The sequence below is a fragment of the uncultured Propionibacterium sp. genome (assembly GCF_963539965.1).
Classification (GTDB): Bacteria; Actinomycetota; Actinomycetes; order Propionibacteriales; family Propionibacteriaceae; genus Propionibacterium.
Genome location: NZ_CAUTOU010000002.1, coordinates 1 through 115,343, shown reverse-complemented (window position 1 = coordinate 115,343; position 115,343 = coordinate 1). Strand labels below are relative to the sequence as shown.

Genomic DNA, 115,343 nt, shown 5'->3' with positions numbered 1-115,343 from the left:
GGACGTCAGGCATCGGCGGCGACCCTGGTCAGGTCGCGCAGGATCCGCCACTGGCCGGTACCGGGGGCCCGGGCCAGGCCGCAGGCCGGGGTGATGGCCCAGTCGGCCGGACGCGTCGAGCCCCCGGCGACGTCCAGCCGGGCGCGGGCCAGGGCCAGGCGGCGGGCGATGACCGAGGCGCCCTGCTCGGTCTCGTCGGCGCCGACCAGGCCCAGCCACAGACGGCGTTCCGGGTTGCCGGAGCACCAGCGGGCCAGCTCGTCCCAGAACCCGCTCCCCCGGTCGCGCACGTCCAGGCTCAGCGCATCGGCACCGGCCCCGCCCAGCACATCCAGGTGGGGGTCGACGGCGCAGCAGTGGACGACCACCTGGTCGCCGCCGGCCCTGGCGGCCTCGACGGCCCCGGCCAGGACTCGGCGGGCCTCCTGCCGGTCAACGGGCGGCAGGAGGCTGCGGCCGGACTCGTCGGGCACCCCGCCGTCCAGCACCATGGCCAGACACGGCTCATCGATCTGGACGGCGAACGCCCGAGCGATCAGGCGCACGGTGTCGCGCAGGAAATCTCCGACGCCGACCGCCCAGGACTGGGCGATGTCGCGGCGCGCGCCATGGTCGCCGATCGCCCGCCCGGCCCTCGGCAGGTCGATGCAGGCCGCCAGCGTGAGCGGCCCGGCGACGGTCAGCGTTGGGGTCCCCGGCCAGTCCTGGGCGGCCTCGGCGAAGATCTCGCGGTCCCCGACGAGCATGCGGCGGGCGCGGCGCCCGACGAGCGAGGGGCCCGGAGCCAGGCGCCAACCGACCGGACGCCGAGGCCCCCGGGCCGGCCGAGGCGGTGGGTCGTGGTGATCTCGGCGCAACCGCGCACCCTGTCGCCCTCGTAGAAGACGATGAACTGGCCGGGCGCCACAGAGGCCGCCGGGTCGTCGAAGACGACGCGTGCACGGTCTCCTTCACGCTGCACGGTGGCCGGATGGGCGGCGCCATGCGCCCGGAACTGGGCCGCACCGTGCCAGCCGTCGGGCAGCTCGGGGGCGGTCACCAGCAGGCGCTCGGCGAACACGTAGTCGACGAGCAGCGCGTCGCCCTGGCCGACGCGCACGGTGTTCGTGGCGGCGCTGATGCCGGTGACGTAGCGCGGCCTGCCATCGGTTGACGGGCGGCCGAGCCGCAGCCCCTTGCGCTGACCGATCGTGAAGTGGTGGATACCGGTATGACGGCCGATGACGTTGCCGTCCTCGTCCACGATGTCGCCGGGACGGTCGGGCAGGTGCTCGGCCAGGAATTCGACGGCACCGCCGGAGGAGATGAAGCAGATGTCGGTGGAGTCGGGCTTGGCGGCCACCGGCAGGCCGAGACGGGCGGCCTGCGCGCGCACCTCGGCCTTGGCGGCGAAGTCCCCGAGCGGGAACATGAGCCGGGCCAGCTCCTCCTGGCCCAGGACCGCCAGCACGTAGGACTGGTCCTTGCGCGGGTCGGCCGCGCGGCGCAGCTCGGCCAGTCCCTCCGAGGAACGGGTGATCCGCGCGTAATGGCCCGTCGCAACGGCCTCGAAGCCCTCGGCGCGTCCCCTGGCCAGTAGCCCGCCGAACTTCACGCCGCGGTTGCAGCGCAGACACGGATTGGGCGTCAGGCCCCGCGCGTAGGAGCCGACGAAGTAGTCGATGACGTGCTCCTCGAAGGGCCCGCGCAGATCCCAGACCGCCAGCTCGACGCCGAGCCGGTCGGCGATCCGCTGGGCGTCGGCGGTCTCCGGAACCGAGGCCGCCCCCATGAGCAGGTGGACGCCGACGACATCGTGGCCCTGCGCCTGGACGAGGGCCGCCGCCACGGCCGAGTCGACACCTCCGGACATGGCCACTGCAACACGCATCTGAGGAAGCTCCTGGAGCCGATCGGGATCAGTTCGCCATTTGCGCAACGACACACGCGCGTTCTGGCATACGCGCATCCTAGACCGGTGCGCCTACTAGACTCGCACGTCGTGCGTGAGCGGCCCGCGCACTGCGTCACGAAACCCCTCGCGCCGCCAGCCCGAAAGAGCAGTGAAGATGACCATCTCGCCTGCGCAGAACAAGTCCCTCGGGGCCGTGCTCACCGATACCGGCTGCAATTTCGCCCTCGTGGCGGCCAGAGCAGACCGCGTCGAGCTCGCCCTCGTCAACGACGACGGTACGACGATCCGCAACATCGACATGACCCGCGACGGCGACGTCTGGCACGCCTTCGTCGCCGGGGTCACCGCCGGCCAGCGCTACGGCTACCGCATCCACGGCAGGTGGAACCCCGATGCCGGACTGCGCGCCAACCCGGCCAAACTGCTGGTCGACCCGTACGCCCGCGCGGTCACCGCCGGCGTCGACTACACCGGCCCGATCCTCGACCACACCGCCGAGTCCTACTACGTGCCCGACACCCGGGACTCCGCCCAGTACGTGCCGTTGTCGGTCGTCGTGGCGGACTCCCCCGCGCCCGAGCCGATCGCCCGGCACCGCCGGCTCGAGGAGTGCGTCATCTACGAGACCCACGTCAAGGGCTTCACGATCATGCACCCGGCCGTGCCCGAGCACCTGCGCGGGCGCTACGCGGGTCTGGCGTACCCGGCCGTCATCGAGCACCTCAGGGAGCTGGGCATCAACACGATCGAGCTCCTGCCCATCCACCAGTTCGTCTCCGAGCCCTTCGTCATGGGCCGCGGCCTGTCGAACTACTGGGGTTACAACACCCTGGCCTACTTCGCCCCGCACGGCGCCTACTGCTCCGTGGGCACCGAGGGCGATCAGGTGCAGGAGTTCAAGAACATGGTGAGCGCCCTGCACCGCGCCGGTATCGAGGTCCTGCTCGACGTCGTCTACAACCACACCTGCGAAGGCAGCCACGAGGGCCCGACCCTGAACTTCCGGGGCATCGATCACAAGGGCTATTACCGTCTCACCGATGACCTGCGCAACGATTACGACGTCACCGGCTGCGGCAACTCGGTGAACACCGGCCACGAGGAGGTCCTGGATCTCATCCACGAGTCGTTGCGCTACTGGGTCACGCAGATGGGTGTCGACGGCTTCCGCTTCGACTTGGCCACCACCCTCATCCGCGACAGCGCCCACGGCGTCGACCAGAACCACGAGTTCAAGAGACGCCTGGCCGCCGACCCGGTCTTCGAGGACATCAAACTCATCGCCGAGCCCTGGGACATGGGCCCCTACGGTTACCAGGTCGGGCGCTGGGGCAGGGGCTGGAGCGAGTGGAACGACCGCTACCGCGGCTATCTGCGCGATTACTGGCGCTCCCAGGTGCACGGCGTCAACGAGCTGGCCTCCCGGGTGGCCGGCTCGCCCGACATCTTCGACCACGACGACCGCCCGCCGTCCAGCTCGATCAACTTCATCAACGCCCACGACGGCTTCTGCCTGCGAGATCTGGTCAGCTACAACGGCAAGCACAACGAGGCCAATGGCGAGGGCAATCGCGACGGCTCGGACGACAACCGCTCGTGGAACTGCGGTGTCGAGGGGGAAACCGATGATCCGGCGGTCAACGCGCTGCGTCACCACCAGGCGCGCAATCTGTTGGCCACGCTCATCATGTCCGATGGCACACCGATGTTCTGCGCCGGCGACGAGATGGGCCGCACCCAGCAGGGCAACAACAACGCCTACTGCCAGGACAACCGGATCAACTGGGTGCGGTGGGACCTGCTCGAGAACTGGGACGACGTCTTCGCCACGACCAAGCGGTTCATCGCGCTGCGAGCCTCCTCACCGCTCCTGCAGGCCGACGACTACCACTACCGCACCGAGGTCACCGACGCCGACGGCAAGGGCCTGGGCCGCTACGAGATGGCCTGGATGAACGGCTACAGCGGCGAGATGGGCGAGGACGACTGGAACGACAGCGGACGACGCCTGCTCGGCAAGTACGTCTCGAACGCCTCCGACGAGGCCTTCCTGATCTGGTTCTACTCCGGGGACCGGCCCATCGAGGTCACCACTCCCCCGGTCCCCTGGGGCACGAGCTATCTGATCGTGGCCTCGACCGCCGACGAGGGCGAACTGCCCGCCGACGCGCTGGCCCCGGGGGCCGTCTTCACACTGCCCGGCCGTACGGTCGCCGTCATGAAGGTGAGCGTACCGACGGCCAGGGCGCAGGTTGACGCGCTGGAGGGCGCCGAGGCCGAGTGAGCCACGGGGCCCGCATGCCCCCTCTCCCCATGCCGTCGGCGACGCTGCGCGGGGGCCGCCCCCGCGCAGCCGGCCGTCTCAGAGCTCGATGGCCGAGCCGTTGGCCACCGCGGCCAGACCCAGCTCGGCGGAACTGGCCATGAGCGGGTTCTTCGGCACGACGCGCACCGTGTAGCCGACCGGGCCGGCGAAGTGCGAGGTGGCGCGCACGGCGAACTCCTGCACGTCGCCCTCGGCGCGGCCGGTCGGGGCCAGCTCATTGATGCGCACGTGATGCATCTCGTCATCGGCGTCGACATCCCCGGAGACCAGCTGGACCGAGACGTCCCCGGCCGTCAGCTCGCCGAGGCGCACCCACGCGGTGAAGCTGTTCTCGGTACCGACCGGGACCGGGTTCGGCAGGTCGGAGATGACGCGCTCGACGCCCACGCCGGGCCATGCGGCGCGCACTTCGCGCTTCCACCTGGCGAGCCCGGCTGCCGCGCCGTCGGCGGTCAGCACGCGCGAGGAGCGGGCGGCCGGTGTGTAGTACCAGACGGTGTAGTCGCGCACCATGCGGCTGGCGAGGATCCTCGGGCCGAGGTCGGAGATCGTCTCGCGCATCATGCGGACCCATGCGGTCGGCAGGCCGCTGACGTCGCGGTTGTAGAACTTGGGCACGACCTCGTTCTCGATGATGTCGTACAGGGCCTCGGCCTCGGCGGCGTCGCGGGCGGTCGGGTCGGTGATCGCGTCCGCGGAGGGGATCTCCCAGCCGAAGCGGGGCTCGGCCCACTCGTCCCACCAGCCGTCGCGAACCGACAGATTGGCGGCGCCGTTGAGAGCCGCCTTCATGCCGGAGGTGCCGCAGGCCTCGTAGGGGCGCAGGGGGTTGTTCAGCCAGACATCGCAGCCCGGGTAGAGCGGGCGAGCGAGTGAGATGTCGTAGTCGGGCAGGACGACGAGCTTGCCGCGCACCTGCGGATCGTCCGAGAACTGCACCATCTGCTGGATGAGGCTCTTGCCGACCTCGTCAGCCGGGTGGGCCTTGCCGGCGATCACGAACTGCACGGGGCGCTCGGGATCGTTGAGCAGCTTCTTGAGGCGCTCGGGCTGGTTCAGCATGAGCGTGAGGCGCTTGTACGAGGCGCCGCGACGGGCGAAACCGATCGTCAGGATGTTGGGGTTGAGGGCCCCGGCCACCCAGTCGGAGTTCATGCCGCGCACCTGACAGCTCCTCTCGAGGCGCTCGCGGGCCATCGAGATCATCTCGGCGCACATGCGGCGCTTGAGCGACCACAGCGACGAGTCGTCGACGCGGTCGAGGGCCGACCAGTCGTAGCCGTCGACGACGGTCTCGGCGCCGCTGGTCCGGGTCTCGAGGAGTTCGAGCAGATCCGGATGGATCCAGGTGGGATGATGGACGCCGTTGGTGACCGAACCGATCGGCACCTCGGTGACGTCGAAGTTCGGCCACAGGCCCTGGAACATCTCGCGACTCACCTCGCCGTGCAGCAGGGAGACGCCGTTGGAGCGCTGGCCCAGCCGCAGGCCCATGACGGCCATGTTGAAGCGCGAGGGGTCGCCGCCCGGGTAGTCCTCGGCGCCGAGCGCGAGGACGCGGTCGAGCGGCAGCGGCGCGAAGTCGCTGAACTGGTCAGCGACCTGGTTCTGACCGAAACGGTCGATGCCGGCCGGGACGGGCGTGTGCGTCGTGAAGAGCATGCCGCCGCGGGTCTTCTCCAGGGCGGTGTCGAAGTCCTCGCCGGAGTCCATGAACTCGCGGATGCGCTCCAGGCCGAGGAAGCCGGCGTGGCCCTCGTTGCAGTGGAAGACGTCGGGTTCGGGATGGCCGGCCAGGCGGCAGAACACGCGGAGGGCGCGCACGCCGCCCACGCCGAGGAGGACCTCCTGGGCCAGACGGTGGCTCGAGTCACCGCCGTAGAGGCGGTCGGTGATGCCGCGGGCCTGCTCGTCGTTGCTCTTGACGTTGGTGTCCATGAACAGCAGCGGCACGCGGCCGACCTGGACGGTCCACAACTGGGCCTTGACGGGGCGGTGGCCGACGGTGATCTCGATGCTCGCCTGTTCGTCGCCGTCCATGAGGGGGCTGATCGGCAGCTCGTGCGGATCGAGGACCGGGTAGTACTCCTGCTGCCAGCCCGAGGCGTTCAGGCTCTGGCGGAAGTAGCCCTGGGCGTACAGCAGGCCGACGCCGATGATCGGCACGCCGAGATCGGAGGCCGCCTTGAGGTGATCGCCGGCGAGGATGCCGAGACCGCCCGAATACTGCGGCAGCACCGAGGCGATGCCGAACTCGGCCGAGAAGTAACCGATGGAGTCGGGAGCGCCCTCGGTCCTGGCCGCGAAGCCCTGGAACCAGCGGTCGCCATTCAGGTAATCGTCCAGATCCTGCTGGACGAGCTCGAGGTGGCGCAGATAGCGGCGGTCCCCGGCGAGCGTGTCGAGACGTTCGCGCGAGACGGTCGCCAGCAGCTTCAGCGGGGAGCGCTCGGTTGCCCGCCACAGTTCGGGATCGAGGGATTCGAAGAGCTCCTGGGTCTCCGGGTGCCATGCCCAACGCAGGTTCAAGGCCAAGTCGTGCAGGGGCTTGAGGGGCTCCGGCAAGACCGGCTGGACAATGAATCGTCTGATAGCTCGCACGCGTCAAGGCTAATCGGCCGGGGGAGAAGAGAACTGACCGGTCGCCCATTCGTCCACGATGTGGGAGTCGGACGGGGCACGTCCCACGCGAAACGGTCCGACATTCCGTGCCGGGACGCGCCAGAATCCTCACGCCCCGGTAGCGTAGAGGCGTGTTCAGCAAGTGGAAGTGGCGTACGCAACGCCCCGATGACAGTACCCGGCAGGCTCCCGTCGAGCCCGCCCAGTCCCCTGCGGCACCTTCGCAGACCGAACCCGTCCAGCCTGTGCAGCCCCCGTCCGCCCCACCCCAGGATCCCCCGGTGAGCGGGCAGCCCCGCTACGTGGCCCCCGAGCCCCTCGTGACCGAGACCGAGGCGGGTCCCGAGATCATTCCCGTGCCACCGCGGCGCGGGGTGCCGAACGGCTTCGGGCGCATCCCGATCCACAATGTCTCACCCGTCATCGAGAACGGCACCTACCCGGCCAAGGCCGTTGAGGACGAGACCGTCACCGTCAGGGCGAACATCTTCCGTGAGGGCCACGACGCCCTGGGCGCCTGCGTGGTCCTCACCGACCCGGCGGGCGCCGAGCAGCGCATCGAGATGGCCCAGATCGAGCCCATGGGCCTCGACATCTGGGCGGCCCGGGTGCATGTGGACTCCCCCGGCGACTACAGCTTCCGCATCGAGGCCTTCGACGACCGCTGGCACACCTGGCGTCACAACGCCGCCATCAAATTCGAGGCCGGCATCGACATCCCGCTGGTGTGCGCCGAAGGACGCATCCTGCGGGAGGAGGCGACGAAGGCGGCCCGGGGCGCCGGCGCCGAGGATGACGCCGCCGTCCTGGCTGACGCCGGACGGCGCCTGGACGCCGGCGCCCCGGCCGGGCAGCTGGGCGAGGTGGCGGCGGACGCGGCCGTCGGCACCGGGATGAGCCGCTGGCTCCCCCGCCGCCTGCTGACCCCCACCGAGGACTTCCCGCTCGTCGTCCACCGCCGCGGCGCCCAGTTCTCGAGCTGGTACGAGTTCTTCCCGCGCTCGGTCGGCGCCGTCAGGCAGCAGGACGGCTCGTGGACCTCGGGCACCTTCCGCTCCAGTGAGAAGATGCTCGAACACATCGCAGCCCTGGGCTTCACCGTCGCCTACCTGCCGCCGATCAGCCCGATCGGCCACGCCTTCCGCAAGGGGCCGAACAACTCCCTGAACGCCGGCCCGAACGACCCGGGCTCTCCCTGGGCCATCGGCTCGGCGGCCGGCGGCCATGACGCCGTCAACCCTGAGCTGGGCACCATCGAGGACTTCGACCACTTCGTGGCCCGCGCCCACGAGCTGGGCCTGGAGGTCGCACTGGACTTCGCCCTGCAGGCCTCGCCGGACCATCCCTGGGCCGTCGAGCATCCCGAATGGTTCACCACCCGGGCCGATGGCACCATCGCCTACGCCGAGAATCCGCCGAAGAAGTACCAGGACATCTACCCGATCAACTTCGACAACGACCCGGAAGGCATCTACAACGAGGCCCTGCGCCTCGCCGAGTTCTGGATCGGCCACGGCGTGACGATCCTGCGCGTCGACAACCCGCACACCAAGCCGATCGACTTCTGGGCCTGGTTCGCCGCGCACCTGCACGAGCGCCACCCCGAGGTCCTCATCCAGGCCGAGGCCTTCACCCGTCCCGAGATGATGCACGCCCTTGCCAAGGTCGGCTTCCACCTGTCGTACTGCTACTACACCTGGCGCAACACCAAGAGCGAGCTGGGCCAGTACCTCACCGAGCTGTCGACCGAGTCGGTGGACTTCTTCCGCCCGAATTTCTTCACCAACACCCCGGACATCAATCCGGTGTTCACGCACTCCGGCAATCCGGCGGCCTTCTCGATCCGCATGATCCTGGCCGCCACGATGAGCCCGGCCTGGGGCGTCTACTCCGGCTTCGAGCTGTGCGAGCACGAACTGCTAAGGCCCGGCGGCGAGGAGTACATGAACTCCGAGAAGTACGAGTTCCGACCGCGGGACTACGATGCCGAGCCCAATCTCAACGGCCTGCTCGCCAAGCTGAACGCGATCCGGGCGGGGCACCGCGCCCTGCAGCAGCTGCGCGGCACCCTGGTGCTCCGGACCACCAGCGACAGGGTCTTCGCCTTCGCCAAGCGCGACGGGCGGGACCGCATCATCACCGTCGTCAGTCTGGACCCCGACGAGACCGCCGACGCCACCGTTCACGTCGACCTCGCCTGGCTGGGTCTGGACCCGGGGCGCGGCATCCACGTCCACGACGAGCTGACCGACCGGGACTTCGACTGGGGCGCCGACAACTACGTGCGCCTGTGGCCGGCCCAGCCGGCCCACATCCTGTCGGTCTCCCCCGACCAGGGCTGACCGGCGGGGCCGGGCCCGCACCGCTCGTCCGGTCGTCGGCGCCGAGCCCTTCCCCATCGGCACACGGACACAGTCAGGAGATGGTGACGATCACTGCCGCCGAATCGAATGCCCTCGACCACGGCTCGGCCGAGATCGACTACGAGGCACAACTGAACCTGGCCCTAGCCATGACGACGCCGAGCGGCGCGATCGACCCCGGCGACACCAGTTGGTTCCAGACAGCGGTCTTCTACGAGGTGCTCGTCCGCTCGTTCGCCGACTCCGACGGCGACGGCATCGGCGACCTCGCCGGGCTGACCCAACACCTGGACTACCTGCAGTGGCTCGGCATCGACTGCCTGTGGCTGCCGCCCTTCTTCAGCTCTCCGATGGGCGACGGCGGCTACGACGTCTCGGACTACCGCTCCGTCCAGCCCGGCCTGGGCACCCTGGAGGAGTTCGGTCAGTTCATCGACGCGGCCCATGACCGCGGCATGCGCGTGATCATCGACTTCGTCATGAACCACACCTCGAACCGCCACCCGTGGTTCCAGGCCTCGCGCACCGATCCCGACGGGCCTTACGGCGACTACTACGTGTGGCGCGACGATCCCGACGGGTACTCCGATGCGCGCATCATCTTCCTCGACACCGAGTCCTCGAACTGGAGCTACGACGAGGTGCGCGGCCAGTACTACTGGCACCGCTTCTACTCCCATCAGCCCGATCTCAACTACGAGAACCCGAAGGTGCTCGCCGAGATGTTCGACGCCCTGCGCTTCTGGCTCGGTTTCGGCGTCGACGGCCTCCGCCTCGACGCGGTGCCCTATCTGATCGAGGCCGAGGGCACGAACTGCGAGAACCTGCCGGGCACCCACACCATCCTCAAGCGCGTACGGGAGATGATCGACGCCGAGTTCCCCGGCCGCATCGTGCTGTGCGAGGCCAACCAGTGGCCGCATGACGTCATCGAGTACTTCGGCGAGTCCGACGAGTGCCAGATGGCCTTCCACTTCCCGGTGATGCCCCGCCTGTACATGGGCATGGAGCGCCACACGCGCGAGTCGATCACGACGATCCTGGCCTCCACCCCGCCCGTCCCCGAGGGCTGCCAATGGGGCGTCTTCCTGCGCAACCACGACGAACTGACCCTCGAGATGGTCACCGAGGACGACCGCCAGTACATGTGGCGCCACTACGCCCCCGACCCGCGCATGAGGCTGAACCTCGGCATCCGCCGCCGGCTCGCCCCGCTCGCCGACGGGGATCCGGACAAGATCCGCCTCATGCATGCGATGCTGCTGTCGCTGCCCGGCTCCCCGGTGCTCTACTACGGTGACGAGATCGGCATGGGCGACAACATCGAGCTGCCCGACCGCGACGGGGTGCGCACCCCGATGCAGTGGACCAGCGAGCGCCGCGCCGGCTTCTCGCAGGCGGACCCCGAGGACTTCTACCTGCCGCTCATCACCGACGAGCGCTACGACCCGCGCCACGTGAACGTCTTCGACCAGTTGAACGATCCGAGCTCCCTGCTGTTCTGGCTGCGCTCGATGCTTGCCACCCGCCGCGCGAACCCGACTCTCGGGCTGGGCGAGTTCATGGATCTGGGCGGTGAGAACGACGCCGTCCTGAGCTATCTGCGCACGTTGGACGACGAGGAGGGCACAAGCAACGTCCTGTGCCTGAACAACCTCTCCCCCGAGCCGCAGGACATCCTGCTCTACCTCCCCGATTTCGCCGACTACCAGACCGTCGACCTGATATCAGCCCGCCACCACGAACCGGTCGGCCCCGACCACGAGTTCAGGCACCATCTGCCGGCATGGGGCTACGCCTGGCTCAAACTCGAGGAACCCGGGGAGGATGACGATGAGTGATCTTCAGGAGGATCCGCGCTGGATCCATGCGACGAGCTCGCGCTGGTTCGCGGGCAAGGACTCCGGCGCCGTCCCGGTGGCCATCTCGCCGATGGACTGGATCGTCCCGCCGGGCGGGCACGGCCCGGCTGTCCGCGCCGAGATCCTCTCGGTCGAGTACCCCGACGGCCGGACCGAGGACTACCAACTGCTGCTGAGCTACCGCACGGACCGCATCGCGCGCGCCTGCATCGGCCGCGGCCTCGCCGAGGGCTTCGAATGGGTGCACGACGCGGTCCGCGACCCGCAGGCGATCGCCGCTCTCATCGGCGCCACCACGGGCGGCGGGCACGGCAGGGACTGGCAGGGGCACCTGGAGGCGGGTCTGCCCGCGGACCTCCTGCCGATACGGGCCTTCGAGGGCGAGCAGTCGAACTCCAGCGTCTTCCTGGGTCATTCGGCGCTCATCAAGTTCTTCCGCCGCCTCCAACCGGGCCGCAACATCGACATCGAGCTGCACGAGGCCCTGGCGAGGGCCGGCGTGACGAGTACCGACCGTCTGCTCGGCTCGCTGAGCGGCACGCTCGCCGAGGGCGATTCCGGTGTGCGGGTCGACCTGGCCATGATCACCACTCGCATCAGGGGCGCGCAGGACGGCTGGGGGCTCGCCACGGCCGCCGCCGGGCGCGGCGAGGACTTCAGCTCGCAGGCCGGTAGGCTCGGCCGGGCCCTGGGGTCCGTCCACGCCGCGCTGGCCGAGCAACTGGGCACGAGCACTCTGAACGGCGACGGCATCGCCGACGCGATGACCGCCCGGCTGGGGTCGGCCCTTGCCGAGGTGCCGCAGCTGGCCCCGTACGCGGAGCGCCTGAGCGGCCTCTTCGACGCCCTACGGGGCCGGCGGCTGCCGGCTCAGCGCGTCCACGGCGACTTCCACCTCGGCCAGACCCTGTTCGGCGACGACGGCTGGCACATCATCGATTTCGAGGGCGAGCCGCTCAGGTCCCTGGACGAGCGTCGCCGCCCCGACAGCCCGTTGCGCGACGTCGCAGGCATGATCCGCTCCTTCGGTTACGCGGCGGCCACTGCCACCGGCCTGGACCCGTCGGCCCGCGCGGACTGGGAGCGCGCCTGCGTCGAATCCTTCACCGCTTCAATCCTGGACAGCCGGCCCGGCCGGTCCGAAGACGATACGCTGAATGCGTATGTGGCGGACAAAGCCGTCTACGAGGTGGTCTACGAGCACCGCAACCGGCCCGACTGGGTCCACATACCGCTGAATGCTCTTGAGACGCTGGGTGCTCTCGAGACGTCCGACTAGCGCTCCGCGCTACTGTAGAAAGGTTTGGGCATGACTCGAGCAACGGATTTCGGAAATCTGACCGGTCAGGACCTTGAGGGTTTCCACACTGGGGGCGACACCGAGGCGTGGCGGCGGCTCGGCGCTCATGTCGTCGACGTTCACGATCCTCAGCGCGGGACCCTGCGCGGTACGCGCTTCGCGGTCTGGGCCCCGAATGCCCGCCGCGTCCAGGTGATGGGGGGCTTCAACTGGTGGCAGGGCGACGACATGGCGCTCGTCCCGGATTCGGGTGTGTGGGCGCTGTGGAAGGAGGACGTGCTCGAGGGGACGCAGTACAAGTACAAGATCCAGCACTCCGACGGCACCTGGCAGGAGAAGGTCGACCCCTACGCCTTCCTCAGCCAGGTCCCGCCCGAGAACGCCTCGGTCGTCTGGACGCCGCACCACGAGTGGGCGCCCAGTGAGGACGAGTGGCTCGCCAGGCGCGCCGCGTCCGATCCCTACCACTCCCAGATGAGCATCTACGAGCTGCACCTGGGCAGCTGGCGCAAGGGACTGAACTACGTCCAGCTGGCCAAGGAGCTGCCCGAGTACGTCAAATGGATGGGCTACACGCACGTCGAGTTCATGCCCCTGGCCTCGCACCCGTTGGCCGCCAGCTGGGGCTACCAGGTCACCGGCTACTACTCCGCCGACTCGCGCTACGGCACCCCGGACGAACTGCGCGCGCTCATCGAGGCCCTCCACGCGGCTGGCATCGGCGTCATCCTCGACTGGGTGCCGGGCCACTTCCCCAAGGACGACTGGGCGCTCGGACGCTTCGACGGCACGGCGCTGTACGAGCACGCCGATCCCCGCCAGGGCGAGCACCCCGACTGGGGCACCTACGTGTTCAACTACGGCCGCAACGAGGTCAAGAGCTTCCTCGTCTCGAACGCCCTGTACTGGGTCAGCGAGTTCCACGTCGATGCCCTGCGGGTCGACGCCGTCGCCTCGATGCTCTACCTGGACTACTCGCGCAAGGAGGGCGAGTGGGTCCCCAACAAGTACGGCGGCCACGAGAACCTGGAGGCCATCGACATCCTGCGCTACGTCAACAAGCACCTGTACGAGCGCCAGCCCGGCGTCATGATGATCGCCGAGGAGTCCACCAGCTTCCCCGGCGTCACCAAGCCGGTGCACGAGGGCGGCCTGGGTTTCGGCTTCAAGTGGAACATGGGCTGGATGAACGACTCGCTGGAGTACGTCAGACTCGACCCCGTCTACCGGCAGTACCACCACAACGAGATGACCTTCGCAATGGTGTACGCCTACTCGGAGAACTACATCCTGCCGATCAGCCACGACGAGGTGGTCCACGGCAAGGGCTCCATGGTCAACAAGGTGCCGCAGGACGACTGGCGCAAGTTCTCCACCCTGCGCACCTTCTACTCGTTCATGTGGGCCTTCCCGGGCAAGCAGCTGCTGTTCATGGGCCAGGAGTTCGGCGAGCGCGCCGAGTGGAACGAGGAGGCCGGCCTGGAGTGGTGGGTCGACGGCATGCAGTGGCACCGGGGCCTGCGCGACATGATCCGCGAGGCCAACCTGCTGCAGGTGGCCACGCCGGCACTGTACGAGCGCGACTGCGAGCCGGACGGCTTCAGCTGGATCAACGCCAACGACTGGATGGCCAACACCTTCAGCTGGCTGCGCTACGGCGCCGACCACGAGCATGAGATCGTGGCCTGCATGGCGAATTTCTCGCCCGAGCCCTACGACCAGTACGCGATCCGCGTGCCGAAGGCCGGGGTATGGCGCGAGATCCTCAACACCTCCGACGCCAGATGGGACGGCGACGGCGGTTACGAGAACGGCGCATTGACCACTTTCGTCGGCGGGGACGGCACCAACCAGCTCATGGTGCGAGTGCCCCCGCTGGCCGGCCTGTGGCTGGCCTACGATCCGGTCGCCGGCGCCGGGCAGGACTCCTGAGAGGGGATCCGCGCTAGATTCGCGACTGACGCCGCCGGGCCCGACTCCCCTCGGAGTCGGGCCCGGCGGCGCATCATCGCAACGAGGATTCGGGAGGATCGACCATGGTCGACGATTTCCAGGTGCGCGTCGTCGTCGAGGACGACATCGGGGTGCTGCACTGGTCCGGCTACGCCGATCAACCCACTCTCGACGAGGCCGTCTCCCTGGCGGCGGACGATTCGCTCATCGGCCGCGGGCTGCGCCGCGTCGAGGCCAGCGTCCCGGCCACCGACAGGCTCGCCCAGCGGGCCCTGCACAAGGCCGGTTTCCGCCGCGAGGGGCGCCGCAGGCGGGCCGTTCCCGATGGCAACGGCGGTTTCATCGACGCGCTGCTCTATGCGCGCCTCATCGAGGATCAGGTCTACGGCATGGGCGCCATGACGGCGATCATGGACTCGGTCATGCCGGCCCACCGCATCATAGGCCACGTCCTCATCCGCGACGAGCACGGCCGCGTCCTGTTCGTCGAGCCCACCTACAAGGACGACTGGGAGCTGCCCGGCGGCGTCGTCGAGGCTGACGAGTCCCCGCGCGCCGGGGCGATCCGCGAGGTCCACGAGGAGCTGGGCGTCCGGATCGAGCTGGCCGACCAGCCCCTGGTCACCGACTGGATGCCGCCCTACCTGGGCTGGCACGACGCCATCGAGTTCGTCTTCGACGGCGGACGCATCGCCTCGGGTGACATCGAGGGTTTCGTGCCCCCGCCCGAGGAGATCCGCGGCTACCACTGGGTGATGCCCGCCGAGATCCCCTCGCGGGTCAGGGACTTCTCGGCCCGGCGCATCGCCGGCATCCTGGACGGCACGGGGCTGGGTTACACCGAGGGCGGCTTCCCCATCGGCCCGGTTCCCCCGGGTCCGCGGTGACAGCCGCATCCCGTACGGTGACGGGCGGTCAGTCCCCTGAGCTGACTCCTGTGGCGATCATGCCGAGCTCCGCGGGGTCTTCGCGCAAGGGCCCGCGGAGCGGCCGTCTCCGAAGGACGATCATCGAGGCGCCCAGCAGGAACCGGGCGATCCGGCGCCGTGGATCCCTGCCGCAGTAGCGGCGCTGGCGCTCGCCGCACTGGTAGCGGCTGGACCCCACCGCCCCCCATCCGATCCTGGATGTGCGGCTCCTCCCGCACCGGGAGTTCTCGGCCGGCTCGGCCTCGATCGCGGCCACCTTCCTCGCGGCGTCCGGCTTCATCTTCGTCATCATCCAGTATCTCACTTCCGCGGTACTTCCAAACGATCCGCGGCTACTCGGCGCTGCGGGCCGGCTCGCAGCCGTCGTCCGGCTCTGTCCGGCAGGCGCCGCACGGCGCTGATCGGAGTCGGCGCACCGGCCGCCGACCCGGTCGGCCGGGGTCCGGCACACCACCTGCCCGACGTACGCAGGCAGAGCGTTCCGATCCCGGTCCGTGATGCGCACGGACCCCGGCCGACCGGGCTCACGGTGACCGTGGCGACTGGGTAAGGCCGCCGATGCCGTCCTCAGCGACGATCTCGATAGCGGCATCGGCACTGCTGTTCCGGTCAATCAACCCCGGACGGCCCGGGTGACGACGCTCCGGCTTCGAGCTGTCGAATCATACCCCGATTTTACCTGCCCGGTTCTCCGGCGAACTGCCAGGTTGCGAAACGTTCTTTCGCGTGCCAGCTGTGGCAAGGGCCGCGAAAGCATCAGCGAGGGCAGCCTCGTTCTCGGCGTCAACAGCCGCAGCCGCCTGATCAAGCAGCACGATAGGAAGTCCTTGAGCCAGTGCTCATGCGATGGAGACCCATCGCCGTCCACCTCCAGATCGGGGCAATCGCCAGGAATTCGTCGATCCAGGCAGTCGCCTCGCGTGAGGTTCGCAGCCTGATACTGTACGAGCCCACCTGTGTGAGCAGGTCGACCAATCCGACCTCGAACGCCAGCCCGGCGACGAACCCCGTGATGTCCACCCACCCGAGATCGAGGAAGAGAGCACCCGCATCAGACGTTGGTCACTGCCCGAAAACCTGTTCCGCTCCAGATCTTGTTTCATGACCGTCATCTATGAATAAACCTCGATGAATCGAACACCAGCGGAGCTTTAGGTGCTTCGACCACAGATTCCCGGTATGAACCCGATCTCACTCAGTCCTCAGGACTGGATTCATCAAGCAGGCCCGAGAGGAACCCGCCACCTTTCATCAGCTCGTCATAACTTCCCGATTCGACCACTTCACCGGCATGCAGCACGATAACGCGATCAGCCATGCGAATAGTTGATGGACGGTGAGTAATGACTATAACAGTGCGATCACGGCTAGTTGTCCGTATGGCCCGATTGATGTAAGCCTCCGAAACCGAATCAATATTAGAGGACGGCTCGTCCATGAGCAGGACCGGAGTCCACAACGCCGGTGCCCTGGCGATGGACAGACGCTGGCGCTGTCCGCCTGAAAGCCTTACCCCATTATCACCTAATTCCTCTTGGTAACCATGAGGCAAAGCGATAACAAACTCATCAGCGCAAGCCATCTGACTTGCCAGTCTAGCATCCTCTCCGGTTATTTCCGCGCGCCCCAAGGAAATATTTTCCTCAACTGTTCGATTAGTCAAAAAAACATCTTGTGGAACAACAGAAATAATTTCTGAAAGCTGCTCGTAGGCAAGACTCGAAAGTTTTTGATCATTGATCATAATGGACCCAGAATCTGGGTCCCACGCGCGAAGTAAAAGATTCGCGCAGGTCGTCTTCCCAGCTCCAGATCCACCGACGACAGCGATGAATTCTCCGGCTTCGACAGCAAAATTCACACCTCGCAGAGCAGGTTCACCAGCTCCAGGATAAGTGAACCAGACATTGGTGAAGCTGATCCCGCATGGCTGTGCAACCGCGCTGTTCCGCTTCTTCGGAAAATCGACCACTGCGGGTTCCGAGAGAATCTCAAGCACGCGACGAGCCGCAGCAGCAACCCGCCCCAGCTCCTGCGCCGTCGAGGATGAGCGCACAAGAGGAGCCAAGGCGGCGCCTATCATAATGATCACAATGATATATTTAATTCCAGCATCGGCATTCGATCCAATGGTGAGAGTTGCGATTACAAGAGCCACCACGGTACCCAAGCCGACCAACAATTCAGTGATACATTTATCAAGTCCTGCCCAAAACGCATAATTACGCTTCGAGTCGGCAAGCCTTCGCTCATGTTCCATAATTCTTCTCAATTGATATCGATCTGCATTATAAGCAGTCAGAACCTCGATTCCCATTATCGTATCGGCAGTCTCTGATCCGACAGCAGCCTGATTATTCGCCAAGCGGTCGCCAACGATTCTGCAGCGCCGTCGAATTGGTATCGGTACAGTTATCAGCAAAACTAGGAACGGTAGCAGCACAAGACCAGTCTGCCATGAAAACGCGATGATAGTTCCTATTGCCGCCGCAGGAACACAGAATGCGACAATCTGGCTCGGGATATGATGACTGGTATACAGCTCCACAGATTCTATATCACTCGTGGCCGCAATCGTGACATCGCCACTACGTCGAGTCAAAAAATAAGCAGGGGCCAGCCTTACAAATGCATCATACAAACTGAGCCGAATTTCATCATGTGAATAAAAAGAGCCTTTATGAACATAAAAAACGCTAAGTTCCTGAAATATCACAATCAAGACTATGATCAAAATTGTAAACACCAATATTGATCTTAGGCGATCAATGCTGGTGTCGCGTATAGCAACACCAACTGCATACGCTCCTAAACCAGATCCAACCACTAGAAAAAATTCTGAGAGCACTGCGAAGCACACACCGATAACAATATATTTTCGATTGTTTCCCATCAATCGAAATATTTTTGTCAGCGACGAATTCCTAGCATTAAAACCACTCACATTGACTCCTCAACCTGTGCCTCAAAAAGTGCGCGGTAGTGTCCGTCATCCAGTAAAACAAGATCGGCATGAGTTCCGCTCTCTACAATCTGACCACGTTCCAAGACGATAATGTTATCCGCTTTTTTAATGGTTGACAACCGATGTGCTATAATGATGCAAGTTCGGTTTCTTGATATCTCTTCCAAAGATTTTTGGATCAACCCTTCATTCTGCGCATCAACAGAACTTGTGGCCTCGTCGAGTACAAGTACAGGGGCATTTTTCAACAAGGCACGCGCAAGAGAGATTCTCTGTCTCTGTCCCCCCGATAGCATGGAACCGCGCTCTCCAACTAGAGTATCAAGTCCTTTGGGAAGTTTCGCTATGAAATCACCGATGTGCGCAGCTGCACATGCAGCATTCATATCAGCATCTGATGCATCAGGTTTTGCGATAAGAAGATTGTCGCGAATCGTGCCGTGAAACAGATAAGGATTTTGACTGACCAACGCGAATTTGGAATGATAATCTGAAATATCATAACTCGAAGATGGTAATCCGTCGACAACTATTCGACCGGAATCCTGCTCCATGAAATGCATTAGCAAATATGCTAAAGTTGATTTTCCAGAGCCTGAACTTCCGACGATTGCAATCGTCTTGTTCCTCTGAATATCAAATTTGATATCATGGAGAGCATCCTCAGTTCCTGTTGGGTATTTAAAAGAAACATCTTTGAACTGAATTATAGTATCTTCATGCCCTCTTTGACTCCTCACCACGTTCTCTGTTTCCTGATGAATAAGAGGTTCCGCATCAAGAATATCGAATATTCGTTCCGCGCCGGCAATTCCTTGATACGAAAAATGAATCACTCGTCGTAATTCTTGAATCGGTCTGAAGCATTCGCGAGCGAGCACCAGAACAATGAAAAGTTCAAAAGCACTAAGATGGCCTGTCCAGCTTCTTAAAGAAGCAATTACAGAAGTAAGTAGCATGCCTGCGATAAGAAACAACAGTCCAGGAGTGCCGCCGAGGACCTCGACGCGAAGCACCCCCCATGGAAGCATTCCTCATCGCGTGTGCCCGTTCTGATATCCTGTCACGCTGCCTGCGAACGACACCCATCGCCTTGAACACCGGCATGCCCCGCAGGGTTTCCATGTATTCAGCCGTAAGCGCCGGAGCCTCCACCCACCAGAACCGCAAACGAGGTCCGAGCATGTGCCACATAATGACGTGTCCGTTTGCTCCCACCAGCGCGGTGATGAAGACAAAAAATCCGACTACAGGATCAATGAAGGCCAAGATAAAAGTAATGACCACCATTCCTATAAAAGATACAACAGCTTGCGCAAGGAATTCTTGAAAATATCTCTGGAGAGCTTCCACAGAAGTGGTGAAAGAACTTTGTAATGCACCTTGTCTGGTCGCGTTCACCCAACCCGGCCCCAGATCGATCAGGCGGTGAAAAAGCTTTTCTCTGAGTTCAGCAGCCATAGCAGTGGCGACTCTAGCTCCGAGAGTTTCCCTGACGAGAAACAATAACGCCCGGACCGCCACGAGAGCGGCAACCCCGAGAATCGGCTTTGCAATTCCAGTAGGGTTAGCACCAATAACCACATCACGTAAAATGATGGCCAATAAGAAACCCTGACCAACGTAAGTCGCCGTAATGAACACACCCATCACGCTCATTGTAAAGAAACTTTTCACGTGAGTTTTTGCCAACGAAAGAAGCCGAGGGTGCCAAACACTGATATGATTGGCACCGCGCGCGTAACTGATCCGTGTCCGGGAAGCACGTGGATCATCGGATCGATAAATATTGGTATCCACATCAAGTGACATAGGATCAATCCTTCCTACGAGCAAATACCAGACGATTGCCTTGCCCATCCGGGCCGCTCGTGACCTCGCTGTCCACCCCAAACACGTTTCGAATATTATCCGCCTCCAGCGCTTCCCTCGGTGTGCCCTCATGAACTATACGCCCGTTTTGAAGTATATAAACACGGTCGCAATATTCAAGCGCAAGATTCAGATCATGCAATACACAAATCGTAGTTTTACCAAGTTCACGGATGATGGACATCAGATCATAAGTGCCTTCCAAATCCAAATGATTGGTTGGTTCATCAAGCAGCAGGATAGGAGTGTCCTGAGCCAAAGAACGAGCGATCAAAGTGCGTTTTTTTCACCACCGGAAAGTGTCATAAAATTTCTTCGATAAAAATTATCTGCTCCAGTCAGACGGAGAGCATGTTCGATGACCCGATTATCTTCCTCGCCCAGACCAGAAAACCCGCGATGATATGGACTCCTCCCCATCGCCACTACCTCTCGAACGCTGAACCCGAAAGAAAGATCGAGCTCCTGGGGAACAACGGCTGTCTTGCGGGCTACATCCATTTGGTTCATGTCATCAAGGCTGAACCAGCTCTTCCCTTCTTCAAGCTCAATGATCCCCTTCACAGGGGTCATCGATTTGTAAAGCGTCTTGACCAGAGTGGACTTGCCACTCCCATTCGGCCCAAGGATTCCAACTACCTCCCCATCATTGACAGCAATAGCCACCCCCTCAAGGATTATTTTCTTCTGCACAGAAACAACTAGATCTTTGGCGCGAATTCGCATACGTCACACTCGATTCCGTCGTAACAAGTATAAGAAATATGGTGCACCAATGATAGCAGTAACAACTCCTATTGGAAGTTCGGCAGGACGTACAGATATTCGGCAAACGACATCAACAAGGATCAGGAAAATTGCTCCTACCAAAGCGCCCATGGACAGCAGATAAAAATGCTTGGAGCCAATAATCATGCGTACCGCATGCGGCACCACGAGCCCAGCAAACCCCACACCTCCTGATACCGCGACGAGGACTCCGATCAGTAACGCTGAACTCACCATCAAGCACAACCGCTCGCGGTCGACCTCAAACCCCAGTGCTCGTGCAGTTTCGTCGCCCACTGCCAATGCGTCTAAGGCGCGTGCCCGGCTGAGCAAGTAGATAAAAACAATAATCAATGCCCCGCTTGGCACAGCAATGGTCACCCAATTCGCCTGCGCAAGAGTTCCCAGTAAAAAGAATAAGATTGAACCAGCTGCTTGAGGATCATCACTACGGAAAATCAGATAGGAAGTTAGCCCGGTAAACAAATAAGACAACGTAACCCCAGCAAGGACGATACGATTCGGCGTATAACTTCCCCTTGTCCGTGAAAGGATCACAACGGCAACTAGCGCTACTACGGCACCTAAAAAAGCTGCGGCAAATCGCCAAAAAGATGCTGCCAATACTGCGCCACCAAGAACAGCAACCATGACCGCACCAAGGCCTGCACCAGCTGTGACACCTAGAATATACGGATCCGCCAAAGGATTTCGCACAGTCGCCTGCAAAGTCGCCCCAACAATCGAGAGTCCAGCGCCAACGACTGCTGCAAGAAGTACTCGAGGCAAACGAAATTCCCAGATGTACTGTCCCTGTTGCACTGTGTAGCCAGGACCTATATCGATCCCGAGAATCCCCTTAGCAAGCACACTCAATGTGGATTTAATGGGGACAGTGACGGTCCCGACTGCGACCGCCACGACAACGCTGACTAGCAAGAGAGCGATAACAATCACATAGCAACTCACTCGAAAACTCGTAGAATCATCCCACCATTCACGAAAGCTGTGTTTCATAAATTAGGATTCCACCTTAGCATCGGCAATGTTCTGTGCCATGAACTCAATTTGATCTATCGCTCTAGTGCTCCCTGGTTGCCCGCCCATATCATCTATTGCATAGATCTGCGCATTACGCCCCGCAGTCGTTTCTCGAAGTTTATCCTGCATTTCTTTCGCGGCAGTGGCCTTCGCCCCTTCATCCTCCATGTGCGCGACACCAACAAAAATAATATCAGGATTACGATCGATGATTGATTCTGGATTAACAAGTGAGTACGCTTCATCAAGGTCATCAAAGACGTTATGAACGCCCAATTGAGTAAGCATTTCTCCTTGAGTGTATTTCGGTCCTATCGCCACGAGATCAGTACCGCTCGGGTCAAAACCAAGGATTGCCACCTTAGCATTATTCCCAGCAACTTGTCGTTGCGCTTTGCTGACTCGATCCTTCATCGAACTGACCAAGTCCGTCGCTTTAGACTCATGATTCGTAATTTTCCCGAGATTGGTCACATCAGTATACAATCCATCAAATGATCCTCCCCAGCCGCCACAGCCTTGATTCGCAATATAAACACCAATACCAGCCTTCTCAAGATCTTCGACGGTGGCTTCATCCTTCGCCGGATCAAAAGGCCAAGTTGAGTTTTCCGCATACACCAGATCAGTCCCAGACGAAAGAACTTGCTCTCTCGTTCCGAACTGTTCTGTGCCCAATTTAGTTAAAGAATCAAACTTATCCTGATACTCAGGAGCCGGGTCACCTTGTGCCGTGGACCCAACGGCCACCACTGAGTCTTCCAGCCCCATGTCGAACAGGGTATCAGTCAAACCTACTGCAGAAGCTGTGATTTTAGTCGGTGTACCCCGATACGTGACGTCCTCGCCACACCGGGTAACCGTAACTTCTCGATCTGTTGAACTCTCTCCGCCCCCAGAGCTCGCTACTGGATCACTTCCACATCCTACCAGAACAATTGACATTAAAGCCACACCCACGACAGTACCCTTCTTGTATGACACGAGTCCTCCTTATTACATGAAAACCTACACAGGTAATTCTTGAGAAATTATTAGCTTATACCTAGGTTAGGTTATACTATGATTGCTGCACTGGATCTGTCAACCCCAGAAGGAATGAGACGGTCGCTGTAAATTCCTTTTCCAGGAGCTCTGTCCCCCGTCCGGGATTCCCGAAGTTTCGCTTTCAGACGCCTGATCTCCGCGTGCTCTTCCGCGGTAGGATTCCCGGTTTCAGGATCGGGATTTTCTTCCCACCATTTTGCAACCCAGTTCCCAACAGCCTGTGTCACGAGATCATACGACCTGGCAACTGGGATGCTCTATGGCTGTCATGAAACAAAATCGTATCCTTCGTGGATTCCGTGCGTCGTCTCGAACACAATCAGAATGTGCGGGTTGAGGCCGCCCCTGAAGAAGCCGCCGTCTTGCTCAGATGGAAGAAGCGCTCCCGCACAGTCACGTACTCGTCAGGGCTGAGGGTCGAAGCTATCCTGTACGCCTCCGAGGGGGCGGGCTGGGCATCGCCGCGGACATGGCCGGGTGCGTCGAGAGACCGTGCGGGAACAGCCGGCCGACTGACAGGCCACGAGGATGTGCCAAGTGCCGACCCGGGCATACCGACACCAGAACGCGGGCGGGACCCCGCCCGCACTCAGAAGGAAGGAATCAAGAGCATCCTCGCTCAACCGCCCCTCCCGGCCCGGCATCCGCGCCGCATTCTGGGGGTGTCCCGGCTCTGCGCGACGTCGTGAAGACCCGGGTTCGACATCTGGTACCAGTCAGACTCCTCCCATCAATTGCTCATTCGCTTCTGCGGGCTGAGTCTCGAAGCACCCGACCGGTTCGACGAGCACCGCGGAGGCTGCTGTCGAGAAGCAGATGGCTCAAGTGAAAACCGAAGTCAAGCAGCTGGTGGAGGATGGCTGGGAGCTGTACACCGTCGATGAGGTCCGCGTCTGGCACGAGACCGGGACCCCGCCGTACGCGGCTGCCGGTTGACCTTCCGGGCTGTTGTTGTCGCCTGCTAAGGTGGTGGGTGTGCTCGATCCGAGTCATGATCGCGGTGCGAAGTTCTTTGCGAGTTGCCCGTCGGTGCCTGTTCAGGATTCGGCCGCATCGGCGCGACCCATGGATCCGGCCATCGCGTGGCGACCGGTCGCGTGCCGCAGCTTTCCCGATCAAGATCGGCTGCCACGATCAGGATGCAGTACACGGCCGGTCCATCAATTGACCCTCAACATGGCGTGAGGTGATCGCTCTATCCAGGGCCGCGGCCGCAGGGCGGAGCTTCATGCGTGAGCCGATCAGGTACCCGATGATCCTGCCGAAGTACACGTCCTCAACCACGCACAGGTAAAATTTCCCTTCCCGCGTCGGGTGCCCGGAGACGTCCGTGGACCACTTGATCTCTCCGATGGGGCACAACACAGATTGATCACGAAATGGCTCACGACGTCAGAGCACCTACGGAGCAGGCCGTCTCTTCGTCCATTAATGGATACGAACGCATCGGGGCGCCCGAGCCCATCACGGACCCGGGCGCCCCAGATCTTGACGGGACGGGTCAGCCCTCGAGGGCATCGGCCACGACTTGGCGGGCGCCGTCCTGCAACTGAGCCAAGTGCTCGGCGCCGCGGAAGGACTCGGCGTAGATCTTGTACTTGTCCTCCGTGCCCGAGGGGCGGGCCGCGAACCAGCCGCCGCCGGTGGTCACCTTCACCCCGCCGATGGCCGCGCTGTTGCCGGGCGCCTCGGTGTAGATGTGCGTGATCGCATCGCCGGCCAGCTCGGTGGCCTCCATGTCGGCAGGCGACAGGGCCTTGAGGCGGGCCTTCTGCTCCCGGCTGGCGTCCGAGTCGATGCGCGCGTAGTAGTAGTCACCGAATTCGGCGGCCAATTCCGCGTAGTGCTGGCTCGGGGTCTTTCCGGTCCTGGCCGTGATCTCGGCGGCCAGCAGATCCATGATGAGGCCGTCCTTGTCGGTCGTCCACGTGGCGCCATCGAACTCCAGGAAGGAGGCGCCGGCGGACTCCTCCCCACCGAAGCCGAGCTCGCCGCTGATCAGGCCCGGCACGAACCACTTGAACCCGACGGGCACCTCGACGAGCTTGCGGCCGAGCTTCGCGGCCACATTGTCGATCATCGAACTCGACACGAGGGTCTTGCCGACGGCGGTACCGGCAGGCCAACCGGGGCGGTTGCCGTACAGGTACTGAATCGCCACGGCCAAGTAGTGGTTCGGGTTCATGAGGCCGTCATCGGGCGTCACGATGCCGTGACGGTCGGAGTCGGCGTCGTTGCCGGTGGCGATGTCGTACTTGTCCTTGTTCCGCACCAGCGAGGCCATGGCATTCGGGCTGGAACAGTCCATGCGGATCTTGCCATCGGTGTCGAGCGTCATGAAGTACCAAGTGGGATCGATGACCCTGTTGACGACGGTCATCGAGGGGATCAGGTTCTCGGAGATGTACTCCCAGTACTGCTCCGAGGCCCCGCCCAGTGGATCGGCGCCGATGCGCAGGCCGGAAGCCCTGATGGCCTCGATGTCGACGACATTGACCAGGTCCTGGCAGTAGGCGGTGCGGTAGTCGTGGCGCTCCACCTGGGCGGCGGCCTGCTCGTACGGGATGCGCTTGATGGTATCGAGGTCGCCGAGCAGCTCATTGGCGCGCGCAGCGATCCAGCCGGTGGCGTCGGTGTCGGCCGGGCCACCGTTCGGCGGGTTGTACTTGAAGCCGCCGTCGCGCGGTGGGTTGTGCGAGGGGGTCACGACGATGCCGTCGGCAAGATCGGACGAGCGGCCGCGGTTGTGGACGATGATGGCCCGCGACAGGGCCGGGGTGGGCGTGTACTCGTCCTCGCGCTCGGCGATGACGTGCACGCCGGCGGCGACGAGCACCTCGATGGCCGTCCTCCAGGCCGGAAGGCTCAGGCCGTGGGTGTCCTTCGCGATGAACAGCGGGCCGGTAGTGCCCTGACCGGCACGGTACTCGACGATCGCCTGGGTGATCGCCGCGATGTGAGACTCGTTGAAGGCTCCGTCGAGGCTGGCGCCGCGATGGCCCGAGGTGCCGAAGACGACCTGCTGGTCAGGATCGGCAGGGTCGGGTTTGATGTCGTAGTAGGCGCCGATCACTGCGTCGACGTTGATCAGATCGGAGGGGAGAGCCGGTTGCCCGGCGCGTTCGTGTGCCATGGGTCCATCTTCTCTCACCCGGCCCCCCGCGCCCAGGGCGTTCACACCTCGATCCGGCCGACGACTCCCCCACCAGCCCCTGATGGGACTGCCGGGAGGGGAAAGTCGGCGCGGTGGAACAGCGGTGGAACAATGGACGCATGAGTCAACCGGTCAATCCGCATCAGACCTCCGGCGCCGCGAAACGCCCGGGCACCGCCGCACCCGCGGGCAACGCGTCGTTCAGCCGCCCCGGTGCCGTCGATCTGTCCCAGTTCGCGGCCCAGCAGGCGCCCGCCGGCGGCCAGACGAGCACCGGGAGCTACGCGGTCGAGGTCACCCAGGCCGAGCTGAACTCCGTGCTCCAGCAGTCGATGAACTACCCCGTAGTGATCGCGCTCCTGTCCGGCGGCGACCCGGGCTGCGTCCAGCTCAAGGCCGTCCTGACGCGGATCTCAGATGATGACGCGGGCCGCTGGCTGCTGGCCACGGTCGACATCGATACCCAGCCGGGCATCGCCCAGGCCTTCGGGGTGCAGGCCGTCCCGACCGTGCTGGCCGTCATCGGCGGCCAGCTCGCCCCGCTGTTCCAGGGCACCGCCGACGAGCAGCAGGTCCGCGGCGTCCTGAAGCAGGTGCTCGACACGGCCGTCGCCAACGGTGTGGCGGGCCGCGTCACCCCCGTCTCGCACCCCGACGCCGGCCCCGATCCGCGCTTCACCAAGGCCGATGAGGCCATGACGGCCGGCGACTACGCCACCGCCGTCGCCGAGTACGACAAGCTCCTCGCCGCGAACCCGAGGGACCACGAGGCCACAGCCGCCAGGGCCACCGCCTCGATGCTCCTGCGCAGTGCCCAAGACGGCGCCCAGGACGCGATCGCGGCGGCCGACGCGGATCCGAAGGACATCGACAAGGCCATGGCCGCCGCCGACGCCGAGATCGTCGCCGGCAAGGCCGGGAGCGCCTTCGACCGCCTGATCGGCCTCATCCGGGCGACCGCCGGCGGCGACCGCGAACGCCTCCGAGTGCGCGTCCTGGAGCTCTTCGAGACGATGGACCCGGCGGACCCGGCACTGCTGGCCGCCCGCCGCGACCTGGGTTCGGCGCTGTTCTGACCGCAGCCGGCGCCATGACCGGTCCCCGCCGGAACGGTGAACGGCGAGGGACTGACGGGCTCGCTCCGGCAGCGACCCGGCGCCGCCGGAGCGAGCGGTCTGTGCGATGATGCCCCCATGGAAAACGAAGATCTCTTCACCTGCATCGACCACGTTGCCTACGCGTGCCCCGACGCCGACGAGGCCGCCAAGTTCTACATCGAGACCTTCGGCTGGCACGAGATCCATCGTGAGGAGAACCCTGAGCAGGGCATCCTCGAGATCATGATGGCCCCCGCCGCCGAACTGACCCCCGACATGACCCAGGTCCAGATGATCAGTCCGGTCAGCGAGACCTCCACCACTGCCAAGTGGCTGGAACAGCACAACGGACGCGCGGGCCTGCACCACATGGCCTGGCGCGTCGATGACATCGACGCCGTGAGTGCCACCCTGCGCGAGCGCGGCGTCCGCCTGCTGTACGATGAGCCCAAGGTCGGCACCGGAGGCAACCGCATCAACTTCATGCACCCGAAGTCGGGCCGAGGCGTGCTCATCGAGCTCACCCAGTACCCGAAGAACAACTGATTTCCTCCTCACCCGGGCCATCGGCGGCTCGGTGGGTTCGTCCGTCTGTGGCGCGTCTCCATCGGAGTCGCGCCACAGGCGTTCACCGGTGTTCTCACCGAAGTGGCGAGGTGCGCCGTGCGGCTGACCCCCGCCCAATGGCGCAGTCGACCCCAGCCGGTCCCCCGTTCTCCGTCCGGCGCGGGGGTACGCGCCCACCCTGAAAGCAGTACTGCGGCACGATTGGGGCATGCGAATCCGTCGTGCCCTGGCCGATCTCGGCTGGCGTCTGTCCCCGTACCGTCTCGTCGGCCGCGAACCGCCGTCCCAGCCCGGTGTCTTCCTGGGCGCGCCCCATACGAGCAACTGGGACTTCATCGCCTTCCTCGGTGTCGCCTGGCACTTCCAGATGCCGATGAAGGTGCTCATCAAGAACTCGTGGGTCGACGGCCCGGTCGGCCCCCTCATCAGGGCGATGGGCGGGATCGGTGTCGATCGCTCCCGTCCCGGCGGCCTGGTCGACGATCTCGTCCGTCAGGCGGCGCAGGGCGACCGCTTCCAGCTCGTCATCGCGCCGAAGGGGATGCGTGCGCCGCGCCCCTACTGGAGGTCCGGGTTCTACAGGATCGCCCTCGGTTCCGGGCTGCCCGTCACGCTGGCCGGCATCGACTCGGAGCGCAAGGAGGTCGAGATCGGCCCCACGTTGACGATGACCGGTGACGCGAGGGCCGACATGGACGAGATCCGCGCGTTCTACTCGCGCTTCGCCGGCCTCGTCCCCGGCAGGCGCTCCGAGCCCCGTCTGCGCGAGGAGGACGCCGAACGGCCGGCGGTCCGGCAGTGACCGCCCGCCCTCATCCAGGGGCCCGCCGGCGGCGAGTCAGCCACCGCACCGGTCCCGCCCGTTGATAACCTTCAGATGAACTTCCTCAGGAGCATTGATGAGCGATTACACCGATGCCGGCGCTGGCGAACTCAGCGAGGAGACCGGTCTCAACCTCTTCGACGACAGGGCCAGTGCGGCCGGCAGTTTTCCCCACGCCATGATGGGCTACGACCGCAGCACGGTCGACAGCTACGTGCGCGACATCGAGCACCGGCTGGCCGCGGCCCGTCAGCTGAACCGTGACCGGCTCCGCGACCTCGAGTCGCTCAAGGCCCAGCAGGGCACCACGGACTTCACCCGGCTCGGCTCGCACGCCACCTCGCTGCTGCGCGCCGCCGAGGCCCAGTCCGATGACCTCATCTCGAAGGCGGGCATCGAGGCCGAGCGGATCAAGGAGGAGGGCCGCCGCGTCGCGGCCGACCTGCGCGCGAACGCCCAGACCGAGGCAGACGACATCCGCGTCTCGGGCATGACGAACCTGCGCACCATGCGGGAGGAGCTCCAGCGCCAGAGCCAGTCGATCCTGGACGAGGCCAAGGCTCAGGCCAACGGCCTCGTCGAGACCGCCCAGCACCACGCCCGGGCGATCATCGACGAGGCCGAGAACACCGCCGCCATGGCGCGTCGTGCCGCCGACGGCGAGGCCGAGGCCTCCCGCAACCAGATCGCCAAGGAGGCCGCCGACGCGGCGACCGCCTCCCGCAACGAGGCCGACCAGATCTGCGGCGCAGCCCGGACACAGGCCGAGCAGATCCTGGCCAACGCCCGCGCAGAGGCCGAACAGCTCAAGGCCGTCGCCGCCGCAGAAGCCGATGACCTGCTCGCCGCTGCGCGCAGCGAGGCGGCCGACACGAAGACGAGGGCCGACCAGGAGGTCGCCGACCTGCTGAAGACCGCCCGTTCCGAGGCCGCCGAGACGAGGACGGGAGCCGATCGACTGGCCGCCGACACCGCCAGCGCCGCCCAGGCCCAGGCCGAGAAGATCCTGGGCGAGGCCCGCGACCAGGCCGACGCCATCCGCGTCGAGGCCAACGAGACGGCCAAGGCCCGCCAGGAGGAGGCCAATGCGCAGGTCGAGAAGATGCGCGCCGAGATGGCCGAGCTCTACGCCGCCGCCGCGAAGGCCTCCGAGGATTCCACGCGCGCGGTGCAGGCCCAGGCCGAGGAGGCGCGCAAAGTCACCAACGAGGCCCTCGAAAGCGCCGAGCAGATCAAGACCGAGGCGGCCAGCACGGCAGAGGCCACCGTCGCGGCGGCCAACCGCCAGTCGGCCATGATCAAGGACCGCCTGGAGGAGCAGTACGTCTGGCGCAAGGAACAGCTCGAACGGGAGGCCAATGCCCTGCAGCTGCGCAAGGACACCCTCATCGCCCAGCTCGCCAATCTTCGCGAGCTCGGGCAGGAGGCCGCCGAGGACTTCAACGGGGAGACCGCCCCCGATCCCGAGGCCGATGTGAGGCTCCCGCAGACCGGCGCCATCGACGAGAGCGCCGAGGACACCCACCAGATCCCGGTCACCGACAACCAGGAATGGCTCAAGGAGGCCCCGGCCGGGGATGCCCGGGCCGGCGCCGACGAGCCCACCGCGCTGATCAACACCGACCAGGTGAGGAGGACGGGCGCCGCCCAGGCGGAGAAGAAGAAGACCCGCCCTCAGCAGCGCACAGGGCCCCGCTGAGCCCCGCCCGGTGGTCTCCGCGGGCCCTCAGAAGAGCCGCTCCTCGGAGTTGTCGATGCCGCGCAGCGCGTCGTAGTCGACGGTGAGACAGGTGATGCCGCGGTCGGCGGCCAGTACGCGGGCCTGCGGTTTGATCTCCTGGGCCGCGAGGACGCCGGTAACGGGCGCTATGAGCGGGTCGCGGTTCATCAGCTCGAGATACCTGGTGAGCTGTTCGACGCCGTCTATTTCACCGCGGCGCTTGACCTCGACCGCCACATAGGCGCCTTGGGCGTCGTGCAGCATGAGGTCGACGGGCCCGATGGGGGTCGGGTACTCGCGGCGCACCAGCGTACAGCCCTCGCCGAAGGCGGCGGGGTTCTCGGCCAGCAGAGCCTGGAGATGGGCCTCGACGCCGTCCTTGCGCAGGCCGGGTTCGGCCCCCAAGTCGTACTCGTTGTCGTCAATGATCTCGGCGATGGCGATCTGCAGGGTGTCCCCGTCGCCGCCCTTGACCACCCACACCTGCCGAACCCGCTCATCCGGATCGGCCGTCGTCGCGGTCAGGTCCTCGGGCGCATCCTGCACGGTGAGCGTGCACGGTGGAGTCATCCAGTTGAGCGGCTTGTAGGCGCGGTCATCGGCATGGACGGACACGGCCCCGTCGGCCTTGACCATGATGAGCCGGGTGGCCATCGGCAGATGGGCAGTGAGCTTGCCGCCGTAATCGACCTGACAACGAGCAATCACCAAACGCACCCGGCCACGCTACCAGTCCGGGCGCGGCCTGGGGGAGGCTAGTCTTGGGGCTGTGGCACATCATCGTCCGAGCAAGCACACGCGGCCCGCGCGCCCCCTGGGCCTCGCCCCGTACCAGACCAGTGCCGCCAAGCGCGACGGCCGCTGGGTCGTGCGTCAGATCCGGGCGGGGCAGTCGACGAAGGACTACCGTTGCCCCGAGTGCGAGCGGACCATCGCCATCGGCGCGGCCCACGTCGTCGCCTGGCCGCATACCCCACCGATCGGCGCCACCTCGGGTCTGGACTTCCGCCGCCACTTCCACACCTCCTGCTGGAAGCGCAGGCCGTGAGCGCCGCCGTCAAGCTGCACGTCACGACGATCGGTTCCGGACCGGCGCCGGTCGTCTTCCTGCACGGCTTTCTCGGCCAGGGCAAGAACCTGGCCACGGCCGCCAGGGACGTCTCCGATCTGGCGACGAGCCTGCTCGTCGACGCACCGAACCACGGCCAGTCGGGCTGGACGGAGCACTTCGACTATTTGCAGCTGGCCGACATCATCGCCGACGAGTTGCGCTCCCGCGGGGCCGCCGAGCGCCCGGTGGTCCTCGCCGGCCACTCGATGGGCGGCAAGATCGCCATGTGCCTGGCCCTGCGCCACCCCGGGCTCGTGGCCCGACTCGCCGTAGTCGACGTCTCCCCCGTCGACTACGGGCACGTGGAGTTTCTCGCGCGGCTCCTCGACGCCATGCTCGCGCTCGACCTGTCCGTCCTGGGCTCACGCGGCCAGGCCGATGAGGCGCTGACCGGGGCGATCCCCGACGGGATGATCCGCGATTTCGTGCTGCAGAACCTTCGCCGTACGGACGGGTGCTACCCGGCGTGGGGCTGGCGCAGCAACCTGCGCATGCTGCGCGCCGAGCTGGACCGCATGTCGGGGTTCCCCGACATGGGAGCGGCCCGCTGGGACGGCCCGGTGCTGTGGATCGCCGGCACCGGTTCCGACTACGTGCAGAACCGCCACGCCCCGGCCATGCGCGCTCTGTTCCCCCATGCGCACCTGGTGCGCGTCGAGGGCGCCGGCCATTGGGTGCACGCCGCCCGGCCGCAGGCCTTCGCACAGGTGCTGCGGGCCTTCCTGCAGGGCTGAGCGACCCCCTCGGCGCAAGCGCGGCGAGTACCGCGAAGAGAAGAGGGATCGTCGGCCCCGGCCGGTGGCGGCGCGACCGGCAAGGTGGGGTCTGGGCTGCGTCCCGCCAACGCGCCCGTCCGGGGGCCGCGCCCGGCCCGCTGCTATCCCAGCGAGACTCGCTTCAACGTCGTGTCCGCGGCAGGAGCCGGCGAGGCGCCCTGTTTGAACCCCTTCTCGGCGATCTGGCCGAGCACCTGTCTGCCGGCGTCGTCGACGGTGCCGAGCACCGGGTAGTCGCCGGAGACCGTCGAGTCGGCGTAGGTCATGAAGAACTGACCTCCGTCGTGCTCGGGATCGGCCAGGGCGACCGTACCGGCCGGGTAGGTGCACTCGGTACGGCTCTCGTCCGTGCAGCCGATCAGTGACGAATCCGTCTCGGAGGCCAGGCCGTAGCCGGAGGTCCCCTTGCCGGTGCCACTCGGATCACCGCACTGCAGGATGTAGAGCCCCGCATTGGTCAGCCGGTGGCAGGCGGTCCCGGTGTAGTAGCCCTGCTCGGCCAGGGACTCGAACGAGTGCACGGCGCAGGGGGCCGAGGACCGTTCGAGGACGAGGGTGATCGTGCCGGCACTCATCGACAGAGCGACGGTGGCGGTACCGGAGGCCGGCACCCGGGCGCCGCTGGGCGGGTCGACGGCCTTCGCCGCATTGCCCCTGACGGTGTAGTCGCAGGTGACATGGGTCAGGGCGGCGGAATCCGTCCCGGAGTCATTCGTCGGGGCGCTCGCGCACCCGCCCAGTACCAGTGCCACCGCAACCGCCGCGACGCCGACGGCCGTCCTCATCCTGCTCATCGCCAACCTTTCCCCGATGGCTCAAAGGTTGCCACCGCCGAAGCCCTCGGCGCTGCGCGCCATGCCGGTTAGGCTGGGCTCCATGGTGAATCTGACGCGCATCTACACGCGCACCGGCGATGCCGGCAGGACGAGGCTGTCGAACAACGAGGTGGCCGACAAGACCGATCCACGCGTGGAGGCCTACGGCAGCACCGACGAGACCAATTCCGCCATCGGCGTGGCCCTCGCACTGGACCCGGATGAGAGGCTGCGCGGCGCGCTCATGCTCATCCAGAACGAGCTCTTCGACGTCGGCGCCGATCTGTCCAACCCGGTCGTCGCGGACCCCGAGTGGGAGCCGCTGCGCGTCGTGCAGTCCTCCATCGACCGGCTCGAACGCTGGTGCGACGAGTTCGGCGAGCCGCTGCCGAATCTGCGCTCGTTCATCCTGCCCGGCGGCTCCCCCTTGGCCGCCCAGCTGCACGTCGCCCGCTCGCTGGCCCGACGCGCCGAACGCAGGGCCTGGCAGGCCGTCGAGGTCTTCGGTCCCGAGGACGGCCGATCCGAGCCCCATGGCGGAATCAGCCTGCTGGCCGTGAAATACCTCAACCGCTTGTCGGACCTGCTGTTCAACATGGCGCGCTACGCCAATCTGACCGCCGGGCACGACGAGGTGCTGTGGCTTCCGGGTGGTGAGCGCAATGCCGAGCACGCCGAACAGGCCCGCACCGAGAAAGTCTTCCGGGAGGAACACGGCACGCTGGCCCCGGAGCGTTCTCCTGCCCGCGGGCCCGCCGATCACGGCACGCGGTAGGTCCACTCGTCGGCGGTGAACTTCTCGTCCAGCAGGCGCCCGGCCCAAGCGATCTCCTCGGGACGGTAGTCCGACCGGACGGCGTTGTAGCGTCCCATGAAATAGGCCATGAAGCGCCTGAAGATCTCCTCGCGCGGCAGACCGGTTCGCGAGCGCATCGGATCGACGCGCTTGTTGGCGCTCTTCGTCCCCTTGTCGGAGAGCTTCTCGCGGCCGATGCGCAGCACCTGCATCATCTTGTCGGCATCGATGTCATAGCTCATCGTGACGTGGTGCAGGACCGTGCCGTCGACCAGGCGGCGCTGGGCCGCGCCACCGATCTTGCCCTTGTCGCTGGCGATGTCGTTGAGCGGCTCGTAAGTGGCGTGGATGCCGACCCCCTCGAGGGCGCCGAGCACCCAGTCGTCGAGGTAGGCGTAGGACTGCTCGTAGCTGAGGCCCTCGACGAGCGAACCGGGCACGGTCAGCGAGTAGGTGATGCAGTTGCCCGGCTCCATGAACATGGCGCCGCCGCCGGTGATGCGGCGCACGACACGGATGCCGTACTTGGCGGCGTTCTCGGAGTCGACCTCGTTGCGCACCGACTGGAAGGATCCGATGACGACCAGCGGCGAGTCCCAGTCCCAGAAGCGCAGGACCGGGCCGCGGCTGCCCGCGGCGAGTTCGGCCGGGAAGACCTCGTCCAGGGCGACGTGCAGGGCCGGATCCATGACCCTGGGACCGATGACCTCGAAGTCCAAGTCGTTCCAGCCGGTGGCCCCGCCGACTGCGCGGCGGGCCGCGATGGCCACGGCCTGCGGGTCGAAACCGACCATGCGCACACCCCGGCCGAGAGCGGCCCGGATGGCTTCGGCCAGCTCCTCGACCGGGGCCGAGGTGGCCGTTCCGTTGATACCGGCGTTGATCTGCTCAAGGGCCTCGTCGGGTTCGAGGAAGAAATCGCCCGACAGGTGGGCGTTGGCATAGCGGCCGTCGATCTCGTCCGCCTGGACGACGACGAGCTTGCCGCCCCGCACCTTGTACTCACCGCGCACGCCTGCGTCTCCTGTTCACTTCCTGCTCGACCGGTTCTTAGCGGTAACGGCCCTCGCCGGGCGGGCCGGCCTCGAGCCAGCTCATGAATCCGGTGAGGCACTCGGCGTCCATGCCCAGCTGCCACAACGCCGGTTCGGCCGCGCCGAAGCGCTGGGCGACGGCGACGACCTGCTGACCGGCAGCGAGCCTGTGAAGATCGCCGTCGTCCGGCGGTCGGTGATCGACCAGCTCGGCCCGACGGCGATGGATGACGACATTGGGGCGGCGTCCGAGGGACAACACCCGGTACCAGCCCAAGTGGTTGCCCTCGTAACGGGCCAGGCCGGAGTGCCAGGGGCGCACGACGGGGCGCTTCTGGCGCAGCTGGCACTCGAAGACGCCGCCGCGCGACCAGATCCACCGGATGCGGAGCACGCCGAGCACGCCGAGCAGGAGAACGACGACGACGGCAAGGGCCACCAGCCCGGCGATGATGTCTCCCGCTTCCATGCCAGAAACCTACCCGCCCCGCGCCGGGCGGACCAAGGTCATCGCCGGTCCTCCCCGATGACCCTGACCGGGGCGGGCGTGATCTCGGCCTCGCCGCCGGCCAGCGCGGCGGCCCTGGAGGCGGCGCGCACCTGGGCTATGGCGTGGTTGTACTCGCGCGCCTGGCTCTGATCGGCCTCGCCGGAGTCGACGACCTCGTGCAGATGGGCGATCGTGCTGCGCGCCTGGTCGACGGAGATCTCGGAGGAGATCTCGCCGAAGGCGCTCAGCAGCGAGACATGGTTGTTGAACACCGAAATGAAGCCGTCGGAAACGGCGATGACCTCGGTGACGCCGTCGACGCGCGTGATCTGCACGGCGCACGGCACCAGGGCGGCCATGAGCGGCGTGTGATTGGCGAGGATGCCGATGTCGCCTTCAGTGGTCCTGGCGATCACGTTGACGGCCTGGCCCTCCCAGACCCTGCCGTCGGCGGCGACCACCGCGACCTCGAGGGGTGCGGCCATCAGGACTCCTTCTTGAGCTGGTCCCACTTCTTGTAGACGTCATCGAGATCGCCGACGTTGAAGAAGGCCTGCTCCGGGACCTCGTCGCACTTGCCCTCGCAGATCATCTTGAAGCTCTCGACGGTCTGCGTCACGGGGACCGTGGAGCCCTCGACGCCGGTGAACTTGGTGCCCGTGTACATGTTCTGGGACAGGAACTGCTGCACCCGGCGGGCCCGGGAGACGACGATCTTGTCCTCCTCGCTCAATTCGTCGATGCCGAGGATGGCGATGATGTCCTGGAGCTCCTTGTTGCGCTGCAGAATCTGCTTGACCTGCGTGGCGACCTCGTAGTGCTCCTGCCCGACGTACTCGGGGGCGAGCAGGCGGCTGGTACTGGTCAGCGGGTCGACGGCCGGGTACAGGCCGCGCGAGGCGATCTCACGGGAGAGCTCGGTCGTGGCGTCCAGGTGGGCGAAGGTCGTCGCCGGTGCCGGGTCGGTGTAGTCGTCGGCGGGCACGTAGATGGCCTGCATCGAAGTGATGGAGTGGCCCCGCGTCGAGGTGATACGCTCCTGGAGCTGCCCCATCTCGTCGGCCAGGTTGGGCTGGTAGCCCACTGCCGAGGGCATGCGTCCGAGCAGCGTGGAGACCTCCGAGCCCGCCTGGGTGAAACGGAAGATGTTGTCGATGAACAGCAGCACGTCCTGGTTCTGCACGTCGCGGAAGTACTCGGACATCGTCAGCGCACTCAGGGCGACGCGAAGACGAGTGCCCGGGGGCTCGTCCATCTGGCCGAAGACCAGGGCGGTGTCCTTGAGCACGCCGGCCTCGTCCATCTCGTGGATGAGGTCGTTGCCCTCACGGGTGCGCTCGCCGACACCGGCGAACACCGAGGTGCCGCCGAAGTTGTGGGCGATGCGGTAGATCATCTCCTGGATGAGCACCGTCTTGCCCACGCCGGCACCGCCGAACAGACCGATCTTGCCCCCCTGGACGTACGGGGTCAGCAGGTCGAGGACCTTCAGTCCGGTCTCGAGCATCCGGGTACTGGGTTCGAGCACGTCGAACGACGGCGGATCGCGGTGGATCGGCCAGCGTTCGGTGACGGCGATGCTCGACGGATCGGCGTTGAGGACGTCGCCGGTGACGTTCCACACATGTCCCTTCGTGACGTCGCCGACGGGCACGCTGATCGGGGCGCCGGTGTCGATGACCTCGGTGCCCCGGCGCAGGCCGTCGGTGGGCTTCAACGAGGTGCAGCGCACCGTGTTGTCGCCGATCTGCAGGGCCACCTCGAGGGTGATCGTGCGCTCGCCCTCGCCGGAGTCCAGGCTCACGTGCAGGGCGTTGTCGATCTCGGGGATGCGGCCGTCCGGGAACTCGACGTCGACAACCGCGCCGATGACGCGGACGACATGGCCGTTGACCGTCGTGGCGGAACCGGGAGCTGTGGATGTGACAGTCATTCAGGTCTCCTGCCTGGATTCGGACAACGCGCCTGCGCCGCCCACGATTTCGTTGATCTCCTGCGTGATCTCGCCTTGGCGGGCCTGGTTGGCCTGCCGCGTGAGAGTGTCGATCAGGGTGCTGGCATTGTCGGTGGCCGAGTGCATGGCCTGCTGCCGGGCCGCCAGCTCGGAGGCCGCGGACTCGCGCAGCATGTACTTGATGCGGTCGATCACGTACAGCGGCAGCAGGGCGCCGAGCACCGTCTCGGGATCGGGCTCGAACATGTACGGCGGGACGAAGTCTCCGGGGCGCTCCAGCGCCTGGTCGGGGCTCTCGGCGACATCGCCGCTGTCCGCGACGATCTTCAGCGGGAGCAGCCTGACGATCTCGGTCTCCTGCGTGACGAGCGATCGGAAGCGGGTGAACACCACGTGGATCGAGTCGACACCGCCCTTCTCGACAGGTGTCATGAACGCGTCGATGAGCCTGTTACCGATCCGGTAGGCGTGCCTGTAATGCGGTTCGTCGCTGAAGCCCGTCCAGGAGTCGGACAGTTCGACGCCGCGGAAGGCGAAGTAGTCGTGCGCCTTGCGCCCGACCGTGTAGATGTCGACCTCGCTGCCGGATCCGTGCAGCCGGGCGATGAGGCCCTCGGCGGCCCTCATCACATTGGACGGATAGCCGCCTGCCAGGCCGCGGTCGGAGTTCACCACGAGCACGGCGACGCGCCTGGCGTTCTCGACATCGCTCGTCAGCGGGTGACTCACGCGGGAGTAGGCCGCAGCGGAGGATACGGCCCTGACCAGCTCGCGCGTGTAGTCGTCCGAGTTGCGGGCCTTCTGCTGGGCCCTCGTGACGCGCGAGGCCGCGATGAGCTCCATGGCCTTCGTGATCTTCATCGTCGTGGCCACGGAGTTCTTGCGCTGTCTCAGCTCGCGCAGGGAGGCAGGCATGTCAGGACCTCTTCGTGGCGACGATCCTGGCCTGGTTGATGTTCTCCTCGCCGATCTCATCGGCTTCGCCGGTGCTCAGGGGCTGGCCGTCGCCGGTGCGGAAGACGCCCGAGAAGGCCTCGACCTGGCGGGTGAGCTCGGCGGCGGACTCGTCCGAGAGCTCACCGGAGCCCGTGATCGTGGCCAGGACGTCGGTCTGCTCGCGCAGGTGCTCGACGAACTCGTCGACGAAGCGCAGCACGTCCTCGACCGGGACGGGGTCGAGATGGCCGTTGATGCCGGACCACAGGGCTATGACCTGCTCGGCCATCGGAACGGGACTGGCCTGGCGCTGACGCAGCAGCTCGGTGAGGCGGGCGCCGCGGTCGAGCTGGCGGCGGCTGGTCGCGTCCAGGTCGGAGGCGAACATGGCGAAGGCCTGCATGTCGCGGTACTGGGCCAGGTCGATCTTCAGCGTGCCGGAGACCTTCTTCATGGCCCTGGTCTGGGCGGCGCCGCCGACACGGCTGACGGACAAGCCGACGTCGACCGCCGGACGCTGGTTGGCGTTGAACAGGTCGGACTGCAGGAAGATCTGGCCGTCGGTGATCGAGATGACGTTGGTCGGGATGTAGGCCGAGATGTCATTGGCCTTGGTCTCGACGATCGGCAGGCCGGTCATCGAGCCGCCGCCCAGATCGTCGGACAGCTTGGCGCAGCGCTCCAGCAGACGGCTGTGCAGGTAGAAGACGTCGCCGGGGTAGGCCTCGCGGCCGGGCGGCCGGCGCAGCAGCAGCGACATGGCGCGGTAGGCCTCGGCCTGCTTGGTCAGATCGTCGAAGACGATGAGCACGTGCCTGCCGGCGTACATCCAGTGTTGGCCGATGGCCGAGCCCGCGTAGGGGGCGATGTACTTGAAGCCCGCGGGATCGGAGGCGGGGGCGTTGACGATGGTGGTGTACTCCATCGCGCCGGCCTTCTCGAGGTTCTCGCGGACCTCGGTGACGGTCGAGTTCTTCTGCCCGACGGCGACGTAGATGCAGCGCACCTGCTGAGCCGGATCGCCGGTCAGCCAGTTCTCGCGCTGGTTGATGATCGTGTCGGTGGCGACGGTCGTCTTGCCGGTCTTGCGGTCGCCGATGATGAGTTCGCGCTGGCCGCGCCCGATCGGGACCATCGAGTCGATGGCCTTCAGGCCGGTCATCAGCGGTTCGCGGACCTCTTGGCGGTGCATGACGTCGGCCGCCTGCAGCTCGAGGGCGCGACGTCCCTCGACGCCGGTCAGCGGCCCCCTGCCGTCGATGGGGCTGCCCATGGCGTCCACGACGCGGCCCAGGTAGCCGTCGCCGACGGGCACCGAGAGGATCTCGCCGGTGCCGTGCACGGCCGAACCCTCGTCGACGCCCTCGGAGTCGCCCAGGATGACGGCGCCGATCTCCCGGGCCTCCAGGTTGAGGGCGATGCCCATCGTGCCGTTCTCGAATCGCAGCAGCTCATTGGCCATCGCGTGCGCCAGGCCCTCGACGTGCGCGATGCCATCGCCCGAACTCGTCACGAGGCCCACTTCCTCGGGTGCCGCCCGATCGGGCGCGAAACTCTGCACGAAGCTGTCCAGTGCGTTGCGGATCTCGTCCGAACTGATGCTCAGTTCAGCCATGGCGTCCTGTCTTCCTCGATTTCTGCATGTGCCCCGGCCGGGGCCTGGTCGGTGTGGGTCAGACGAACTCTCTGCGGGCCTGGTCCAGCGCGGCCGCGATCGTCCCGTCGATCACTTCGTCGCCGATGAGCACGCGCACGCCGCCGACCACGCCGGGGTCGATGCCGATGCTCAGGTCGATCGGCGCAGCGTAGATGCGCGTCAGCTGGGTCCTCAGCCGTTCGGCCTGGTCCTCGGGCAGCGCCCTGGCGACGGTGACCCGCGCCAGCCGTCGTCCGAGGACGCTGGAGGCGATCTCCTCGTAGCCGGCGATCGTCCTGTCGACCCGCCCACCACGGCGGGCGGCGTGCTGGACCAGGACGAGCGTAGCGGCACCCACCCTGGGGCCGAGCAGCCCCGTGACGAGCGCGGAGCGGTCCTCGGCCGCCGAGCCGTGCGCCGACAGGGACTGCTCGAGCTCGGCGTTGCCGCCGATGAGGCGCGCGCAGGCGCCGAGCTCGGCGCGAACCGTCTCGGGGCTGCCCGAACGGACGCCGATGCGCACGCCCTGCACCTCGAGCGCATCGGCGAGGCCGAGCCCGGAGGGCCAGTCCATGGCGACGGCCGCCGTCAGCAGGCTCGCCGCCGCCGAACCGATCCGGTGGCCGAACAGGCGCTCGACGAGCCGCCCACGGGCGTCCGGTTCGAGGCTCGTGTCGGTCAGGGCGCGGCGCAGTGGGAGATTGTCGCGCAGCGCGTCGACGATCCCGAAGATCTCATCGGTCAGATCGCTGGTCGGGCTGAGTCCGTCGGCAGCCGCGTCGAGCGCCGCGGATCGGTTCTCGGCCACGGTTCTCACTCCCCCGCGCCCCGGACCCGCACGGGTTGGGTCTCCAGTTCGGTCAGGAAACGGTCAACCGTGCGACGGGCGCGCTCGTCGTCGAGGGACTCCCCCACGATGCGGCCGGCGAGTGTCGTGGCCAGGCCGCCCAGCTGGAGTCTGAGCTCGTTCATGGCGACCTCGCGCTCGGTGGCTATCTGGGCCCGGGCCTCGGCGATCATCCTGGCCTGCTCCTGGGCCGCCTTCTGCCTGGCCTCGGCGACGATCTGCTCACCGCGCTCGGCGGCCTCGTCACGGCTGCGCGCCGAATCCGCGCGCACCGCGTCCAGCTGGGCCTGGTACTCGGCCTTGGCGGCGTTCGCCTCCGCCTGCACCTGCTCGGCGTGCCTGATGCCGCCCTCGATCTCATCGGTCCGACGCTCGTAAAGCTCCTCGAAGCGGGGAGCCACCGCCTTGGACACGATCAGCCACATGAGGGCGAGCAGGGCCAGGCCGGCGAGGAACTCGGACAACTCGGGCAGCAGCGGACCGAGATCGAGCAGCGGTACCAGTTCGAACGGTGTCATCGCGGACTACTCATCTGACGACGAAGGCGAGGACGAAGCCCAGAATGGCCAGCGCCTCGACGATGGCGAAGCCGACGTAGACCGGCTGCATGATGGAGCCCCTGGCCTCGGGCTGGCGGGCGATGCCGTTGATGCCGGCGTAGAAGATGAGTGCCACGCCGATGGCGGGACCGAGCGTCGCCAGGCCGTAGCCGAGGACGTTCAGCGAGCCGCTAATCTCCAACGGGGTCATTGCATTTCCTTTCTCAGATGTAGAAGCCCGGACGGGTGCTCCTCAGTGGGCCTGCCCTACCGAGGAACCGATGTACTGCGCGGTCAGCATCGTGAAGATGTAGGCCTGCAGGAAGCCGATGAAGAGCTCCAGGCACAGCATGGTCATGCCGAAGAGCAGCGCCACCACGCCGGTGACGTTGTAGAAGGCGTTGTGGGCCCATGTGAGCAGGGCGGCCCCGCCCCCGACGAAGACCATGACCGACATGTGGCCCGCGAACATGTTCGCGAAGAGTCGGACCGACAGGGTCAGCGGACGGGTGAGGAAGATCGAGATGAACTCGAGCGGGATGACGACCGGCGTGAGCCAGATCGGCACGCCCGCCGGCAGCATGGCGACCCTCAGATAACCCAGGCCGTGCTGCTTGAAACCCGACACGACATAAGCCAGGAAGGTGAGGATCGCCGCCGCGTAGGCGTAGCCGACGCGGGAGAACGTCGGGAACATGAACAGGAAGGTCTCACCGAACCAGTTGCTGACCAGCACGAAGCAGAAGACCGTGAGCAGATAGGGCACGAATCCGCGGTAGCCCGGGCCGATCATGTCGCGGCCGATGTTGCGCACGAAGTCGTAGACGTACTCGGTGAAGAACTGCGCCCTGGTGGGCACGACTCTCAGGTGGCGCGAGGCGATGAGCCAGAACGCCAGGACGCCGACGAAGGCGATGAGCACCAGCAGCAGCGGTTTGGTGAACCAGGTGGTGCCGAACCAGCCCTCGAACTGGAAGTCCCCGGTGCCCGGCGACTCCCAGCCGGTGGTCGCGCCGGCGAGAAGCTGCGAGGCCTTGGTGGCCGCGATCCACACGACGATGACGAGCACCGCGACGAGGACGGGGCTGATGCCCCTCCTCTCCGCGGTCCTCTCGGTAGCCGTTGCCTGAGCGCTGCTCATTCATCGTCTCCGAATCTCTTGATGATCAGGTAGACGGCTGCCGCCGCACCCAGTACGAGCCCGACGGGCAGGAAGGCGCCGGTATGCAGGAGATGGTCGGCGAGCCAGCCGAGTGCGCCGTAGAAGATGACGCCGGCGAGCAGGTAGGACACGGCCGTCACCCCGTCGCCGCCCGCGGATGGAGTGCCGAGCCGATGATCAGTGCTCATCGACGACCCCCTCCGCGCTGCCACCATCGTATATGTAGCTCCGCGTCCGGCGCAGAGCCCGGATGATCCCCGCAGACCACCCGCACACCAAGGTTACCGTCGTCCAGGCGAACCAGTCCACACGACCGGGGCCGCCGAGCCAGCCCGCCGATTCCAATCCCCACAGGGCAAGAGCCGCCAGCGCCGCCCTGATGACGAACCCTGCGAGAAGCGGCCCGAGGGCCCTCAAGCCCGGTACGCGCAGCGCACGCGAGTCGCCGACGACACCCGCCACGAAGTAGGCGCCGACGACCACGAGCGCCATCGCCCAGCCCCGCAGACCGTCGGCACCGGCGACGATGAGGCCGCCCGCGGCGGCCGGGATGCTGCACAGCAGCGCCCCGGCCAGTCCCCCGAGCAGCATCGTCCACTGCCAGGGCCGTCCCGACGGGGGCCTCACGAGGCGCTCCGTCCCGCCGTGCGCCGGTGCCCGCTGAGCGGACCGACGGTGACCAGGACGGCCAGGATCACGAGCACGACGAGACCGGCGGCGAGCCAGCCGTTCCAGACCAGGCCGAGGACGATGACGCCGAAGGCGACCAGAGCCGTCCACATGTACATGATGAGGACGGCCTTGACCTGCGAGTGGCCGCGTTGGAGCAGGCGGTGGTGCAGATGCTTCTTGTCGGCCACGAACCACCAGTTGCCATTCCAGGTACGGCGAACGTAGGCCAGCAGCAGATCGGCCAGGGGGATCGCCATGACGGCGATCGGCAGCAGGATGGGCAGCAGCGCCGGCAGGATGTCACCGCTGGTCGGCGTGAGCGCGGACGAATCTATCTGACCGGTCAGCGAGATCATGCTGCAGGCCAGCAGCAGGCCGAGCAGCATCGAACCGGAATCGCCCATGAACATGCGCGCCCGATGGAAGTTGTGCGGCAGGAAGCCGGCGCAGATACCAGCGATCGTCGCGCTGACCAGCGAGGCCGTCGTGGCCACGACGAACTGCTGCTGGTAGGCCAGCAAATAGGTGTAGACGAACAGCGCGAGCGCCCCGATGCCCACGACACCGGAGGCCAGGCCGTCCAGGCCGTCGATCAGGTTGATGGCGTTCACGCAGACGAAGATGTACAGCACCGTGACGAGCAGCGATGTCGGCGTGTCGAGGGCGATGATCTGGTGCGGCAGGCTCACCCAGTACATCCGCACGCCGTTGAGGACGACGACCCCGGCGGCAAGCACCTGGCCGGCGACCTTGGCCATCCACGGCAGGTCTATCGCGTCGTCGATGGCGCCGATGACGCAGATGACGGCGGCACCGGCGAAGATGCCCAGCGCATCGTGCGTCAGCGTGGCATGCCGTCCCAGGAAGGGCAGGTGGATGGCCAGCAGAAAGGCCGCCAGCACGCCGACGAGCATGGCCGCACCGCCCAGGTAGGGCGTGGGCCGCGAATGCACGTCGCGCTCGCGCACCGCCGCAAGGGCTCCCGTGGCCACGGCGGCGCGCCGGCACGGTCCGCAGAACAGGAAGGTGCCAAGGGCCGCGATGAGCATGACCAGGATGTACTCGCGCATGAGCCGCCTCAGACCGTGACCGGGTCGTTCCCGCCGGCCCCGGTCCCGTCGACGATCGGGGCCGGTCGTCCATCGGCGGGGGCCTGATCCGCTGCCGGAGCCCGGAAGGCCTCAAGGCCCGGACTGCACTCGAGCAGCTCGTCATAGCCGATCACGCCGTCGCGCAGGACGCGGCCGGCGTATCGTTTGGTGAAGTCCACGATCGTCGAGGCCGTCGGACCGGGCGTCGGACCGCCGTCGAGGTAGACGGCGACCGAGTCGCCGAGCATGGACCGGGCACCGTCCGCATCGGTGGCGGCCTCCCGGCCGGAGATGTTCGCGCTGGAGACGGCGAGCGGGCCGGTGTGGCGCAACAGCTCGCGGGCGTCGTCGTTGTCGGGTACGCGCACGGCGATCGTGCCCCCGGTCTCCCCCAGGTCCATCCGCAGGCTCGTGGGGGCGCGCAGGATCAGCGTCAGGGCGCCGGGCCAGAACCTGGCGACCATGCGTTTGGCCCCGGGAGGAACGGCTGCGGCCAGCGCGAGCAGCATGCCGGGCTCGGCGATGAGGACCGGCGGCGGCATGTCGCGCCCGCGGTGCTTGGCCTCGAGGAGGCCGCGGACGGCCCCGGGCGAGAACGGATCGGCGCCGACGCCGTAGACGGTGTCGGTGGGCAGGACGATCGGGCGCCCCTGCCTCACGGCCCGCTGGGCCGCCGTCATCGCCTCGTCGTGCTGGGCGCGCAGGTCGAAGCATCGAGCGGGCACGACCCGCTCCTCGGCGCCCACCGCCGCCTCGTTCCCGCTGGACTCGCTCACGGCGTCCATTCTTCCACCTGGGCCCTGCGCACCGCGCTGACGAAACGGGGCCGACCGGTCAGATCGGGATGGTCCTCGATCATGCGGAAGGAACCGGTGGCGGCCAGCAGTTGCGGCGCCGAGCCGCCCTGCGTCTCATCGTGCTCGACCACGAGCCAGCCGCCCGGGCGCAGGAGTCTGGCTGCGGTCCCGGCGAGCACGCGCAGGGCGTCCAGGCCGTCAGCGCCCGAGAAGAGGGCCTCGCGCGGATCGTGGGCGAGCACATCGGCCGGTACCCGCCCGGCTGCGCCGGTGGGGACGTAGGGCGGATTGGCGACGACCAGGTCGGCCCCGCCGTTGAGCTCGTGCAGCGCATCGGCCATGTCGCCGTGAACGACTTCGACCCCGTGCGGCTCCAGGTTCCGCCGGGCCCAGACCAGGGCGGCGCCGGACCTCTCGACGGCATGGATGCGCGGCTCGCCGGGGTACTCGTCGGCGATCGACGCCGCGATGGCTCCCGAACCCGTGCACAGGTCGACGACGACAGGGGCCGGGCCGGTGTCCCGACGCAGGGCCATGAGCCTGCTCAGGGCGAACTGGACGACGGTCTCGGTCTCGGGACGCGGGATGAACACGCCGGGGCCGACGAGCACCTTGATCCTGCGGAACCAGGCCACGCCGGTCAGGTACTGGACGGGTTCGCCGCCGCTGCGACGGTCGAGCAGCTCCTCGTAGCGCCGGGCGACGGCCTCGCCGAGCTCGCGCGTCGTGGCCAGACCGGACGGCTCCATGCGCGCGGCATGGGCCAGGAGCAGGCGGGCGTCGGCGCGCGGCGTCGGCAGGCCCGCCCGGGCGAGCTGCGTGATGCCCTCCCTGATCATCGCCGCGGGGCGACGGCGGACCATCACCGCCCCACCTGCTCCAGACGTTCGGCCAGATCGGCCGCATGGAGCGCTTCGAGGAGCGGGCCGAGCCCCCCGTCGAGGACGGAGTTCAGGTTGTGCGCCTTGAAACCGATGCGGTGGTCGGTGACGCGGTTCTCGGGGAAGTTGTAGGTGCGGATGCGTTCGGAGCGATCGACCGTGCGCACCTGCGAGCGGCGGGCCTGCTCCGTCGCGGCGGCCGCCTCCTGCTCGGCGGCCGCGACGAGGCGCGCGCGCAGGATGCGCATGGCCTGCTCCCTGTTCTGCAACTGGCTGCGCTGGTCCTGACAGGTGACGACGATGCCGCTGGGCAGGTGCGTGATGCGCACCGCCGAATCGGTGGTGTTGACGCCCTGGCCGCCCTTGCCGGTGGAGCGGTAGACGTCGATGCGCAGGTCGTCGGGATCGATCTCGACCTCGTCGCCCTCGACGTCGGGCATGACCAGCACGCCGACGGCCGAGGTGTGGATGCGTCCGGCGGACTCGGTGACCGGCACGCGCTGAACGCGGTGCACGCCGCCCTCGAACTTGAGAACGCCGTAGGGCGCCTCGGCGGCGCCCGCGGGCCCGGCGCGGAAGACGACCGTGACCGACTTGTAGCCGCCCAGGTCGGTGCCCTCGGCCTCCAGGATCTCGACGCCCCAGCCGACGTGCTCGGCGTAGCGCGTGTACATGGTCAGCAGGTCGCCGGCGAACAGCGCGGACTCCTCGCCGCCCTCGCCGGACTTGATCTGGACGATCGCGTCGTTGGAGTCGTTGGGGTCGCGCGGGGCCAGCAGACGGGTGAGGCGCTCGCCGGCGGTCGCGCGACGGGCGCCGAGTGAGGCGGCCTCGGCGGCGAAATCGGGATCATCGCCGGCCAGTTCCTCGGCGGCCGCGAGGTCCTCGGTGAGCCGGTCGTACTCGTCGAGGGCCTTCACGATGCCGAGCAGCTCCGAGTAGCGCCGACCGGCCCGGCGCGATCGCCGCGGGTCGCCGATCACTCCCGGGTCGGCCAGCTGGGACTCGAGCTCGGCGAACTCGTCGCGCAAAGACCGCGCAGCCTCGAACACGTGCGCTCTCCTTCCGGACCGCCGGTCCGTACCGCCCTCGTACCGCGACCCATCTGCGATGACCCATCCGGACCGGCGCCGATCGGCCCCTCGGACGCGGCGGCGCCCGGACATGACGCCGTCGGGCGCCGGGGACGACCCGGCGCCCGACGGCAAGGACTACCTGGTGGCCCGGCGCTTGCCGTAGCGGCGCTCGAAGCGGGCCACGCGGCCGCCGGTGTCGAGGATCTTCTGTTTGCCGGTGTAGAACGGGTGGCAGTTGCTGCACACGTCGACGGTCATGGCATCGCCGGGGTAGGTGCTGCGCGTGGTGAACCCGTTGCCGCAGGTGCACACGACCCTGACATCGTGGTACTCGGGATGGGTGGCCCTCTTCATGATCTCTCCTGTTCCTGCGCCCCGGGTCGCCGTCTTCCAGGTCCTGCGCACAGCGTGCGATGCGGGCGTGAACCGGAGCGCCGCTCAATGCTAGCCGATCGACCGGGGCCGATCCAGCGGCGTGCCGCCCGGTGCGCCGGACGGCTGACCGCAGGGTTCAGTCGCCACCGGGGGTCGTCCGGGAGATGACGACCAGGAACTCCGAGTTGTTGCGAGTCTTGCGCAGGCGCCCGAGCAGGGTCTCGGAGGCCTTCTGCTCATCCAGGCCGGACAGCACACGGCGCAGCTTCCAGATGATGTCGCGCTCCTGGGCGCTCATCAACAGCTCCTCGCGGCGGGTGCTGGAGGCATCCACATTGATGGCTGGGAAGATGCGCTTGTCGGCGAGCTGGCGGGACAGGCGCAGCTCCATGTTGCCGGTGCCCTTGAACTCCTCGAAGATGACCTCGTCCATCTTGGAGCCGGTCTCGACCAGCGCCGTGGCGAGGATCGTCAGCGAGCCGCCGTTCTCGATGTTGCGTGCCGCGCCGAAGAACTTCTTGGGCGGGTACAGGGCGGCCGAGTCGACGCCGCCGGACAGGATGCGGCCCGACGCGGGGGCCGCCAGGTTGTAGGCGCGCCCCAGGCGGGTGATGCCGTCGAGCAGGATCACGACGTCGCGGCCCAGTTCGACCAGGCGCTTGGCGCGCTCGATGGCCAGCTCGGCGATCGTCGTGTGGTCCTCGGCCGGGCGGTCGAAGGTCGAGGCGATGACCTCGGCAGTGGTCGTGCGCTGGAAGTCGGTGACCTCCTCGGGGCGCTCGTCCACCAGGACGATCATGAGATGCACCTCGGGGTTGTTGACCGTAATGGCGTTGGCGATGTTCTGCATGGCCATCGTCTTGCCGGCCTTCGGCGGGGACACGATCAGACCGCGCTGGCCCTTGCCGATCGGCGACATGAGGTCGATGATGCGCCCGGTCAGGTTGCCGGGCGCCGTCTCCATGCGCAGGCGCTCCTGCGGGTACAGGGGGGTGAGCCTGGCGAACTCGGGACGCTGCCTCATGTTCTCGGGCGCGGTGCCGTTGATGGTGTCGATGCGCACGAGCGGGTTGTACTTCTCGCGGCGCTCGCCCTCGCGGGGCTGGCGGATGGCGCCGGTGATGACGTCGCCCTTGCGCAGGCCGTTCTTGCGGACCATGGCCAGCGAGACGTAGGCGTCATTGGGGCCGGGCAGATAACCGCTGGTGCGGACGAAGGCGTAGTTGTCGAGGACGTCGAGGATGCCCGAAACGTCGAGCAGGACGTCGTCCTCGCGCACCACCGGGTCCTCGAGCTCGTTCATGCCGCGGCGGCGGTTGGAGCGGTCGCGGTTGCGGCGGCGGCGCGAGCGGCGCGAGCCGCCGGACTCCTCGTCGTCCCGACGGTTGCGGTCGCGGTCGCGATTGCGACGCTGCTCGCCCTCCCTGACGGGGGGCTTGCCCGGCTCGCCCTCGCCGGATCTGCCGGAGAGACGGTCGAGACGGGCGCCGATCTCACCGGCGGTGTCGGCGGTACTGGATTCGGCGGGTCTGTCGTGGCCCTCACGGGGCTCCCCCGCGGCGTGTTCGCGGGCGCTGCGCTGGCGGCGGGCGCCCGAGCGCTGTTCGGCCGCCTCCAGACGAGCGGCCACGGCATCGACTGTGGACAGGCCCCCCCCGCCGGCGGGCTCGCCGTTCCCGGTCTCGGCGGCGCGGTCCTTGCGCCCGGCGTCGGTACCACGGCGGCGCGGGGCCCGCTCCTGCTCGATGGGGCCCTCCGCGTTCCTGTCCGCTCCGGGGCGCTGAGCGCTGATCGCCTCGATCAAGGCGCTCTTGCGCATGCTTCCGGCGCCCTTGATGCCGAGCTTGGAGGCGACGGCCTTCAGTTCGGGCAGCTTCATGGCGTTCAGCGCGGCAGTGGTGGAGCCCTCACCCGCGATGGCGAGGGCAGCCTGGGATTCGGTCACTGGATTCCTTTCAACAACCGCATACGGCTCCCGGAGTGCGCCGAAGAGCCTGTCGGCGCCGCGCCGGTTCACCGGTCGCGGCTGAAGTGTGGTGCGCCCGGACACAACATGATATCCACCGTCCAGCAAGGGCCGGGGTATCCGTACGGCGCGTCATGGCATTGAGGAGTCGGTTCGGCGAATTCCGGATCGCGGCGCGCACTGCGCGTTCTGCGCGCAGGGAGGAGGCCCGCAACGAATGAGGATTCGGGGACCGGCCCGTTCGGCTCAACACCGGGGCCTGCGGGGCGAGGGCCGGGGGCGCCTCGCCGTCAACGAGTGTACCAGTGCTCCAAGACCGATCGGCGACCGGCGCGCTCCCGGGCGCCGCGCTCCCGGGGTGCGGGCCCCGGATCCCCGGCGTCGAGGTCCCGGTCCGGTGCGACCAGGCCACTCAGCGGACGTCAAGACGGGCCGCGGCCTGCTCGAAGAGCCCGGCCAGCGCGTCGTAGTCGGCGGCGACCGGAAGATCGGGGAATTCGTCGACGACGTTCCGCGGCGGGCAGAACAGCGCACCGAAATCGGATTCCAGCAGCATGCGGGTGTCGTTGTAGGAGTCGCCGGCCGCCAGTGTCGTGAAGTTCAGCCCGTGCAGGGCCCTGACGGCCCGGCGCTTCTGGTCGGCAATGCGCAGGGCGTACCCCACGACCTGGTCGTCCTCGACGACCAGGTCGTGGCAGAAGACCGTCGGGCGGCCCATCTGCGCCACCAGGGGGTCGGCGAACTCGTAGAAGGTGTCCGACAGGACGAGGACCTGCCAGCGCTCGCGCAGCCAATCGAGGAAGTCGACGGCGCCGGGCATCGGGCCCATATCGCCGATGATCTCCTTGATGGTGCTCAGTCTCAGACCGCGCTCGGCCATGACCGCGAGGCGGTGGCCCATCAGCTCGTCGTAGTCGCTGATGTCGCGCGTGGTCAGGCGCAGCTCGTCGATGCCGGTGGCCTCGGCGACAGTGACCCAGATCTCGGGGACGAGAACGCCCTCCATGTCCAGACACGCAACGTGCATGGTGCAAACTCCTCAGGTGACGCTCGTCGGCGGTGCTCAGACGCCCTCGGCCCGCATGAAGCGCACCCGGCCGTGGACGTATCCGGTCTTCTCGAGTTCGGCGATGCAGGCCATGACATCGGCCTCCCGGGCCACATGGGTGACCATCGACAGGGCGGCGGTGTCGGGCCGGTCCTCGGCGCGCGCGGCGAGCTGGCGCACGGAGTGGATCGACACGCGGTGCTGGGCCAGCAGGCCTGCGACCGCGGCGAGCACGCCGGACTGGTCGGCGACCTGGAAGCGCAGGTAGTAGCGGGCCCTGGTCTCGCTCATCGGGGCGACCTCGAGACCCTGGTAGACCGGATGAGCGGGGTTCTCGACGCCGCGCAGGCGGTTGCGGGCAACGGTCACCAGGTCTCCGGTGACGGCGCTGGCCGTCGGCGAGCCGCCGGCGCCGGGGCCCATGAACATGAGCCCGCCGGCATTGGCGGCCTCGACGAAGATGGCGTTGTTGGCGCCCGAGACCACTGCAAGCGGATGACCGCGCGGGACCATGGCCGGGTGCACGCGCACCTCGATGCGGCCAGCGGCGTCGAGCCTGGCGACGGCCAGCAGTCTGACGACGCAGTCCATCGACTCGGCGGCCCTGATGTCCCCGCTCGTGACGCCGGTGATCCCCTCGCGGTAGACGTCGTCGACGCGCACCGTCGAGTGATAGGCCAGCGAGGCCAGGATGGCCGCCTTGGAGGCGGCGTCGAAGCCCTCGACGTCGGCCGTCGGGTCCGCCTCGGCGAAACCGAGCTTCTGGGCGGTGGCGAGGGCCGCCGCGAAGTCCTGGTGCTCGGTGGTCATCTTGTCGAGGATGTAGTTGGTGGTGCCGTTGACGATGCCCATGACGGCCAGGATCTGATCGCCGACGAGCGACTCGCGCAGCGGGCGCACGATGGGAATGGCGCCGGCCACCGCGGCCTCGTAGTAGATGTCGACGCCCTCGCGCTCGGCCGCGGCGTAGATCTCCTCGCCGTACTTGGCCAGCAGCGCCTTGTTGGCGGTGACGACGGAGGCGCCGCGCTCGATGGCGGACAGGATGAGCCGGCGTGGCGGGTCGATGCCGCCGATGAGCTCGATGATGATGTCCGCGCCGCCGTTCTCGACCAGGGCCGCCGGATCGTCGGTGAGCAGCTCGCCGGGAACGCCCGGGCGCGGCTTGGTGACGTCGTGCACCGCCACCCCCACCAGTTCGAGCCCGCAGCCGCTCTTGGCCGCGAGGTCCTCGCGCTGGGTCAGCATGGTGCGGGCCACCTGGGCCCCCACGGTGCCGCACCCGAGCAGCGCCACCCTCAGTACGCGCGGGGCGTCCGAATCCCTCGTCTCCTCGACCATCCTCACCCTCTCACTCGCCGACGTCCAGGCTCATCAGGTCATCCATGGTCTCACGGCGGATCATCGGGTGCAGCTCGCCCTCGCTCACGCGCACTACCGGCGGGCGCGGCGCGTGGTTGTAGTTGCTGGCCATCTCACGACTGTAGGCGCCCATTCCGGGGACCGCAATGAGGTCGCCGGGGAGGATGTCGCCGGGCAGGAAGACGTCGCGGACCAGGATGTCGCCGCCCTCGCAGTGCTTGCCGACGACGCGGCACAGCACGCCGGTCTCGTCCGAGGCGCGATTGGCCAGGACCCCGGAGTACTCGGCCGCGTACAGGGCCGGGCGGATGTTGTCGCTCATGCCGCCGTCGACGCTCACGTAGACGCGCTGGGCGCCGCCGTCCAGGTCGACGACCTTCACGGTGCCGACCGTGTAGACGGCCATGGTGCTGGGGCCGGCGATCGCGCGGCCGGGCTCGATGCACACGCGCGGTACGTCGATGTTGTAGGCACGGGCCTCGTGCTCGACGATTTCGCGCAGGCCGTTCGCCAGGTGCTCGGGCGCGGCCGGCGAGTCGGCGCTGGTGTAGGCGATGCCGAAGCCCCCGCCCAGGTTGAGCTGGGGCAGGTGGAAGCCGGTGGCGTCGGCGAACTGGCTCATCAGCTTGATGGTGCGCCGCGCAGCGATCTCGAAGCCGCCGGTGTCGAAGATCTGCGAGCCGATGTGGCTGTGCACGCCGAGCAGCTCGATGTAGGGACTGTAGTGGCAGCGGACCATGGCGACCATGGCTTGGCCGTTGGCGATCGAGAAGCCGAACTTCTGATCCTCATGGGCCGTGGAGATGTATTCGTGGGTGTGCGCCTCGACGCCGGGCGTCACGCGCACCATGGCCCTGGCCCTCCAGCCGCCCGCGCTGCACAGTTCCTCGATGCGGCCGATCTCGTCGAGGGAGTCGACGACGATCCTGCCCACGCCGTTGCGCAGCGCCAGCTCCAGCTCGGCGGACGTCTTGTTGTTGCCGTGCATGCCGATGCGGGCCGGGTCCGTGCCGCCGGCGAGCGCCACGATCAGTTCGCCGGCGGAGCAGACGTCGAGATCGAGGCCCTCCTCCGAGACGATACGGGCGATCGTGCGCGTCAGCATCGCCTTGCCGGCGTAGTAGACGTCCCAGCCGGCGAAGGCTCGGGCGAAGCCGCGGGCACGAGCGCGGAAGTCGTCCTCGTCGAAGAGGTAGAGCGGTGAGCCCTCGCGCTCGATCGCGGTCCTCACATCGACGCCGCCCACCTCGAGACAGCCCGCCTCGTTGCGCCTGACCGTACGACTCCACAGCGCCGGGTCGAGCGCGTTGAGGTCATCGGGTTCGGTGAGCCACTGGGGACTCGGGGCCGCGACATCGGCGTGGACCGCGCCGGCAACATGCATGTGGGTCACGGTGGACGATTTTTCCAGACGGGACGAGGTGCCGCGCCCATCGAACATCAGGTGGACCCCGCCCCGTCCTGACAGGCGCGGACGGCCCGGCCCCCGGCGCGGCGCCGTTCGTCAGTGGTCCCGCCAGGCGCTAAGCTGTGCGTGGCCCGCCGAGCGGGCCCTGCTCCCGTAGCTCAGGGGATAGAGCACCGCCCTCCGGAGGCGGGTGCGAGGGTTCGAATCCCTCCGGGAGCGCCACACGGTATCCGGGGAGCCCTCCCCCGCGCGCCGGCGCGGGTGTCGGGACGAGGCTCGGCACCTGCGTCGCGGAAGGGGCACGGTGATGGCAGATCAGCCGTTCATCGGCTCCGGTGCGGTCGCCGCGACCCCCTCCGGGCTGTCGACCCGCATCTCGCGTCGGATCACGCTGGCCTTCACCGGCGAGCGCCTGCAGTCGGGGCGCTTCCTCCTCTTCTTCTGGTTCTTCGCCCGCCTGCTCATCTTCTGCATCTGGGCCTTCCTGACGCCCTCCACGCAGGGCGACGTCGTCTACTACTACGAGAAGATCCAGGTCCTGTTCGAATCCGGGCCGGCGAGCACCCTCACCGAGTACCCCACGCCGGTCATCGCCCTGCTCGTCGTCCCCTTCCTGCTCGGCCTGGGCACTCAGCACGGCTACGTGGTGGCGTTCGCGCTCATGATGCTGATCATCGACGCGGCGTTCACCTGGTCGCTGTGGCACACCGGCGGTGCGATGAAGGGCCAGGCCGTCGTCTTCTGGACGCTCTTCCTGGCCCTCGTCGGCCCCACCGCCTACCTGCGCTTCGATCTCATCACCTGCGTCGCGGCCGGCTGGTCGCTCATCTTCCTGTTGCGGCGGCACAACGCCACGGCCGGCGCGCTGACGGCGGCGGGCTCCGCGGTGAAGCTGTGGCCGGCACTGCTGTGGCCGGCCCTCCTTCCGGGGGCCAGGCGCCAGAAGACCACTACGACGATCGGATTCGCCCTCACCGGCGTCGCGCTGGTTGCCGCGTCCATCTGGTTCGCGGGATGGGACCGTCTGATGTCGCCGTTGCACTGGCAGTCCGGGCGCGGACTGCAGATCGAGTCCATCGCGGCCACGATCCCGATGCTCGGGCGCGCGTTCGGGACCGGCGACTACGTGGTGACCCTCAGCCGCTACCAGGCCTACGAGATCTGGGGTCCGGGCGTCAACGCGATCGTCGGCATCACCGACGCGGCCTTCTACGTGGGCATCATCGCCGCGCTCCTCGCCTACCTGGCGTGGCTGTGGCGCGGGCACGGCCGCATCATCGAGGCCGTCGCCCTCGTGCAGCTGGTGATCCTCATCATGATCGTCACCAACAAGACCTTCAGTCCGCAGTACATCATGTGGATCGGCGGTCCCCAAGCCGCCGCCTACGCCGTGCTCGGGGCGCGCAGCCAGCACACCGACAGTTTCTTCACGGACCGCTCGCGCATGAACGCGATCTCGATGTGGATGCTCATGGCGACCGCCTTCACCCTGCTCGTCTACCCGCTCAGCTACGACCGGCTGGTCAGCGACTGGAACATCGGCGACGAGCTGCTGCGCCTGCCCGCCACCCTGGTGCTGGCCCTTCGCAACGCCACGGTGATCATCGTCCTGGGGCTGGTCGTGCGCTGGGTGTGGAGCTTCCTGCGCCCATCCGCGGTCAGGGCCGTGCGTTCGAGACTGGACAGCAGCCCGGGCGCATGAGTCCCGACAGACCCGCAGCGGCCCCGGTCGTGTGGCTCCTCGAGGCGGTCCGGATCCCGGGCGGCGCCTCCTCGAATGTCCACGTCCACGCGTCCGCCCTGCTCATGGTGATGATCGACACCATCTGCTGCTGGGCGCCGTGGACGCGCTCCCCCCGGCTCGGCGCGCTGCCGTGGATCGGCCTCACCTCCTGCATCGGACCGCTCATGTGGTTCCGCATCGATCTCATCCCGGCCGACGCGGCCATCGGTCTCGGCGCCGCGATGAGGCTCTGGTCCGCGCTGCTGATCCTCCCGCTGCTGGGCGCCGACCGGCCGGGGCGGCGCAGGGGCCTCGGTTTCGCCCTGGCCGGCGGCACGCTCGGCGCCGCCTCGCGGATCGCAGAGGGCTGGGGGCGCTCGAGCTCCCCCCTGGCCTGGCAGGACGGGCGCGGTCTGCAGGTGGGGCCCGTCTGGGCGACCCCGCTCGTGGCCGCAAGGATGTTCAGCGGCGATTGGCACGTGCGGTTGAGCCGGTACAACGCCCACGAGGTCTTCGGGCCCGGCGCGCACGCGCTGGCGCGCGCCGCCTCCGACTCGATGCTCGTCGTGGCCCTGCCGTGCCTGGTGCTGGGCCGGCTCATCGGTTTCGGCGGGGCCGGGCTCTGCGGCCATCGCGTTTCCAACGCCCTGGCTCCGTGCAGGCGCCGCGACCGCGAGCTGGCGCTCCTGCTGGAGCTCGGCGCGGTGGTCTGCGCCGTCATCGTCGCCAACAGGGCCTTCAGCCCGCAGCACGTGATCTGGTTGGCAGGCCCCTTCGCCGTGCTCGGCTCGGTGCACCTGCGCAGCTCGGACCGGCGTCACGCCACCGCACTGCTCATCATGACGCTGTGCTGCGCCGGCCTGACCCAGCTGATCTTCTACTCCTCCCTGGTGGCGCCGGACGATCCGGGCGCCCGGGTGAGCGTCCTGCCGGTGGTGCGCAACCTGCTGGTACGCCTCCTGGCCGTGTACTCGGCAGTCCCGGCCCCGTCCAGGGCGTGGCGCCTCGGGCGACCGGTGCCGGGACAGCTGGCATTATCGATCCAGTCCGACGACGAGGAGCCTCACGAATGAGCCGCAAGAGTCCGTACCGGGAGGAGCCTCTCTCGCCCGACGACGGCCCCATCTGGCTGGCCCTGTTCTGGGCGCTGAGCCGCGTCGTCATGCTGTGCCTGTGGCAGGCGCTGTGCAGCTACATCCGCAACGACGTGAACTACTACGCGCTGTCAGTCGCCGGGCACCCGGTTCCCGTCCTCTCGGATCTGACCGACGTGCTGGGCGAGTACCCCACCCCCCTGGTCTGGCTCATCCAGCTGCTCGAAGCCCCCTCGGGCGGCTCGGTCGACCTGTACGTCCTGCTCTTCGCGTTGACCACCGCCATCGTGGACGGCGCCTGCTGCATGGCCCTGTACCGGCGTGAGAGCGTCCGCGCCGCCTGGGTCTGGGCGATCTGCGGCGCCCTGCTCGGTCCCCTGCTGTGGTTCCGCCTGGACATCGCCCCGGCCCTGTGCGTACTGGGCGCCCTGCACCAGATGCGCCGGCGCCCCGCCCTGGCCGGTGCGCTGCTGGCGCTCGGCGCCGGGTTCAAGCTGTGGCCGGCGCTGCTGATCCTCCCGGCGCTGGGGCGCGGGCGCGCGGCGCGGCGGCGCGGCGCGGGGTTCGCCATCACCGGGGCCGCGCTCGCGCTGCTCTCCCTGGTCACCTCCGGTTTCGGCCGGACGGTCTCACCCCTGAGCTGGCAGTCGGAGCGCGGTCTGCAGATCGAGTCGATCTGGGCCACTCCGCTCATGGTCGCCCGCGGGCTGGGCGCCACGGGCGTGAGCGTCTCGTTCAGCAGGTTCAAGGCATACGAGGTCTTCGCCTCCTCCGTCGACGGGTGGATAACCGCGGCCGGCATCTCGATGATCGTCCTGATCGTGCTGACCCTGGTGCTGTCCTCCATGATCGTCCTGCGTCCCGGCCACCGCGGGCCGGGCAGGGGCGCCGACCCGCTCGACGACGCCGAGAGGCGGGAGTGGGCCGTCCAGCTGGCCGTCCTGGCGATCACCGCCGGATGGATCGTGGTCAACAAGGCTCTCAGCCCGCAGTACATGGTGTGGCTCTTCGGGCCGCTGGCGATCATCTCGTCCAACCTGACCAGGCCCGGCAGGACGGCGGCGGCGCGGCGCCTCGTGGCGGTCGGACTGGTCTCGGTGGCCCTGACCCAACTCGTCTACCCGCTCACCTACAACGGCATCATCGCCGCCGCCGATCCCAGCATCGGCTCGACGATGATCCTGGTGCTGCGCAACCTGTCCGTGATCGGGTTGACCGTGATGGCCTGGGCGGAGGCCTTCCGGGCAGCGCGGCGCCCCCGCTCGCGGGGCAGCCGGTCCTCCCGCGGTGGAGGCCGGCCGGCAGTGGCCACGAGCCCCCAGGGCGGTCTGTCAAGACCATCCCGGCGGCCTGACCGGAAAGTGCAACTGCACGACTCCCAGTTGCACATACGGTACGATCCCGTCGAAGGCCCTAGATGAATCTTGAAGTGCATGGCAGGCTGGTTCCCTGGGGTCGAGACCGCCCGTCGTCGTTTCTGCGCCACGATCCGCGTCCTACGGGGCGTGATCGTGCGGGGTTGCGCTGCCGGTCCGGATTCCCGATTCGTCTGAAGAACATTTGCCACGTCCGTGGCCCGGCCTGGGTGCGACCGACCCGGTCACGGACGGCGGGCCCGCTGGACCCGTCACCTGCCTAAGGAGTCGTGCACGAAATGGACTGGCGCCACGAAGCCGCCTGCCGGGTCGAGGACCCGGAGCTCTTCTTCCCCATCGGCAACACCGGCCCGGCCCTCGCCCAGATCGAAGAGGCCAAGAAGGTCTGCAACCGCTGCTGCGTCTGCGACAAGTGCCTCGCCTGGGCTCTCGAGGCCGGCCAGGACCACGGCGTCTGGGGCGGCATGTCCGAGGACGAGCGCCGTGCCCTGAAACGCCGCGCCGCCCGTGCCCGGAGGGCCGCCTAGCCGCAGCTCCTCCTCACGCGCCTTGGCGCCGCCTCCCCGGGCCGGCCGCTACACGGCCAGGGTCTCGGCCGGGATGACCACCCGTGAGGTGGCACCGACGCCGTCGGCATTGTTGAACAGCGTGAACTCGCCGTGCATGTCGGCCGCCAGAGTGGCGACGATCGAGGTGCCGAGGCTGTCGGTCTGGAAGAGCCGGAAGCCATCGGCCAGGCCGACGCCCCGGTCGATGACGTCGAGGACCAGCCCGCCGTCCTCCTGGCGCTGCGGCACGACGCGCACCGCGCCGGCGCCGGCGTCCAGGCCGTGCTCGATGGCGTTCTGGCACAGTTCGGTCATGATCAGCGACAGCGAGGTGGCCGCCTTGGCCGGAACGAGCCCGAAGGTGCCCTCGCGGGTGGCGCGCACGACGCCGGAGCTGGCGGCCACATCGCCGACCATCTGCAGGATCCTGTCGGCGATCTCGTCGAACTCGGCGGCCTCGTCGAAGCTCTGCGAGAGGATCTCGTGAACGATGGCGATCGACTGCACCCGGCTCATGGCGTCGTTCAGGTCGTCCTTGGCCTCCTGCGAGGCGGCCCGACGCGACTGCAGGCGCAGCAGCGCGGCAACGGTCTGCAGGTTGTTCTTGACCCGGTGATGGGTCTCGCGGATCATGGCGTTCTTCGTCACGAGCTCGCGGTCGCGGTACCGCAGATCGGTGATGTCGCGGCACAGGGCCATGATCGCGAAGCGCTCGCCGTCCTGGCTCAGCGGCAGGACGCGCAGGCGCATCGATCCCGCGCCGTTCTCGGCCTCGTACTCGCCGGCCTGCTTCCCGTTGAACCTCATGCGAGTGGGCTCGACGGCCTGCACCTCGGCGCCCAGGCCGTCAACGGTCAGACCGCACAGGTTCTCGCCGATCAGATCGCCGACCAGGCCCAGCCGGCGGTAGACCGAGACGGCGTTCGGGCTGGCATAGATCATGTCGCCATCGCCCGCGGCAAGGATCAGGCCGTCGCCGACGTGCGGGCTGAGCGTGGGATCGCTCGGCGGGTTGATCGGGAAGTCGCCGTGCCAGAGCATGTCGGACAGGGTGTCGGCGATCCTCAGGTAGGCGTCCTCCATGGCGCCCGGCGCGCGCACGCCCATGCGGTTCGTATGCCGCTCGACCACGCCGATGACACCGTTGTGACGGATGATCGGGATGGCCCAGACGTCGACGGGTATGCCGGCCTGCAGCTTGTTGTCGCTCGTCTCGCAGATCTCGCGCGACAGATACGCCTCGACGACCAGGGAGTCGGGCTCGTAGCGGATCTCGGAGCCGACGACGTCCTCCTCGAGGGCGGTCGGGCCGGTCACCGGACGTCGCTGGGCGACGGCCCAGAAGATGTTGTCGTCGACGTCGGGCACCCACAGGACGAGGTCGGAGAAGCTGGTGTCGGCCAGCACATGCCATTCGCGGACGAAGGAACCGAGCCAGGCCCGGTCCTCCTCGCCGATCACGGCGTGCTCGGCGAGCATCCGTCTCATCGTCTGCATGAGTCGGATCCTACCCAGACCGGCGGCCGCGGGCGGGGCTCAGGAGCAGTTCCCGATTCTGTTCGAATGATTCGGATGAGGAGTCCGCGCGTGGCAGAATGGGGGATCGTGCTCCGCGCCGCTACCGGCCGGGGCCGTGGGTCATCGGACGCCGGGCCGCCAGGCTCGGCCCTGAGGAGGGAGGTCGACATGGGCAAGACCGGCCGCAAGCGTCGCGCCCGTCGCAAGAACGGCGCCAATCACGGCAAGCGTCCCAACGCCTGAGTGATCGAGGCGGAAGGGCCCTGCCCGCCGGGCCCTTCCGCGGCACCGGTCCATGGCGCCGGCAGGGGCTCCGGGGCCGGATCCTTCAGGAGGCCCGCCGGCTGAGCAGGGTGAGCCTGGTGATGCGCGCGCGCAGCTCCTGCGAGGCGCAGGGCGCGTCGGCGCAACTGCGCTGCACCAGGGTGCTGATGGTGGCTTCGATGTTGAAGTCGTCCATGCAGCGCTCGCAGATCATCAGGTGGCGGCGGATCTCATCGGCGGTCGCGTCGGGCAGCTCGCCGTGCAGGAAGGCGTGAACGCTGGCCATCGCGTAGTCGCAGGCCTCCTCATCGGTTGCGTTCACCGGGAAGGACTCGGGACCGATCTTGTTCATTCGCTGCGCCGCCTTCCGATGCCGTGCTCGCGGGCGTGGTCCGTCAGTGCCTCGCGCAGCTGCGCTCGGCCCCGGTTGAGCCGCGACATCACCGTGCCGATGGGCGTACCCATGATCTCGGCGATCTCCTTGTACGAGAAACCCTCCACATCGGCCAGCAGCACTGCCTGACGGAAGTCGTCCGACAGCGAGTTGAGCGCGTCGGTGACCGCCTGATCGGGGATGGACGCGAGAGCCTCCATCTCGGCCGACCGCAGACCGCTCGAGTCGTGCGAGGCCGCTCTCGCCAGCTGCCAGTCCTCGACCTCCTCGCCGCCGCTGGTCTGCGGCTGGCGCTGGGCCCTGCGGTAGCTGTTGATGTAGGTGTTCGTGAGGATGCGGTACAACCACGCCTTGAGATTGGTACCGGGTCTGAACTGCTTGAACGAGCTGAAGGCCTTCGCATAGGTTTCCTGCACGACGTCCTCGGCATCACTGGGGTTGCGCGTCATGCGCAGCGCCGCACCGTAGAGCTGGTCGAGATAGACCATGGCGTCGCGCTCGAAACGGGCCATTCGCTGCTGCTCGGTCTCGGTGTCACGAATGTCGTCGGCCCGGCGGGTCAGGTCGATGCCGGCATCGCTCATCTCATCAGTCGGGTTCATCGCATACGACAGTACCGAATCCCTCGGTGCGGTCGCTGTCATCACACCGTGTGAACACCGGGACGGCTCTGGGTATTCCCGCAGGGACCCGAATGCCGGCAGCCGGCCTCCGGCCCGCGCCGCGAGCACCGCCATGGGCGCGGTGCCCCGGACCCCGCGGCCAGGCCCGATAACCTGGGGCCCATGAGCGATCCCGCGACCGCCACGCGCGCAACCGGACCCTCCGCCGGAGAGCACTGGCAGGCGCCCTGCCCGGGACGGCCCCTGCACGCGGTGGTCGAGGTACCCGGGTCGAAGTCCGAGTCGAACAGGGCGCTCGTCCTGGCCGCGTTGAGCGACGGCCCCAGCACCATCCGCGGCGTCCTCGAGGCCCGTGACACCCGTCTCATGATCGACGCCCTGCGCGCCCTCGGCGCCGGCATCGAGGCCGAGGGCACCGCGCTGCGCGTCAGCCCAGGCCCGCTGCACGCGGCCGCGCAGCCGATCGACTGCGGCCTGGCCGGCACCGTCATGCGCTTCGTGCCCCCGATCGCGGCGCTGGCCGGCGGCAGCTGCTCGTTCATCGGGGACGAGCGGGCCGGCGGCCGCCCCGTCGCCCCCCTGCTGGACGCCCTCCGCCAACTCGGAGCCAGCATCGACGCCGATGCGATCCCCTTCACGCTCAACGCCGCCGGGGGACTGACCGGGGACGCGGTGCGCATCGACTCGAGCACCTCCAGCCAGTACGTATCCGGTCTCATGCTCGTCGGCGCCCGCCTGCCGCGGGGCCTGGACATCGTGCACACCGGTACCGCGGTGCCCTCGGCCCCGCACATCGTGATGACGATCGACATGGCGGCGCGTCACCGGGTGCGCATCGAGGCCCTCCGGACCGGCCGCCACTGGCGCGTCCACCCGGGCGCCATCGCGGCCTTCGACGAGCGCATCGAACCGGACCTGACCAATGCCGCCGTATTCCTCGTCGCCGGAGTGCTCACCGGCGGAACGGTGACCATCGCGGGCTGGCCGCGCCGCAGCGCCCAGCCCGGCTCGATGATCCGCGCCGTCCTGGCCCGCATGGGTGCGGCCGTCGCCGCCTCGCCCGAGGGGCTGGGCGCCTCGGGCGCCCTCCTCGCCGGGACCCGGGTCGACCTGCACGAGGCCAGCGAGCTGACCCCGGTCGTCGCGGCGCTGGCGGTCGCCGCGAGCGGCACCACTGCGATCACGGGCGTGGCGCACATCCGGGGCCACGAGACGGACCGCATCAGGGCCATCGCCACCGAGCTGGGGCGCCTCGGCGTCCCGGTGCGGGAGCTGCCCGAGGGCTTGGCGATCACCGGCATGGCAGGGCGCCTCGGGCAGCTGCACCCGAGCGAGGGCGATGGACTGTTCGCTTGTCACCGGGACCACCGCATGGCCCACCTGGGCGCCCTGATGGGGCTGATCGTCCCCGGTGTGAGACTGGACGACGTGGACTGCACCACCAAGACGATGCCGGACTTCATCGACCGCTGGAACGCGATGGTGGACGCCCGATGACACCGCGCCGTACCCGTGGCGCCATCGGCCGCGGCACCGACTTCGACTCCCACGACTTCGGGCGCCCCGCCAAGCGCAGCCGTCCGCGTACGAAGGACCGCCCCGATTACTCCGGGGCCGAGACCGCCCGCGTCATCACCGTCGACCGCGGCCGCTACCACTGCCGCATGGCCGGAGGCGACCAGCACCCACTGCTGGCCACGAAGGCCCGCCGGCTGGGCCGCAGGGGCGTCATCGTCGGCGACCTGGTGCGCGTCGTCGGGGACACGAGCGGGGCCGAGGGCACGCTGGCGCGCATCGTCCAGGTGGAACCGCGGCGCACCGAGCTGAACCGCACCGCCGACGACACGGACCCCTACGAACGCCCGATCGTCGCCAACGCCGACCAGCTCGTCGTGGTGGCCTCGCTGGTCGATCCCCCGGCCCGTCCGGGCATGATCGACCGCGTCCTCGTGGCCGGGTACGACGCCGGTGTGCGGCCGGTCATCGCGCTGACCAAGGCCGACCTGGCCGACCCGGCCGAGCTCATCGCGCTGTACGAGCCCATCGACGTGCCCATCGTCGTCTCCAGGCCCGACTCCGATCTGACGCGGCTGCGCGAGCTCCTGGCCGGCGAGGTGACCGTCCTCGTCGGTCATTCGGGCGTCGGCAAGTCCACCCTCATCAACCGCCTGGTGCCCGGTGCCGGGCGCATCACCGGCCGTGTCAACGACGCCACCGGCAGGGGACGCCACACCTCGGCCTCTGCCGAGGCGCTCGCCCTGCCCCGCTTCGACGGAACCGGCGGCCACGATCCGGGCTGGGTCATCGACACCCCCGGCGTGCGCAGTTTCGGCCTGAGCCACGTGCGGCCGGCCACGATCCTGGCGGCCTTCACCGATCTGGCCGGTTTCACCGTCGGCTGCCCCCGCGGCTGCGACCACCACGCCGACGCGCCGGAGTGCGGCCTGGACGGGGCGGCCGCGCGCGGCGAGCTCTCCATGGCGCGCCTGGAGTCCTTCCGCCGCGTCCTGGAGGCCGTCGACCGGCCCGAGGAGTACCGCTGAGCCGTCCGGTGCGGGCGAGCCGGCGCGGCAGGACGGCGGGTGCTCGATAGAGTCGGCGCATGGCCGCTGCACCCGACTACACCGACGAGCTGCGTCTGGCCCATCTCATGGCCGACAACGCCGACTCCCTCACGCTGAACCGGTTCAAGGCACGTGATCTGAGGGTCCGGGCCAAGGCCGACCGCACGCCCGTCTCCGAGGCCGACCAGGCCGTCGAGGCCTCGGTGCGCCATACGCTGGCCACAGCCCGGCCCCGCGACGCCGTGCACGGCGAGGAGATGCCCGACACCGGCTACGGGCCGCGACAGTGGATCGTCGACCCCATCGACGGCACTGCCAACTACGTGCGCGGCGTGCCGATCTGGGCCACACTGATCGGCCTGCAGGTCCACGGCGAGATGGTCGTCGGCGTCGTGAGCGCCCCGGCCCTCGGGCGCCGCTGGTGGGCCGCCAAGGGCGCCGGGGCCTTCACCGGCAAGTCGCTGTTCACCTCGACGCCCATCCGCGTCTCACGCACCCCGAGCATCCCCGACGCCTTCCTGTCGTACTCCTCCATCCACGGCTGGATCGACCGCGGCCGAGGCCAGGGCTTCGTCGATCTCATGCGCGACTGCGGCCGTACCAGGGCTTTCGGCGATTTCTTCAGCTACATGCTGGTCGCCGAGGGCGCCGTCGACCTGGCCTGCGAACCCGATCTGGAGCTCCACGACATGGCCGCCCTCGTGCCGATCGTCGCCGAGGCCGGCGGCCGCTTCACGAACCTGGACGGCGAGCCCGGTCCGGTCGGCCGCGGCGCCCTGGCCACCAACGGCATCCTCCACGACGAGGCGCTCGAGCGCCTGGCCCCCGACGCGGGGCACGAGTCGCCCGACGGCGGGCAGAGCTGACCCCGCAGGACGACGGGGCGGGGCCCGCCCTCGTCCGCGTCAACCGTCCGTACCAGCGCGCGGCGCCGGTGCAGGATCAGCGACCGGACGGAGCGCCGCCGGGGAGCATGCCGCCATCGCCGCCGCCGCCCATCATGCCGCCGCCACTGGCCTGGTTGGCGGTGACGTTCGTCGAGGCGCCGTCGACGCTCACCGTGTACGTCGAGCCCGAGGTGACGGCCGGGGAGCTGAAGACGATGTTCTGCGCGGCCCTGGCGAGCGTATAGCCGGCGATCTCGGTGCCGGACTCGTCGGAGACGGTCACGGTGGAACCGGCGCTGCCGCTCATCGAGACCTGGATCCAGCCCTGCGGGGAGTCGGCGTCCGGCGACTCGGCCATGCCCTGACTGCCGGCGGCGAAGAGGGTGCCGCCGGTTATCTGCAGGGAGCTGCCGGTGTCCAGGGCGCCGTTGTCCCCACTGGTCGGACCGTTGACGACGGTATTGCCGCCGCTGATGACCATGGCACCGTTGGAATCCAGGCCGTCGCCATCGGCGGTGACGGTGACGGAGCCACCGGCGATCGTCAGCGTCGAGTCGGTGACCGCCATCGGGTCATCCGAGCTGCCCGAGCCGTCCGAGGCGTTCATGCCGTCATCGCTGGCCGTCACGTCGACGGTGCCGTCGTTGATGGTGATGCTGTTGGCCTCGAGGCCCTCGTAGCTGGTGGTGATCGCGAGGGCGCCGCCGTTGACCGTCAACGCGTTGTCGGCGTGCATGCCGTCGTCGCCGCTGGCCGCGGTGAGACTGCCGCCGTCGACCTCGATCGCGTCGTCGGAGTGCACGGCGTCGTCGCTGGAGTCGATGGTGTCGGTGCCGTCGGCGATGCTCAGCGCGACACCGGCCTTGATGCCCTTGGTCGAGACGTCATCGCTCGGGGCGGTGCCCGAACCGGAGCCGGTCGTGATGTCCAATGAACCGCCGGTCTGGATGAAATCGGTGACCGCGGCCACGCCGTCGCCGTCGGCGCCGACGGCGATCGTACCGTCATCGATCTCGACATAGCCGCGGGCGCTGTCCTCGTCGTTGTCCGACTTGAGACCGTCGCCGCCGCTGGTCACCCGGGCGGTGCCGCCCTGGATTATCAGGTAGTCCTTGCCCCGGATGCCGTCGTCGGCGGCCGTCACGGTGACCGTGCCGGAGTCGATGACCAGCCCGTCGGTGCTGGCGATGCCATCGGCCGTGTTGCCGGTCACGTCGAGGGCGCCCGAGCCGCTGATCGTCAGATCGGCCTTCGAGTAGAGGGCGGCGGTGGCCGCCCCGTCGGCGCTCGTGTCGTAGCCCGAGCCATCGGTGAGGCTGTTGGTGGAGCCGTCCGCCAGCAGGACCTCCACCTCGTCGGCGGCCTCGACGGTCAGGGCCGGACCGGTCGAGCTGGTGATTCCCGCGTCGTCGAGGATGAGCCGTACATCCCCCTCGCCGGTGGAGTTGACGACGATCCGGCCGTCACTGAGCGTGCCGGTGATCCGGTAGGTGCCGGCCTGCGTGATGGTGATCGTGCCGCCATCGGTCGTCACACCGTCGCCATCGGAAGCGGCGCTCGTGCCCGACAGCGCGATGGCCACCACATCGGACTCGTCGTACTCGATGTCGGACTCGTCATAGTGCGAGCTCTTGTTGCCCGAGACGAGCGCCGAGGCGGTGGTCGACTCGCCGTCGGCGGTAGTGGCCGCGCTGCCCGCGGCGGAGGCGGTGGTGGCCCGGCCGGAGGCGGTCGAGGCCGCAGTGCCGGTGGCGGTCGAGCCCGTGGCGGCGCTGCAGCCGACCAGGCTCGCCGAGATCGCGAGGCCGGCGATCGTCTTCTTCCATGAGATCTTCATGCTCTGCTCCGTAGGGTGAAGAGGTTCTGAGCGCACCAGGGCGCCTTGACAGTGGTGGATCGCAGGCGCTCAGCGCCCGGCGAACACGGGGTCCTCGATGGTCAGGTCCCGGGCGATGCGGCCCATCGTCCGGTGCCACTTGTTGTGCGGCAGGCCGGGGTGGAGGAGGGCCATGCCGGTCGCGTACTTGCTGAAGCGGACCGGGCGGCAGCTCAGACGCCACAGCAGGCGGTCGGCGGCACTGGCCGTCGAACCCGGCGACTTGGTCTCGATGACGATCGTCCGGGACAGCCGCCCGGTCCGTCCGCTGGTCACGTCGACCCAGCACAGGTTCTGGTCGAGCGTGAACCTGGCCCCGCAGGCCGGGTCGAAGAGCGTCGTGCGCTGGTAGCGGGTGCCGAGGGCCGGATGCAGGGAAGCCAGTGGCACGGTCTCGACGCCGGCCCTGCCGAGCGCCTGGTCGATCGTCCGCTGCTCGGCGCCGGACCACTGACTCAGATGGGTGCCGGGCAGCTGCATGCGCTCCTTGACCGTGCGCTCGCCGCGAACCGTCTTGACCTCGAGCCAGTTGGTTCCGGTGTCGATGTAGTCGCGTTCACGGATCTTCCAGCGGCGCTTGCGCTTGCGGACGGCCGTGTAGTAGCTGTCGAGGCCATCGGTGTCGAAGTACATCGAGTCATAGGCGAACTCCCGGCGGCCGCCGATCATCAGTATGCGCGTCCGCCCCGGCAGGCCATCGAGGAGCCGGGCCAGTACGGACGGCGGGACGAGGTATTTGCGGTCGATGCGGATCTGAAGGGCGCCGACGCTGTTCAGCTCGTCCAGGCCGATCGGGGCGAAGCCGCCCATCCGGACGTCGCGGACCATGGTGCTCATGTCCGGGCCCCGGAGGCGCTGCCGGCGTACCGGTCGGGCTCCACGCCGCGGCGGGCCGACGGGTCATCGGCCCGGAAGCGGACATCGACCATGGTGGTGTCGTTGACGAAGTCAAGGCGCTGGACCGAGACGGTGAGCACCTCGCCACCGAGGCGGGCGCCGAGTTCACGGCGGAGCGTCGGCTCGTCGGCGATCGCGTGGTCGAGCATGACCACCTGGCGACTGATGCTCCCGGCCACGCGGCGGGTGTCGATGATCGCCATGGCCAGGACGAGGACGACCATCAGCGGGACACCGTAGAACAGCGAGATGCCGACACCGCCGAGCAGGCCGAGCGCCAGGGCGCTGAAGTAATAAGCCGTCTCGATCTGGCTGAGCTCCTCCGAGCGGAGGCGGATGATCGACAGGACGCCGAACAGCCCCATGCCCAGGCCGGCCGCCGTCGTGCTGACGGACAACGCGAAGGCCACGACCAGGACGCCGACGTTCACCGTGATGTAGGCGACGACCATGTCCCTGCGATGGTGCCTCGGGAGATAGACGCCGAATACCAGCAGGCAGATCATCACCGCATCGACGGCGACAAGGACGAAGTTCGACATCGTTCGGGCTCCTTCATTCGGGGTTGACGAGCAATTCAGCTCGCCGGCCTATGGCTTCTCTGTGCGGGCGATGGCGTGCAGCTGTGCCTGGGAGACTCACAGGATTCATACAGAGGCAGCATTGAGATCGAACAGGAATTGTACAGTCCGCGTACAAGAACGACTCTCATCCTCGAGCCGTGACGGTTCCCAGGGCCAGCACGGCACGACGAGGATCGAACGTCCCCGGCAGGCACCGCGACAGGTGGCGAGGGCGTGCGGACCCCCTGGTCCCTGCACCGCCTGAGAAGTGAAGGCGGCAGCACGGTGGCCCTCACGGCCGGCCACGAGCCCGATGCGCGACTCGTCGACCCGGTCAGCGGCTGCGGCGCCGCGCCGGGATCGATGACGTCCTGGTGGTCGACGGTGGCCCCGGCCCGGCCCACCGCGATCTTCTCAGCCGAGCCGAAGCAGCCGGTGCGACCGTCGTCGGCTGCACGTGCGACCACGGCAGGGGCCACGCCCTCAGGAGGGGCTTCGTCTGGGCCACGGACAACTGTCCGGGCGGGTCCGTGGTCCGCGCCGACCCGGATGGCCGACACGCGGCCGCATCAGGATCGCTGTCACGGCTCGGCGCGCATCTGCGCTCTCATGCGGAAGGCGCCGCCGGGAGAAGGCGTGGAGCGCAACGGGCTCACCGACGCCGACGGCCCGGCACCGCGGGTGTCGCACCGCGGGTCAGCGGATGACCTGGCAGCTGATGGTGTTCGGGACCTCCGCCAGGGCATCGAGCCAGCCGGACTCGGCCGCCACGACGTCGGTGACCGCATAACCTATTTGGTCGCGGGTGGACAGCGCCTGGAAGGCGATGTTCGCGTTGTGCTCGGACAGGACCGAGTTCATGGTGCCCAGGACACCGGGGACGTTGCGGTGGACGTGGACCACGCGAGTGCCCTCGCGGGCCGGGACGGTGACCTCGGGCAGGTTGACGCTCATCGAGGTACCGCCGGTGGCGACGTATTCGCTGAGCTTGCCGGCCACGTACCGGCCGATACTGACCTGGGCCTCCTGGGTGGACCCGCCCACGTGCGGGGTCAGGATGACATTCGGCAGGCCCTGGAGCGGCGAGACGAAGGGCTCACCGGCCTTCTTCGGCTCCGTCGGGTAGACGTCGACCGCGGCACCGGCCAGATGGCCGGAGCGCAGCGCCTCGGCCAGGGCCTTGTCGTCGAAGACGAAGCCGCGCGAGAGATTCAGGAAGAACGAGCGGGGCCTCATGGCGGCGAACTCGTCCTCGCCGAAGAAGCCGGTGTTCTCGATGCGGCCGTCGACGTGCAGGGTGACGACGTCGACCTGCGAGAGGAGGTCCTCGAGGCTGTCGCAGCGCCGCGCATTGCCCATGGCCAGTCGGTCCTGGATGTCGTAGTAGTAGACGCGCATGCCGAAGGCCTCGGCGAGCACCGACAGCTGCGAGCCGATGTTGCCGTAGCCGACGATGCCGAGTCTGCGCCCCCGCACCTCGTGGGAACCCGATGCCGACTTGTTCCACGTGCCCTCGTGCATCTGGGTGTTGCGATCGGTCAGATGACGGGCCAGGGTGACGATCTCCGCCATCGCCAGCTCGACGACCGAGCGGGTGTTCGAGTACGGGGCGTTGAAGCAGGCGATGCCCTTGGCCGCGGCGGCTTCGAGGGCGATCTGATTCGTGCCGATGCAGAAGGCTCCGATGGCCCTCAGGTTGGAGGGGATGCGCGCCAGGACCTTGTCGGTGACATTGGTGCGCGATCGGATGCCCAGGAGCTCCACGCCATCGAGCGCGGCCACCAGGTCGTCCTCTCCCAGCGCGCCGGCGCGGGTCTCCACGTCGTAACCGGCCTCGGTGAGGATTCGGGTGGCCTCCGGGTGGATGTTCTCGAGCAGAAGTGCCTTCATGCCGAGAATCCTATGCAGGTGCCCGGTCGCCCCCGGGACGCATCTCACCCCCCATGGGCAGGGCGAGAGCGCCGCCCGGCGGCGTCGTGCTCTCCAGCGGATCCCCTGCTCCCGCCGGCGCGCGCCACGCCCTCTGCCCCTACCGCCGGCACCGCGCGCCTGGATCCTCACCGCCGGCACCGCGCGCCTGGATCCTCGGCACCGAGGCCAGCAGGGTCCTCGTGTACTCCTGCGCGGGCCGCGCGTAGACCTGCTCGATCGACCCGGTCTCGACGATCCTGCCACGGCGCACGACGGCCACGCAGTCGCACACGTGCCGCACGACGGCCAGGTCGTGGCTGACGAAGATGAGGGTCAGCCCCCCGTCCGAGACCAGATCGGCGAAGAGATTGAGCACATGGGCGCGGACCGAGACGTCGAGGGCCGAGACCGCCTCGTCGGCGATGAGCACATCCGGTCGCGGGGCGATGGCGCGGGCGATGGCGATGCGCTGACGCTCGCCTCCGCTGAACTCGTGCGGGTAGTGACCGGCCGCATCGGCCTCCAGCTCAACCTGGTCGAGCACCTCCAGCAGTCGTTCGCGATGATCGCGCGGGATGTCGGGGCGCCCGCGCAGCAGCCGCGAGCGAAGCGGTTCGGTGATGATGTCACCCACCCTCATGCGCGGATCGAGCGAGCCGCGCGGGTCCTGGAAGACCATCTGGACGCTGGAGCGCAGCTCACCGAGCCGCCCGGCCGGGACGTTGTCGATCCGCCGCCCGCGGAAGAGGACCTCGCCGGCGCTCGGGGCGAGCAGGGCGCCGAGGATGCGGATGAGGGTGCTCTTGCCCGAACCCGACTCCCCCACGATCCCCAGGCGCTGGCCGGCGCGCACGGTCAGGTCGACGTCGTCGAGCGCGGTGACGCGCACGCGTCCACCGGTCCCGCTACGGCGGAAGGTGCGCGAGATCCCCCGGGCCTCGAAGACGGGGGCGCCCTGGCCGGCGCGTTCGTCGCCCGTCATGGGCGTCCCCCCGTCCGCTCCCAGAAGTCCTCGATGACGGGGAGCCGCCGCCCCGGCTCCACCTGGTCGATGCGTGCGGTGGCGATGAGCCCGGCGGTGTACGGATGATCCGGGTGGGCCAGCACCTCGGCGATGGGCCCGGCCTCGACGATGTCACCGCGGTACATGACCAGCACCTCGTCGCACACCTGCGAGACGACGGCCAGGTCGTGGCTGATGAACAGGCAGGCAGCCCCGGCGGCGCTCAGCTGTTCGTCGAGCAGGTGCAGCACGCGTGCCTGCACGGTGACGTCCAGGGCCGTGGTCGGCTCGTCGCAGATGACGAGCCTGGGCTGGTTGATGAGGGCCATGGCGATGAGAACGCGCTGGCGCTGGCCGCCCGAGAGCTGGTGCGGATAGCTCATGGCGATGCGCTCGGGCTCGGGCAGACCGACCTGGTCGAGCATGGCGATGACGCGTTCGCGGGCCCTGCCGGCCGGGGCCCCCTGGTGCAGGCGCAGGACCTCCGCGACCTGACGACCCGCGCGCATCGTCGGGTCGAGCGCGGTCATCGGCTCCTGGAAGATCATCGAGACGGCGTCGCCGCGCAACCGCGCGAAACCGGCGTCGGACAGACCCACGAGCTGACGCCCGTCGAACTCGATGGAGCCCGACACGTGCGCGTTGTCGGGCAGCAGGCCCATCGTGGCCAGGGCCGTGACCGACTTGCCGGAGCCGGATTCGCCGATGAGACCCACGCGGGCCCCCTCGCCGATCCGGAAGCCGATGCCGTGCAGCGCCTCGATGCGGCGCCGGCCGAAGTCGATGCGCAGATCGCGCACGTCGAGCAGTCCGCCCATCTCAGTCCCCCTGTCTCAGTCTGGGGTCGAGCAGTTCGCGCAGCCCGTCGCCGAACAGGTTGAAGCCGAGCACGGCCATCGCGATGAACAGCGCGGGGACGACGACCTGCGCCGGGTGATCGTAGATGTACTGCTGGGCGTCGTAGAGCATCCTGCCCCAGGTGGGGGTGGTCGGCTGGGTGCCGATGCCCAGATAGCTCAGCGCGGCCTCGGCGAGGATGGCCCTGCCGAACGTCGAGGAGATCTGCACGAGGACGACCGGGAGGATGTTCGGCAGCACGTGGCGCCAGGCCACCGCCGGCCAGCTGATGCCCGAGGAACGAGCCGCCGCCACGTAGCCGCGGCTCATGACGCCCGATGCGGCGCTGTTGGCCACCCGGGCGAATGCCGGCACCGCGCTGATGCCGATGGCGATCATCGCGGTCAGCGTCGAGCCGGTGCCGTTGGCCGCGGCCAGCAGAATGGCCAGCAGCAGCGCGGGGAAAGCGTACAGGATGTCGGCCCAGCGCATGATGCGCCGCCCGACGCGCCGCCTGCTCATCCCGGCCAGGATGCCGACCGGCACGCCGACGAGAGCGCCGATGGCCACTGCGACGATGCCGACGAGCACGCAGATGCGCGCGCCGATGAGGATCCGCGCGAGGACGTCGCGGCCGAAGCCGTCGGTGCCGAGCAGATGCCGCCCGCTGGGCCCCTGCAGGGTGATCGCCGCGTTGACCAGTCCCGGGTCGTAGGGGCCCCAGAAGAGCGAGACGACGGCGAGGACGACGACGCCGCCGACGAGCACGCCGCCGGCGCCGAGCGAGAGATGGCGTCTCACGGGCCCGTCTCCTCCTCCCGTGCGCGCACCCGCGGATCGAGCAGGCGGTAGACGATGTCGACGGCCGTGTTGATGACCAGCACGATCGCCACGAAGATCATGACGATGTCCTGCACGACGGGCAGGTCGCGGGAGCCCACCGAGGTGACCAGCTGCGAACCCAGGCCGGGCAGCAGGAAGACGTTCTCGACGACGATCGAGCCGACGAACAGCGAGGCCAGCTGCAGGCCCGCGACGGTGACGACCCCGAGGCTGGCATTGCGCAGGCCATGGCGCAGGACGGCGGCGAGGAAGCGCCAGCCGACGGCCCGCGCCGTGCGGAAATAGTCCTCCGAGAGCACGTCGATGAAGGCCGAACGCACGTAACGGGTGAGCATCGCCGCCTCGACGGTGGCTATGGCCGCCACTGGCAGCACGAGATGGCGCGCCCATTGCAGCGGGTCGCCGGTCAGCGGCGTATAGCCGTTGGCGGGCAGCCAGCGAAGCTTCACGGCGAAGACGACCATGAGCAGCAGGCCCACCAGGAAGTGCGGCACGGCCACGCCCAGCTGGGTCAGGCCCGAGACGAGGACCCCGTCGGCGCGTCTGCGGCGCACCGCCCCGAACAGCCCGGCCGGCGCCGCCAGGAGGACGGCGAGCAGCATGGACAGCAGCGCCAGCCAGCTGGTGACGGCCAGTTTGGCGCCGATGATGGAGGCCACCGACTGGCTGGACAGTGCGGAATCGCCGAGATCGCCGGTGAGGAGCCCGCCCAGCCAATCCAGGTAGCGCACGGGCAGGGGGCGATCCAGGCCCATGCGCTGACGCAGGGCCTCGATGGAGGCCGGGTCCGAGTTCGCACCGAGGATCGTCGCGGCCACGTCACCGGGCAGCGCGTTGACCAGTGCGAACACGATGAGGGAGGTGATCAGCAGGCTGACCAGCAGGCTCAGGAGCCGGCGCCCGACAGAGCCGAGGGTATCCATGGCGGCTGGAGTCAGATGTTCGTCGATGACGCCGCGGTCAGGTCCAGGGACTCGCTGGTGAGGTTCTCGGGTACACCAGAGATGTCCGAGCGCAGGACGACGAGGTTGGCCATCGAGTAGAGGAAGTCGGCGGCGGCGTCATCGGCGAGGACGCGTGCGGCCTGCCTCATCTTCTCGACCTGCTCGTCGGCCGGACCGGTCCTCGCCTCGGCGATCAGCCGGTTGAACTCGGCGTTGTCGTAGTGCCAGTAGTAGTCGGGGTTGGCCCACTTCTCGATGTCGCGGCCCTCGGTGTGGCTGATGATCGTCATGTCGTAGTTCGACTTGGTCATGACCTCGTCGATCCAGCGCGCGGGGAAGTCGAGCGTGTCGACGGCGACGGTGATGCCGACCTGGGCCAGCTGACTGGTGATGAAGGTGGCCGCCGAGGTGGCGTACGGCAGATTCGGCACGCGCAGGGCGAACTCGAGGCCGTCGCCGTGACCGGCCTCGGCCAGCAACCGGCGGGCCGTGTCCGGGTCGTAGTCGTAGGTGCCCGACAGGTCCTCGTACCAGGGGTCGGTGGGGGCGACCATCGAACCGATGAGCGTGCCGTAGCCGGCGGCGACCGTCTGCAGCAGGTCGGAGCGGTTGATGGCGTAGTTGATGGCCCGGCGCACGCGCACGTCGGAGAAGGCCTCGCGCTGGTGGTTGAGGCCGAGGACGACCTCGCCCATCGTCGTGCCGTCCAGGATCGTGTACCTGCTGGTGTCCTGGAACTGGCTGATCGACTGGGGGGCCTGCAGGTTCGAGATGACGTCCAGGTCGCCGCTGCTCATCGCCGAGTTCTCGGCGGTGGCGTCGGTGAAATACTTGAAGGTGACAGTGTCGAAAACCGTCGGGGTGCCCCAGTAGGAGGTGTTCTTCCTCAGCACCAACGGATTGCCCTCGCTCCAGGAGTCGAAGACGAAGGGGCCCGAGCCGGCAGGGGCCGTGTTGAGCTGGTCGAGCTTGTCGGGCTCGTAGATGATGCCGGCGGTCTGGGCGGCGTGGTAGAGCCAGTTGTTGTCGCGCTGGGACAGCCTCACGACGACGGTGGAGGCGTCCTGGGCGGTGACGGATTCCATGGCGCCCAGCTGCGACTTGAGCGTGGCGAGCACGGATTCATCGTGCATGATGCGCTCGAGCGAGGTCTTCACGGCGTCGGCGTCCAGGGCGGCGCCGCTGGAGAAGGCGGCCTTCGGCTGCAGGGTGAACGTGTAGGTGAGCCCGTCCTCGGACTCGTTCCACTCCGTGGCCAGCAAGGGCACCACGTCACCATTGGAGTCGATCTTCACGAGGGTCTCGTAGACGTTGTACAGCAGGGCCTGCGGGATGGCCGCGCCGCTGTTCGTCGACGGATCGAGCGCGGCAGGGGCGGCAGTGGCCCCGATGACGAGCTGACGCGCCTGCTCCTGGGTCTCCGCGGTGCCGTCATCCGAGCAGGCGGCGAGCGGCGCAGCGACGCCGGCCATCACCGCGCCCAGGAACGGACGACGTCCAAGCCGGATGTTCATTGAAGGCCTCCCTCGATCTCGCTGGCCACGGGGCGTGGCTCCGGGGCCCGGCCGGGTCGGCGCGCGTCCTCCGGAGCGGATCTCCGCAGATCTTACGCCAGTGCGTCCCGGACGCCGTGTCACGACCAGTACCGTGGTCGATCCGCCGCGTGAGAAGCTCATTCCCCGCATCGACGGGGCTTTCCGGAGGACCTCGACGGGCTCGTGGCAGTGGGCCGCGGGCGACCACCGGATTTGGGTTTCCCGGCGGACACGTCTATAGTTGTCCAAGCCGACGCGGGGTGGAGCAGTTCGGTAGCTCGCTGGGCTCATAACCCAGAGGTCACAGGTTCAAATCCTGTCCCCGCTACCAAGAAGTCCAGTCACACAGGTCTGCGGTCTGAGGGGACCGCAGACCTTGCTTCTCTTGACCGCTTGGCGCGCCTGCAAGAACCAGCGCCGGCCGAGCATCCGATCGACCAGGACGGCCGGGACCGCTGCACCCGCTTCGGGGAGGGCTCCCGCGACGGGACGAAGGCGACCATCCAGCCGCGAGGCGTACCTCGTCGAGGGCGGCCCAGCGGATCCACGGCGGAGGTGAGGGTCGACGGCGGGGAGCAGGGCTTCGGCCCGGCGTGGCCGACGGCCGGATGGGGACCGGCGAGCACCGGATCGTCCCACTGCCCGAGTCGGCCACCGCACCACAGTCCAGCTCGCCTTCGGCAAGAGGGCCGGCGAGCTCGCCGCCAGCGCCTCCGGCACCCGCGGCGACGCCGGCCTGCTCACCCGCGCGCTGCAGAACATCGTGGTGAACGCGGCGAACCGCAGACCTCCGGCGCCCCGCCGAGTACCGCGGGCCCGCCCCGCCCCCTCAGGCGGTGACGCCCAGGTGCTCGAGCAGGATATTGGCGCCGAGGACGACGAGCACGGCACCGCCGACGACCTCGGCGGGGGTGCGGAAACGGCTGCCCAGGCCCTGGCCGATGGGCACGCCGGCCAGGGCGACGACGAAGGTGGTCAGGCCGATGACCGCGACGGCCTGCAGGATCGACACGTCGAGGACGGCCAGCGAGACCCCGACCGCCGCGGCATCGATGCTGGTGGCGACACCCAGCAGAAGGAGCTGGCGCATGCCCATCCACTCGGCACGAGCGCCTCCCTCTTCCTCATCCCCGTGGCACAGGGCCTCCCAGATCATCCTGCCGCCGATGAAGCCGAGCAGGGCGAAGGCGATCCAGTGGGCGACGGGTGCGACGAGACCGGCGAACCGCGAGGCGAGCGCCCAGCCGAGGAGGGGCATGAGCGCCTGGAAGAGGCCGAAGGTGCCGGCGATGAGCAGCGCCCTGCCCCACAACAGGCGCCGCATGCTCAGGCCGCTGGCCACGGAGGCCGCGAAGGCGTCGGCGGAGACGCCGAGGCCGATGAGCAGGACACTCAGGAGCGACATGGTGAGCCTTCCGGTCGGTGACCGGAAGCGCGAGGACTCCGGCCATGCATGACAGCCGAAGGTCTCGCTCACCCCGCCCCACCGGGACGGCGGGTGAGGACGCCGGAGCGCCTGTACGGAGCGATGCGCCGGGCGGGATGGCCCGCCAGTATGTCGACGCATCTCCGGGCCGGCGAGGGCCCTGGGTTGGGAGCTACTCCCCTTCTGGACGGAGAATCTACGGGACTGCCCCAAGACGGTCAACACGACCCGTCCGAGTGGTGGACGCCGGCCACCGCGTCCCGCCCCACCGCGGGACCCGTGGAGCGGGACCGGCCCGCGGCCTCTCCCGGGCAACGAACCCGCCGCTCTTCAGGGGTTCGGGAAGCGGGCAGACCATCCGATCCTCACCGCCGGGGAGCACCCGATCCGCTGATCGAGGGCCGCCTGGCCTTACCCTGTGACCGGATGACCCCTAGTCTGGCGGCATGACTGACAAGAACACCGAACCCGATACCCCGCTCCCCTTCGCAGATCGCCCGGTCGCCACGGCGCCCGGCCACTGGGTGCTGGCGCGCGCCGGAAAGCGCGTGCTGCGCCCGGGCGGCGCCGCCCTGTCCCGGGCGATGCTCGATCACGCGCGGATCGCCCACGCCGACGTCGTCGAACTGGCCCCCGGCATGGGCCGGACCGCCGTCGAGATCATCAGGCGCGGGCCCGGCTCGTACACGGCGATCGACCAGGACCCGCGGGCGGTCCAGCGCGTCACCGCCATCATCGGTGGCAAGGGCGTCTGCCGACAGGGCGAGGCGGCCAGCACGGGGCTCGACGACGGATGCTCCGACGTGGTGGTCGGCGAGGCCATGCTCACCATGCAGGGGGACAGGGGCAAGCAGGCCATCGTGCACGAGGCGGCGAGGATCCTGCGTCCCGGTGGACGCTATGCGATCCACGAGCTCGGCGTCAGGCCGGACGACATCGACGAGACCCTTTGCACCGAGATGCGCCAGGGGCTCGCCCGCGCCATCCACGTGAACGCCCGGCCGATGACCGCGGCCGCCTGGAGGAGTCTCATGGCGGACGCCGGGCTGGTCGTCGACTGGCTGGACACCGCGCCCATGGCACTGCTCAAGCCGCGCCGCAACATCGAGGACGAGGGGTGGTCGGGCGTCTTGCGGATCGTGCGCAACGTCATGGGGGACAAGCAGCTGCGCCAGCGCATCAGGACCATGGCCAAGACGTTCAGGGCCTACGAGGACAGCATGTGCGGGATCGCCGTCGTGGCCCACAAGCCGCAGGAGGGCTGAACGGTCCGCCGCCCGGACCCGGGGGCGGTGCGCGCCATCGGGCCACGGGACCGGATCGGGTTGGATGGCCACGAACCCGTCACGACGCCCGATGAGGCGCCCGCCCCGCTCCAGCGCCGCAGGCCGGTCATGGTGCGCAGGAGCGTCGTCCCGCCGGCGCCGTTGGGGCCCGGTACCGCGAGCAGTCGCCGCGCGCCGATGGAGAGGCCGCTGCCGGACAGGATCGGGGCGCTCGTGCCCGGGTGGGCGAAGACGCCGTTCTCGGCCGCGAAGGCCATCAGCTCCCTCCGGTGCGGCGCAACGGCGGGATGAGGATCGGCGCCCGAGGAAGCGCTGGAGGACGTGGCTCTCGACGAGCGCCCGGTCAGGTCATGGCGCAGTCCGAGGCCCCCGGGCCGGTGCGCCTCAGTGGAACACCGGCGCCGTCCACCTCATGAGCAGCCCCGCTCCCGACGCCGAGTCCGACTGGGACCGCCCGGTGCCCGGCGGGCGAACCCCCGTCGGGGCGGGCACCGCCCGCATCGCACTCCGCGCCCTCGACGTGGAAGCCCGCATCAGCGATCATGGCCAGGTCATCGCGCCCGGCCCGCCCCCCGCTCGTGAGGTAGTCGCCCAGGAAGATGGAGTTGCACACCTCCAGCACGAGCGGCTGCAGGGTGCGGATGTGGAACTCCCGCCCGGCCGAGGAGCGCACCTCGGCGTCGGGGTGGACCAGGCGCATCATCGCCAGGATCCGCAGGCAGCGCCTGGGGGTCAGCTCCTCGTGGGCCTGCAACGGAGTCCCCTCGAAGGGCAACAGGAAATTCACCGGCACCGATTCGGCGCCCAGCTCCCGGAGGGCGAAGGCCACATCGACGAGTTCCTCGTCGCTCTCCCCCATGCCCGCGATGAGGCCGGAGCACGGGCTGATCCCCGCCCGTCTGACGGCACGCACGGTGGCGGCGCGGTCCTCATAGGTGTGGCTCGTGCAGATGTCGGCGTAGTGCGAGCGGGCCGTGTTGAGATTGTGGTTGTAACGGTCCGCCCCGGCCTCGTGCAGGATCTCGGCCTTGTCACCATCGAGAAGGCCCAGGCAGGCGCAGATGCGCACCCCGGGGTGCTCGTGGCGGATCCGGGCGATGAGGCCCGCCACCCTGGCGGTCTCCCGGGCGGACGGGCCGCGGCCCGATGCCACCAGGCAGATCGTCGATGCCCCGTGCGCGATGCCGGCCTCGACGGCCTCGTGCACCTGCTCGTCGTCGAGCCAGCTGTAGCGCATGATCCCCGCCGTCGAGCCGAGGGCCTGGGAGCAGTAGGAGCAGTTCTCCGGGCACATGCCGGATCTGAGGCTGATGAGGTGGTTCAGACGCACGCCCGTGCCGAAGAAGTGGCGCCGCACCTGCCCCGCCGCCGCCACGATCTGCAGAGTCTGGTCGTCGTCGGCGGCCAGGACCGACAGAGCCTGCCCCCTGGTGACCGGCTGACCGCGCATTCCGCTCCGCACCATCGCCCCGAGATCCATCGCACGACCTCCTTGTTCAACGAGGACTCCTTGGTTCACGAGGATCGGGGGCGGTTCATGCGACGCACATGAACCGCCCCGCTGAACCGCCCCGCGCGTTCACGGCATCAGCCTACCAATCCCCTTGAACATTGTTCAAGGGGATTGGTCGCAGTCGTCTCCTGGACGCGGATCCATGTGGGGACCGGCCCGGCAGCTACCCGGCCAGCCCCAGGCGCTCCTCCATGTCCTCCAGCGGCACGCCCTTGGTCTCGGGCATCACCTTGAGCACCCACAGCAGCTGGCCGCACATGAACACGAAGAAGATCGTGAACGCCACACCGCCGCCGAGCGAGTCGATCACCGGCGGGAAGGCGTAGGTGGTGATGGCGGCGAACGACCAGTGCGTCATCGAGCCGAGGGACTGGCCGCGACCGCGCACCCTGTTGGGGAAGATCTCGGAGATGAACACCCAGATCACCGAGCCCTGGCCGAAGGCGTGAGCGGCGATGAACACGAGCAGGCCGATGAGCACGAGCATCGACGAGGCGGTATTGAAATGGCCCGAGAAGCCGTACATCACGCCGGCCAGGAAACCCAACGAGACGAGATAGCCGATGGAGCCGACGATCATGAGGGCGCGCCGGCCGATCCTGTCGATCACGGTGAGGGCCGCCATCGTGGCGATGAGGTTCATGAGCCCGACGGCCACGCTCATCAGATAGGAGGAGTTCTCCGAGGCGCCGGCCTCCTGGATCACGACCGGAGCGTAGTAGAGGATGGCGTTCACGCCCGACATCTGGTTGAACATGGCGATGCAGAACGCCATGAGGATCACCTTGCGGTACCGCTTCGAGAAGAACTTCACCCTCACCGAGCGCAGCTCGGCCTCCTCGGCGAGCTGCGCCCGGATCTCGGCGATCTGCTCGTCGGACTCCTCCTGGGTGCTGCACAGCCTGCGGCTGATGGCGACGGCCTGCTCCTGGCGCCCCTGGGACATCAGCCAGCGGGGCGTCTCGGGCACGCCGAGGAGGAGGACGAAGAACACGATGGCGGGCACCGCCATGACACCGAGCATCCAGCGCCAGGCGACGTCCTCAGGCGCGATGAGACGGATGATGTAGTTGCTCAGATAGGCCAGCAGGATACCGAGCACGACATTGCCCTGGACGAGCCCGACCAGGCGCCCGCGGTGCGCGGCCGGGGCGATCTCGGCGGTGTAGATCGGCGCGCACACGCTCGACATGCCGACCCCTATACCGCCGAGGAAGCGGAAGACGAGGAAGACCCCGTGCGCCCCGGCCGGGGTGAACGCGGAGCCGAGCGAGCCGATGATGTAGAGCCCGCCGATGCTGTACAGCATGATCTTGCGCCCGTAGCGGTCGGCGAGATTTCCCGAGAACAGGGCACCGACGATGGTGCCGATGGTCGCCATGGCGACGGTGAATCCGAGACCGGACGAACTGAGGTTGAAGACCCTCTCCAGTGAGGTGGTGGTGCCGGAGATCACGGCGGTGTCGAAGCCGAAGACGAGGCCGCCGAGGGCGGCCACGATCGCGCTTCGCAGCACCAGGCCATTGGCTCTGGTGGCCTGGACCGGTTGGGTGCCGGCAGTGGTGTTGGACATTCTTCTTCCTCCAGAGGTGTGTGGAGTCCATCGCGGAAGAGTTTCCGGATGTCCCCCGAAACTACGCCCCGCAGCGGCGAATGGGGACGCCGTCCCACTCCACGGTTGCCCGCCGCCGGCCCCGGGGCCGGCGGCGGGGTTCAGTGCTGGCGCACCAGGTGCTGGTACTGGGGGTGCCGATCGATCCACCCGGCGACGAAGGGGCAGCTGGGCACCACCGTGCGCCCGGCCTCGGCGGCGTCGTCAAGAGCCCTTCTGGCGAGCCTGCCCGCCAGGCCGCGCCCGCCGTAGGCGGGGTCGACGACCGTGTGCGGCATGGTCACGACACCGTCCGAGACGGAGTACTCCAGGAAGCCGGCCACGGCCCCGTCGACGAGCACCCGGTAACGGTGCTTCTCCGTGTCGTCGATGATCTCGATCCTCTCGTCGTTCACGACGGATGCTCCTTCTTCCGGATCCCTCAGGAGAACAGGTGTCCACCGGCCAGCCGCGCCCCCTCGACGAGGGAGCCGAGCTTGGCCCAGGCGATGAGGGGGTGCACGCGGCCGCCCAGGCCGCAATCCGTGGAGGCGATGACGCGCTCGGGACCGACCGCCGAGGCGAAGCGCCCGATGCGTTCGGCCACGAGCTCGGGGTGCTCGACGACATTGGTGGAGTGCGAGACGACGCCCGGGATGATCACCTTGTCGTCGGGCAGCCCGATGTGCCGCCACAGCGTCCACTCGTGCTCGTGGCGAGCACCGGCGGCCTCGAAGGTGAACCCGTGGGCGTTGACCGACAGCACCAGGTCGACGATGTCGGCGAACGGGATGTCGGTGGTGTGCGGCCCGTGCCAGGAGCCCCAGCAGACGTGGAAACGCACCTGCTCGGCGGGGATGCCCTCCAGGGCGCGGTTGGCCGCGTCGATGCGCAGGCCGATGAAGTCGCGGTAGTCGCCAACGGTGGGCTCCGGGTTGATCTGGTCCCAGCTCTCCGCGACATCGGGGGCGTCGATCTGGACGGTCAGGCCGGCGTCGGTGATCGCCTTGTACTCGGCGTGCATGGCGTCGGCGCAGGCGGTGAGCAGGTCGATGTCGTTGGAGTAGTACTCGTTCTTCATGCGGGCGGCCGAGCCCGGGGACAGGGCGGCGAGGAAGCCGTCGGCGGGGGTCAGCCCGGTCTCGGCCAGGCCCTTGAGCAGCAGTTCGATGTCCGCGCCGACGGCATCGGCGCCGATGTAGGTCAGCGGGCCCGTGATCCTCGGGTTGCCCACCGGGGCCCTGCCGGTGAGGATGCCGGTGGCCGGGTCCTCGTAGGCGGCGCGGAAGGCGGAGCGGTCGCGGCGGTCCGGGAAGGAGGTCAGGCGCAGGCGCCCCGGCGCGGAGCGCACGACCTCGGGATCGGCCCAGCGGTCCTCGTCGGTCATCGTCAGCCCGCCGAGGCGCGAGAAGGAGTAGTTCCACCAGGCCCCGTAGTCGACGGCGCCGGAGGTGATGTGGCCGTACTCGCCCTCGTTGACGATGTCGATGCCGATCTCGCGCTGGCGGGCGACCACCTGCTCGACGCCGGAGGCGAGGACCCCGGCGAATTCCTCATCGCCGATGGCGCCCCTCGCACGCCGCTCGTTGGCCTCCAGCAGCTCGTCGATGCGGGGCAGGGAGCCCACGTGGGTGGTGCGGATGCGATCGGTCATGTCGTCCCCCTCGAAGATGGTGGTTGCCGGACCACTCCGGATCGTCCGGCTGGAACCGGGCGGAGCGCCCCGTCCCCCGTCCGTCGTGAGCGGACGGGGGTGCGCCCGGGGCCGGGACGGTCAGCGGACCAGGGCCCCGCCGGCCAGCTTGATGAGCCGGTCGAGCACCGCCCCGCCGGACGCATTGGAGCCGTTGTGCTCGTACTCGCTGGTGATCCAGGCGTGCATGTCGGGCAGCAGCGAGGCCGTCTCGAGCGAGAAGTGCATCGGCACGTAGGCGTCATGGGCGTAGACGGCGGCCGCGCAGGGCACGTCCGCCTCGGACAGGGCCCGCGGGTCGTAGAGCCCCGGCCAGGGGTGCCCGGCGATGAGCCGGGCACTGTCCTTCCAGGGGCGCAGCGAGGAGTCCTCGTCGAACCACTCGGGGAATATGTGCTCGCCGGTCAGCAGGGTCGGGTCGGCACGGAACCCGTCGGGCAGCGTGCGGGCCGCGGACCACCCCGTGACGACGCCGTCGGCGTAGCTCGACTCGTGGATCACCGTGTACAGCGCATTGCGCCCGCCGAAGGGCAGCAGGCCGGCCAAGTCGTAGCGGAAGCCGCGCGAGCCGGGGTCGCGCTCGAGGAGGTAGTGCAGCCGCTCGGCGCCGCCCGAACCGCCGAGCAGGTGACCGAGCGAGCGGACGCGCGAGGGGCCGACCAGATCGCCGTTCGGCGTCCGGATCGCCTCCTGGCCGGCCAGGTCGAGCAGGCGGGCCATGCGGGCGCGGTCGCCGGGGAAGCGCCGGTAGTACTCCAGGGACTTGCCGGCCATGGTCTCGTAACAGGCCGCGTAGATGTCGTCGGCGCTGCGGCCCACCGCCGGCAGGCCGCCGGTGAAGTAGACCGCCAGCAGCGAGTCCGGATGCCTCGACAGATAGTGCAGGGCGGTGAATCCGCCGAAGGACTGGCCCAGCACGGCCCAGCGCTCGACACCCAGGTGAGCGCGCAGGTCCTCGCAGTCGGCGACGATCTCATCGGCGCGCAGATGGGTGAGGTACTCGGCCTGGTCGGCGGCCGAGCCGAGCGGCTCGCTGACGGGGCTGGACAGGCCGGTGCCGCGCTGGTCGAGCAGGACCACCTGGTAGTCGGCGAGCGCCCGTTCCAGCCACCCCGGCCAGACGGGGTCGAGGCTCGGGCGCGGCGATTCGCAGCCGGGGCCTCCCTGCAGGAACAGCAGATGGGGTCGGTCGGTACCGTCGGGAGCCGCGACGACGCGGGCGAAGACCTCGATACCGCGCCCGTCGGCGGGATCGGTGTGGTCGAGGGGGACGTTGATCCGGACTTCCCGGGTGCGGAGCCCGGCCATGCTGCGCTGCCACGTCATGGGCCCATGCTAGCGGCCCGTCCCCGGATCGGTGTTCTCGTCGAGCACGACGCGTCCGCGGGCGATTCTGGTGAAGACGGATTCGGCTGTGGCGGTCCAGCCGGCGGGGCACGCCGGCGTCCTCGCGGGTGGAGCAGCTGTCCGGGATACGGTTGAGCCCGGTCCAGCGCCTGGAGCCGGGACTTCTCCTCCGCGCACTGAGGTGGAGTGGACGACCGATCACGAGGCACCCCCGCTGGGACGGGATGGCCCATGCCGGGGCGGCCGCCTGCCGTCCGGGCCCGGGAGCAGCGGCGGCGAAGATCCGACGGCCGGGCCGGCGAGCGCATCCGGCCGGCCGTCGGATCAGCCGGTGGCGCCGCCGCTCCTCGCGGCGAGTCCCTCGACGAGCGGCCCGATGAGGTCCATGGGCAGCGGGAAGACGACCGTCGAGTTCTGATCGGCGCCCAGCTCGAGCAGGGTCTGCAGATAGCGCAGCTGCAGGGAGGCGGGGCTCGTGGAGAGCACATCGGCGGCCCGCTTGAGCTCGTCGGAGGCCTGCAGCTCGCCGCGGGCGTTGATCACCTTGGCGCGCCGCTCGCGCTCGGCCTCGGCCTCGCGGGCCATGGCCCGCTGCATCGCCTCGGGGATCTCCACGTCCTTGATCTCCACGACCGAGACGTCCACGCCCCAGGGGGTGGTCTGCACCTCGATGATCTCGCGCAGATCGTGGTTGAGGCTCTCGCGGTGGGCCAGCAGGGTGTCCAGATCGGCGCGCCCGAGCACCGAGCGCAGTGTCGTCTGGGCGATCTGGCTGGTGGCCACTGCGTAGTTCTCGACGTTCATCACGGCGTTCATCGGATCGGTGATGTTGAACAGCACCACCGCGTTGACCCGGGCCGGCACGTTGTCGCGGGTGATGACCTCCTGCGGGGGGATCGTCAGCGTCACCGTGCGGGTGTCGACGCGGACGAGCCTGTCCAGACCCGGGACGATGAACACCAGCCCCGCCCCGTGCAGGGGCCGCACCTTGCCGAGGCGGAAGACGACGGCCCGCTCGTACTCGGGAATGATCTTCAGGCAGGTCACGAGCAGGCCCGCGACGAGGATCACCAGGGCGATCACTGTGAAGAACCACTGGGTGCCGCCCATGGCTCAGCTCCCTTCGCTGTCGGCCCCGTCGGCGGCGGACGCATAACGGGTGCGCCCGCTCGACCAGTGCGGGGCGTAGCGTTCGATGAGGCGGGAGGCCTCGTCGGCCGCGCGCTCGGACTGCACCTGACCGTGCGCGCCGCGAGCCACCACGATACGCCCGGCCCCGGAGTCGGGGGCCGCCCCGCTCCCGGCCCCCTCGGGGGCCGAGGACTCGAAGGGCAGGTCCTGGGGGGCGTTCGTCGGGGTGGTGCGCAGCGAGTGGATCATCGGCCAGGCGGCCACGACGACGAAGACCGCCGAGGCGGCCAGTGCCAGGTGCTGGGCCGCGCCGGAGGCGACGAACATCATCGCCAGGGGCAGGGCCAGGCCGGCGGCCATGATCGCCAGCGACATGCCCCGATGGAAGACCCCGGCCTCGGAGTGGGGCCAGGGGTCCACCGGCTGGGTGATCTCCCGGGGGCCGAGGGAGGGGGCGCAGTCGTCCTTGACGGGGCAGCGCCCGCAGATCTCGTCCTGGCCCCGGTAGCGGATGACCCGCTTCTCGGGGTCGAAGCTGGCCGGCCACAGCCACTGGTCCTGATGGCACTTCCACGCCCCGTGGTCCTCGCGGAAGACGAAGTTGCTCGTCCTCCAGTCGCGCGAGCGCTGGGCGCTGCGCCGCCCCAGGGCGTCCAGGACCCAGGCGAAGGCGACCAGGACCACCGCGTAGAGGCAGGACAGGTAGACCTGGATGGTGGTGTCGGCGTCCATCTCAGTCCTCGCCGCCCGCGACCGGGGCGTGGTCGTGGTCCTCGACGAAGAGGCGCTCGGTGGGCAGCTCGTCCACGGTGCGCCCCCTGCGGCGGTGGATCCAGCCCTGGACGGCCATGACGAGGAAGGGCGTCACGCCGCCGAGTATGAAGACGACGTCGCCGGGCATGCGCAGCCACTCGAGCACGACGTTCTTGTGCTCGGTGATGTAGTTGAGCGATCTGGCCTCGAAGTAGCCCGCGCCGACCGAATGGTAGAGCTGCAGGGCGCCCAGGGGCAGCAGGGTGACGAAGACCATCCAGGCCAGCCCGATGTTGGAGCACCAGAAGCTGATCCTGGCGAGTCCGTCGTTCCACCTGTCCTGCGGGATGAGATGGCGCAGGGCGAACATGGCCAGGGCCATCGCCATCATGCCGTAGACGCCCATCATCGAGCCGTGCGCGTGATTGGCCGTCAGCGCCGTGCCGATCTCGTAGTAGGAGACGATCGGCAGATTGATGATGAAGCCGAAGACTCCGGCCCCGACGAAGTTCCAGAAGCCCACGGCGACCAGGAACATGACGCACCAGCGGTGCGGGAAGGGGGTGCTCGACCTGGCCTCCCGCCTGGCCCCCAGCTGCATGAAGGCCCACGCCTCGACGGTGAGGAAGGTCAGCGGGATCACCTCGGCGGCCGAGAAGACGGCGCCGACGGCCATGTTCGAGCTCGGGGTGCCCGAGAAGTAGACGTGGTGCATGGTGCCGAGCACGCCGCCGACCGAGTAGAGGATGACGTCCATGTAGATGATGCCCAGGGCGACTTTCTCGCGCACCACGCCGAGCATGACGAAGATGTAGGCGACCATGACGGTGGTGAACAGCTCGAGGAAGTCCTCGACCCACAGGTGGACGACCCAGAAGCGCCAGTACTCGGCAACGGAGATGCGCGTCGTCGTGCCGGCGAGCATGCCCACCGCGTAGAAGGCCGGGATCGACAGGGCCGAGAAGAAGAAGACCCACGGCAGGTTGCCGTGCGACTCCGTCCTGAGCCGGCCCCGGATGGCGCGCACGATGATGCAGACCCACAGGAACATGCCGAGAGTCAACGCGATCTGGAAGATCTTGGGCAGGTCGAGGTACTCCCACTGCTGGCCGAGCAGCGGGCCCTTGGCCCAGGAGACGCCGTGGATCGAGAGCATCTCGCCGGCGAGCGAGCCGAAGACGACGAAGCACACGGCCCCGAACAGCACGCCCACCCATCTGCTCTGGTGCCTGGGCTCGCGGCCCGAGATGAAGGGCGCGAGGAAGACGCCGCCGGCCAGGAAGGACGCGGCCGTCCACAGCAGGGACAGCTGGACGTGCCAGGTGCGGGCCAGGTTGTAGGGGAACCAGCTGGCCAGGTCGAAGCCGAAGAAGCTGGTGAGATCGGCGCGGTAGTGCTCGGCGGCGGCGCCGACGATCGTCTGCAGCAGGAACAGGGCCGAGACGGCGACCCAGAACCAGGCGGTGACGCGCTGGGACCTCGTCAGGCCGACCCTGGCCGGCGGGATGAACGAGATGGCCGGCGCGTCCGAGGCGTGCCAGCCGATCCTGGCGCTCCAGCGCCCGTAGACGGCGAACATCACGCCGATCCCGCCGATGAGCACGACGAGGCTCAGGGCCGACCAGAGCACCATGTCGGCGGTCGGGCTGTTGCCGACGTTCTTCTCGGCCGGCCAGTTGTTCGAGTAGGAGTAGTCGTGGCCGGGCCGTTCGGCGGCCGAGCCCCATGCCGTCCAGGCGAAGAAGCTCACCAGCTGATGGATCTGCTGCGGATCGGTGATGTCATTGGCGAGCAGGCCGAGGTTGTGGGAGTCCTGCCCGAAGTACTCGGTGTAGTAATCGGTCAGCGTCCGGTAGGCATCGCTCTGGTAGTCCGAGAACCGGAGCGTCCCGCTGTCCCCGTCGAGGCGGTTCGCGCGCCAGTCCCGGATGGTGGCGGCGGCCGGATCGGCGCTGCCGGCCTCCCGGTAGCGCTGGAGGGTGTAGTCGCTGGCCCGACGCAGGTAGTCGGCGGTGAAGTCGGGGCCGAGATAGCCGCCGTGGCCCATGACCGAGCCGTACTGCATCAGGCCGCGGTTCTGGAACAGCTGCTGGCCGGCCGAGACGTCCTCGTGGGAGAACAGCACCTGGCCGGAGGAGTCGGTGACCTCGTCGGGGATGGGGATCGAATCGGTGTACGTGCGCCATGCGAGGATGCCCATGACGGTGAAGCCGAGGAGCATCACCAGGATGACGCCCTGAACCCAGCCCTTGCTCACCACCATGGCGCGGCGCGACCGTGTCGGTTCACCAGTATTGCGCGAAGAAGGAGCCATGGGCGCCATATTAATTAGCATGAGTCCCACCTGGTTTATTTCTCGAAAAATCTTGCCCGAATCCCCGTCCTGTTCCGGAGACGAACGCGTCACCGCGTCCGGGCCCGGATCGGTCCACCGTAGAATGACCCCGTGGCGCACATCGACCTCGACTACCGCATCGCCCGGCGCACACTGGCCAATGGCCTGCGCATAGTGGTCAACCACGACCCAGGGGCGCCCGCTGAGGCGCTGAACATCTGGTACACGGTCGGCTCGGGCGACGAGCCGAGGGGGGCGACCGGCCTCGCGCACCTGTTCGAGCACCTCATGTTCGCCGGTTCGGCGCACGTCGGGTCCAGCGGGCACCTCGCGCTCATGGAGTCGGTCGGCGGCAGCGCCAATGCGACGACCGGCTTCGACCGCACCAGCTACTTCGAGACCGTCCCGCCGGGCGCCCTCGAACTGGCACTGTGGCTCGAGGCCGACCGCATGAGCACGCTGGCGGTCACCCGGACCAACTTCGACACCCAGGTCGAGGTGGTCAAGGAGGAGAAGCGCCAGCGTTACGACAACGTTCCCTACGGCGACCAGCTGGAGCTGCTGCTCGAACTCAACTTTCCCGCCGACCACCCCTACGGCCATCCGACGATCGGTTCGATGGCCGATCTGGACGCCGCCTCGCTGTCGGACGTGCAGGGCTTCTACAGGCGCTGGTACCAGCCCTCCGGGGCAGTGCTGACGCTGTCCGGCCCGATCGAGCCCGAGCGCGCGTTCGCCCTGGCCGAGAAGTACTTCGACGCCCTGGCGCCGGCACCGGCGCAGACCTCCCGCCTCCTCGCCCCCCTGCCCCGGCACGAGGGGGTTCCCGCCATCCGGGTGAGGCGCGCCGTGCCGAGCACGATGGTGCACCTGTGCTGGCGCAGCCCAGACTTCAACTCCCCCGAACGCTTCGCCGTCGAGCAGGCGCTGGCCGTGCTGGCCTCCGGGCAGTCCAGCCGCCTGCCGAACCTGCTGGTGCGCGAGCGCGAGATCGCCGAGACCGTCGGCTCCGGCGACTTCGGCCTGGCCCGCGGCGTCTCGATGGCCACGCTCAGCGCCCGGGTCCGCTCGGGCCACGACGCGCAGGAGCTGTCCGAGACGATCCTCGAACAGCTCGTCGACCTGGGCGAGCGGGGCCCCGACGAGGACGAGCTGGCCCGCGTCAACGCCGGATTCGACCGCGAATGGCTCTCCCGGCTGGCCAGCGTCGAGTCCCGCGCCGACGAGATCAGCGGCTTCGCCAGCCTGTCCGGCGACCCCGGCCGGGTGAACGCGATGCTCGTTCGCATGCACGAGGTCACCGGCGACCAGATCGCCGAGGCGGCCCGCACCTGGCTGGCCCCGCAGTACCGGGCCGTGCTCGTCTACGAGGCAGAGGAGGCCCGATGAGCCCCGAGGTCCTGCGCCCCCGAGTCGATCCGACCAATGACTGGCGCTTCCCGCAACCGCAGATCACCCGCCTCGGCAACGGCATGAGCATCTGGGCGTACGATCTGCCCGGTCAGTACGTCATCACCGCCGAGATCGTCTTCGACGTGGCCCTGACCGACGAGCCGACCGGCAAGGAGGGCGTCGCCCGCTTGGCCGTGCACTGCTGCGACGAGGGCTCGGCCGCGCACCCCGGCGAAGAGCTCGCCAGGCACATCGAGGACATCGGCGCGGCCTTCGACGGCTCGGCAGGGTGGTGGGGCACCCGTTGCGGCATCGAGGTCGCCGCGCCCCATGCGCTGGCCGGTATCGACCTGCTCGACGAGATCGTCCGCACACCCGTCTACGCCGACTCCGACGTCGCCCGCCACAAGGCCCTGCGCCTGGCCGAGATCGCCCAGCAGCGGGCGAACTCGGCGGCCATGGCCTCGATCGGCCTGGCGCAGCGGACCTGGATCACCGGGAGCCGTCAGCAACTGGCGGCAGCCGGCACCTCCGTCTCGGTGCCGACGATCACCGCCGAGGACGTGCGCGCCTTCCACGACCGGTGGTGGCGCGCCGACAACGCCACGCTGATCATCGCCGGCGCCCTGCCCGGGGACCTCGTCGAGCACGCGGCCGAGGTCTTCGGCGCATGGCCGGCGACCGATGTGGGCAGCGGCGCGAAGGCTCCGAGACCAGCCGAGGGCCCCTGCCCCACCTATGTCATCGACCGTCCCGGTGCGGTCGCCGCCGACATGCGCGTCTGCCTCATCGTACCGAGCCGCTCCTGGCCGGACTGGGCTCCGATGCAGGTCGCGACCAGCGCCGTCGGCGGGCTGTTCGGCAGCCGTCTCAACATGGAGCTGCGCGAGAGGCAGGGCTTCACCTACGGCGTGCAGGCCGGTCTGGCGGCCGGCCGTTTCAACGGAAGCTTCAGCATCCAGTCGAGCTTCCGCACCGAGGTGGCCGCGAAGGCGTTCCGCGGCGTCTTCGAACTGCTGGACCTGTCGCGCGAACCACTGACCAGGTCCGAGGTCGCCGACGCCGTGCGCTTCATGGTGGGCATCGCCCCGCTGCGCTACGACACCGCCGATGCGGTCGTCTCCCAGGCCGGGGTGCTGGCCTCGCACCGGGCCGGTACGAACTGGGTCAACGAACTCACCCAGAAGCTGGCCGCGGTCGACGCGCCCCACGCCACGGCCGCCTTCGAGGCGACCGTCGGCAGGGCCACCCACGAGGGCATGATGCGCGCCGTGCTGTGCGGCGATGCCTCGCGCCTGGTGCCCGACCTGCACAGCTACGGCTTCCAGGTCGAGATCATCGACCCGGCGCTGTAGGGGGGCCGGGCCGCGCCGACGCCGGCCGGGCCTCAGCCGTTGAGCCTCTGGTAGGCCTCCTGGGCCTTGGCCTGGGCGGTCTCCACCTGGGTCTGGTACTCCCCCAGATCGCCGTTCTTGAGGGCCTCGTCGGCCCTGGTGAAGGCGTCGTCCGCCTCCTGCAGCAGCTGCTTGGCGGCGTCCTCGTCCGACACCTCACTGCCGGCCTGCTCCTGACCGGAGGACTGCTGGCCCGTGTCCTCGCCCGTGCTCGCGCCGGCGTCACCGGCGAAGACCGAGTCGAGAGCCTCCTGCAGCGTGTCGCCGATGCCGATGTGCGTGCCGAAGCGGACGACGACGAAGCGCAGCACCGGGTAGGTGCCGGCCGAGGCTCCCGAGCCGGCGGACTTGCGCTGGGTGTAGATGGGCTCGACGTAGATGAGGCCGTTGCCCAGCGGGAGCGTGAGCAGATTGCCGTACAGTGCGTCGGCCGAGCTGCCCGTGCCCTGCCCGATGAAGGGCAGCAGCTTGTCGGCCACCTGCTGGTCGGAGACGATCGCGTTGTACGTCTGGTTCGGGCCGGGTACCTGGGCGGTGTCCGACAGTTTCAACACCCGGATCCTGCCGTAGTCGGGGCTCGCCGCATCGGCCACCACCGACATGTAGGCGGCCATGTTCTCGCGGTTCTTCGGCACGTAGACCGCCGTCTGGCTGAACATCGGGGACTCGTCGCCCGGCCATTTGATCGACAGGTAGTAGGGCGGTTCGTAGGCTCCGCTGGAGTCGCGCGGGTCGGCCGGGACCTCCCACAGATCCGACTGGTTGTACCAGCTGTCGGCGTTCTCCATGTGGTAACGGCCGAGGATCTGGCGCTGCACCTTGAACATGTCCTGCGGGTAGCGCAGGTGACTCATCAGGTCGTCCGAGATCTCGCTCCGGTCGAGCAGCAGGCCCGGGTAGACCTTCATCCAGGTCTGCAGGATCGGGTCGGACGTGTCCCAGGCGTAGAGCCTGACCGTGCCGTCGTAGGCGTCCACGACGGCCTTGACCGAGTTGCGCATGTAGTTGACCCGCGTGTCCGCGCCGGTGCTCTGCCGCGCCGAGTCCGAGATGGTGCTCTGCAGGTTGACGTGCTGGGAGTTCGGGTAGTCGGCGCTGGTCGTGTACGCGTCGACGATCCACACCACGCGGCCGTCGACGACGGCCGGGTACGGGTCCTGGTCGACCGTCAGCCACGGAGCGACCTCGGCGATGCGCTCGCGCGGCGTGCGGTTGTACAGGATGCGCGAGGCCGAGTTCACATTGCTGGACAGCAGCAGATTGAGATCGGTGAACTTCGTGGCGTACATGGCCCGGGTCACGTAGTTGCCGATCGCCACACCGCCGGCCCCGGTGTAGGTGTAGTGCTGCTCGCCGCCGGACTCGGAGCCGCCCGGGGTGTCCAGCTCGACGGGCGTGGCACCGGGGGCATTGCCGGCGACGACCCACTGGCCCTCGGACTCGCCGTAGTAGATGCGGGACTCCTGCACGTCGAGCCGGCCCTCGGGCGGGATGTCGCCCTCGGTCCACACCGGCTCGCCGTTGGTCGAGCTGCGGTTGCCGTAGGAGGCGACCACGCCGTAGCCGTGCGTGTAGACGGTGTGCGTGTTGATCCAGCTCTGATCGGGCAGGCCGGCGATGTTGATCTCGCGGGCGGCGATGATCGTGTCGGTCGTCTGGCCGTCGACGTTGTAGCGGTCAACGTCGAGAACCGAGGGGAACTGGTAGTAGCCGCGCACCTGCTGCAACTGCTCGTAGGTCTCGGCGATCAGCGCCGGGTCCATCAGCCGGATGCCGGGCAGGGCCTCCGCGTCGGACCTCAGCTGGCCGGCGCTCACATCGGTCTCGGCGGAGTAGTCCGAGACCGTCACATCGTCGATGTCGTAGGCCGCCCTCGTCGCCTCGATCTGCCGCTCGATGTAGCTGCGCTCCTGGTTGACCTCGCTGGGACGCACGGTGAACTGCTGGATGACGGCCGGGTAGGCGACCTGGATGATGAGGCTCGAGACGATCATCAGGATGATCGCCGTACCGGGCACCCGCCACAGCCTGAGCCTGACATTGGCGAAGAACATGAGCGCACAGATCCAGGCGATGATCGCGATGATCAGGCGGGCGGTGATGCGCGCATGGTCATCGGCGTAGCCGATGCCGGTGAACAGGGCGTCGTTGTCGCTGATCGCGAACTCGTAGCGCGACAGCAGGCGCTGGAATCCGTAGACGACCATGATGAGGCCGAGCATCACCGACAGGTGCACCTGGGCGGCCGCGTTGAGCGGGTTCTTGAGCTCGACCGTCGGCGGACGGGACCCCTCGCCGCTCCCGTGCTGGTGCACCGATACTGGCGAAGCGTACAGGGAGCCGGTGATGACGTGGACGACAGCCGCCGCGATCGTACCGATGATCAGGGCGGCCAGTACCACCGAGAAGACGTACTGCAGGAAGGGCAGCGTGAAGACGTAGAAGGAGACGTCCATGCCGAAGTAGGCATCGGACTGGCCGAAGGGCGTGCGGTTGAGGAACGCCAGGGTCTGGTCGACGTGGGACACGGCCAGCGAGCCGCCGGCGAGCGCGATGATCAGTGAGGGGACCGCGATGACCACGGCCGTGCGTCTGGCCAGGGCCGAGCGGTAGTGGTCCAGGGTCGGTGAGTCGCTGACCGGACGCTGGGGGCGCCTGCGCCAGGCGAGGGCCATGCTGAGCGCGCAGGCCCCGCCGAGCAGCACGCCCTGCGCCACGGCCAGGATCGCGCCGGTGATCAGCCGGGTGGAGAAGACCCGGCCGAAGTGCAGATTGCGGTACCACATCCAGTCGGTGACGAAATCGCTGACGATCCACCACACGACGATGAGCGCCACGAGGATGATGAGGGTGGCCCCCAGCGCCGTATGACGACGCGGCGCTTTCCTGGCCTGCGATGCGGTGCTCATGCCTGATCGGGTTCCTCCCACTCGAAGGTGCGCACGAGTGCGCCGGACAGGGCCGGGACGAGTTCGTCGCCGGCCAGGAGCTCGCCGGGGTGGCTGGCGAGCCGGGCCACGCCATAGGTCGTGCCATCGCGCAGGGCGCCCATGACGACCCGGATGTCCTCGCGGGCCGGGTGCGCGGCCACGTAGTCGGCGGCCCCGGCCGGGTCGCCGGGGATGTCGGCCTCGACCCCGGCGGGCAGGAAGGAGCGCTCGGTGCACACCGCGCAGCCGGCCACCGTGCTCGGCCAGGCGATGGCGGCCAGCCCGGACAGGACGTCCTGACCGGGATGGAAGTCGTCCTGCTCGATCGGGGACAACTGGCCGGGACCGGTCACGGCGAGCCGGTCGGCCAGGGCCGGTCCGGCCTCGAGCAGCTGGGCGGTCGGCGCCAGCGCGAACAGGCGGGCCGGCTGGTCCCAGCCGGAGGCCCCCACGTAGTGCTCGATCTCGACCAGAGCGGCCGCGAGCGGCTCCTGGGCCGGCGTGGGACCGCCGGCGCAGGTCCGGACCTCGGGACCGGCCTGGGACTGGGGACTCATCGGATGACTCCTCCGCTCGTGGGAATCTGGTGGCAGGGCGCGGTCAGCAGAGCGGCACCGCCTCCGTCGCCCCCAGGGCCAGGGAGTCCAGGGAGGAGACGGCGTCGGACAGCTTGGACACCTTGACGAGCTCCATGCCGGTGTCGATGTCGGCCACCTCGGAGCAGTTGGCGGCCGGGACCAGGAAGATCTGAGCACCGTCGCGTTCGGCGCCGCGCATCTTCTCGGCGACCCCGGCGACGGCGCCGACGGTGCCGTTGGCCTCGATGGCGCCGGTCCCGGCGATGACGCGCGAGCCCATCAGGTCCTCGCTGCGCAGCTTGTCGTAGACGGCAAGCGAGAGGACCAAGCCGGAGCTCTCGTCGGCGACCTGATCGGGTATGTGGAACTCGACCTGCGGCGCATAGCGGTAGCCGGGGCGCATCGTGATGCCCACGCGCGGCACGGAGCGGTCGGTGGAACTGGCCTGGGTGGTGATCGGGACGACCATCGACGAGCCGCCGCGCACGATGCCGAAGGTCGCGGTGGCGCCGACCGCCAACGACCGGATGACGGCGTTGACGTCATCGGACGTGCTCACGGCGGCGTCGTTGACAGTCTCGATGATGTCTCCGGTCTGCAGCAGCTCGTAGGCGGGGCCGCCGGTGGAGACCGAGCCGACGACCGGGTTCTCCTGCACCGCGATGCCGGCAGCGCTCAGGGCCGCGACGGTGGCGCTCTGCTCGGTCTCGCTCATTTTCTGGGCCTCGTCGTTGGCCAGGTCCGAGTCGCTGCGCCCGACCGGGTAGGCCCAGTCCCGGGGCACGACGTCGCGGGAGTCGCGCAGATAGTTGAGGAACGCCGAGGGCAGGGTCAGGGTCGCATCGGAGGAGGTGACCGATACCGAGGTGAGCAGCAGGCTGCCCGTCGTGCCGACCGTCTCGACACCGCTGATCGTGATCTCGTCGGTGTTGTCGGACCGCCCCAGCACATCGTCCGTGACGCCGGGGTCCCAGGCCACATAGGGAACCGGCGTGAGGGCGATGACGCCCGCGAGGATGATGAGGGCCAGGGCGGAGACGACCGCCGTCCAGGTCTGGCGCGTCATGACGGCGCTCCTCCGCGCGTCCTGCGCACCGTTGGAACAGCTGCCCTCATGCTCCTGAAGTCTACTCACCGGCCGGGGATCGGCCAGGGGTCTCGCCTCCCGCCGGGATCCGTCGTGCGCCCTGATCCTCGGAGCATTGATCGGGCGCGCTTGAATGGATGCATGCAATGGTCCGGGCGACCGCACCGCGCCCGGCCCCGTTGGGCCGCCTTGAGGATCACGCCCCGCCGGGCCGCCCTGAAGATTACGGAGCCCCGTCATGAGCGATGACAACACCAGCCATCCCGCCGGCGAGTCCGGCAACGACCCGCTCAGCGAGCTGTTGCGCCAGCTCGGCATCGACCTGCCCGCGGGCGGCATGGATCTGAACGCCGTCCTGGGTCGGCTCCAGTCGATGATGGCTCAGGCGCAGGCGGGCACGGATTCCGCGACGGGCATCGACTGGACGATGGCCCGCCGGACCGCCCGCCAGGTCGCCGCCGCGCTCGGCTCGGACCCCGTGCCGTCCCGGACCCAGCGCACGCACCTGGCCGATTCGCACCGGCTGGCCGAGTCCTGGCTCGACCCCGTCGTCTCCTTCGAGGCCTGCCCCGCCCCGGCGCAGGCGTGGAGCCGCGCCCAGTGGATCGAGGACACGATGGACTCGTGGCGCACGATCGTCGAACCCGTCGTCACCTCGATCGCCGGGGCCATGAGCTCGAGCCTGGGCGGCCAGGCCGCCGCCGAGCTGCCCGAGATGGCCCAGTTGACCGACATGCTCGCGCCCATCATGCGCACGGCGGCGGGTCAGATGTACACCGCGCAGCTGGCCAGGGCCATCGGCGAGATCTCCACCGAGGTCATCAGCGGCGCAGAGCTCGGCCTCCAGCTGCTGTCGAGCCCGCGCGTGGTACTGCTGCCGACCAATGCGGAGGCCTTCGTCAGGGGCCTGGGCCTGCCCGACGAGGACACGCTCATGTACATCGTCGTGCGCGAGGCCGCCCGGCAGAGGCTGTTCTCGTCCGTGAAATGGCTGGCCCCGCAGATGCTGGCACTCATCGAGCACTACGCCCACGAGATCACGATCGACACGACAGCCATCGGCGACGCCATCGGCATCGAGGACGTCTCCGAGATGACCCCGGCCAAGCTCGCCGAGCTCTCCGAGCGGCTGCAGGGCAGGCTCTTCAAGCCCGCCCGCACCCCGGAGCAGGAGGACATCCTGGCGCGCCTGGAAACGCTGCTCGCGCTCGTCGAGGGCTGGGTCGACTCCGTCGCCCACGAGGCCTGCGCGCAGTGGCTCGCCCATGAACCGGCGCTGCTGGAGGCCGTGAGGCGCCGCCGCGCGACCGACGGGCCCGCCGAGAAGATCGCCGGCGCCCTGCTGGGTCTGCAGCTGCGTCCCCGTCTCGTGCGCGAGAGCGCCCGCTTCTGGCAGGTCGTGCTCGCCGACCGCGGTGTCGCCGGGCGCGACGGCCTGTGGGCCCACCCCGATCTCATGCCGGCGGCGGACGACGTCGAGGACCCGATCGGCTTCGTCCAGGGCGAGAGGCACGGGGAGGCGGAGGCCGACTGGGACTCGGAGCTGGCCAAGCTCCTGGAGCGGCCGGACCAGGGTCCGGACCCGGCGTCCGACTGATCCCGGAGCCCCCTCAGCCGCCCTGCCCGACGAAAGCAGCACCGGCCTCCCAGCCCTCGAGGAAACCACTCGCCTTCTCGGCGAGCTCGTAGCGGCGCTCGATCCGCCGGAAGGCCGGCCCGTGATCGCAGTGCACCAAGTGGGCGAGCTCGTGGACGAGCACCGCGTCGATCACCCAGTCCGGCATGGCACGCAGCCTGTCCGAGAGTCTGATCGTGCGCTCGGCCGATGTGCACGAGCCCCAGCGGGAGCGCTGGTTCGAGACCCAGCGGACACTGGCGGGCTCGGGCGCCTCGGGAACGTACGTCCGGCGGAGCCCGGCCGCCCGAGCCATGAGCTCCTCGTCGCCGGCCGCGCTCGCCCCGCGCCTCGCGGCCCCGGCGATGCGCCCGACCACGTCACGCACCCAGCGCGTCTCCTCGGCCCTGCTCATCCGGGCCGGGACCATGACGATGATCCGCCGGCCATCGCGCCGGGCGGCCACGCTGCGGCGCCGGCGGGTGCTCCGGCGTACGACGACCTCCTCGACGCCCGCCGGCAGCACCAGCCCGTGCGGCAGCCGGACGACGGTTTCGGTGACACCGGCCCGGGTCGCCCCTGCGGCGCGTTCACTGCCGTTCATGCGCTGCAAGCCTAACGGGTTCGCAGCACTCCGACCGGACTTCGGCGACCCGGCTCGTCGGAGGATCCGCGAACCGCCCCGCATCGGAGGCGTGGAGGATCCCCACCGGCTTGACGCCCCTCGGAAGGCTCGGTACGATTCCAGTGAACCCCCGGTTCGACGTTCTCTGCAGGGGAAGGCAGTTGAACGTCCGCCGGGGGTTCCTCGCCGTCGGGGGGCCTCCCCCTCCGCCCGGCGCGTCGACCGGTCCGGGCAGGGCACCGCCACCATTGCCCGCTCCGCCGACGAATTCTTCGCGCTGCACGCCCCGGGGCCTTCACCGGTGCGGAAGTCGCTCATTCGGTGATCTCCGCGGTCGAGAAACAGACGTTCCCGTAGGCCGACACGGCATCATCGCATATACCGCTATCCCGCAGCCTCGGGGAGAATTTCCACTGAAACAATGAATCACCTTGTCAAGCAGCATAAATTCTCTCTGAGCAGAATCATTGCGACCCCGAACCATCCCGCGACATTCCCTGACTGGGGTTTTGCACGCCGGTTTCGTTCCCGAGCCGTGGCTACAGTTGTGCTCGCCTGTCGGCCCTCAATGTTCCGTCTGGAGCGGGGCCGGCAAAGACAACCAATGAGGAGGAAAATATGGCAGATGAGACCTACGAGGGCGAGTACTACTGCGTCAAGTGCAAGGAGAAGCGCCACGCCAAGGGCACGGTCGTCGTGAACGACAAGGGAACCCGCATGGCCAAGGCCAAGTGCCCCGAGTGCGGCACCAACCTGAATCGCATCCTCGGCAGGGCCTGAGATGTGCACCCGATCATCCGATCGGGTGCACAAGGGGCCGGAGCACCGCTCCGGCCCCTTGCTTCATGCCCGGCTCCGGTCCTGCGGACCGGGCCTGCCGGATCACCGGCGACCGGCTCACAGGGTGTTGTCCCCATCACCCGATGTGTTGTCCGGCACGCCCGCGGTGTTGTCCGTGTTCCATATCCCTTGGAGATCTGCTCGCTCACAGGTAACGCTAAGGGCATGCCCATCATCTCCGGTCACCGCAACGAAGCGGTCCCGCAGCCGCAGCAGGGCCCGGCACCCGGCTCATCGAAGCGCCGCCGCGTACCGCCCAAGACGCTGCGTCTCGATGCCGACATCGTCCGCATCTCCCCCGCCTCGTACCGACTGTACGGTCCCGGCCGCACCTGCATCGAGATGTCCGGCCGGTTCGCCGAGCATCTGGCCGGTGCGCTGCACCGGCTCGACGGCACTGTCACTCTCGATGGCGCCTGCCGCGGCCTGCGCCCCGACGAGCAGGAGCTCCTCGAGGGCCTGCTGGGCCGGCTGCTGAGCTTCCGCATGGTCCACAAGCAGGCGTACCGCCCAGGGCCGGCCCGTATCGGCGTCATCGGCGAGGGCGCATGCGCCGAGCGCATCAGGCACGCCCTGGCCGTCGCTCATCGGGTACGCGGCTTCACCGAGCCGCTGCCGCCCCGGGGCGGTCAGAGCCCCCGGCCTCCACGGCGGCGGTCCGCATGCCGCCTCGACAGGCTCGAGCACTGGATGGGAGTCAACGACGCCCGGCTCGACCTCATCGTCGTCGCGGGTTCCAAGACGACGCCGGACCCGGTCCTGCCATGGCTGCTGAGCCGACTCGGCGTGCCGCACCTGATCATCACCGCCCACCACCGCAACGCCTGCGTCGGACCGCTGGTGCAGCCGGGCGTCACGAGCTGCGCCTTCTGCGCGACCGGCTCGGTGATCGACCGCAGCCATCAACGGCCCACGCAGGCGGCTCCGACCCCGGCCGCCCTCGACTGGACCGCGGCGATCACCCGATCGGTGTGCGCCGCCTACCTCGACGAGGGGATCGTCTCCCCCGCCGTGGAGTTCGGCGGGAACATCTGGTCGAGCAAGGCACCGCAGGAGGACTGCCCGATCTGCGCCCGTTCGGCGCAGCCGGTCTCCGCCGATGGTGCGCGCGACGGGCGGAGCGCCGAGGCGCCGCCTGCCCTCCGGGGCGCCGGCGCGAGCAGTCGCGGCCCCCGCGCGCCGCGAGCATCCGCCGGAGTCCCGGCTCCCCGCTGACCTATTCCCCGTCCGACGGCCCGGCGAGCACCTGGTCCGGGTCCTCGCCCCGGATGATGGCCAGCACGTCCTGACCGTAGCGCCGGGCTTTCGAGCGTCCGATGCCGCGGATCTCGAGCAGATCACGTTCGCTGCGCGGCCCGTACTGGGCCAGCGCCACGAGCGTCGCATCGGTGAAGACGACGAACGCCGGCACCGACTGGCGTTTGGCCACGCCGAGGCGCCAGGCCTTGAGGCGCTCGAGCAGGCCCTCGTCGTAGGGCACCTCGCACCCGGCGTGGTGGCCGAGCTTGATCTCGACGGCCTGGCTCAGCGCCTTGCCGCAGACAGCGCAGCGGGCGACCCTGCGGCGGCGCTCGCCGGCGCTGGGCACGAGGGCGCCCTCGGCGCGCTCGCCGGTACCGGCCAGACCACCGAGGAAACGCGAGGCCCGCTTGCGGCCGCGGCCGGCCGCACTGGTCGCCCAGCTCAACCGCAGATCGTGGCGGGCCCGGGTGATACCGACGTAGAAGAGCCTGCGCTCCTCGGCGATCTCTCGCGCGGCTCTGGCCAGCGAGAAGGGCAACAGGCCCTCCTGCACGCCGATGAGCGCCACGGCGTCCCACTCCAGGCCCTTGGCCGAGTGCAGCGTCGACAGGGTGACGCCGTCGGCCACAGGCACCTGCTGGTCCGCGGCGCGCTGCTCCAGGCCGGCCACCGCCTGCCGCAGGGACCCGGCGCCCTGCCCGACGAGGTCGGCCACCAGCTCGTGCAGTGCCTGCCAGGACTCCCAGCGCTCACGGATCCGGCCCTGGCCGGCGGGCGGTTCAGGCGTCCAGCCGAGGGATCCCAGCACCCGCTCCGCCGTCTCGGCCGCCGGAGCCCCGGGGTCGGACTCGGCGGCGGCGCGCAGCCCGGTGAGGGCGGCACGGATCTCGGCGCGCTCGTAGAAGCGCTCGGCGCCCCGCACCTGGTACGGGACGCGGGCCTGCGCGAGTGCGGCCTCGACAGCCGGCGACTGCGAGCTCACGCGGTACAGGACGGCCATTTCGGACCAGGGCGTTCCCCGGCGCCGGCGTTCGATGAGCCAGTCGGACAGCCGCGAGGCCTCCTCGTCCTGGTCGAGGCACTGCACCGTCTCGACGGCCGGCCCGCCGGCGCCCATGGGACGCAGTACGACGCCCTGGCCGACGGCTGCTCGGCCCGGCGGGTGCAGGAGGTCGTTGGCCGCCCTGATGATCTGCGGGGTCGACCGGTAGTTGCGGTCGAGCTGCAGCACCGTGGCCTCCGGGAACTCCCGGGCGAACCGGGCGAGGAAGCGCGAGTCGGCGCCGGCGAACGAATGGATCGCCTGGTCGGGATCGCCGACCACGCAGATGTCCCGGCCGTCGCCGAGCCACTGGGCGAGCAGCGAGTGCTGCAACGGGCTGACGTCCTGGTACTCGTCGACCACGAAGTGCTGGTAGCCGGAGCGGAACTCCTGGGCGACCTCGGGGTGCTCGTGCATGAGGGCGACGGCGCACAGCAGGATGTCGTCGTAGTCCATCACGCCGCGGCGCGATTTCACGCGCTCGTACTCGGCGACCACGCGCGCGACCGATTCGGGATCGGCGCCCGCCACGGTGCGTCCGGCCCTTGCGGCAAGCGCCGCGTAACGCGCCGGCAGCACGTTGGTCGACTTGGCCCAGCTGATCTCGCCCGACAGATCGCGGATGAGGGCTGTGTCGCCGCTCCTGAGGTGCTCGCGCGAGGCCGCCTCGGCCACCATGCCGAAGGTGGAGCCGACGACCTCGGGCAGCTCGGTGCCGGTCACGCGCGGCCAGAAGTAGCGGATCTGGCGCAGGGCCGCCGAGTGGAAGGTGCGGGCCTGCACGCGCGGGGCGCCCAGGGCGCGGAGCCTGGCCTTCATCTCGCCGGCGGCGCGCGTGGTGAAGGTCACGGCCAGGATCGCCGAGGCACGCTGCTGGCCGGTGAGCACGGCGTGGACGATGCGATGGGTGATGGCGCGCGTCTTGCCGGTTCCGGCGCCGGCGATGACGGCCACGGGCCCGCCGATCGTCACCGCGACCCGGCGCTGCTCCGGGTCGAGCCCGCCCAGGACGGACTCGTCGAGCTCGGCGGCCGAGGATGCTGCGTCGGTGGACTGGCTGCTCATGGAGGCAACCCTAGAACCCGGCGGCGCCGGATCCACGGGCCGGAGCGGGGCGCCGAGGACGGCGATCGTTTTTGTCAGCACCGCTGCCTAAGGTGATGGTCATGGTGAACTCCCGGTCGACCGCAGCGCAGGCCCCGGGCGGACGACGCCCGGAGCCGGTCGCAGGCGATGGTCGCCCGCTCGTCACGGGCTGCCGCACATGGGCCGAGGTCTGCGCCCGGGCGGGCGAATTCCTCGCCCGGCACGCCACCGATCCCTTCGCCCTGCCCATGCTCATCGCCCCCGGCGCGGCGCACCACCGCAGCATCGGCCAGTTCATCGCGGCGGACCCGGACGGCCCGCAGGTCTTCGCCGGCGTCGACGTCCTATCCCCGGAACGGCTGCGTGCGCGTCTGGAACGCGATCTGCTCGGTCTCGATCCCGACGCCGACCCCTGGCGCTCCGACGGCCTGACCATCCGCGTCGCCTCGCTCATGCGCGAATGCGCCGCCGAACCGTGGTTCGCCCTCGTCCAACGCCATATCGAGGGCCATCCCGGCTCCGGGGAGCGGCCCCGGCCGGCCCCCGGGCGCCTGGTCGCCACGGCCGAGACTTGCACCCGTCTGCTCAGGAACTACCTGCGGCACTGCCCCGCCATGCTCGATGCCTGGTCGCAGGGCCGCCTCGTCGGCCCGCTCGGGGGCCGGCTGGCGGACCGGGACCAATGGCAGGCCCACCTGTGGCAGCGCCTGACCGCCTCGCTGAGCGACTGGCCCCACCCGGGGCTGCGCCGCGAGCCGCTCTGCCGGGCGGTGCGCGAGGCCCGGGCCGACGCCCTGCCGCCCGCACTGGGCCTCGCCTGCATCGAAGCCCCCTCCCCCACCGGCATCGAGCTGCTGACCGCGCTGGCCGAACGGCTGCCGGTCCGCATCTGGCAGCTGGGTTCGCCCGACTGGGCCGACACCACCGCCGGCGGTTCCCCGTTGCGCGATCGCTACGGGCTGGCCCGCTCCCGGAGCTGGCAGCGCTGGATGGACGCCCCGGTGGACATCGACGGCGCAGCCGGCGGGTCCGCCGAGGATGCGTCGACCATGCTGGGGCTCCTCCAACACCACGTACGCACCGGCCGGGCTCCCGGGGCCCCGGTCGGGGCCGACGGATCGGTGAGCATCCACGCCAGCCATGGGCCGGACCGCCAGGTCGAGGTGCTCCGCGAGGCGCTGTGCGGGGCCTTCGACGCCGATCCGACGCTCCAGCCGCGCGACGTCGCCGTGCTGTGCACCGACATCGCCGCCTACGCCCCGCTGCTCGAGGCCGACTTGGGCCGGGTCGACACCCCGGACCATCATCCGGGCCACGACCTGAGGGCGCGCATCGCGGGCCCCTCGATCGCCCGGCCGAATCAGATGATCACCGTTCTGCTGGCACTGCTCGCACTGCCGTCCTCACGCGCCACGAGCACCGATCTGATCGCGTTGGCCTCGCTCGGCCCGGTGGCGCGCGCCTTCGGTTTCGACGCCGAAGCTCTGGAGCGCCTCGGGCAGCTCGTCGAACGCGCCCAGATCCGCTGGGGCATCGACGCCGGTCACCGCGCCTCGCACGGGCTGCCCGGTATCCGCCAGAGCACCTGGGTCGCCGGCGTCGATCGGCTGCTCGCCGGCCTGGTGCTCGCCGACGCCCCTCTCACCAGGCTCAACACCGTCGTCCCGCTCGACCACGTCGACAGTTCCGACGCCGAGCTCATCGGATCGCTGGCCGAGCTGGTCTCGCGCGTGCGCATGCACCTGCTGCGCTTCAGCGAGCCCACGGACATCGCCACCTGGCGGACACGCCTGCTCGGGGCGGCCAATGACCTGGCCAGGCCCGGTGGCGACGACCAATGGATGCTCAACCACATCAGCAGCGCCCTGTCCGGCCTGTCCCCCGCGGACGAGGCCGGATCCCCGCTCAGCGCAGGTGACGTCGCCGTCGTCCTGCGCCGTCTCGTCCGGCCCCGGCGCGGGCGCGCCAACTTCGGCACCGGCTCGATGATCGTCTGCGGGCTGGGCGACGTGCAGGCCATCGACCACCGCGTGGTGGCCGTTCTGGGCGTCGACGACGCCCACTTCCCGCCGCGTACGGCGGCTGGGGGCGATGACCTGCTCGCCCGCGCCGGTGTCCCGGCCGCGATCCCCGTCCCCGACGCCGCGTGCACCGCCCGGCAGCAGCTGCTCGATGCGATCATGAGCGCCGGCGAGAAGCTGATCATCGTCGGTTCCGGCGCCGACCCGCGCACCGGCGAGGCACTGCCGCAGCCGGTCGTCATGGCGGACATCATCGCGGCCTGCACCGGCCTGGAGCCCGGCTCCGAGTGGGAACGGGCGCACGGTCGGGAAGCGGGCCGGGGCCCGGGCACGGTGCGCGTGCACCCGCTGCAGCCCTACTCGGCGGCCAATTTCGACCCCACCCGGGCGGGCGGCGCCTTCAGCTTCGACGCGATGGCGCTCGCCGGGGCCAGGGCGGGCGCCGGACGGCATGCCGGGCACCGCCCGGGCCGTATCTGGACGATCCCAGGTGCGCCGCCAGGAGAGGCTGCCCGCGCGACGAGCATCGACGAACTGGTCCTCTTCTTCCAGGACCCGATCCGGGCCTGGGTGAACCACAGTTTCGGTTTCTCCCCCGGCGGGGGCGACGGTGAGACGCCCACCGGCCTGCCGATCGTCCTGGACGGCCTCGAGAACTGGGCGGTCAACGAGTCGATCACCGCAGCGCTCATCGCGGGCCAGTCCGGTACGGCGGCCTCCGACGCCGCACTGCTGGGCGGCCGGCTGCCTCCCGGCCGACTCGGCACCGGCATGCTCGGCGAGCGCCTGCCCGCGCTCGAGTCGTACGCCTCAGCCGTGCGGGCCCGGCTCGTGGAGCCCGCCGAGCACGACGTGTCCTGGCGTCAGGGGCCCTGGTCGGCTTCGGGCACCGTCCATTCGTACGCGGGCGGGCTCGTGCGGTACCGCTACGCGGGGCTGAGGGCCAGGCACCTCGCCGCCGCGTGGGTCGAACTCGTCTGCGCGACGGCCGCCGGCGCCGACGTGGGCGAGGCCCTTCTCATCGGTAAGGGCGACTGCTTCAGAATCACCGCCCCGAGCACCGGGGCGGCACGCACGCTGCTGGGCCAGATGTGCCGTCTGCGCTTCACCGGGCTCAACCAGTTCCCACCCATGCCGCCCGACACCTGCCTGGAGTACGCACGGCGCGCGGCCCGCAACCAGCGCAGCGCCGGCTCCTTCCTGGCCCGCGCCTACGCCCGCGAGTTCGATTTCTCCCCGGTGCTGCAGTGGGTGGGCGCCTCCTGGCACGACATCGAGACGATCGGGGCCGAACCCGAGGACCCGATGACCGCCTCCCCCGGCCGGTTCTTCAACCTGGCAAGATGGTTCTACGGACCCATCGTCGCCTCCCTGCACCTGTGGTCCCCGGGGGCGCCCCATGCCTGACCCCTGCACGCCCGGCCGGGTTTTCGACCCCACCGCCGATCTTCCCGAGGGCACCACCGTCCTCGAGGCCAGCGCCGGCACCGGGAAAACCCATACGATCGCGGCCGCGACCGCGCGCCTCATCGCCCTGGGCCAGGGCAGCATCGACCGCCTCATGCTGGTCACCTTCGCCCGCTCGGCGTCCCTCGAGCTGCGCTCGCGCGTCTACGAGCGCCTGCAGTCGAGTGCGCGCGTACTCGCGCAGGCCGCCACGGGCGGCGCGCCGGAGGGCACCGACCCGGTCGACACCCAGCTGTGCACGGGCTCGGTCGGCGAACTGGCCTGGCGTCGGGCGAACCTTCGACGTGCGCTCGCCGACTTCGACCGCGCCGTCATCGCGACCACGCACGAGTTCTGCTCGCGCCTGCTGGCCGAGCTGGGCGTGCTCGTCGATCACGACAGCACCCTGCGTTTCGTCGATGACATGAGCGACGTGCACGCCCAGGTCATCGACGACGCCTACCTGGCGCGCGCGGCAGCCGGCGTCGCGGGCATCGGCTACGACCAGGCGGACATCATCGGCCGGGCGGTGCTGGGTCATCCCGAGCTCCCGCTCCTGCCGGTGCCCGACGACGCCGACGACGAACAGGGGCGCCTGGCCTTCGCCGCCGACGTGCGGGCCCGCATGGAGCGCCGCAAGCGCGCAATGGGCGTCTACGGCTACGACGACATGGTCCAGCGCGTTGTCGGCGCCCTGGATGACCCGCTCACCGGAGAGCTGGCCGCGCAGACACTCGCCGCACGCTTCGACCTGGTAATGGTCGATGAGTTCCAGGACACCGACCCGCCGCAGTGGCACATCCTCGAACGGGCCTTCCATCACCGCACCCGCCTGGTCGTCATCGGCGACCCCAAGCAGTCGATCTACGGCTTCCGCGGCGCCGATCTGCAGGCCTATCTGAACGCGCGGACCCGCGCCGACCAGCGCTTCACCCTGAACCGCAACTACCGCAGCGACCCCCGCGTGGTCGACGGCATCGCCCAGCTCATCGGCCGGGCTCCGCTGGGAGGTCCCGGACAGGCCATCGCCTTGGCTCCGGTCACGAGCTCCCGCGTGGCGCGCCGCGTCTGGCTCGACGGCGGTGACGCACCGGCCGTCCAGGTGAGGGCCATCGCCCCGGGCGAGGAGTTCCCGGCGGCCAAGGCCCGCGAGGCCATCGCCGCCGACCTGGTGCGTGAATTCGTCACCCTGCTCGCCCGCGGTCGCATCGACGACGGCGCGATCCGCAACCTGCGGGCCGGCGACATGGCCGTCCTGGTGCGCACCAGGAGGGTCGGCGATCAGGTGCGCCGTGCGCTCACCAGGGCCGGCATCCCGGCGGTCTTCACCGGCGGCGAGGGCATCTTCTCCTCCGGGAGCGCCCGGGCCTGGCAGCGGCTGCTCGACGCCATGTGCGATCCGCGCCCGCCGCTGTTGTTCGAGCTGGCCCTGACCGAGCTGGTCGGCTGGACCCCCGAACGTCTGGCGCGCGCCGACGACGAGGCCCGCAACCAGCTGCTCGTCATGGTCAAGTCGCTGCGCGAGACCATGGCCCAGGTCGGCCCCGTCGGCGTCTTCGAGCGCCTGTGCGCCCAGCAGGGCGACGACGACCCCGGCCTCATGACGCGGCTGCTGGCCGACGAGCGCGACGGCGAACGCGCGTACACCGATCTGCGCCACATCACCGAACTGCTCGAGCGCGAGCACCGCCGTTCGGACCGTGACCCGGCCGGCATGCGGGACTGGCTGGCCCAGTCGATCCGAGAGGCCGCCGGGCGAGCGGACGACGACGCCGTGCGCCGTCTCGAGACGGACCGCAGCGCCGTCACGATCATGACGATCCACAAGGCCAAGGGCCTGCAGTTCCCGGTGGTGGCGCTGCCCGATATGTCGAACAAGTACATCGGCGAGAAGCCGCAGGACCGCCTGGGACGCGTCCTGGTCCACTCCGGCGACGTGCTCAGCCTCGACCTGTTCGGCGACAGGTCCGTCGAGCGCCACAGGGCGAAGATCGCCGAGGAGCAGGCCGAGGACCTGCGCCTGCTGTACGTGGCGGCCACCCGCGCGCAGAGCCGACTCATCGCCTGGTGGGCCCGCACGAAGCACAACACCTCGCGTTCGGCCCTGCACCGCCTGCTGATGAACCCGCCCAGCAGCTCCGAGCTCGCCCCGTCCTACCCGGTCGGCGCCGATCTCGGCCAGGCCCGCTCCGACCGCAGCCTCGTGCAGCTGGCGGTCGTGCCCCGCCCGGCCGGCGTCCCCGAGGCGCCCATGCAACCGACCGGCTCGCCACGGCTCGCCGGGCGCGGATTCACCAACAGCATCGACTACTCGTGGGCGCGCACCTCGTACTCCAGCCTCACGGCCGGACTGCACGGGGCTGCCGGTTCCCTGCTCGACATCGACGAGCACGGCGCCGGGGACGAACCGGAACTCGGGAGCGCCCCCGCCGGGCCGTCCGCCCCCGGGGCACCGGTCGAGGGCACCGTGCCCCTGTCGGAGCTTCCCGGCGGCACCCAGTTCGGCTCCCTGGTGCACTCGATCCTCGAGGCCGTCGACCCGGCGGGGCCGCAGCTGCCCGAGCGCACCACCGCGGCGACCGACCGGATGCTCGCCCGGTGGCCGGTGGCGGGAGTCACGACCGAGCAGCTCTCGCAGGGTCTGCAGGCGGTCATGGCCACATCCCTCGGCGAGCTCACCGGCGGGGCCAGCCTGCGCGGCATAGGCGCCGTGAACCGCCTGGCCGAGCTGAGCTTCGACCTGCCCCTCGGCTCCGCCCGCGGTTCCCGCGAGCTCGGAGCGATCGCCGAGTTGTGGAGCGACCGCTCGCTCGTGCCGGCCGACGACCCGCTGGCCGACTACGGGCCGGCCCTGTCCGGCAGCAAGGCGGCCCCCAGCGTCCTGCGCGGCTTCCTCACCGGTTCGATCGACGCCGTGCTACGGCTCCCGGCTCCCGGCACGGCGTCGGAACCGGGGCGGGCGGTCCCGAGCGAGCTGGCGCGCTACGCCATCATCGACTACAAGACGAACCGCATCCCGGCGCGCCCGCACGAGCAGGGCGGTCCGCACGCCTACACGCCTGCGGCGATGACGAGGGCGATGATCGAGGCCCACTACCCGCTGCAGGCGCTGCTGTACTGCGTGGGCCTGCACCGGTACCTGGGCTGGCGCCTGCCCGGCTACGAGCCCGCGCGGCAGTTCGCCGGCGTCGGTTACCTGTTCGTCAGGGGCATGGCCGGCCCCGGAGGTCCGGCCGATGCCGCCATGCCGCCGGGCGTCTTCGCCTGGCACCCCACCATCGACCTCATCGAGGCCGCCTCGCAGGTCCTCGCCGGCTCCCGCCGCGCAGGGGCCAGTACCGCCGGACCAGGACCGGGAGGTGCCTCATGAGCGTCGTCGACGGCCGTGTCGTGGCGGCAACGGGCGTGCTCGCCCGGTTCAACGAGGCGGGCGTCCTGGAGGCGCCCGACATCCACACCGCCCAGCTGGTCGCACGCGCCGCCGGGGAACGGAACCCGGCGGTACTGCTCGGCGCCGCGCTCGCCATGCGGGCGCTGCGCGCCGGTTCGGTCTGCCTGCCGATCCGCCAGGTCCACCGGCTCGCCCAGTTCTTCGTCCGCGACGACGACGCCCAGGCCGGCGTCGCCCCCGAACTCGACGCGCTCCCCTGGCCCGATGCCGACGAATGGCTGGCGGCACTGGCCGCCTCGCCCCTCGTGGACGACGAGCACGCCGGGGCCAACGAGCATCCGCTCCGCCTGGTCGACGGGGCCCTCTACCTGGAGCGCTACTGGCACGACCAGGAGTCGATCACGAGGATCCTGCTCGACCGCTGCGGGCCGTTCCCCGGCGTCGACGCGCGGGTCCTCGAGCAGAGCCTGGCCACCGGGCCGGCGCGCGCCGACCGGTACGACGAGGCCCAGCGCCGGGCTGTGCGCACGGCGGTCTGCGCCCGCACCACCGTCATCTGCGGCGGGCCGGGCACCGGCAAGACGACGACGATCTCCCGCATCGTCACTGCCCTCGACGACCAGGCGGAGGCGGCCGGCGCCCCGGTACGCGTCGCACTGGCCGCGCCCACCGGGAAGGCCGCCGCCCGGCTGAGCGAATCGCTCGCCGAGCATGCCGGCGGGTCCGCCGTCCACCCGCCCGCCGCGACGACGCTGCATCGTCTGCTCGGCGCCCGGCCCGACCGCGCCCCCCGCTACGGAGCCGGCCACGGCCTCCCGTTCGACGCGGTGATCGTCGACGAGATGTCGATGGTCTCCCTTCCGCTCATGGCCCGCCTGCTCGAGGCGCTCAGCCCCGACACGCGCCTGGTCATGGTGGGCGATCCCGACCAGCTCACCCCGGTCGACGCGGGCGCCGTACTGGCCGACATCACCGCGGTCGACCTGCCCGGTCCCGCACCGGGGCAGTCGGCCGTCGTCGTCCTCGACCAGGGCTACCGCTTCACGAGCGGCATCTCCGACGTCGCCCAGGCGATCCGGGACGGCGACGCGGACCGCACCCTGGATCTGCTGGCCAGCACGGATGCCATCGAGTTCCACGACCAGGACGCCGCCGGCCTTGACCTGGAGGCCACGCTCTCACTGCGCGGCACTCTGGCCCAGCAGGCCCGCGCCACGGCACGGGCGGCCCGCGCGGGCCGGGCCGAGGAGGCCATCAAGGCGCTCAGCGCCCATCGCCTGCTGTGCGCGCACCGCACCGGCCCCTACGGCGTCACGACCTGGGGCGCCGCCGCCGAGCGCGTCCAGCGCGCCGCGGCCGGCCAGCTCTCATCCGACGAGTGGTACAGCGGCAGGCCCCTGCTGGCCACCCGGAATCTGCCCGAGCTGGGCGTCAGCAATGGCGATACCGGCGTGGTCATCGCCGCCGGTCGGGGCCGGCGCGCCGCCATGAGCAACCACCGCACCTATCCGGCGTACGCGCTGGAGGGCGTCGAGACGATGTACGCCATGACGGTGCACAAGTCCCAGGGCAGCCAGTTCGAGCGGATCACGCTCGTCCTGCCCTCGCCGGACTCCCCGCTGCTCACGAAGGGCCTGCTCTACACGGCCGTGACGAGGGCCAAGACCGGCGTGCGGATCATCGGCCCGGCCGATTCGGTGCGGGTGGCCGTCACTACCGAGGCGCAGCGCGCATCGGGTCTGACCGAGCGGCTCTCGAGGGCGCTCGGCCAGCCGGGGGCCGAGGGCACAGGTCCTCGGGCGGTCAGCGTCCCGGGCGGGCGCCGGGGGGCGGGGAGTCCTCCGGGAGGAGAGGGCCCGAGCGCCATCTGAGGGGCTCAGCCCTCCGGCGTGGGCAGGCTGCCGTCCAACCATGCCCGGATGACGTGGTGCCCGACCGATGCACCGGGCGGCAGCACGAGGGCGCCGCCCTCGGCGAGGCGGTTCACGTCGCTGCGGCTGTACCAGCCGCCCCATGAGAGCTCCCGCCCGTCGACCTGGCCCGAGGAGTCGCTGCGCGCGACGAAACTGAGCATGAGGGAACGGGGCATCGGCCATGGCTGGCTGCCGAGGTAGCGCAGGGCTGTTATGCGCAGATTCGCCTCCTCGGCGGTCTCGCGGTGGACGGCCTGCTCGGCGGTCTCGCCGGCCTCGACGAATCCGGCCAGCACCGAGACCCGGCCGCGCTCCCACGCGCCCTGGTGGGCCAGGAAGAGACGGTCGTCGTGGTCGAGCACGGCGCAGATGACAGCCGGATCCGTGCGGGGGAAGGTCTCGCGCCCGCACCGGGAGCACTCGGCGGAGAAGCCGCCTCGGGTGCGCACCAGCTCGCCGCCGCAGCCGACGCAGCGGCGCGCGCTGCGGGCCCAGTTGAGAATGGCCTGAGCGGTACTGGCGACCTCCCGCTCGCCCGGGGTGAGTCGGGCGCTGCGGAGCACCGTCTTGTGGGGGCCGGCATCGCGCCTGGTGAACCACGGATGCCCTTCGAAGCGGCCGAGGAAGACGTCCTCGGCGCCTGGGCGATCGCCGTCGGCCGCCGTGATGACGCGGCCCAAGGGGTCATCGTTGAAGCGGCCCGCGGCGTCCAGGCAGATGATACGGGCGCCCGGCTCTCGCCAGGCCCGTTCGATCAGCCGCGCGTCCTCACGGGTACGCGAAGCGTGGTCCAGGCTCGGCGGCCCGCCCCACGCGGCGATGTCCCATGCGTACAGGTCCTGGGCGGTGTTCTGGTCCGGGCTCGGCGTCATGGGCTCAAAGCTAACGCGCCGGGCCGTGACCCGGCGCCGCCTGTCGGCCCCGGGACGGCGCTCAACCCGGCCGACGCCGGGCCCCGGCACCCAGCCCGGCGACCATCTGCCGCAGCTCGTCACGATCGACGAGTCCGGCGGGGCGCTCGTCCGCACCGCTCGCGACGTGGTGGAAAACGGCGTCGACGCGCTCGGGCGGGACCCGCGCGATGTCGGACCAGGCCAGGCGGTAAAGGGCCAGTTGCAGGGCGTCGCCCGGGCCGTCGAAGGTCTTCCAGTCGACGATTCTGAAGTCGTGGTCCGGGTCGTCATCGAGCGCGAAGACCGCGTCGATCCTGCCACGGACCTGCTGGTCGCCAATCACCAGGACGAAGGGCTCCTCGACGGCGCAGGGCGTGCGCCGGGCATAGGGGCCGGCTTCGAAGCGCTCCTTGAGCCGGTCGAGCCTGGCCCGGACCCCGTCGTCCTCCCCGCTGCCGCGCTTCCCGGACAGACCGTCCTCGGCGATGTCGTCCCCGGGCCCGACCGACAGCATGTCGTCGTCGATGAGCGGGTTCCCCCGTCGGAACCTGGCCTCGAGCCATTCGTGGAAGCGAGTGCCGACGCCGGCACCGGCGCTCGTCCGGCGCGGCATCGGCCTGGCGAGAGCGGCCATGAACTCGGCCGGGTCGCGCTGGGACTGCATGAGCGCCGTGGCCGACAGCGAGTCGGGCACGGCAACGGCGGTGGCCTCGTCCTGGCGGCGCATGGCCTGGGCCACGAGCAGCTCGGCCTCGTGCGCCCAGCGGTCGACGGTGGCCTGCTCGTCGAGGCCGAGCGGTTCGCCGCAGGCGAACTCGTCCCCGGGGCTGTTCCCGACCGCTCCCGGAGCGCGGTCCCGGTCGCCGGCCGTCTGCCGCCCGGCGCCGTCGAGGACGAATGCGGCCAGTGCGTCGAGGCGCTGCTGCGCCTGCCCGTCCCCGCCATCGGGCCAGCTGACGCGCCGGCAGGCGCCGGCGAGCGGGTTCTCGTCGGCGACCGGGCCGGGCTCGGCGATCGTCTCCTGCGCCTGCCCGGCGAGGATCAGGTAGTAGGGCGATATCTCGCGGGGCCTGGACCGCCGGGGCTCCCAGACATGACTGGTGGCGACGAGCTCGCGCCTGGCCCGCGTGATCGCCACATAGGCCAGCCGATCCTCGGCGAAGCCGGCGGCCAGGCCGAGCGCCTCGGCATGGCCCTTCAGGCCGTCGTGCGAGGCCTCGGACAGCCGCGGCAGGCCGCTGGCATCGCCGCGCAACGGTCCGGGCAAGAACCTGGCGGAGCTCACCCAGTTGTCGGCGCGGCCGTCGGGGAAGACCCCGTCGACCAGCCACGGCAGGTAGACGCGGCCCCATTCGAGACCTTTCGCACGGTGGACGGTGAGCAGCTTGACCGAGTCGGCGGCCGAGACGATCGCCTGCTCGATGCCGTTCTCGTGTTCGATCTGCAGGTCGAGATAGCCCAGGAAGGCGCTCAGACCCGCTCCCCCGTCGACGTCGGCGAACTCCGCCACCACGTCGAGGAAGCGCCTCACCTGCTCGCGACGGTCCTGACGGAAGTAGACCGGGTCGGCCTCGAGTTCGGCATCGACTCCCGACAACAGGCAGATGCGCCGCACCAGGTCGGCGAGCGGTTCGCCGAGCCCGCGCCGCACCCGGGCGAACTCGCGGGCGAAGCGGCGCAGCCTGCGGGCGCCCTGGGCGGACATGCCGGGTGTCTCCTGATCGAGCGCATCCATGAGGCAGACCGGAGGCCCGGTGAATCCGTCGATGAGCTCGGCCATGCCGTCGTCCTCGGCCCGGCCGCCGAGCCCGGAATCTTCCGGGGAGGAATCGGCCCCGGCCGTATCGCCCTGCTCCCGAGCCGCCCGGTGAGCGGCAGCGCCGAGGGCCGCCAGATCGGCCGCCCCGATCCGCCAGCGCCGCGAGGTGAGCAGCTCGACCAGGGCCGGATTGTTCGTCTCGTCGTCAAGCAGCCGCAGGGTGGCCACGATCTCGCGCACCGGACTCAGTGCGATCAGATCGCCGACGCCGACGATCTCGACCGGCACATCGGCCTCGACCAGCTCGTCGTAGATGCGCCCGATCGAGGAGTTCGTGCGGCAGAGCACCGCGATGTCGGCCCACTTCCCAGGGCCGCCGTGCGCGGCGACATCGGCCGCCAGCCATGCCATTTCCTCGTCGACGTCGTCGAAGCGCCCGACGGCGATGCTGCCGGGCTCGGCGCCGTCGGCCGCGCGCAGCTGAGGATCCGTTCCGGCGATGACGGGCATGGCGGGGTCCTCGCCCAGGCGCGCCGAGACCTCATTGGCCCCCCGCAGAATGAGCGGACCGCTGCGACGGTTGACCGTCAGCGAGAAGACTCTCGAGGGTCCGCCGTCGCCGCGCCGGAAGGTGCGCGAGAACTCGTTGATGTTGCTGACGGCGGCGCCGCGCCAGCCGTAGATGCCCTGGCAGGGGTCGCCGACCGCCGTGACCGGGTGACCGAGGCCGTGCTCCGCATCAGGTCCTGAGAACAGCCCGGACAGCATCATGGTCTGGACCGCCGAGGTGTCCTGGTACTCGTCGAGCAGGACGACCCGGAACTGCCGACGAAGGGCCTCGCCGGCCTGCGGCACCTGCTGGGAGATTCTGGCCGCCTGGGCCATCAGGTCGCCGAAGTCGCCTCCGGCGAACCGCTTCTTGCGCTCGCGGTAGGCGCGTAGGAGGCCGAGCAGCTCGAGCCGGGTCCGCGCCACCTCGATGGCGTCCGCGACGTCGCGATAGGGCCGGCCCCGGTGGAGCGGGGCCCCGAGCAGCTCGTCGACGAACGAAGGCGTGAAGGCCTCGATCTGCTCGGGGGTGACGAAGTGGTCGTTCATCTCGGCGTCGAGCGTGACGAGCCAGTCGACCAGGGTCGCCGGCGACAGGTCCCCGAGATGCTCCCAGCCGCCTTCGGCGGCCGAGACGACCTGTCCGGCGAGCCGGTAGCGCATCGTCTCACTCAGCAGACGCTCGACCGGGTCGTCGCCGATGCGCGGCGCGTGCTCGGCGACGAGGCGCCCGGCGAAGGCGTCGTAGGTCATGACCGCCTGGCCCTGCACGTCGTGCATGGCCCGCCCGTCAACAGCACCGGAGCGCACCAGGGCCGTATTGATACGGGTCGACAGCTCGCCGGCGGCCTTGCGCGTGAAGGTCAGGCCGAGCACCTGATCGGCGCGCACGGCGCCGGTGCCGACGAGCCAGACGACGCGGGCCGCCATGACGGTTGTCTTGCCCGATCCGGCGCCGGCGATGACGACACCGGGCTCGAGGGGGGCGGTGATGACCGCCAGCTGCTCGTCGGAGAACGGTATGCCCAGCCCGTCGCGCAGCTGGTCGGGGCCCTGCATGGGTGCACTCATCGGGAGTCCTCCCGTGTCCAGACGGGGCATCCGCTCCGGTGCGGGCAGGTGCGGCACAGATCGCCCTGCACGGCCGTCCAGTCACCGTTGGATGCGTGCGCCAGGGCCTCGGCCATGACGTCGTGGACCCACGTGGGGCCAGCGCCGGCCGGCGGCTCGGTTCGCGGCGGGTAGGGGTGGTCCTGGATGCTCGGCTGAGCGAGCACCTTAGGCTGTTCGGGGGCCTTGGAGCTCTGCGGAATGCGCAGCTGGACCAGTTCCGCGCCGCCGAGCTCGGGGTGGACCCCGGTCAGTTCGGCGCAGGCGCCGGAGGCGACAGCCAGCTGGTAGACGCCGAGTTGCAGATGGGCTGCCACCTGCTTCCTGGTCGGCGCGCGCCTGCCGGTCTTGAAGTCGATGACATGGACGCGCCCGGTACCGGCGTCGCGTTCGAGACGATCGACGGTGCCGCGCAGGGCGACGGTGCCACCAGGCAGTTCGAAGCGGTGGCGGATGGGCACCTCGACGCCGATGACCTCGCGCCCGCGAGCGGTCGCCGACCAGGCGTCGAGACGATCGATCATCGCATGAGCCGCCTCGAGCTGGATCCGGCTCTGCCAGTCGGTCCCGTAGCCGATGGCGCTCCAAGATCCGTCAACCCGTTCATGCTGCCGATCGACGCTCCAGCCGAGGACCACCGAGTTCTCGGCCATCTTGTGGATGAGCGTGCCGACCGCCGTCTGCGGGCCGGCGGCGGGTGAGGCACCGGCCCGGGAGTCGAGGAACCAGCGCCGCGGACAGCCGGAGAGCTTCTCGAGACCGCTCGCGCTCACCGTCAGCTCCGGGCGCCCCTGAAGGCCGGCGGGGCCGCTGAGGCCGCCCAGACCCCACCACGACGAGGCGTCAGCGGCCGGGACGAGCCGGCGCCCCCGCCGCGAGC

The 115,343-nt window shown here is 69.0% G+C and carries 94 protein-coding genes, 2 tRNA genes and 1 pseudogene; 32 read left to right on the top strand and 65 right to left on the bottom strand.

Annotated features, from left to right (window positions below; genetic code table 11):
* Positions 1-5: 5 nt before the first annotated feature.
* Together R2N01_RS01420 and mnmA are read right to left on the bottom strand one after the other, a co-directional pair.
* A complete protein-coding gene (locus tag R2N01_RS01420) occupies positions 6-746 on the bottom strand; it encodes a hypothetical protein (RefSeq protein WP_316667701.1) in 741 nt (246 codons plus the stop codon).
* Entirely contained in the window at positions 680-1,948 is a 1,269-nt protein-coding gene (mnmA, locus tag R2N01_RS01415) for a tRNA 2-thiouridine(34) synthase MnmA (protein WP_316667699.1), read from the bottom strand. Before mnmA ends, R2N01_RS01420 begins: the two co-directional genes overlap by 67 nt.
* 100 nt (positions 1,949-2,048) lie before the next feature.
* Between mnmA and glgX the strand changes: the two genes are divergently transcribed.
* Entirely contained in the window at positions 2,049-4,178 is a 2,130-nt protein-coding gene (gene glgX, locus R2N01_RS01410) for a glycogen debranching protein GlgX (protein WP_316667697.1), read from the top strand.
* 78 nt (positions 4,179-4,256) lie between these two features.
* On the opposite strand, the gene glgP is transcribed toward glgX, so the two are convergent.
* Positions 4,257-6,821: an alpha-glucan family phosphorylase gene (gene glgP, locus R2N01_RS01405; RefSeq protein WP_316667695.1), complete on the bottom strand. Its 2,565-nt coding sequence runs from the start codon at positions 6,819-6,821 to the stop codon at positions 4,257-4,259.
* Between the two features lie 152 nt (positions 6,822-6,973).
* Here glgP and R2N01_RS01400 point away from each other — a divergent pair, with 152 nt between their 5' ends.
* The 5 genes from R2N01_RS01400 to R2N01_RS01380 all read left to right on the top strand — a co-directional run bounded on the left by R2N01_RS01400 (position 6,974) and on the right by R2N01_RS01380 (position 15,207).
* Positions 6,974-9,184 (top strand): alpha-1,4-glucan--maltose-1-phosphate maltosyltransferase, encoded by a 2,211-nt coding sequence (locus R2N01_RS01400; protein ID WP_399553209.1) that lies wholly within the window; start codon positions 6,974-6,976, stop codon positions 9,182-9,184.
* A gap of 170 nt (positions 9,185-9,354) precedes the next feature.
* Complete coding sequence (treS, locus tag R2N01_RS01395; protein WP_316667789.1) at positions 9,355-11,046, top strand: maltose alpha-D-glucosyltransferase; 1,692 nt, start codon at positions 9,355-9,357, stop codon at positions 11,044-11,046.
* Positions 11,039-12,346 carry a phosphotransferase gene (locus R2N01_RS01390; RefSeq protein WP_316667692.1) on the top strand — a complete coding sequence of 436 codons (1,308 nt, stop codon included), beginning with the start codon at positions 11,039-11,041 and terminating at the stop codon, positions 12,344-12,346. The genes treS and R2N01_RS01390 overlap by 8 nt, the downstream gene beginning before the upstream one ends.
* A gap of 30 nt (positions 12,347-12,376) precedes the next feature.
* The gene (gene glgB / locus R2N01_RS01385) at positions 12,377-14,299 is read left to right on the top strand and encodes a 1,4-alpha-glucan branching protein GlgB (RefSeq protein ID WP_316667690.1); all 1,923 of its coding nucleotides are present in this window, start codon (positions 12,377-12,379) and stop codon (positions 14,297-14,299) included.
* Positions 14,300-14,403: 104 nt separating this feature from the next.
* Positions 14,404-15,207 (top strand): NUDIX hydrolase, encoded by an 804-nt coding sequence (locus R2N01_RS01380; protein WP_316667689.1) that lies wholly within the window; start codon positions 14,404-14,406, stop codon positions 15,205-15,207.
* Between the two features lie 28 nt (positions 15,208-15,235).
* On the opposite strand, the gene R2N01_RS01375 is transcribed toward R2N01_RS01380, so the two are convergent.
* From R2N01_RS01375 to pgm, 9 genes are all read right to left on the bottom strand, one after another.
* On the bottom strand, positions 15,236-15,541 hold the full coding sequence (locus R2N01_RS01375; RefSeq protein WP_316667687.1) for a hypothetical protein: 306 nt from the start codon (positions 15,539-15,541) through the stop codon (positions 15,236-15,238).
* A 903-nt stretch (positions 15,542-16,444) separates the two neighbouring features.
* Positions 16,445-18,193, bottom strand: a complete 1,749-nt coding sequence (locus R2N01_RS01370; protein ID WP_316667685.1) for an ABC transporter ATP-binding protein — start codon at positions 18,191-18,193, stop codon at positions 16,445-16,447.
* Positions 18,190-19,173, bottom strand: a complete 984-nt coding sequence (locus R2N01_RS01365; RefSeq protein ID WP_316667684.1) for an ABC transporter ATP-binding protein — start codon at positions 19,171-19,173, stop codon at positions 18,190-18,192. Before R2N01_RS01365 ends, R2N01_RS01370 begins: the two co-directional genes overlap by 4 nt.
* Entirely contained in the window at positions 19,121-20,026 is a 906-nt protein-coding gene (locus R2N01_RS01360) for an ABC transporter transmembrane domain-containing protein (protein ID WP_316667682.1), read from the bottom strand. Before R2N01_RS01360 ends, R2N01_RS01365 begins: the two co-directional genes overlap by 53 nt.
* A 4-nt stretch (positions 20,027-20,030) precedes the next feature.
* Positions 20,031-20,345, bottom strand: a complete 315-nt coding sequence (locus R2N01_RS01355) for an ABC transporter ATP-binding protein (RefSeq protein ID WP_316667680.1) — start codon at positions 20,343-20,345, stop codon at positions 20,031-20,033.
* 11 nt (positions 20,346-20,356) lie between these two features.
* Positions 20,357-20,812 carry an ABC transporter ATP-binding protein gene (locus R2N01_RS01350; RefSeq protein ID WP_316667678.1) on the bottom strand — a complete coding sequence of 152 codons (456 nt, stop codon included), beginning with the start codon at positions 20,810-20,812 and terminating at the stop codon, positions 20,357-20,359.
* A gap of 3 nt (positions 20,813-20,815) precedes the next feature.
* Positions 20,816-21,871, bottom strand: coding sequence for an iron chelate uptake ABC transporter family permease subunit (locus tag R2N01_RS01345; RefSeq protein ID WP_316667677.1), 1,056 nt, complete (start codon positions 21,869-21,871; stop codon positions 20,816-20,818).
* A gap of 3 nt (positions 21,872-21,874) precedes the next feature.
* Positions 21,875-22,879: an ABC transporter substrate-binding protein gene (locus tag R2N01_RS01340; protein WP_316667675.1), complete on the bottom strand. Its 1,005-nt coding sequence runs from the start codon at positions 22,877-22,879 to the stop codon at positions 21,875-21,877.
* Between the two features lie 1,564 nt (positions 22,880-24,443).
* Positions 24,444-26,075, bottom strand: a complete 1,632-nt coding sequence (pgm, locus tag R2N01_RS01335; protein WP_316667673.1) for a phosphoglucomutase (alpha-D-glucose-1,6-bisphosphate-dependent) — start codon at positions 26,073-26,075, stop codon at positions 24,444-24,446.
* 140 nt (positions 26,076-26,215) lie between these two features.
* Here pgm and R2N01_RS01330 point away from each other — a divergent pair, with 140 nt between their 5' ends.
* The 4 genes from R2N01_RS01330 (at position 26,216) to R2N01_RS01315 (ending at position 30,282) form a co-directional block, all read left to right on the top strand.
* Positions 26,216-27,172 carry a tetratricopeptide repeat protein gene (locus R2N01_RS01330; protein WP_316667671.1) on the top strand — a complete coding sequence of 319 codons (957 nt, stop codon included), beginning with the start codon at positions 26,216-26,218 and terminating at the stop codon, positions 27,170-27,172.
* 117 nt (positions 27,173-27,289) lie between these two features.
* Positions 27,290-27,739, top strand: a complete 450-nt coding sequence (mce, locus tag R2N01_RS01325; RefSeq protein WP_316667669.1) for a methylmalonyl-CoA epimerase — start codon at positions 27,290-27,292, stop codon at positions 27,737-27,739.
* Between the two features lie 229 nt (positions 27,740-27,968).
* Positions 27,969-28,562, top strand: a complete 594-nt coding sequence (locus R2N01_RS01320; protein ID WP_316667667.1) for a 1-acyl-sn-glycerol-3-phosphate acyltransferase — start codon at positions 27,969-27,971, stop codon at positions 28,560-28,562.
* A gap of 97 nt (positions 28,563-28,659) precedes the next feature.
* Positions 28,660-30,282, top strand: a complete 1,623-nt coding sequence (locus R2N01_RS01315; protein ID WP_316667665.1) for a hypothetical protein — start codon at positions 28,660-28,662, stop codon at positions 30,280-30,282.
* Positions 30,283-30,309: 27 nt separating this feature from the next.
* On the opposite strand, the gene nucS is transcribed toward R2N01_RS01315, so the two are convergent.
* Positions 30,310-31,020, bottom strand: a complete 711-nt coding sequence (nucS, locus tag R2N01_RS01310) for an endonuclease NucS (protein ID WP_316667663.1) — start codon at positions 31,018-31,020, stop codon at positions 30,310-30,312.
* A 52-nt stretch (positions 31,021-31,072) separates the two neighbouring features.
* Here nucS and R2N01_RS01305 point away from each other — a divergent pair, with 52 nt between their 5' ends.
* Both R2N01_RS01305 and R2N01_RS01300 read left to right on the top strand, forming a co-directional pair.
* A complete protein-coding gene (locus R2N01_RS01305) occupies positions 31,073-31,351 on the top strand; it encodes a hypothetical protein (RefSeq protein ID WP_316667662.1) in 279 nt (92 codons plus the stop codon).
* Positions 31,348-32,148 carry an alpha/beta fold hydrolase gene (locus R2N01_RS01300; protein ID WP_316667661.1) on the top strand — a complete coding sequence of 267 codons (801 nt, stop codon included), beginning with the start codon at positions 31,348-31,350 and terminating at the stop codon, positions 32,146-32,148. Before R2N01_RS01305 ends, R2N01_RS01300 begins: the two co-directional genes overlap by 4 nt.
* Positions 32,149-32,291: 143 nt before the next feature.
* On the opposite strand, the gene R2N01_RS01295 is transcribed toward R2N01_RS01300, so the two are convergent.
* The gene (locus R2N01_RS01295) at positions 32,292-32,984 is read right to left on the bottom strand and encodes a peptidylprolyl isomerase (RefSeq protein WP_316667658.1); all 693 of its coding nucleotides are present in this window, start codon (positions 32,982-32,984) and stop codon (positions 32,292-32,294) included.
* A gap of 82 nt (positions 32,985-33,066) precedes the next feature.
* Here R2N01_RS01295 and R2N01_RS01290 point away from each other — a divergent pair.
* A pseudogene (locus R2N01_RS01290) lies at positions 33,067-33,669 on the top strand (cob(I)yrinic acid a,c-diamide adenosyltransferase); the annotation flags it as partial.
* 95 nt (positions 33,670-33,764) lie between these two features.
* On the opposite strand, the gene R2N01_RS01285 reads toward R2N01_RS01290, so the two are convergent.
* The 21 genes from R2N01_RS01285 to lysA all read right to left on the bottom strand — a co-directional run bounded on the left by R2N01_RS01285 (position 33,765) and on the right by lysA (position 53,060).
* Positions 33,765-34,814 (bottom strand): biotin/lipoate A/B protein ligase family protein, encoded by a 1,050-nt coding sequence (locus R2N01_RS01285; protein WP_316667656.1) that lies wholly within the window; start codon positions 34,812-34,814, stop codon positions 33,765-33,767.
* A 37-nt stretch (positions 34,815-34,851) separates the two neighbouring features.
* On the bottom strand, positions 34,852-35,304 hold the full coding sequence (locus R2N01_RS01280) for a DUF2550 domain-containing protein (protein ID WP_316667654.1): 453 nt from the start codon (positions 35,302-35,304) through the stop codon (positions 34,852-34,854).
* Between the two features lie 38 nt (positions 35,305-35,342).
* Positions 35,343-35,810 carry a F0F1 ATP synthase subunit epsilon gene (locus tag R2N01_RS01275; RefSeq protein ID WP_316667652.1) on the bottom strand — a complete coding sequence of 156 codons (468 nt, stop codon included), beginning with the start codon at positions 35,808-35,810 and terminating at the stop codon, positions 35,343-35,345.
* Entirely contained in the window at positions 35,810-37,258 is a 1,449-nt protein-coding gene (atpD, locus tag R2N01_RS01270) for a F0F1 ATP synthase subunit beta (RefSeq protein ID WP_316667650.1), read from the bottom strand. The genes R2N01_RS01275 and atpD overlap by 1 nt, the downstream gene beginning before the upstream one ends.
* Complete coding sequence (locus tag R2N01_RS01265) at positions 37,259-38,194, bottom strand: F0F1 ATP synthase subunit gamma (protein ID WP_316667648.1); 936 nt, start codon at positions 38,192-38,194, stop codon at positions 37,259-37,261.
* A gap of 1 nt (position 38,195) precedes the next feature.
* Positions 38,196-39,830, bottom strand: a complete 1,635-nt coding sequence (gene atpA, locus R2N01_RS01260) for a F0F1 ATP synthase subunit alpha (protein ID WP_316667646.1) — start codon at positions 39,828-39,830, stop codon at positions 38,196-38,198.
* A gap of 58 nt (positions 39,831-39,888) precedes the next feature.
* A complete protein-coding gene (locus R2N01_RS01255) occupies positions 39,889-40,659 on the bottom strand; it encodes a F0F1 ATP synthase subunit delta (RefSeq protein ID WP_316667644.1) in 771 nt (256 codons plus the stop codon).
* A 5-nt stretch (positions 40,660-40,664) separates the two neighbouring features.
* Positions 40,665-41,216: a F0F1 ATP synthase subunit B gene (locus tag R2N01_RS01250; protein ID WP_316667641.1), complete on the bottom strand. Its 552-nt coding sequence runs from the start codon at positions 41,214-41,216 to the stop codon at positions 40,665-40,667.
* Between the two features lie 10 nt (positions 41,217-41,226).
* Positions 41,227-41,448, bottom strand: coding sequence for an ATP synthase F0 subunit C (locus tag R2N01_RS01245; RefSeq protein WP_316667639.1), 222 nt, complete (start codon positions 41,446-41,448; stop codon positions 41,227-41,229).
* A 42-nt stretch (positions 41,449-41,490) separates the two neighbouring features.
* Positions 41,491-42,378 carry a F0F1 ATP synthase subunit A gene (gene atpB, locus R2N01_RS01240; protein WP_316667637.1) on the bottom strand — a complete coding sequence of 296 codons (888 nt, stop codon included), beginning with the start codon at positions 42,376-42,378 and terminating at the stop codon, positions 41,491-41,493.
* Positions 42,375-42,587, bottom strand: a complete 213-nt coding sequence (locus tag R2N01_RS01235) for a hypothetical protein (protein ID WP_316667635.1) — start codon at positions 42,585-42,587, stop codon at positions 42,375-42,377. Before R2N01_RS01235 ends, atpB begins: the two co-directional genes overlap by 4 nt.
* Complete coding sequence (locus tag R2N01_RS01230; protein WP_316667633.1) at positions 42,577-43,026, bottom strand: hypothetical protein; 450 nt, start codon at positions 43,024-43,026, stop codon at positions 42,577-42,579. Before R2N01_RS01230 ends, R2N01_RS01235 begins: the two co-directional genes overlap by 11 nt.
* Positions 43,023-44,141 carry an MraY family glycosyltransferase gene (locus tag R2N01_RS01225; RefSeq protein WP_316667631.1) on the bottom strand — a complete coding sequence of 373 codons (1,119 nt, stop codon included), beginning with the start codon at positions 44,139-44,141 and terminating at the stop codon, positions 43,023-43,025. Before R2N01_RS01225 ends, R2N01_RS01230 begins: the two co-directional genes overlap by 4 nt.
* A gap of 8 nt (positions 44,142-44,149) precedes the next feature.
* Positions 44,150-44,938 (bottom strand): L-threonylcarbamoyladenylate synthase, encoded by a 789-nt coding sequence (locus R2N01_RS01220; protein WP_316667629.1) that lies wholly within the window; start codon positions 44,936-44,938, stop codon positions 44,150-44,152.
* Positions 44,935-45,822 (bottom strand): peptide chain release factor N(5)-glutamine methyltransferase, encoded by an 888-nt coding sequence (prmC, locus tag R2N01_RS01215; protein WP_316667787.1) that lies wholly within the window; start codon positions 45,820-45,822, stop codon positions 44,935-44,937. Before prmC ends, R2N01_RS01220 begins: the two co-directional genes overlap by 4 nt.
* Positions 45,822-46,892 carry a peptide chain release factor 1 gene (gene prfA / locus R2N01_RS01210; RefSeq protein ID WP_316667627.1) on the bottom strand — a complete coding sequence of 357 codons (1,071 nt, stop codon included), beginning with the start codon at positions 46,890-46,892 and terminating at the stop codon, positions 45,822-45,824. Before prfA ends, prmC begins: the two co-directional genes overlap by 1 nt.
* 159 nt (positions 46,893-47,051) lie before the next feature.
* Positions 47,052-47,270: a 50S ribosomal protein L31 gene (rpmE, locus tag R2N01_RS01205; RefSeq protein WP_316667625.1), complete on the bottom strand. Its 219-nt coding sequence runs from the start codon at positions 47,268-47,270 to the stop codon at positions 47,052-47,054.
* 157 nt (positions 47,271-47,427) lie between these two features.
* Entirely contained in the window at positions 47,428-49,170 is a 1,743-nt protein-coding gene (rho, locus tag R2N01_RS01200; RefSeq protein ID WP_399553210.1) for a transcription termination factor Rho, read from the bottom strand.
* Between the two features lie 499 nt (positions 49,171-49,669).
* On the bottom strand, positions 49,670-50,284 hold the full coding sequence (thrH, locus tag R2N01_RS01195) for a bifunctional phosphoserine phosphatase/homoserine phosphotransferase ThrH (protein WP_316667623.1): 615 nt from the start codon (positions 50,282-50,284) through the stop codon (positions 49,670-49,672).
* Positions 50,285-50,320: 36 nt separating this feature from the next.
* Positions 50,321-51,646: a homoserine dehydrogenase gene (locus R2N01_RS01190; protein WP_316667621.1), complete on the bottom strand. Its 1,326-nt coding sequence runs from the start codon at positions 51,644-51,646 to the stop codon at positions 50,321-50,323.
* A 10-nt stretch (positions 51,647-51,656) separates the two neighbouring features.
* The gene (gene lysA / locus R2N01_RS01185; protein WP_316667619.1) at positions 51,657-53,060 is read right to left on the bottom strand and encodes a diaminopimelate decarboxylase; all 1,404 of its coding nucleotides are present in this window, start codon (positions 53,058-53,060) and stop codon (positions 51,657-51,659) included.
* A 162-nt stretch (positions 53,061-53,222) separates the two neighbouring features.
* Here lysA and R2N01_RS01180 point away from each other — a divergent pair.
* From R2N01_RS01180 to R2N01_RS01160, 5 genes are all read left to right on the top strand, one after another.
* A tRNA-Arg gene (locus tag R2N01_RS01180) sits at positions 53,223-53,297 on the top strand.
* Between the two features lie 85 nt (positions 53,298-53,382).
* Positions 53,383-54,777: a glycosyltransferase 87 family protein gene (locus tag R2N01_RS01175; protein WP_316667616.1), complete on the top strand. Its 1,395-nt coding sequence runs from the start codon at positions 53,383-53,385 to the stop codon at positions 54,775-54,777.
* Positions 54,774-55,871 (top strand): hypothetical protein, encoded by a 1,098-nt coding sequence (locus tag R2N01_RS01170; RefSeq protein ID WP_316667614.1) that lies wholly within the window; start codon positions 54,774-54,776, stop codon positions 55,869-55,871. The genes R2N01_RS01175 and R2N01_RS01170 overlap by 4 nt, the downstream gene beginning before the upstream one ends.
* The gene (locus R2N01_RS01165) at positions 55,868-57,313 is read left to right on the top strand and encodes a glycosyltransferase 87 family protein (RefSeq protein WP_316667612.1); all 1,446 of its coding nucleotides are present in this window, start codon (positions 55,868-55,870) and stop codon (positions 57,311-57,313) included. The genes R2N01_RS01170 and R2N01_RS01165 overlap by 4 nt, the downstream gene beginning before the upstream one ends.
* A 233-nt stretch (positions 57,314-57,546) precedes the next feature.
* On the top strand, positions 57,547-57,795 hold the full coding sequence (locus R2N01_RS01160; protein ID WP_316667783.1) for a WhiB family transcriptional regulator: 249 nt from the start codon (positions 57,547-57,549) through the stop codon (positions 57,793-57,795).
* A gap of 48 nt (positions 57,796-57,843) precedes the next feature.
* On the opposite strand, the gene R2N01_RS01155 is transcribed toward R2N01_RS01160, so the two are convergent.
* The gene (locus R2N01_RS01155; protein ID WP_316667610.1) at positions 57,844-59,313 is read right to left on the bottom strand and encodes a sensor histidine kinase; all 1,470 of its coding nucleotides are present in this window, start codon (positions 59,311-59,313) and stop codon (positions 57,844-57,846) included.
* Positions 59,314-59,502: 189 nt separating this feature from the next.
* On the opposite strand from R2N01_RS01155, the gene R2N01_RS11370 reads away from it, so the two are divergent.
* Positions 59,503-59,577, top strand: coding sequence for a 50S ribosomal protein bL37 (locus R2N01_RS11370; RefSeq protein ID WP_386751676.1), 75 nt, complete (start codon positions 59,503-59,505; stop codon positions 59,575-59,577).
* Positions 59,578-59,662: 85 nt separating this feature from the next.
* Here R2N01_RS11370 and R2N01_RS01145 read toward each other — a convergent pair whose 3' ends face one another.
* Positions 59,663-59,950, bottom strand: coding sequence for a zf-HC2 domain-containing protein (locus R2N01_RS01145; RefSeq protein WP_316667606.1), 288 nt, complete (start codon positions 59,948-59,950; stop codon positions 59,663-59,665).
* Positions 59,947-60,576, bottom strand: coding sequence for a sigma-70 family RNA polymerase sigma factor (locus tag R2N01_RS01140; protein WP_316667781.1), 630 nt, complete (start codon positions 60,574-60,576; stop codon positions 59,947-59,949). The genes R2N01_RS01145 and R2N01_RS01140 overlap by 4 nt, the downstream gene beginning before the upstream one ends.
* 201 nt (positions 60,577-60,777) lie before the next feature.
* Between R2N01_RS01140 and aroA the strand changes: the two genes are divergently transcribed.
* From aroA to R2N01_RS01125, 3 genes are read left to right on the top strand one after another with little or no spacing between them, the layout of a single operon-like run.
* Positions 60,778-62,112, top strand: coding sequence for a 3-phosphoshikimate 1-carboxyvinyltransferase (gene aroA / locus R2N01_RS01135; protein WP_316667605.1), 1,335 nt, complete (start codon positions 60,778-60,780; stop codon positions 62,110-62,112).
* On the top strand, positions 62,109-63,158 hold the full coding sequence (rsgA, locus tag R2N01_RS01130; protein WP_316667603.1) for a ribosome small subunit-dependent GTPase A: 1,050 nt from the start codon (positions 62,109-62,111) through the stop codon (positions 63,156-63,158). Before aroA ends, rsgA begins: the two co-directional genes overlap by 4 nt.
* A gap of 59 nt (positions 63,159-63,217) precedes the next feature.
* Entirely contained in the window at positions 63,218-64,045 is an 828-nt protein-coding gene (locus tag R2N01_RS01125; RefSeq protein WP_316667600.1) for an inositol monophosphatase family protein, read from the top strand.
* A 76-nt stretch (positions 64,046-64,121) separates the two neighbouring features.
* Here R2N01_RS01125 and R2N01_RS01120 read toward each other — a convergent pair whose 3' ends face one another.
* The 9 genes from R2N01_RS01120 to R2N01_RS01080 form a co-directional block, all read right to left on the bottom strand.
* Positions 64,122-65,903, bottom strand: a complete 1,782-nt coding sequence (locus R2N01_RS01120; protein ID WP_316667598.1) for a carbohydrate-binding domain-containing protein — start codon at positions 65,901-65,903, stop codon at positions 64,122-64,124.
* A gap of 69 nt (positions 65,904-65,972) precedes the next feature.
* Positions 65,973-66,779, bottom strand: coding sequence for a polyphosphate polymerase domain-containing protein (locus tag R2N01_RS01115; protein ID WP_316667596.1), 807 nt, complete (start codon positions 66,777-66,779; stop codon positions 65,973-65,975).
* Positions 66,776-67,381, bottom strand: coding sequence for a DUF4956 domain-containing protein (locus R2N01_RS01110; RefSeq protein WP_316667595.1), 606 nt, complete (start codon positions 67,379-67,381; stop codon positions 66,776-66,778). The genes R2N01_RS01115 and R2N01_RS01110 overlap by 4 nt, the downstream gene beginning before the upstream one ends.
* 717 nt (positions 67,382-68,098) lie before the next feature.
* The gene (serA, locus tag R2N01_RS01105) at positions 68,099-69,292 is read right to left on the bottom strand and encodes a phosphoglycerate dehydrogenase (protein ID WP_316667592.1); all 1,194 of its coding nucleotides are present in this window, start codon (positions 69,290-69,292) and stop codon (positions 68,099-68,101) included.
* Between the two features lie 139 nt (positions 69,293-69,431).
* Entirely contained in the window at positions 69,432-70,295 is an 864-nt protein-coding gene (locus R2N01_RS01100) for an ATP-binding cassette domain-containing protein (RefSeq protein WP_316667590.1), read from the bottom strand.
* The gene (locus R2N01_RS01095; protein WP_316667588.1) at positions 70,292-71,134 is read right to left on the bottom strand and encodes an ABC transporter ATP-binding protein; all 843 of its coding nucleotides are present in this window, start codon (positions 71,132-71,134) and stop codon (positions 70,292-70,294) included. The genes R2N01_RS01100 and R2N01_RS01095 overlap by 4 nt, the downstream gene beginning before the upstream one ends.
* A gap of 1 nt (position 71,135) precedes the next feature.
* Positions 71,136-71,954, bottom strand: a complete 819-nt coding sequence (locus tag R2N01_RS01090; protein WP_316667587.1) for an ABC transporter permease — start codon at positions 71,952-71,954, stop codon at positions 71,136-71,138.
* Complete coding sequence (locus R2N01_RS01085; RefSeq protein WP_316667585.1) at positions 71,951-72,919, bottom strand: ABC transporter permease; 969 nt, start codon at positions 72,917-72,919, stop codon at positions 71,951-71,953. The genes R2N01_RS01090 and R2N01_RS01085 overlap by 4 nt, the downstream gene beginning before the upstream one ends.
* A gap of 11 nt (positions 72,920-72,930) precedes the next feature.
* Positions 72,931-74,454 (bottom strand): ABC transporter substrate-binding protein, encoded by a 1,524-nt coding sequence (locus R2N01_RS01080; RefSeq protein ID WP_316667583.1) that lies wholly within the window; start codon positions 74,452-74,454, stop codon positions 72,931-72,933.
* 275 nt (positions 74,455-74,729) lie between these two features.
* Here R2N01_RS01080 and R2N01_RS01075 point away from each other — a divergent pair.
* Positions 74,730-74,806: transfer RNA gene (locus R2N01_RS01075), tRNA-Met, on the top strand.
* Between the two features lie 498 nt (positions 74,807-75,304).
* Here R2N01_RS01075 and R2N01_RS01070 read toward each other — a convergent pair.
* Positions 75,305-75,880: a manganese efflux pump MntP family protein gene (locus R2N01_RS01070; protein WP_316667581.1), complete on the bottom strand. Its 576-nt coding sequence runs from the start codon at positions 75,878-75,880 to the stop codon at positions 75,305-75,307.
* A 467-nt stretch (positions 75,881-76,347) separates the two neighbouring features.
* Between R2N01_RS01070 and R2N01_RS01065 the strand changes: the two genes are divergently transcribed.
* Positions 76,348-77,166: a class I SAM-dependent methyltransferase gene (locus R2N01_RS01065; RefSeq protein WP_316667579.1), complete on the top strand. Its 819-nt coding sequence runs from the start codon at positions 76,348-76,350 to the stop codon at positions 77,164-77,166.
* Here the strand turns inward: R2N01_RS01065 and R2N01_RS01060 are convergent.
* The 9 genes from R2N01_RS01060 to R2N01_RS01020 all read right to left on the bottom strand — a co-directional run bounded on the left by R2N01_RS01060 (position 77,109) and on the right by R2N01_RS01020 (position 87,529).
* The gene (locus tag R2N01_RS01060) at positions 77,109-77,444 is read right to left on the bottom strand and encodes a hypothetical protein (protein ID WP_316667576.1); all 336 of its coding nucleotides are present in this window, start codon (positions 77,442-77,444) and stop codon (positions 77,109-77,111) included. The genes R2N01_RS01065 and R2N01_RS01060 overlap by 58 nt on opposite strands.
* A gap of 86 nt (positions 77,445-77,530) precedes the next feature.
* Positions 77,531-78,667: a biotin synthase BioB gene (gene bioB / locus R2N01_RS01055; protein ID WP_316667574.1), complete on the bottom strand. Its 1,137-nt coding sequence runs from the start codon at positions 78,665-78,667 to the stop codon at positions 77,531-77,533.
* Positions 78,668-78,863: 196 nt separating this feature from the next.
* Complete coding sequence (locus R2N01_RS01050; RefSeq protein ID WP_316667572.1) at positions 78,864-80,273, bottom strand: sugar porter family MFS transporter; 1,410 nt, start codon at positions 80,271-80,273, stop codon at positions 78,864-78,866.
* A 140-nt stretch (positions 80,274-80,413) separates the two neighbouring features.
* Positions 80,414-80,707 carry a GNAT family N-acetyltransferase gene (locus R2N01_RS01045; RefSeq protein WP_316667570.1) on the bottom strand — a complete coding sequence of 98 codons (294 nt, stop codon included), beginning with the start codon at positions 80,705-80,707 and terminating at the stop codon, positions 80,414-80,416.
* 26 nt (positions 80,708-80,733) lie between these two features.
* The gene (locus R2N01_RS01040) at positions 80,734-81,945 is read right to left on the bottom strand and encodes a cobalamin-independent methionine synthase II family protein (protein ID WP_316667568.1); all 1,212 of its coding nucleotides are present in this window, start codon (positions 81,943-81,945) and stop codon (positions 80,734-80,736) included.
* Between the two features lie 120 nt (positions 81,946-82,065).
* The gene (locus R2N01_RS01035) at positions 82,066-83,310 is read right to left on the bottom strand and encodes an alpha/beta fold hydrolase (RefSeq protein ID WP_316667566.1); all 1,245 of its coding nucleotides are present in this window, start codon (positions 83,308-83,310) and stop codon (positions 82,066-82,068) included.
* Positions 83,311-83,655: 345 nt separating this feature from the next.
* On the bottom strand, positions 83,656-84,441 hold the full coding sequence (locus tag R2N01_RS01030) for a slipin family protein (protein ID WP_316667564.1): 786 nt from the start codon (positions 84,439-84,441) through the stop codon (positions 83,656-83,658).
* A 3-nt stretch (positions 84,442-84,444) separates the two neighbouring features.
* Positions 84,445-85,194 (bottom strand): hypothetical protein, encoded by a 750-nt coding sequence (locus R2N01_RS01025; RefSeq protein WP_316667563.1) that lies wholly within the window; start codon positions 85,192-85,194, stop codon positions 84,445-84,447.
* A gap of 1 nt (position 85,195) precedes the next feature.
* Positions 85,196-87,529, bottom strand: coding sequence for a cbb3-type cytochrome c oxidase subunit I (locus R2N01_RS01020; RefSeq protein ID WP_316667562.1), 2,334 nt, complete (start codon positions 87,527-87,529; stop codon positions 85,196-85,198).
* Positions 87,530-87,661: 132 nt separating this feature from the next.
* On the opposite strand from R2N01_RS01020, the gene R2N01_RS01015 reads away from it, so the two are divergent.
* Both R2N01_RS01015 and R2N01_RS01010 read left to right on the top strand, forming a co-directional pair.
* The gene (locus tag R2N01_RS01015; protein ID WP_316667560.1) at positions 87,662-88,939 is read left to right on the top strand and encodes a pitrilysin family protein; all 1,278 of its coding nucleotides are present in this window, start codon (positions 87,662-87,664) and stop codon (positions 88,937-88,939) included.
* Positions 88,936-90,297 (top strand): pitrilysin family protein, encoded by a 1,362-nt coding sequence (locus R2N01_RS01010; protein WP_316667558.1) that lies wholly within the window; start codon positions 88,936-88,938, stop codon positions 90,295-90,297. The genes R2N01_RS01015 and R2N01_RS01010 overlap by 4 nt, the downstream gene beginning before the upstream one ends.
* Before the next feature lie 32 nt (positions 90,298-90,329).
* Here R2N01_RS01010 and R2N01_RS01005 read toward each other — a convergent pair whose 3' ends face one another.
* The 3 genes from R2N01_RS01005 to R2N01_RS00995 are packed head-to-tail and all read right to left on the bottom strand — an operon-like array spanning position 90,330 to position 94,910.
* On the bottom strand, positions 90,330-93,245 hold the full coding sequence (locus tag R2N01_RS01005; protein WP_316667556.1) for a UPF0182 family protein: 2,916 nt from the start codon (positions 93,243-93,245) through the stop codon (positions 90,330-90,332).
* Positions 93,242-93,823, bottom strand: coding sequence for a PPA1309 family protein (locus R2N01_RS01000; protein ID WP_316667553.1), 582 nt, complete (start codon positions 93,821-93,823; stop codon positions 93,242-93,244). The genes R2N01_RS01005 and R2N01_RS01000 overlap by 4 nt, the downstream gene beginning before the upstream one ends.
* 43 nt (positions 93,824-93,866) lie before the next feature.
* Complete coding sequence (locus R2N01_RS00995) at positions 93,867-94,910, bottom strand: PDZ domain-containing protein (protein WP_316667552.1); 1,044 nt, start codon at positions 94,908-94,910, stop codon at positions 93,867-93,869.
* A gap of 259 nt (positions 94,911-95,169) precedes the next feature.
* Here R2N01_RS00995 and R2N01_RS00990 point away from each other — a divergent pair, with 259 nt between their 5' ends.
* Positions 95,170-96,528, top strand: a complete 1,359-nt coding sequence (locus R2N01_RS00990) for a zinc-dependent metalloprotease (RefSeq protein ID WP_316667550.1) — start codon at positions 95,170-95,172, stop codon at positions 96,526-96,528.
* Positions 96,529-96,541: 13 nt separating this feature from the next.
* Here R2N01_RS00990 and R2N01_RS00985 read toward each other — a convergent pair whose 3' ends face one another.
* Positions 96,542-97,150: a M48 family metallopeptidase gene (locus R2N01_RS00985; RefSeq protein WP_316667548.1), complete on the bottom strand. Its 609-nt coding sequence runs from the start codon at positions 97,148-97,150 to the stop codon at positions 96,542-96,544.
* A 639-nt stretch (positions 97,151-97,789) separates the two neighbouring features.
* Here R2N01_RS00985 and R2N01_RS00980 point away from each other — a divergent pair.
* Positions 97,790-97,951, top strand: a complete 162-nt coding sequence (locus R2N01_RS00980) for a DUF5679 domain-containing protein (RefSeq protein WP_316667546.1) — start codon at positions 97,790-97,792, stop codon at positions 97,949-97,951.
* Positions 97,952-98,176: 225 nt separating this feature from the next.
* Positions 98,177-99,226, top strand: coding sequence for a hypothetical protein (locus R2N01_RS00975; protein WP_316667544.1), 1,050 nt, complete (start codon positions 98,177-98,179; stop codon positions 99,224-99,226).
* 1 nt (position 99,227) lies between these two features.
* Here the strand turns inward: R2N01_RS00975 and R2N01_RS00970 are convergent, their stop codons facing one another.
* Positions 99,228-101,360 carry an ATP-dependent DNA helicase UvrD2 gene (locus R2N01_RS00970; protein WP_316667542.1) on the bottom strand — a complete coding sequence of 711 codons (2,133 nt, stop codon included), beginning with the start codon at positions 101,358-101,360 and terminating at the stop codon, positions 99,228-99,230.
* A 101-nt stretch (positions 101,361-101,461) separates the two neighbouring features.
* Here R2N01_RS00970 and R2N01_RS00965 point away from each other — a divergent pair, with 101 nt between their 5' ends.
* The 3 genes from R2N01_RS00965 to recD are packed head-to-tail and all read left to right on the top strand — an operon-like array spanning position 101,462 to position 110,110.
* Positions 101,462-104,809, top strand: coding sequence for an exodeoxyribonuclease V subunit gamma (locus tag R2N01_RS00965; RefSeq protein ID WP_316667540.1), 3,348 nt, complete (start codon positions 101,462-101,464; stop codon positions 104,807-104,809).
* On the top strand, positions 104,802-108,218 hold the full coding sequence (locus tag R2N01_RS00960) for a UvrD-helicase domain-containing protein (RefSeq protein WP_316667538.1): 3,417 nt from the start codon (positions 104,802-104,804) through the stop codon (positions 108,216-108,218). Before R2N01_RS00965 ends, R2N01_RS00960 begins: the two co-directional genes overlap by 8 nt.
* Positions 108,215-110,110, top strand: a complete 1,896-nt coding sequence (gene recD / locus R2N01_RS00955; RefSeq protein WP_316667536.1) for an exodeoxyribonuclease V subunit alpha — start codon at positions 108,215-108,217, stop codon at positions 110,108-110,110. Before R2N01_RS00960 ends, recD begins: the two co-directional genes overlap by 4 nt.
* 5 nt (positions 110,111-110,115) lie before the next feature.
* Here the strand turns inward: recD and nudC are convergent, their stop codons facing one another.
* The 3 genes from nudC to R2N01_RS00940 form a co-directional block, all read right to left on the bottom strand.
* On the bottom strand, positions 110,116-111,024 hold the full coding sequence (nudC, locus tag R2N01_RS00950; RefSeq protein WP_316667534.1) for an NAD(+) diphosphatase: 909 nt from the start codon (positions 111,022-111,024) through the stop codon (positions 110,116-110,118).
* A 61-nt stretch (positions 111,025-111,085) separates the two neighbouring features.
* Positions 111,086-114,424 (bottom strand): ATP-dependent DNA helicase, encoded by a 3,339-nt coding sequence (locus R2N01_RS00945; RefSeq protein ID WP_316667532.1) that lies wholly within the window; start codon positions 114,422-114,424, stop codon positions 111,086-111,088.
* A partial coding sequence (locus R2N01_RS00940) for a PD-(D/E)XK nuclease family protein (RefSeq protein WP_316667531.1) occupies positions 114,421-115,343 on the bottom strand: 923 nt, incomplete at its 5' end. The genes R2N01_RS00945 and R2N01_RS00940, both read right to left, overlap by 4 nt.

What these genes read in the sequence shown, in the direction of transcription:
- R2N01_RS01420 (WP_316667701.1), bottom strand. Translation starts at nt 746, where the DNA reads ATGCTCGTCGGGGACCGCGAGATCTTCGCCGAGGCCGCCCAGGACTGG.
- mnmA (WP_316667699.1), bottom strand. Translation starts at nt 1,948, where the DNA reads ATGCGCGTATGCCAGAACGCGCGTGTGTCGTTGCGCAAATGGCGAACT.
- glgX (WP_316667697.1), top strand. Translation starts at nt 2,049, where the DNA reads ATGACCATCTCGCCTGCGCAGAACAAGTCCCTCGGGGCCGTGCTCACC.
- treS (WP_316667789.1), top strand. Translation starts at nt 9,355, where the DNA reads ATGACGACGCCGAGCGGCGCGATCGACCCCGGCGACACCAGTTGGTTC.
- R2N01_RS01390 (WP_316667692.1), top strand. Translation starts at nt 11,039, where the DNA reads ATGAGTGATCTTCAGGAGGATCCGCGCTGGATCCATGCGACGAGCTCG.
- glgB (WP_316667690.1), top strand. Translation starts at nt 12,377, where the DNA reads ATGACTCGAGCAACGGATTTCGGAAATCTGACCGGTCAGGACCTTGAG.
- R2N01_RS01380 (WP_316667689.1), top strand. Translation starts at nt 14,404, where the DNA reads ATGGTCGACGATTTCCAGGTGCGCGTCGTCGTCGAGGACGACATCGGG.
- R2N01_RS01375 (WP_316667687.1), bottom strand. Translation starts at nt 15,541, where the DNA reads ATGATGACGAAGATGAAGCCGGACGCCGCGAGGAAGGTGGCCGCGATC.
- R2N01_RS01365 (WP_316667684.1), bottom strand. Translation starts at nt 19,173, where the DNA reads ATGCTACTTACTTCTGTAATTGCTTCTTTAAGAAGCTGGACAGGCCAT.
- R2N01_RS01360 (WP_316667682.1), bottom strand. Translation starts at nt 20,026, where the DNA reads ATGTCACTTGATGTGGATACCAATATTTATCGATCCGATGATCCACGT.
- R2N01_RS01350 (WP_316667678.1), bottom strand. Translation starts at nt 20,812, where the DNA reads ATGCGAATTCGCGCCAAAGATCTAGTTGTTTCTGTGCAGAAGAAAATA.
- R2N01_RS01345 (WP_316667677.1), bottom strand. Translation starts at nt 21,871, where the DNA reads ATGAAACACAGCTTTCGTGAATGGTGGGATGATTCTACGAGTTTTCGA.
- pgm (WP_316667673.1), bottom strand. Translation starts at nt 26,075, where the DNA reads ATGGCACACGAACGCGCCGGGCAACCGGCTCTCCCCTCCGATCTGATC.
- R2N01_RS01330 (WP_316667671.1), top strand. Translation starts at nt 26,216, where the DNA reads ATGAGTCAACCGGTCAATCCGCATCAGACCTCCGGCGCCGCGAAACGC.
- mce (WP_316667669.1), top strand. Translation starts at nt 27,290, where the DNA reads ATGGAAAACGAAGATCTCTTCACCTGCATCGACCACGTTGCCTACGCG.
- R2N01_RS01320 (WP_316667667.1), top strand. Translation starts at nt 27,969, where the DNA reads ATGCGAATCCGTCGTGCCCTGGCCGATCTCGGCTGGCGTCTGTCCCCG.
- R2N01_RS01315 (WP_316667665.1), top strand. Translation starts at nt 28,660, where the DNA reads ATGAGCGATTACACCGATGCCGGCGCTGGCGAACTCAGCGAGGAGACC.
- R2N01_RS01295 (WP_316667658.1), bottom strand. Translation starts at nt 32,984, where the DNA reads ATGAGCAGGATGAGGACGGCCGTCGGCGTCGCGGCGGTTGCGGTGGCA.
- R2N01_RS01280 (WP_316667654.1), bottom strand. Translation starts at nt 35,304, where the DNA reads ATGGAAGCGGGAGACATCATCGCCGGGCTGGTGGCCCTTGCCGTCGTC.
- R2N01_RS01275 (WP_316667652.1), bottom strand. Translation starts at nt 35,810, where the DNA reads ATGGCCGCACCCCTCGAGGTCGCGGTGGTCGCCGCCGACGGCAGGGTC.
- atpD (WP_316667650.1), bottom strand. Translation starts at nt 37,258, where the DNA reads ATGACTGTCACATCCACAGCTCCCGGTTCCGCCACGACGGTCAACGGC.
- R2N01_RS01265 (WP_316667648.1), bottom strand. Translation starts at nt 38,194, where the DNA reads ATGCCTGCCTCCCTGCGCGAGCTGAGACAGCGCAAGAACTCCGTGGCC.
- atpA (WP_316667646.1), bottom strand. Translation starts at nt 39,830, where the DNA reads ATGGCTGAACTGAGCATCAGTTCGGACGAGATCCGCAACGCACTGGAC.
- R2N01_RS01250 (WP_316667641.1), bottom strand. Translation starts at nt 41,216, where the DNA reads ATGACACCGTTCGAACTGGTACCGCTGCTCGATCTCGGTCCGCTGCTG.
- R2N01_RS01245 (WP_316667639.1), bottom strand. Translation starts at nt 41,448, where the DNA reads ATGACCCCGTTGGAGATTAGCGGCTCGCTGAACGTCCTCGGCTACGGC.
- atpB (WP_316667637.1), bottom strand. Translation starts at nt 42,378, where the DNA reads ATGAGCAGCGCTCAGGCAACGGCTACCGAGAGGACCGCGGAGAGGAGG.
- R2N01_RS01235 (WP_316667635.1), bottom strand. Translation starts at nt 42,587, where the DNA reads ATGAGCACTGATCATCGGCTCGGCACTCCATCCGCGGGCGGCGACGGG.
- R2N01_RS01225 (WP_316667631.1), bottom strand. Translation starts at nt 44,141, where the DNA reads ATGCGCGAGTACATCCTGGTCATGCTCATCGCGGCCCTTGGCACCTTC.
- prmC (WP_316667787.1), bottom strand. Translation starts at nt 45,822, where the DNA reads ATGGTCCGCCGTCGCCCCGCGGCGATGATCAGGGAGGGCATCACGCAG.
- rpmE (WP_316667625.1), bottom strand. Translation starts at nt 47,270, where the DNA reads ATGAAGAGGGCCACCCATCCCGAGTACCACGATGTCAGGGTCGTGTGC.
- rho (WP_399553210.1), bottom strand. Translation starts at nt 49,170, where the DNA reads ATGAAGCTGCCCGAACTGAAGGCCGTCGCCTCCAAGCTCGGCATCAAG.
- thrH (WP_316667623.1), bottom strand. Translation starts at nt 50,284, where the DNA reads ATGCACGTTGCGTGTCTGGACATGGAGGGCGTTCTCGTCCCCGAGATC.
- R2N01_RS01190 (WP_316667621.1), bottom strand. Translation starts at nt 51,646, where the DNA reads ATGGTCGAGGAGACGAGGGATTCGGACGCCCCGCGCGTACTGAGGGTG.
- R2N01_RS01175 (WP_316667616.1), top strand. Translation starts at nt 53,383, where the DNA reads ATGGCAGATCAGCCGTTCATCGGCTCCGGTGCGGTCGCCGCGACCCCC.
- R2N01_RS01170 (WP_316667614.1), top strand. Translation starts at nt 54,774, where the DNA reads ATGAGTCCCGACAGACCCGCAGCGGCCCCGGTCGTGTGGCTCCTCGAG.
- R2N01_RS01165 (WP_316667612.1), top strand. Translation starts at nt 55,868, where the DNA reads ATGAGCCGCAAGAGTCCGTACCGGGAGGAGCCTCTCTCGCCCGACGAC.
- R2N01_RS01160 (WP_316667783.1), top strand. Translation starts at nt 57,547, where the DNA reads ATGGACTGGCGCCACGAAGCCGCCTGCCGGGTCGAGGACCCGGAGCTC.
- R2N01_RS01155 (WP_316667610.1), bottom strand. Translation starts at nt 59,313, where the DNA reads ATGCAGACGATGAGACGGATGCTCGCCGAGCACGCCGTGATCGGCGAG.
- R2N01_RS01145 (WP_316667606.1), bottom strand. Translation starts at nt 59,950, where the DNA reads ATGAACAAGATCGGTCCCGAGTCCTTCCCGGTGAACGCAACCGATGAG.
- R2N01_RS01140 (WP_316667781.1), bottom strand. Translation starts at nt 60,576, where the DNA reads ATGAGCGATGCCGGCATCGACCTGACCCGCCGGGCCGACGACATTCGT.
- aroA (WP_316667605.1), top strand. Translation starts at nt 60,778, where the DNA reads ATGAGCGATCCCGCGACCGCCACGCGCGCAACCGGACCCTCCGCCGGA.
- rsgA (WP_316667603.1), top strand. Translation starts at nt 62,109, where the DNA reads ATGACACCGCGCCGTACCCGTGGCGCCATCGGCCGCGGCACCGACTTC.
- R2N01_RS01125 (WP_316667600.1), top strand. Translation starts at nt 63,218, where the DNA reads ATGGCCGCTGCACCCGACTACACCGACGAGCTGCGTCTGGCCCATCTC.
- R2N01_RS01120 (WP_316667598.1), bottom strand. Translation starts at nt 65,903, where the DNA reads ATGAAGATCTCATGGAAGAAGACGATCGCCGGCCTCGCGATCTCGGCG.
- R2N01_RS01115 (WP_316667596.1), bottom strand. Translation starts at nt 66,779, where the DNA reads ATGAGCACCATGGTCCGCGACGTCCGGATGGGCGGCTTCGCCCCGATC.
- R2N01_RS01110 (WP_316667595.1), bottom strand. Translation starts at nt 67,381, where the DNA reads ATGTCGAACTTCGTCCTTGTCGCCGTCGATGCGGTGATGATCTGCCTG.
- serA (WP_316667592.1), bottom strand. Translation starts at nt 69,292, where the DNA reads ATGAAGGCACTTCTGCTCGAGAACATCCACCCGGAGGCCACCCGAATC.
- R2N01_RS01100 (WP_316667590.1), bottom strand. Translation starts at nt 70,295, where the DNA reads ATGACGGGCGACGAACGCGCCGGCCAGGGCGCCCCCGTCTTCGAGGCC.
- R2N01_RS01095 (WP_316667588.1), bottom strand. Translation starts at nt 71,134, where the DNA reads ATGGGCGGACTGCTCGACGTGCGCGATCTGCGCATCGACTTCGGCCGG.
- R2N01_RS01085 (WP_316667585.1), bottom strand. Translation starts at nt 72,919, where the DNA reads ATGGATACCCTCGGCTCTGTCGGGCGCCGGCTCCTGAGCCTGCTGGTC.
- R2N01_RS01080 (WP_316667583.1), bottom strand. Translation starts at nt 74,454, where the DNA reads ATGAACATCCGGCTTGGACGTCGTCCGTTCCTGGGCGCGGTGATGGCC.
- R2N01_RS01070 (WP_316667581.1), bottom strand. Translation starts at nt 75,880, where the DNA reads ATGTCGCTCCTGAGTGTCCTGCTCATCGGCCTCGGCGTCTCCGCCGAC.
- R2N01_RS01065 (WP_316667579.1), top strand. Translation starts at nt 76,348, where the DNA reads ATGACTGACAAGAACACCGAACCCGATACCCCGCTCCCCTTCGCAGAT.
- R2N01_RS01060 (WP_316667576.1), bottom strand. Translation starts at nt 77,444, where the DNA reads ATGGCCTTCGCGGCCGAGAACGGCGTCTTCGCCCACCCGGGCACGAGC.
- bioB (WP_316667574.1), bottom strand. Translation starts at nt 78,667, where the DNA reads ATGGATCTCGGGGCGATGGTGCGGAGCGGAATGCGCGGTCAGCCGGTC.
- R2N01_RS01050 (WP_316667572.1), bottom strand. Translation starts at nt 80,273, where the DNA reads ATGTCCAACACCACTGCCGGCACCCAACCGGTCCAGGCCACCAGAGCC.
- R2N01_RS01040 (WP_316667568.1), bottom strand. Translation starts at nt 81,945, where the DNA reads ATGACCGATCGCATCCGCACCACCCACGTGGGCTCCCTGCCCCGCATC.
- R2N01_RS01035 (WP_316667566.1), bottom strand. Translation starts at nt 83,310, where the DNA reads ATGACGTGGCAGCGCAGCATGGCCGGGCTCCGCACCCGGGAAGTCCGG.
- R2N01_RS01030 (WP_316667564.1), bottom strand. Translation starts at nt 84,441, where the DNA reads ATGGGCGGCACCCAGTGGTTCTTCACAGTGATCGCCCTGGTGATCCTC.
- R2N01_RS01025 (WP_316667563.1), bottom strand. Translation starts at nt 85,194, where the DNA reads ATGGACGCCGACACCACCATCCAGGTCTACCTGTCCTGCCTCTACGCG.
- R2N01_RS01020 (WP_316667562.1), bottom strand. Translation starts at nt 87,529, where the DNA reads ATGGCTCCTTCTTCGCGCAATACTGGTGAACCGACACGGTCGCGCCGC.
- R2N01_RS01010 (WP_316667558.1), top strand. Translation starts at nt 88,936, where the DNA reads ATGAGCCCCGAGGTCCTGCGCCCCCGAGTCGATCCGACCAATGACTGG.
- R2N01_RS01005 (WP_316667556.1), bottom strand. Translation starts at nt 93,245, where the DNA reads ATGAGCACCGCATCGCAGGCCAGGAAAGCGCCGCGTCGTCATACGGCG.
- R2N01_RS01000 (WP_316667553.1), bottom strand. Translation starts at nt 93,823, where the DNA reads ATGAGTCCCCAGTCCCAGGCCGGTCCCGAGGTCCGGACCTGCGCCGGC.
- R2N01_RS00995 (WP_316667552.1), bottom strand. Translation starts at nt 94,910, where the DNA reads ATGACGCGCCAGACCTGGACGGCGGTCGTCTCCGCCCTGGCCCTCATC.
- R2N01_RS00990 (WP_316667550.1), top strand. Translation starts at nt 95,170, where the DNA reads ATGAGCGATGACAACACCAGCCATCCCGCCGGCGAGTCCGGCAACGAC.
- R2N01_RS00985 (WP_316667548.1), bottom strand. Translation starts at nt 97,150, where the DNA reads ATGAACGGCAGTGAACGCGCCGCAGGGGCGACCCGGGCCGGTGTCACC.
- R2N01_RS00980 (WP_316667546.1), top strand. Translation starts at nt 97,790, where the DNA reads ATGGCAGATGAGACCTACGAGGGCGAGTACTACTGCGTCAAGTGCAAG.
- R2N01_RS00975 (WP_316667544.1), top strand. Translation starts at nt 98,177, where the DNA reads ATGCCCATCATCTCCGGTCACCGCAACGAAGCGGTCCCGCAGCCGCAG.
- R2N01_RS00970 (WP_316667542.1), bottom strand. Translation starts at nt 101,360, where the DNA reads ATGAGCAGCCAGTCCACCGACGCAGCATCCTCGGCCGCCGAGCTCGAC.
- R2N01_RS00965 (WP_316667540.1), top strand. Translation starts at nt 101,462, where the DNA reads ATGGTGAACTCCCGGTCGACCGCAGCGCAGGCCCCGGGCGGACGACGC.
- R2N01_RS00960 (WP_316667538.1), top strand. Translation starts at nt 104,802, where the DNA reads ATGCCTGACCCCTGCACGCCCGGCCGGGTTTTCGACCCCACCGCCGAT.
- recD (WP_316667536.1), top strand. Translation starts at nt 108,215, where the DNA reads ATGAGCGTCGTCGACGGCCGTGTCGTGGCGGCAACGGGCGTGCTCGCC.
- nudC (WP_316667534.1), bottom strand. Translation starts at nt 111,024, where the DNA reads ATGACGCCGAGCCCGGACCAGAACACCGCCCAGGACCTGTACGCATGG.
- R2N01_RS00945 (WP_316667532.1), bottom strand. Translation starts at nt 114,424, where the DNA reads ATGAGTGCACCCATGCAGGGCCCCGACCAGCTGCGCGACGGGCTGGGC.